83 protein-coding genes and 1 riboswitch are annotated in these 111,320 nt (G+C 50.6%); of the genes, 71 read left to right on the top strand and 12 right to left on the bottom strand.

The features are described 5' to 3' along the window. Positions 1-517: 517 nt before the first annotated feature. A complete protein-coding gene (locus tag K7P76_RS29335) occupies positions 518-1,189 on the bottom strand; it encodes a hypothetical protein (protein WP_232189648.1) in 672 nt (223 codons plus the stop codon). A 328-nt stretch (positions 1,190-1,517) separates the two neighbouring features. On the opposite strand from K7P76_RS29335, the gene K7P76_RS29330 reads away from it, so the two are divergent. The 5 genes from K7P76_RS29330 to K7P76_RS29310 are packed head-to-tail and all read left to right on the top strand — an operon-like array spanning position 1,518 to position 8,149. Further along, positions 1,518-2,615, top strand: a complete 1,098-nt coding sequence (locus tag K7P76_RS29330) for a LacI family DNA-binding transcriptional regulator (RefSeq protein WP_232189647.1) — start codon at positions 1,518-1,520, stop codon at positions 2,613-2,615. 19 nt (positions 2,616-2,634) lie between these two features. After that, positions 2,635-3,327: an ABC transporter ATP-binding protein gene (locus tag K7P76_RS29325; protein ID WP_232189646.1), complete on the top strand. Its 693-nt coding sequence runs from the start codon at positions 2,635-2,637 to the stop codon at positions 3,325-3,327. Next, complete coding sequence (locus tag K7P76_RS29320; protein WP_232189645.1) at positions 3,311-4,333, top strand: efflux RND transporter periplasmic adaptor subunit; 1,023 nt, start codon at positions 3,311-3,313, stop codon at positions 4,331-4,333. The genes K7P76_RS29325 and K7P76_RS29320 overlap by 17 nt, the downstream gene beginning before the upstream one ends. A gap of 45 nt (positions 4,334-4,378) precedes the next feature. Continuing rightward, the gene (locus tag K7P76_RS29315) at positions 4,379-7,258 is read left to right on the top strand and encodes an ABC transporter permease (RefSeq protein ID WP_232189644.1); all 2,880 of its coding nucleotides are present in this window, start codon (positions 4,379-4,381) and stop codon (positions 7,256-7,258) included. Between the two features lie 3 nt (positions 7,259-7,261). Further along, on the top strand, positions 7,262-8,149 hold the full coding sequence (locus K7P76_RS29310; RefSeq protein ID WP_232189643.1) for an ABC transporter ATP-binding protein: 888 nt from the start codon (positions 7,262-7,264) through the stop codon (positions 8,147-8,149). A gap of 332 nt (positions 8,150-8,481) precedes the next feature. On the opposite strand, the gene K7P76_RS29305 is transcribed toward K7P76_RS29310, so the two are convergent. Next, complete coding sequence (locus K7P76_RS29305; protein ID WP_232189642.1) at positions 8,482-8,667, bottom strand: hypothetical protein; 186 nt, start codon at positions 8,665-8,667, stop codon at positions 8,482-8,484. A 401-nt stretch (positions 8,668-9,068) separates the two neighbouring features. Here K7P76_RS29305 and K7P76_RS29300 point away from each other — a divergent pair, with 401 nt between their 5' ends. From K7P76_RS29300 to K7P76_RS29280, 5 genes are all read left to right on the top strand, one after another. Beyond that, positions 9,069-9,863 carry a hypothetical protein gene (locus K7P76_RS29300; protein WP_232189641.1) on the top strand — a complete coding sequence of 265 codons (795 nt, stop codon included), beginning with the start codon at positions 9,069-9,071 and terminating at the stop codon, positions 9,861-9,863. A gap of 53 nt (positions 9,864-9,916) precedes the next feature. Beyond that, on the top strand, positions 9,917-10,105 hold the full coding sequence (locus tag K7P76_RS29295) for a hypothetical protein (protein ID WP_232189640.1): 189 nt from the start codon (positions 9,917-9,919) through the stop codon (positions 10,103-10,105). A 123-nt stretch (positions 10,106-10,228) separates the two neighbouring features. Then, positions 10,229-10,588, top strand: coding sequence for a hypothetical protein (locus K7P76_RS29290; protein WP_232189639.1), 360 nt, complete (start codon positions 10,229-10,231; stop codon positions 10,586-10,588). A 57-nt stretch (positions 10,589-10,645) separates the two neighbouring features. Continuing rightward, positions 10,646-11,950: a PIN-like domain-containing protein gene (locus K7P76_RS29285; protein ID WP_232189638.1), complete on the top strand. Its 1,305-nt coding sequence runs from the start codon at positions 10,646-10,648 to the stop codon at positions 11,948-11,950. Positions 11,951-12,105: 155 nt separating this feature from the next. Further along, on the top strand, positions 12,106-12,777 hold the full coding sequence (locus K7P76_RS29280; RefSeq protein WP_232189637.1) for a hypothetical protein: 672 nt from the start codon (positions 12,106-12,108) through the stop codon (positions 12,775-12,777). 482 nt (positions 12,778-13,259) lie between these two features. On the opposite strand, the gene K7P76_RS29275 is transcribed toward K7P76_RS29280, so the two are convergent. Next, positions 13,260-13,721 carry a chemotaxis protein CheX gene (locus K7P76_RS29275; RefSeq protein WP_232189636.1) on the bottom strand — a complete coding sequence of 154 codons (462 nt, stop codon included), beginning with the start codon at positions 13,719-13,721 and terminating at the stop codon, positions 13,260-13,262. An 88-nt stretch (positions 13,722-13,809) separates the two neighbouring features. Beyond that, positions 13,810-13,900: riboswitch (cyclic di-GMP riboswitch) on the bottom strand. A 241-nt stretch (positions 13,901-14,141) separates the two neighbouring features. Between K7P76_RS29275 and K7P76_RS29270 the strand changes: the two genes are divergently transcribed. From K7P76_RS29270 to mglC, 6 genes are all read left to right on the top strand, one after another. Then, positions 14,142-15,791, top strand: coding sequence for a response regulator (locus tag K7P76_RS29270; RefSeq protein ID WP_232189635.1), 1,650 nt, complete (start codon positions 14,142-14,144; stop codon positions 15,789-15,791). A gap of 68 nt (positions 15,792-15,859) precedes the next feature. Further along, a complete protein-coding gene (locus tag K7P76_RS29265; RefSeq protein WP_232189650.1) occupies positions 15,860-17,551 on the top strand; it encodes a sensor histidine kinase in 1,692 nt (563 codons plus the stop codon). Continuing rightward, the gene (locus K7P76_RS29260; RefSeq protein WP_232189633.1) at positions 17,548-18,525 is read left to right on the top strand and encodes a substrate-binding domain-containing protein; all 978 of its coding nucleotides are present in this window, start codon (positions 17,548-17,550) and stop codon (positions 18,523-18,525) included. Before K7P76_RS29265 ends, K7P76_RS29260 begins: the two co-directional genes overlap by 4 nt. Before the next feature lie 119 nt (positions 18,526-18,644). Next, on the top strand, positions 18,645-19,682 hold the full coding sequence (locus K7P76_RS29255) for a galactose ABC transporter substrate-binding protein (protein WP_232189631.1): 1,038 nt from the start codon (positions 18,645-18,647) through the stop codon (positions 19,680-19,682). A gap of 84 nt (positions 19,683-19,766) precedes the next feature. After that, positions 19,767-21,284: a sugar ABC transporter ATP-binding protein gene (locus K7P76_RS29250; RefSeq protein WP_232189629.1), complete on the top strand. Its 1,518-nt coding sequence runs from the start codon at positions 19,767-19,769 to the stop codon at positions 21,282-21,284. Between the two features lie 15 nt (positions 21,285-21,299). Further along, the gene (gene mglC / locus K7P76_RS29245) at positions 21,300-22,313 is read left to right on the top strand and encodes a galactose/methyl galactoside ABC transporter permease MglC (protein WP_232189628.1); all 1,014 of its coding nucleotides are present in this window, start codon (positions 21,300-21,302) and stop codon (positions 22,311-22,313) included. A 70-nt stretch (positions 22,314-22,383) separates the two neighbouring features. Here the strand turns inward: mglC and K7P76_RS29240 are convergent, their stop codons facing one another. The 3 genes from K7P76_RS29240 to K7P76_RS29230 are packed head-to-tail and all read right to left on the bottom strand — an operon-like array spanning position 22,384 to position 24,633. Further along, on the bottom strand, positions 22,384-22,848 hold the full coding sequence (locus tag K7P76_RS29240; protein WP_232189626.1) for a RidA family protein: 465 nt from the start codon (positions 22,846-22,848) through the stop codon (positions 22,384-22,386). Between the two features lie 35 nt (positions 22,849-22,883). After that, the gene (locus tag K7P76_RS29235) at positions 22,884-24,014 is read right to left on the bottom strand and encodes an alanine racemase (RefSeq protein WP_232189625.1); all 1,131 of its coding nucleotides are present in this window, start codon (positions 24,012-24,014) and stop codon (positions 22,884-22,886) included. After that, positions 23,971-24,633 (bottom strand): helix-turn-helix transcriptional regulator, encoded by a 663-nt coding sequence (locus K7P76_RS29230; protein WP_232189624.1) that lies wholly within the window; start codon positions 24,631-24,633, stop codon positions 23,971-23,973. Before K7P76_RS29230 ends, K7P76_RS29235 begins: the two co-directional genes overlap by 44 nt. Positions 24,634-24,822: 189 nt before the next feature. Between K7P76_RS29230 and K7P76_RS29225 the strand changes: the two genes are divergently transcribed. The 3 genes from K7P76_RS29225 to K7P76_RS29215 all read left to right on the top strand — a co-directional run bounded on the left by K7P76_RS29225 (position 24,823) and on the right by K7P76_RS29215 (position 32,565). Then, entirely contained in the window at positions 24,823-28,158 is a 3,336-nt protein-coding gene (locus K7P76_RS29225) for a DEAD/DEAH box helicase (RefSeq protein ID WP_232189623.1), read from the top strand. An 8-nt stretch (positions 28,159-28,166) separates the two neighbouring features. Beyond that, entirely contained in the window at positions 28,167-30,671 is a 2,505-nt protein-coding gene (gene hrpB, locus K7P76_RS29220) for an ATP-dependent helicase HrpB (RefSeq protein ID WP_232189622.1), read from the top strand. 451 nt (positions 30,672-31,122) lie between these two features. Beyond that, positions 31,123-32,565, top strand: a complete 1,443-nt coding sequence (locus tag K7P76_RS29215; RefSeq protein ID WP_232189621.1) for a family 43 glycosylhydrolase — start codon at positions 31,123-31,125, stop codon at positions 32,563-32,565. Positions 32,566-32,983: 418 nt separating this feature from the next. On the opposite strand, the gene K7P76_RS29210 is transcribed toward K7P76_RS29215, so the two are convergent. Then, the gene (locus tag K7P76_RS29210) at positions 32,984-34,519 is read right to left on the bottom strand and encodes a sulfatase family protein (RefSeq protein WP_232189619.1); all 1,536 of its coding nucleotides are present in this window, start codon (positions 34,517-34,519) and stop codon (positions 32,984-32,986) included. Between the two features lie 128 nt (positions 34,520-34,647). Between K7P76_RS29210 and K7P76_RS29205 the strand changes: the two genes are divergently transcribed. The 7 genes from K7P76_RS29205 (at position 34,648) to K7P76_RS29175 (ending at position 43,609) form a co-directional block, all read left to right on the top strand. Continuing rightward, entirely contained in the window at positions 34,648-35,520 is an 873-nt protein-coding gene (locus K7P76_RS29205) for an AraC family transcriptional regulator (protein WP_232189618.1), read from the top strand. Continuing rightward, positions 35,498-37,300 (top strand): cache domain-containing sensor histidine kinase, encoded by a 1,803-nt coding sequence (locus tag K7P76_RS29200; RefSeq protein ID WP_232189616.1) that lies wholly within the window; start codon positions 35,498-35,500, stop codon positions 37,298-37,300. The genes K7P76_RS29205 and K7P76_RS29200 overlap by 23 nt, the downstream gene beginning before the upstream one ends. Then, complete coding sequence (locus K7P76_RS29195; protein ID WP_232189615.1) at positions 37,297-38,919, top strand: response regulator; 1,623 nt, start codon at positions 37,297-37,299, stop codon at positions 38,917-38,919. Before K7P76_RS29200 ends, K7P76_RS29195 begins: the two co-directional genes overlap by 4 nt. 111 nt (positions 38,920-39,030) lie before the next feature. After that, positions 39,031-40,401 (top strand): extracellular solute-binding protein, encoded by a 1,371-nt coding sequence (locus tag K7P76_RS29190; protein WP_232189614.1) that lies wholly within the window; start codon positions 39,031-39,033, stop codon positions 40,399-40,401. 85 nt (positions 40,402-40,486) lie between these two features. Next, positions 40,487-41,380: a carbohydrate ABC transporter permease gene (locus tag K7P76_RS29185; protein WP_232189612.1), complete on the top strand. Its 894-nt coding sequence runs from the start codon at positions 40,487-40,489 to the stop codon at positions 41,378-41,380. Positions 41,381-41,392: 12 nt separating this feature from the next. Further along, positions 41,393-42,238: a carbohydrate ABC transporter permease gene (locus K7P76_RS29180; RefSeq protein WP_232189609.1), complete on the top strand. Its 846-nt coding sequence runs from the start codon at positions 41,393-41,395 to the stop codon at positions 42,236-42,238. 27 nt (positions 42,239-42,265) lie between these two features. Then, a complete protein-coding gene (locus K7P76_RS29175) occupies positions 42,266-43,609 on the top strand; it encodes a sulfatase family protein (protein WP_232189608.1) in 1,344 nt (447 codons plus the stop codon). 30 nt (positions 43,610-43,639) lie between these two features. Here the strand turns inward: K7P76_RS29175 and K7P76_RS29170 are convergent, their stop codons facing one another. Both K7P76_RS29170 and K7P76_RS29165 read right to left on the bottom strand, forming a co-directional pair. After that, complete coding sequence (locus tag K7P76_RS29170) at positions 43,640-45,349, bottom strand: cache domain-containing sensor histidine kinase (protein ID WP_232189607.1); 1,710 nt, start codon at positions 45,347-45,349, stop codon at positions 43,640-43,642. After that, a complete protein-coding gene (locus K7P76_RS29165) occupies positions 45,346-46,173 on the bottom strand; it encodes a response regulator transcription factor (protein WP_232189606.1) in 828 nt (275 codons plus the stop codon). The genes K7P76_RS29170 and K7P76_RS29165 overlap by 4 nt, the downstream gene beginning before the upstream one ends. Positions 46,174-46,359: 186 nt before the next feature. On the opposite strand from K7P76_RS29165, the gene K7P76_RS29160 reads away from it, so the two are divergent. The 30 genes from K7P76_RS29160 (at position 46,360) to K7P76_RS29020 (ending at position 84,676) form a co-directional block, all read left to right on the top strand. Further along, positions 46,360-47,670, top strand: coding sequence for an ABC transporter substrate-binding protein (locus K7P76_RS29160; RefSeq protein ID WP_232189605.1), 1,311 nt, complete (start codon positions 46,360-46,362; stop codon positions 47,668-47,670). A gap of 75 nt (positions 47,671-47,745) precedes the next feature. After that, positions 47,746-48,636: a carbohydrate ABC transporter permease gene (locus tag K7P76_RS29155; protein WP_232189604.1), complete on the top strand. Its 891-nt coding sequence runs from the start codon at positions 47,746-47,748 to the stop codon at positions 48,634-48,636. 29 nt (positions 48,637-48,665) lie between these two features. Continuing rightward, positions 48,666-49,496, top strand: coding sequence for a carbohydrate ABC transporter permease (locus K7P76_RS29150; RefSeq protein ID WP_232189603.1), 831 nt, complete (start codon positions 48,666-48,668; stop codon positions 49,494-49,496). A gap of 26 nt (positions 49,497-49,522) precedes the next feature. After that, the gene (locus K7P76_RS29145) at positions 49,523-51,862 is read left to right on the top strand and encodes a discoidin domain-containing protein (protein ID WP_232189602.1); all 2,340 of its coding nucleotides are present in this window, start codon (positions 49,523-49,525) and stop codon (positions 51,860-51,862) included. Between the two features lie 161 nt (positions 51,863-52,023). Continuing rightward, positions 52,024-53,313 (top strand): Gfo/Idh/MocA family protein, encoded by a 1,290-nt coding sequence (locus tag K7P76_RS29140; protein ID WP_232189600.1) that lies wholly within the window; start codon positions 52,024-52,026, stop codon positions 53,311-53,313. 28 nt (positions 53,314-53,341) lie between these two features. Continuing rightward, entirely contained in the window at positions 53,342-54,811 is a 1,470-nt protein-coding gene (locus K7P76_RS29135) for an arylsulfatase (RefSeq protein ID WP_232189599.1), read from the top strand. A gap of 5 nt (positions 54,812-54,816) precedes the next feature. Further along, positions 54,817-56,577: a glycoside hydrolase family 35 protein gene (locus tag K7P76_RS29130; RefSeq protein ID WP_232189598.1), complete on the top strand. Its 1,761-nt coding sequence runs from the start codon at positions 54,817-54,819 to the stop codon at positions 56,575-56,577. A gap of 86 nt (positions 56,578-56,663) precedes the next feature. Then, on the top strand, positions 56,664-57,095 hold the full coding sequence (locus K7P76_RS29125; RefSeq protein ID WP_309244807.1) for a DUF6036 family nucleotidyltransferase: 432 nt from the start codon (positions 56,664-56,666) through the stop codon (positions 57,093-57,095). Then, positions 57,070-57,531, top strand: coding sequence for a hypothetical protein (locus tag K7P76_RS29120; protein WP_232189597.1), 462 nt, complete (start codon positions 57,070-57,072; stop codon positions 57,529-57,531). Before K7P76_RS29125 ends, K7P76_RS29120 begins: the two co-directional genes overlap by 26 nt. A gap of 631 nt (positions 57,532-58,162) precedes the next feature. Next, on the top strand, positions 58,163-58,642 hold the full coding sequence (locus K7P76_RS29115; RefSeq protein WP_232189596.1) for an ATP-binding protein: 480 nt from the start codon (positions 58,163-58,165) through the stop codon (positions 58,640-58,642). 21 nt (positions 58,643-58,663) lie between these two features. Next, the gene (locus K7P76_RS29110; RefSeq protein ID WP_232189595.1) at positions 58,664-59,002 is read left to right on the top strand and encodes an STAS domain-containing protein; all 339 of its coding nucleotides are present in this window, start codon (positions 58,664-58,666) and stop codon (positions 59,000-59,002) included. 45 nt (positions 59,003-59,047) lie between these two features. After that, positions 59,048-60,412 (top strand): PP2C family protein-serine/threonine phosphatase, encoded by a 1,365-nt coding sequence (locus K7P76_RS29105; RefSeq protein ID WP_232189593.1) that lies wholly within the window; start codon positions 59,048-59,050, stop codon positions 60,410-60,412. A gap of 25 nt (positions 60,413-60,437) precedes the next feature. After that, positions 60,438-62,657 carry an ATP-binding protein gene (locus K7P76_RS29100; RefSeq protein ID WP_232189592.1) on the top strand — a complete coding sequence of 740 codons (2,220 nt, stop codon included), beginning with the start codon at positions 60,438-60,440 and terminating at the stop codon, positions 62,655-62,657. Positions 62,658-62,789: 132 nt separating this feature from the next. Further along, entirely contained in the window at positions 62,790-63,326 is a 537-nt protein-coding gene (locus K7P76_RS29095; RefSeq protein ID WP_232189591.1) for a Pvc16 family protein, read from the top strand. A 5-nt stretch (positions 63,327-63,331) separates the two neighbouring features. Then, complete coding sequence (locus tag K7P76_RS29090) at positions 63,332-64,126, top strand: hypothetical protein (protein ID WP_232189590.1); 795 nt, start codon at positions 63,332-63,334, stop codon at positions 64,124-64,126. Positions 64,127-64,299: 173 nt separating this feature from the next. Then, positions 64,300-66,012 (top strand): phage tail sheath subtilisin-like domain-containing protein, encoded by a 1,713-nt coding sequence (locus K7P76_RS29085; RefSeq protein WP_232189589.1) that lies wholly within the window; start codon positions 64,300-64,302, stop codon positions 66,010-66,012. 32 nt (positions 66,013-66,044) lie between these two features. Beyond that, a complete protein-coding gene (locus K7P76_RS29080) occupies positions 66,045-66,479 on the top strand; it encodes a phage tail protein (RefSeq protein ID WP_232189588.1) in 435 nt (144 codons plus the stop codon). Between the two features lie 337 nt (positions 66,480-66,816). Then, positions 66,817-67,197: a phage tail assembly protein gene (locus K7P76_RS29075; protein WP_232189586.1), complete on the top strand. Its 381-nt coding sequence runs from the start codon at positions 66,817-66,819 to the stop codon at positions 67,195-67,197. Continuing rightward, a complete protein-coding gene (locus K7P76_RS33550) occupies positions 67,173-67,388 on the top strand; it encodes a DUF6760 family protein (RefSeq protein WP_309244806.1) in 216 nt (71 codons plus the stop codon). The genes K7P76_RS29075 and K7P76_RS33550 overlap by 25 nt, the downstream gene beginning before the upstream one ends. Positions 67,389-67,397: 9 nt before the next feature. Continuing rightward, on the top strand, positions 67,398-67,844 hold the full coding sequence (locus K7P76_RS29070) for a phage tail protein (RefSeq protein ID WP_232189585.1): 447 nt from the start codon (positions 67,398-67,400) through the stop codon (positions 67,842-67,844). Positions 67,845-67,880: 36 nt separating this feature from the next. Further along, positions 67,881-71,657, top strand: coding sequence for an IMCp domain-containing protein (locus K7P76_RS29065; RefSeq protein WP_232189584.1), 3,777 nt, complete (start codon positions 67,881-67,883; stop codon positions 71,655-71,657). Positions 71,658-71,707: 50 nt separating this feature from the next. Continuing rightward, the gene (locus K7P76_RS29060) at positions 71,708-72,334 is read left to right on the top strand and encodes a CIS tube protein (protein WP_232189583.1); all 627 of its coding nucleotides are present in this window, start codon (positions 71,708-71,710) and stop codon (positions 72,332-72,334) included. 7 nt (positions 72,335-72,341) lie between these two features. Beyond that, a complete protein-coding gene (locus tag K7P76_RS29055) occupies positions 72,342-73,442 on the top strand; it encodes a phage late control D family protein (protein ID WP_232189582.1) in 1,101 nt (366 codons plus the stop codon). Beyond that, positions 73,442-74,176: a phage baseplate assembly protein V gene (locus K7P76_RS29050; protein WP_232189581.1), complete on the top strand. Its 735-nt coding sequence runs from the start codon at positions 73,442-73,444 to the stop codon at positions 74,174-74,176. Before K7P76_RS29055 ends, K7P76_RS29050 begins: the two co-directional genes overlap by 1 nt. 24 nt (positions 74,177-74,200) lie before the next feature. Continuing rightward, entirely contained in the window at positions 74,201-74,602 is a 402-nt protein-coding gene (locus K7P76_RS29045; protein WP_232189580.1) for a GPW/gp25 family protein, read from the top strand. A 17-nt stretch (positions 74,603-74,619) separates the two neighbouring features. Continuing rightward, positions 74,620-77,715, top strand: coding sequence for a baseplate J/gp47 family protein (locus tag K7P76_RS29040; protein ID WP_232189579.1), 3,096 nt, complete (start codon positions 74,620-74,622; stop codon positions 77,713-77,715). Between the two features lie 37 nt (positions 77,716-77,752). Continuing rightward, entirely contained in the window at positions 77,753-79,996 is a 2,244-nt protein-coding gene (locus K7P76_RS29035) for a baseplate J/gp47 family protein (protein WP_232189578.1), read from the top strand. A gap of 30 nt (positions 79,997-80,026) precedes the next feature. Continuing rightward, the gene (locus tag K7P76_RS33545) at positions 80,027-82,132 is read left to right on the top strand and encodes a phage tail protein (RefSeq protein ID WP_232189577.1); all 2,106 of its coding nucleotides are present in this window, start codon (positions 80,027-80,029) and stop codon (positions 82,130-82,132) included. Positions 82,133-82,249: 117 nt separating this feature from the next. Next, positions 82,250-83,908 carry a hypothetical protein gene (locus tag K7P76_RS29025; protein WP_232189575.1) on the top strand — a complete coding sequence of 553 codons (1,659 nt, stop codon included), beginning with the start codon at positions 82,250-82,252 and terminating at the stop codon, positions 83,906-83,908. A 96-nt stretch (positions 83,909-84,004) separates the two neighbouring features. After that, on the top strand, positions 84,005-84,676 hold the full coding sequence (locus K7P76_RS29020) for a tetratricopeptide repeat protein (RefSeq protein WP_232189574.1): 672 nt from the start codon (positions 84,005-84,007) through the stop codon (positions 84,674-84,676). Between the two features lie 114 nt (positions 84,677-84,790). Here the strand turns inward: K7P76_RS29020 and K7P76_RS29015 are convergent, their stop codons facing one another. After that, positions 84,791-85,078: a hypothetical protein gene (locus K7P76_RS29015; protein ID WP_232189573.1), complete on the bottom strand. Its 288-nt coding sequence runs from the start codon at positions 85,076-85,078 to the stop codon at positions 84,791-84,793. A 206-nt stretch (positions 85,079-85,284) separates the two neighbouring features. Between K7P76_RS29015 and K7P76_RS33815 the strand changes: the two genes are divergently transcribed. From K7P76_RS33815 to K7P76_RS28980, 8 genes are all read left to right on the top strand, one after another. Further along, the gene (locus K7P76_RS33815) at positions 85,285-85,566 is read left to right on the top strand and encodes a GyrI-like domain-containing protein (protein WP_373692543.1); all 282 of its coding nucleotides are present in this window, start codon (positions 85,285-85,287) and stop codon (positions 85,564-85,566) included. Positions 85,567-85,824: 258 nt separating this feature from the next. Next, a complete protein-coding gene (locus K7P76_RS29010; RefSeq protein ID WP_232189572.1) occupies positions 85,825-86,067 on the top strand; it encodes a hypothetical protein in 243 nt (80 codons plus the stop codon). Beyond that, the gene (locus K7P76_RS29005; RefSeq protein WP_232189571.1) at positions 86,068-86,448 is read left to right on the top strand and encodes a retropepsin-like aspartic protease; all 381 of its coding nucleotides are present in this window, start codon (positions 86,068-86,070) and stop codon (positions 86,446-86,448) included. A 434-nt stretch (positions 86,449-86,882) separates the two neighbouring features. Next, positions 86,883-89,891, top strand: coding sequence for an ATP-binding protein (locus tag K7P76_RS29000; RefSeq protein ID WP_232189570.1), 3,009 nt, complete (start codon positions 86,883-86,885; stop codon positions 89,889-89,891). 99 nt (positions 89,892-89,990) lie between these two features. Continuing rightward, complete coding sequence (locus K7P76_RS28995; protein ID WP_232189568.1) at positions 89,991-90,827, top strand: alpha/beta hydrolase; 837 nt, start codon at positions 89,991-89,993, stop codon at positions 90,825-90,827. Between the two features lie 113 nt (positions 90,828-90,940). Beyond that, a complete protein-coding gene (locus tag K7P76_RS28990; protein WP_232189567.1) occupies positions 90,941-91,471 on the top strand; it encodes an AfsR/SARP family transcriptional regulator in 531 nt (176 codons plus the stop codon). A 65-nt stretch (positions 91,472-91,536) separates the two neighbouring features. Continuing rightward, positions 91,537-92,022, top strand: a complete 486-nt coding sequence (locus K7P76_RS28985) for an SRPBCC family protein (protein ID WP_232189566.1) — start codon at positions 91,537-91,539, stop codon at positions 92,020-92,022. A 174-nt stretch (positions 92,023-92,196) separates the two neighbouring features. Further along, positions 92,197-97,503, top strand: coding sequence for a fibronectin type III domain-containing protein (locus K7P76_RS28980; protein WP_232189565.1), 5,307 nt, complete (start codon positions 92,197-92,199; stop codon positions 97,501-97,503). Between the two features lie 148 nt (positions 97,504-97,651). Here K7P76_RS28980 and K7P76_RS28975 read toward each other — a convergent pair whose 3' ends face one another. Both K7P76_RS28975 and K7P76_RS28970 read right to left on the bottom strand, forming a co-directional pair. Then, positions 97,652-99,829 (bottom strand): MORN repeat-containing protein, encoded by a 2,178-nt coding sequence (locus tag K7P76_RS28975; RefSeq protein WP_232189564.1) that lies wholly within the window; start codon positions 99,827-99,829, stop codon positions 97,652-97,654. A gap of 1 nt (position 99,830) precedes the next feature. Beyond that, positions 99,831-100,217: a DUF4280 domain-containing protein gene (locus tag K7P76_RS28970; protein ID WP_232189563.1), complete on the bottom strand. Its 387-nt coding sequence runs from the start codon at positions 100,215-100,217 to the stop codon at positions 99,831-99,833. Between the two features lie 147 nt (positions 100,218-100,364). On the opposite strand from K7P76_RS28970, the gene K7P76_RS28965 reads away from it, so the two are divergent. The 7 genes from K7P76_RS28965 (at position 100,365) to K7P76_RS28935 (ending at position 111,175) form a co-directional block, all read left to right on the top strand. Next, positions 100,365-103,187, top strand: coding sequence for an adenylate/guanylate cyclase domain-containing protein (locus K7P76_RS28965; protein ID WP_232189562.1), 2,823 nt, complete (start codon positions 100,365-100,367; stop codon positions 103,185-103,187). Between the two features lie 25 nt (positions 103,188-103,212). Then, positions 103,213-103,710 (top strand): GNAT family N-acetyltransferase, encoded by a 498-nt coding sequence (locus tag K7P76_RS28960; protein WP_232189561.1) that lies wholly within the window; start codon positions 103,213-103,215, stop codon positions 103,708-103,710. A gap of 35 nt (positions 103,711-103,745) precedes the next feature. Then, entirely contained in the window at positions 103,746-106,793 is a 3,048-nt protein-coding gene (locus tag K7P76_RS28955) for a HEAT repeat domain-containing protein (RefSeq protein ID WP_232189560.1), read from the top strand. 113 nt (positions 106,794-106,906) lie between these two features. Further along, positions 106,907-108,058, top strand: a complete 1,152-nt coding sequence (locus K7P76_RS28950; protein ID WP_232189559.1) for an RluA family pseudouridine synthase — start codon at positions 106,907-106,909, stop codon at positions 108,056-108,058. Positions 108,059-108,380: 322 nt separating this feature from the next. After that, positions 108,381-109,154, top strand: a complete 774-nt coding sequence (locus K7P76_RS28945; protein ID WP_232189558.1) for a DeoR/GlpR family DNA-binding transcription regulator — start codon at positions 108,381-108,383, stop codon at positions 109,152-109,154. 120 nt (positions 109,155-109,274) lie between these two features. After that, complete coding sequence (locus K7P76_RS28940; RefSeq protein WP_232189557.1) at positions 109,275-110,081, top strand: HAD-IIA family hydrolase; 807 nt, start codon at positions 109,275-109,277, stop codon at positions 110,079-110,081. Beyond that, a complete protein-coding gene (locus K7P76_RS28935; RefSeq protein WP_232189556.1) occupies positions 110,075-111,175 on the top strand; it encodes a sn-glycerol-1-phosphate dehydrogenase in 1,101 nt (366 codons plus the stop codon). Before K7P76_RS28940 ends, K7P76_RS28935 begins: the two co-directional genes overlap by 7 nt. Positions 111,176-111,320: the final 145 nt, after the last annotated feature.

Genomic DNA, 111,320 nt, shown 5'->3' with positions numbered 1-111,320 from the left:
CGCTGAACGCGCGCCAAAGTCGCGCTGAACGCGCGCCAAAGTCGCGCTGAACGCGCGCCAAAGTCGCGCTGAACGCGCGCCAAAGTCGCGCTGAACGCGCGCCAAAGTCGCGCTGAACGCGCGCCAATCTCGCGCCGAAGACGCACCGAAGTCGCGCTGAACCCGCGCCAATCTCGCGCCAATCTCGCGCCGAAGACGCACCGAACTCGCACCGAACTTACGCCGGACTTTCGAAGAACTCACGTCAATCCGCGCCCGTCCTTAAACTAATCAATCTAGCCGAACTCCTACCAGCAACAAAATGTAAAAAGCGCAGGTGTTTTGAATCAATCTTGAGTTTAGTAGCGTCAACCTGCAAAATGTACATGTGTTTAGAACAAAAAGTGCAAATTTAGCTGAATTTTGGCGGAGTACATGTACATAATGCAGGTTGATTGACGAATATCCGAGTTTTAGTTGGAAACAGCTGTACGGAATACAGGTTGTTCCCCCCCCAAACCCAAAACCTCGTAATCGATCAGAAAAAGAAGTTTATTTTGTCGCGAACCACTTCGTATTCGAGTATTTTACTTTGCGGATGACGGTAAACAGGGCGTAACCATCCTTTCGTAACTAAAGAGCGCAACCATTTAATGGCCGTACGGTGATTGACTTCGAAATGTTTCTCTACATCGATTGGCCTAATATATCGAGTCAGTCCTAAAGCTAGGCGGATTACCTCTTTCTCAATGAGAATTGCGCGCGATACGGGAGCTTGGGAAGGTTGATATTGGCTAAGATTCATGCGCAGCAGAGAGATACATAGATCAGGACGATTGGCGACATCATCAAAAGCAAATGAGAAGATCCGGTAGCCTATTCCTTGCATAAAGAGCTCGCGGTTTGTTTCGCCACAGAAGCCCATACGGTCCATATCCCGAATATGACTGTTGAATCCTTTGATTTCGATGATAAATTTCAAGAAGCCAAAAAAGTAAACGAAATCTGCAAAATAAGGTTTTCCCCGTAAATCAAGTATTTCATATTCTGGATGCAAATGATCAAAGTTGCCAAACATAGGCCACCACGTATTTTGCAGAAACAGTTTTTCTCCATGCGCATGTCCCCGTTCCAATCGTCCTCTGCGTTCCCCCGATCTACGTTTCAGATGATAAGCAATAAACTCTGCGTGTTGTTTTTCAAAACTCATTATCCTATTCCTCCTCTGTTTAGAGCGGTCGATAAAACAGAAAACGCCCCTAACCCACCATTCGGTAGGATAGGGGCGTTCTTCGCCGCTTCTTGGATATTAGTGTAACCTAAACTAGCAAAAAGGGATACCCGCACCCGATGTATCGAATCACTCCACAATCACACCTATGCGTATCGACTTATTTTTCAGCTAAATCTACGAAATCATCAATTAGAAATTGACAGATATTTACTCTCGGTTTATAGTAATGATAGATTTTTGCAAACGTTTGCAATGACGGAAAGGAGAACCTTCCTATGTTACTTTGCCACTCGAGTGACCGGTTTTGATCGGCACCGGAAGTACATTCAAGTCCGCTCAACCTGCAGACGCAACCACAGTTCAAGATGTTGGTATCAAGCCCGGCGTCCAAGATGTAGGAATTAAAGCTGTTGCGAAGGCGTTGAATTTGTCGGTCAGCACGGTTTCCAGAGCTTTAAACGGCGTTTATGGCGTGAATGCTGCGACAAGGAAGCTTGTCGAAGAAACGGCCAAATCTATGGGCTACGTTCCCCATCTCGGCGCCAAGCAACTCGTTGGTAAAAGCAGCAACCTGATCGGAGTATTCATCCCGCAGTTCGAATTCGAAGCGAGTGATGGGTTTGTGGGTATGTTCTCTCCCCTGCAGAACGCATTGCAAAGCTATGGCAAGGACGCTCTCTTTTTTTCAATCCCCTTCTCCAATTATCAAAATCAGCGCTTAACGGAATGTATTACATCCCGAAGCTTGGAAGGCTGCATTATTTTTCCTCCTTTCTCTGAAGCGCATCCGATCATACAGGAGGTTTTGCGGCTTCAGGTGCCGTGCGTTAATTTCGAGGATGTCATCGGGCCTCGTTGCTCCTCGGTCATCTCGGATGATCGGGAAGGAGGCCGTCTTGCTGGAAGAAGGCTGCTGGAAGGCGGACACCGCATTATCGGGTATATGAACGGTCCGCCGGGAATTCGCATTTGCAAGGAGCGTTACGCCGGTTTTTGCGAGGCATTAAGTGAATTCGGCATCGAGCACGATAGCTCCTTGGTTGTGATCGGGGATTTTTCCGGCGCAAGCGGCGCGAAGTCGGCAATCGAGCTGCGGCACAGGCATCCGGAGATGACCGCCCTATTCTGCGCTAATGATTTAATGGCGATGGGGGCTATCATGGAGTTTGCGCGTGCTGGCATATTGGTGCCGGAAGAGGTCTCGATTGTCGGATACGACGGAGATACCTTTTCCGCCTATACGTCGCCTCCGCTTACGACAATCAGTCACGCCAGAGACGAGATCAGTTCACGCGCTGTACAAATGCTCATGGAGATCATTAAGGGAAATTCGGGTACTAAGCATTCGGTTCCGCCGCAGCTTAAGGAACGTCAATCGGTTGCCCGCTGGCGAACAGAGTAGAGAGGAGGCCATCAACGAGATGACGGTTATAACCAAGGACATCATTCATGCAAAAGGAATTAAACGCGTTTTTGGCAAAGGTTCGGGCGCCGTTACCGTATTAAAAGGCGTGGACATCCACCTCCCCGCAGGCAAATTGGTTGCGTTCAAAGGGAGATCCGGCTCGGGCAAGACGACGTTGATCAACTTGCTTAGCGCTCTGGATCGACCTACGGAAGGTACGATTTCCTTTGACGGGCGAGACCTGACGACGATGTCCGATTCTCAGAGGGACATTGTCCGCCGGACGGAGATGGGACTTATTTTCCAATCCTTTGCCCTTATTCCTCTTATGTCCGCCTACGAGAACGTAGAGTTTGTACTTAGAATTGCCGGAGTTCCCGCGAATGAACGGAAAGCCGCGGCAGTCCAAGCTCTGGACCATGTCGGCTTGAAACCCCGGATGCATCACCGGCCTTTCGAGATGTCGGGAGGAGAGCAGCAAAGGACGGCTATCGCCCGCGCCATAGCCCATAAGCCAAAGCTGATCCTGGCCGATGAACCGACAGCCGAGCTCGACAGTCGTACGGGACTGCATATTATTAAAGTATTCCGAGACTTGGTAGAGCAAAGCGGAATTACGATCGTTCTGACTACGCATGATCCAGCCATTATGGAAATCGTCGATCAAGTTTACGAACTGGAGGATGGACAAATTGTCTCGCACAATTAAACAAGCCACGGCTCTCGGATTGGCAATCGTTCTAGGTACCGCCTTGGCAGGCTGCTCGCTCTTGCCTAAAGAAGAAGATGCTTTGAAACCGCCGCTCGTCAAACCCGCGCAAGAAAATTACAGTACCGTGAAGGCGGAAAAAGGGACGATCGTGAAATCGATCAACGGAAGCGGCACCTTCGAATCGATACTTACGGATGTAGCCCAGTTTACCGGTCAAGGCGGACGGATCGATAAAATTCCAGTGAAAGCCGGCGATAAGGTAAAAAAGGGGGACGTGCTTGTCCAGCTCATATTGGACGGCTTGGATATTCAAGTAAAGGAACAGCAATTGGCGCTGGAAAAAGCGAAATATGCTTATCGGCAAGCCCGCAACGGCGATGAACAGGTGCTCAGGATCGCAGGACTGCAAATGGAAATCGAACAAACCAAATACGATCGGTTATCGAAACAATTGAACAGCAAGCAGCTGGTATCGAATATCGACGGCGAAGTGGTGTTCGCGGAATCCCTGAAGGAAGGGGATTACGTTGAAGCTTACCAGACGTTAGTTACCGTAGCCGATCCCTCTAAGCTCAGAGTTGCTATTCGCGTCGACAATGCCAACGATATTCGCGAAGTCGAGGTGGGCGTAGCCGCGGACATTACCTTGAATCAAGACAAGGTCGTAGGGAGAGTCGTTCAGACGCCGTCCTCTTCTCCGACCACTTTAAATAAAGATTTAGCCGAAAAATATGCCAAGACATTGTTCATAGAGGTACCGAAGCTGCCTAAAGATACCAAGATCGGTTCGATGGCCGACGTGAAAATCATTACGCAGCAGCGCGATCAAGTCATCAAAATTCCGCGCAGCGGTTTGCGTTCGTACCTGGGACGCAACTTCGTACGTGTATTGGAAGACGGTAAGCGCTTACGCGAGATTGATGTCGAGCCGGGGCTCGTCGGCGCCACGGAAGTAGAAATCATTAAAGGATTGGATGAAGGCCAGACCATCGTTCTACAGTAAATACAGTAAATTATTTCGCGTTCCTAGCGTTAGGGAGGCTTCGAAGTGGCCTTATTCGTCATGATTATCCGCAAAATGGTTCAAAATAAGTGGCTCGTGTCCAGCATGTTTTTCGGTATTCTGATGACCGTAGCGCTTGTCGGAACGATGCCGATCTATTCGGAAGCCATTCTATCCCGCATGCTCGTTAAAGATTTGGAGACTTTCCAGAACGAGAAAGGAATCTATCCGGGAACGCACTGGTCGATGATCGGATTCTATAATGAAACGAGCGAGAAACGCGCCAGCCTGATCGCTCAGATGGATCGCTTCATGGCTGCCGAGGCTGCCCCGGGCTTCGGAATCCCGGTGAAGGAGCTCGTGCAGGAACGACGCACCAAATCCGTTTCGCTTATCCCTCCGGGAACGGAACAGGATACGAAGAAATCGAGGCAAAGCGCTACTTTGCGGTCCTATAGCGAGTTCGAGGATCATATCAAGCTCGAGGACGGAAGAATGCCTGCGAAGCAGCCCGTCGATGGCGTTTACGAGGTGCTCGTCACGGACCAGGCTTTGGCCAACTATAAGGCCGTTTTGGATACCGTGTTTCTATTAAAGGCCGACAAAATCCAGGGAAATCTCAAAATTAAACCGGTAGGCGTCTTCACCAAGAAACAGGATGACGATCCTTATTTTCGCAATGCGGGCTTAAGCGATATGAATTCGGCCTTCATTATTGACGAAGGGCTGTTCGCCCAAGAATTCATCAAGGGGAATAGAATCCCGGTCTCGGCGAGCGGTTGGTTCTTCGTACTTGACTATTCCAAGATGGAGCTTCGGAACGTATCGCAATTTATCGATACCGATAAGGCGATACGCGCCAAGGTGAAGGGCAAGATCGTTCAATTCCAAAGCGAATTCAACACGCCTGCTCTGGCTACGATCACGGAATACTTCGAACGGGCGAAACAACTGAACAAGCTGATGTGGTCGCTGAACGTGCCCGTATTGATCATGCTTGGTTTCTATATGTTCATGGTGTCTAACCTGATCGTGGACCGGCAGAAAAACGAGATCGCCATCCTGCGAAGCAGAGGCGCCGCAAGATGGCAAATCGTTCTCTCCTTTGCCATAGAAGGATTGCTGCTCTGCGCTATCGCATGGGCCGCCGGACCTTTTATCGGAATGGGATTAACGAAAGTACTCGGGGCTTCCAACGGATTTCTGGAGTTCGTTCAAAGGTCGCGCATGCCCGTTCATTTGAATGATCAAGCGTTCCTCTACGGGGGAATCGCCGCTGCGGTCTCGTTCCTGATGATGCTCATTCCGGTAGTACTTGCTACGCGGGTTTCCATCGTCGGGCACAAGCAGCAGCTTGCCCGCATGCAGCGGCTGCCGTTCTGGCACAAGGCGTTTCTCGATGTTGCGGCTTTGGCCGTATCTATCTATGGCCTTACTACGTTTAACAGCCGGTTAAAGGATTTAAAGAGTCTCGGTTTAAGCACGGACGATCTAAGAATCGATCCGTTGCAATTCGTCATGCCGGCTTTATTCGTCCTTGGGGCAGGGTTGCTGCTGCTCAGACTGTATCCGTTCGTGCTGAAGCTTGTTTATTGGATCGGTCGCAAATGGTGGCCGCCGTCTTTGTATGCGACATTGATCCAAGTCGGACGTTCCAACAGCCAATATCAATTTCTGATGGTGTTCCTTATTATGACGATCGCCATCGGCGTATTTAGCGCGGGTGCCGCGCGAACGCTCAACAACAATACGGAGGACCGGATCCGTTACGGCAATGGCGCGGATTTCGTCCTGCAGGCGCAATGGCAGAACGATAAGCCGCCACCGCCGCCGCCAGGTGCTCCGCCTACGGATACATCGCTGACCGCGCCCAAGGTGATTCATTATTTGGAGCCGTCATTCGATCCGTATATGAAATTGCCGGGCGTCGAGCAGGCGGCGAAAGTATTCGTGAAAGAGAAAGCCACTTTCGCGAGCGGAGAGAAGTCAGGCGTCGCGATGCTCGTCGGGGTGGATAGCGATGATTTCGGAAGAGCGTCTTGGTTTCCGAATAAGCTGCTTGATTATCCGTTCTACGAGTATTTGAACCTGATTGCGGCCGACCCGCGCGCGGTGCTTATATCCCGAACGTTAGCCGAACAACGGGGTTTGAAAAAAGGCGATACAATATATGTAGGCTGGGAAGAAATCAGCTCCCAACCGTTCGTCGTCTTCGGGATTATCGATTATTTTCCAACCTTCAATCCGAACCCGCCGATCGGTTCTATCGATGCTTCGGATGAGGAGACGAAACAGAATGCGCCTATGCTCATCGTTGGCAATCTGAGCCGCATTCAGTTCCAATTGGCGCTCGAGCCTTACCAGGTATGGCTGAAGATGAAGCCGGGATATTCCACTTCCGAATTTTATGACGGCATCGAGAAGTCGAAGCTTGGACTTACGAGTATCGTTAACACAAGGGAAGATCTAAATAAAGCGAAGAACGATCCTTTCCTGCTCGCGCTTAACGGAATACTGACGTTAGGTTTCATCATTTCGATTCTAATCAGCTTTGTCGGTTTCTTGCTCTATTGGATCTTGTCGCTCAAAGGCCGGACGCTGCAGAACGGAATTATGAGAGCGATCGGGCTATCGCTTCGTCAATTGATCGGAATGCTGGCGCTCGAGCAACTGCTAACGTCGGGAGTCGCTATCCTAATCGGCGTTGCGATCGGCAACTTGGCAAGTCTGCTGTTCGTTCCGAACTTTCAGATTGCCTTTAATCCGGGCAGCCTCGTTCCGCCGTTCAAGGTCATGTTCGCGGCTATCGATTTTATCCGTCTCTATTCGATCGTCATTTTCATGTTATTGCTAGGGTTGGGCATTTTGTCCTATATGCTCTCCCGCATCCGCGTCCATCAAGCGCTGAAACTGGGGGAGGACTAACCGATGATCAATTGCGAAGGTTTGGTCAAAATATACAAGGCAGCCGACCTCGAGGTGTTCGCGCTGCAAGGTCTCGATTTGCGGGTGGAAAGCGGCGAGTTAATGGCCATCATCGGCAACAGCGGTAGCGGAAAGTCGACGCTGCTTAACATGCTCGGCGGTCTCGACCGTCCGTCCGCTGGAGGACTCGAGATCGACGGCAAGAACATGCTGAAGATGTCCGAGCGTGACCTGGTCAAGTACAAACGGGAAAGCGTTGGCTTTGTCTGGCAAAATAACGCTCGAAATCTCATTCCTTATTTAACTGCTCTTGAGAACGTCGAGCTTCCGATCCTGCTTAAGGGTAAGCGCAAAAGAATGCGGGCCTTGGAACTGCTCGAGTCAGTGGGGCTGACCCATCGGAAGAACAACAAGCTCCATCAGCTGTCCGGCGGCGAGCAGCAACGTGTAGCTATCGCCATCGCGCTGGCCAACCATCCGAAGCTGCTCCTTGCGGATGAACCGACCGGCTCGGTCGATTCCCGGATGGCGGATCAAATTCTCGATTTGTTTCGCGAACTGAACCGGACGATCGGCATCACGATTGTTATCGTCACGCATGATCCGCTGCTCGCGAAGAAGGTGGACCGCGTTGTCGCCATCCGCGACGGAAAAATTTCCTCGGAAATGTTGCGCCGCAAGTCGTATGCCGAAGAGCTGGCGGAGCTGGAGCGGGGAATCGAACAAACCGAGGAAGACTCCCATGTCGAATATGCCATACTCGACAAAGCCGGCCGTCTTCAAGTACCGGCAACCTATCTGGAGTCGATTGGCGTCAAAGACTCGAACAAAGTTAAGCTGGAGCTCGTAGAGGGCAAGATCGTTCTGACTTCTCCGGAGGAAGCTTCTTAAATTACGGCACAACAGGGCGGCCTTTTTGGTCGCTCTTTACATTCTCTATAACACTGTTATAGAGGGATTATCAAACAAGAGTAAATAAGAGTGGAGTATGAAGATTTCTGGAATCATAGTTCTTATTCTTGGAAGTTATGTGCTCAAATGCTACTCGGATATAACGGTAAGCGCATTAGTGTTCCGCTATCGAAAGAGGATGCCATGAAGCATTTATTTGAGACGAAGGGGGCAATTAGAGGATTTAGTATTTTATACGACGAGAAAGACTGATTTATTAAACAGATACCGAAAAGAACAAATTAACGAACCCGAATTACCGGATTTGAACATCACTCAGCCTCCGGATATTCTTCTTTTAATTCTTCAATAGAACCGTACTTTTTTGTTTCATATAGAAATTTCGCCATTTCCTTATCTGTTCGATCCTTTATGACATGGCCGTAAACCTTACCTAGCTTTTCAAATACAAACATGGTCTTACCTGGTTCATCTCGTAATGGATATTTGTTAGACATATGACACCTCTTATGTTCATGGTTCGATCAGAAGAGGGAAAACCTTCCTTATGCCAGTTGAATGAAGATTTTGAAGCTCCGCGGGTGCTATTAATAGGATATATGCGCTACATCTCGATTTGTGAAATAACTAGTTACTTTAAATATAATTTAATATTTTCGACAAAATATTACAAATTTTGCTATATACGCTTCCAACATTTAGGTGGTAAACTGGCTGTGTCAACAGTTAATTCAAAATTTTCAATTGTTATCCAATCGATTTCTGGACGTGCTGGTTTGGGGTATCTGCCCCTTTCTTAAATATGCCTAAAAAGATGTCTTCTAACATTATGTATTGAATTTGATGAGAAGCTGGCCAGCTTTATCATAAATACAAGAGAATAAGAGGAGTGTTTTCTTTGAAGAAGTTCTTGTCAATAATTTTGATAGTTGGTCTTATATTTACCTTAAGTACTTCTGCATTCGCAAAAGATAAAAATACTTCCGAAGGCCTAACAGAAAAAGAAAAGCTAGTTCTCATTAATCAAGTAGGTCTAACAGAAGAAGAAACAACTTTATATCCTATTGGATTGTTACGAGAGCTTATCGCCAACGATGGAAAGAAACTTTCTACAACTACTAGTAAAAGTTATGATCTAAAGAGTGAGGGACCTAGCAACGGTGAAATCGGAACTGCATCATTAACTAATAGTGATATCACTCTTAATGGTGCAGCGTTCAGTACTACAAGTGATGTTTCAGGATCTAAGAAAATTATTCTTGTTGGTAACTTTCAATGGAAAGTTGACCCATTTTGGACTTTGACAGATAAAATGTCTATCGGCTATCCCGTTACAAATAAATGGTATCTCAGAACTTCACAAGGGCAAGTCCTAGGGCACTCCAGCGAAACGTGTAATTATGTAGCAACTGCGTGGGACTGTGTTACAAAATCATCACCTTCTAACTACGATCTAGGCGTCGGTGTTGCTGCGTCATTTGATCTTAAAGGCGATGCAAACGTAATGAAAGGTTGGGTTCAGCAATATGTTTACGTTGTAAACACTGAATCAGGAACTTCAAATGTTTTGTTCCGCTATGGTCATAAAACTATAAGTGGTAATGTTGGGGTTGGTATTTACCCGGTTGGTTTAGCAGTCGAACCAGCTGTTAACACAGAGACTCTGGATTATATCATAACTTTCAGTTGGTGATATAATAAAGTAGGGGGGGTAACCCCCCCTACTTTATTTACGGAGGTGAAAATTTGAAAGAAACTATTTTTGGAATATTGCTCTCATTGTTGGTCACCGTTGTTCTTTTTATAATTGTATCAAACATCATTGCCGCTTCAAATGATTTAGGTAATATTCTTGCAATGACTTTTGTTATTTCAATTCAAATTTCTTTTCTCGTTGGGTTAATTATTTATAAAACGAAAAAAAACAATAAATAAAGTTCCTTGACCCATTTACTATACGTAATCCTTGTATTAAATATTGAGAGAAATTATTCGTTATCCTCAAAAGAAGAATATTTATATTTCATTAGGTTGATTTCGAATCACGGGTGGGAGGTTGTGCCGGTTAATAATGGTGCATCTTCCTTGGATGAGTATTGTGCAAACTTAGTTACAGAGATGTGGTCATCCATTAGAACGGATTTAGAGGCGAACTTGACAAACTTCATCAATGGAATACCTGGTGTTATTGAACTTCCAGTTGACGACACTTTAATATCTCAATTGGCTACAAGTAAATGGCGAATGACCTCGAAAGATAAAATGATACTGGAAAGCAAAGACGACATGAAAAAGCGTAGACTTAAGTCACCAAACCGAGCCGACGCTTATGTTTTGACTTTTGGCGAATATCTCATGGAACCTGATGAGCATATCATGACACCAGCTATTGGTAGTGTAACAATAAAGCAAATTTGAAGGGAAATGGAAATTCTTGTCGAATAACCTCAGTTAACAATATTGAGGAGTGAAGGTATGAAAAGTTTGTTCTCCATGTATTACACTCCAACTGACGATGATTTTAATAGACTTTGGGAAGAGAGTGTAATCGTCTTCGATGCTAATGTTTTATTAAATCTTTACAGGTATACGATTAAGACAAAAGATATCTTTATGGATATCATCAGGGAATTATCTTCCCGAATATGGATACCACATCAAGCAGCTTTAGAATTTCACGCGAATCGATTGAAGGTTATTTATGAACAAGTTGATGCGTATCAACAAGTGAGGAAGATATTAAATGATGCAGCCGGGCCACTGACTCTTCAACTAAATGATGGATTGAAAGACTATGCAAGAAAGCATCCGATAATTGATGTGAATAACATAAAAGAAAGAATTAATGGCTTTTTTGAATTACTAAATAAAGAAGTTAATGAGCAAGAAAACCTTCACCCAAATTACCTCCAGAACGATGATGTCAGAGAGTTCTTAGAAAGGCATATTACTAGCATCGGACCCCCTTTTACTAAAGATCAATTGGAAGTTGTATTTAGAGAGGGCGAGATCAGATATAAATTAAAAAGACCTCCTGGATTCAGAGACGCTTCCGACAAAAAGGATGATAGAAAGTATTATCAAGGACTAACAATTGAAAGTCAGTACGGTGATTTACTTATCTGGAAACAAATAATCGAGGAAGCAAAAATTCGAAAAAAATCGGTTATTCTCGTCACCGACGATGTAAAGGATGATTGGTGGCTCAGGGTGCACGGTAAAACAATCGGCCCGAGATTCGAACTTATAGATGAGTTTACTTACGAAACAGACCAAAACTTCTACATGTATGAATCTCATCGCTTTTTAGAGTTTGCGCAAAAGTATCTTGATCATACAGTGGACGAAGAGGCTGTACAAGAAGTGCAAGATTTGAAAGAATTCAAAGAGATGATGTTGAACGAAGATGAAAGAATCAAAACAAGAGCTAGAGAGTTAAATTCCAAACAAAAGAGATTATTCTCTCTATCGAACTTGCCGTTAGTAAAAAATGAGAAAAGAGAAGAGAATAGAATATTCATAATATCTTTCGCGCCAAAAAGAGATTTTGACATATTTGACTACAGAGATAGGATCAGTTCGGAAATAATGAAAACTGGAAGATTTGTTGAGCTAATTAAGGTAAAGCAATGGGAGATCCCTGGCGATCTGGGGCCGCAAGAAATTCATGTTTCAATATCCATTTATGATCCAGAAGGCGATGCTTCAATTGAATTTATGATCAGTATATTTTCAAAAATATTCAAATCACATAATTTCACAATTGACGAATTAACTTAAAATCTATAGAAACTCTCATAAAATAGGAAAGGCTTTGGTTGTCCTACCTGGACCTAGCCTTCGTTATATTTTGGAACTTGCTGATGTTTAGGCTGAGTTGGGATTTGCGTTTGGTTGATATATCACAAGGTTTCCAAGGAGGTTGCTAAGAGGTAATGAAGTATTCCTTGTTCGATAATGGAATTGATTCTTTCAAAGCTGCATTTAGTTCAATTCAAAAAATCAAAGACCTTGTTGATGGTGGGTATCATCATTATAAAGATGCCATTCTATCAATCAATCATGCGAATGAAGTATTGTTCAAGCACATGTTGAAACAGAGGTTAGAACTCCTTATTTTTGAAGATATGAAAACATACATTAGTGCCAAGTCAGACCTTAAACGTTCCGGAAAAAGCAACGTGCTTGAGGTAAATCCGAACCTTAAAACTGTCAATCTATTTGATGCGATGAAGCGATTACGAGACTTATGCGATGTGGAAATTCCAGAAATGTTTTTTAGCTCAATCCTATACTTAAATAATCTTAGAAATAAAATCATGCATTATGAGATAGAGTTACATGAAGAAGAGATCGAAAATGTAAGAAAGATGTTGGAGTCGTGCTACACACTCAGTATAGAATTCTTTGAATCGCAATTAGGCGGTATCGGACAAGCACTCGAAAATGCGCGATATGAACTGACTTCAGAAGATATTGCCGACATTCTAGCAGAGCAAGAGATGTACGAGAAAATAAGAGAAGATTATCTCGATCGGTTAGATGGTGAATATTTAGCGATCGACGAAGCATTAGAAGATGAATTCGAGGGAAAAGCAACCTATTAAACAAAAATCCGTAGTAACTACGCATATTTATGATGTTATTCTATAGATGGATAAGAATGAGCGCTGACAAATGAGTCGGCGCTCTTTTTATTTCTTTTTGGATTGTAATTGATGATAACATCCAGAATTCGTATAAGTGTTTTATCACTTATTTTTTGAAATAGAGCTATAAGCCCACACTTTTTGACCTTTAATAAGATTCGCCGAAAATAGTAGGCAATATCTTAGCCAATCAATCACAAAACCTGAATTCGTCCTTCTCTAATCCAACTCGTCAATCTATGCATCGATATGCCGGTACCGACGGATAATTCTTTTAATGACGCCGTAGGGTGAGTTCTCAGATAGTCCTTGCAAAGATGAAATTCCGTTTCATGCTCGGTAAAACAATCATCGCATGCCATTTCCGACATTCTATGTTGAGCAAACAACTTGCCGCAGCGGACGCAGTTACTCAATGACATAGGGGTTATCTCCTTATATTAAACTTCGAATACGATATTCATCTCTAGTTGATTGTTCATATTAAGGATTATGGGGATAGATAATACGCTCATTTTGACTGCGGAAACTTCGATCTGCTTGCCCATGATTAGCGTTGGCGGAGTAATATCCAATGTGATTCCGTCTTGAGAAAAGTAGCTCATCGCATTGCCGCAAATCATGTTAGCTAATTCGGAAAAAGCGCTTTGCTCCAATGAACCCAAGGCTTCGACCGGAACGCCTCCCATCATCGTCGAAACGACTTCTAGAATGCTTGGCATGGACCCTCCGAAATACATTTGACCGCGAATGTCTCCCGTTATGCCGACAATCGTTAATACTTCCAGTCCGGAGAACGGCGAACTTTTAAGAGACGGACTTCCAACCTTGCAGGGCAGCTGGAATTGCTCGAACACATGTGAGGCCGCTTTCAGAAAAGGATTAATGTAAATGGCTTTCAATGGCTATCACCCGCTTTCGTTTATTGAGAAACCTTGTATTGAAACATAAAAAAACCTCCCGAATAGGAGGTTTTTATTTCCATCTTATTCCGGCAACTGGCTGGCATGACGCATGGCGATGCGCGGTAGCCCCTGTAGCTTTGCGACCCCATCTTTCAAAGGGTGTGCCTTTTCAATTTTCAATAGTACAAAATAACCAATACTTCGACAATAGTAGGAAATTAAGACCATGTCAATATGTTTAATCCAAAAATGATGAAAAACATCGCTGTTTCTGGCGAAAAGGACAGTCGGGCGCAGATTAAAGAAGTCTCTTTTTTATAACATGAAAAAATTTTCCGATTATGTAGGTTGTCCCCATATGGTATGCTATTGCCAAAATGTAACCGCATTCTTAATTGTTGGAGAGGGATATCCGATATGTACAAATTAATTTTGGTGGATGATGAAGCAGACGTCCGCGAAGGCGTGCTCAGCGAGATCGAATGGGAAGCCCACGGCTTCCAAGTGTCCGACGTGGCGGAGAACGGTCGCGAAGCGTTGGAGATGATAGAGAAATCGGTCCCTGACGTCATTGTGACCGATATCCGCATGCCTTTTATGGACGGCTTGCAGCTTTCCGAGCAAATACGCCGTGAATATCCATCGACCAAGATCATCATCCTGACCGGCTTTGACGAATTCGAATACGCGCGCAAGGCTATCCATTTAAACATAGAAGAATTCGTGCTCAAGCCTTTTTCCGCGGGGGATTTGCTGCAAGCTCTCCAGAAAGTAAAGGGCAGGCTTGATGCCGAAATGGCGGAACGGGAAAACGTCGACACCCTGCAGGAGCATTACCGTCGCAGCATCCCCGTATTAAGGGAGCTATTTCTCGTCTCCTTAATGACGCGCAGGCTTACGGCGGCGGAAATCCGCGAGAAAACCGAGCATTACGGCATGCCGCTTGAAGGCAGCTATTACACGGTATCGATTATGCAACTTGATAATTCGGCACGAGAACGGGATACAGGCGACTCGAATAGGAACCGCTTCGATTTCGAATTGCAGAACTTCGCCGTACGCAACATCGCCGAGGAAATCGTTTCGCGGCAGGGCGCGGCAGGATACATTTTCCAGCACAATGAAACCGTCGTCTGGCTCGGTATTAGCGCGGAAACCGATGATCTCGATCAAGTGCAGAAGTACACAGCGCACATTCTCGAAGAGATTCGCCATAACGTTGATAAGTATATCAACCGCAGCATAACGATAGGGACGGGCACCATTACTTCGAAATTGTCCGATGTGAAGTACTCCTATGCAGATGCAATGGCTGCGCTCGATTACCGAATATTGCTTGGCAACAATCGCGTGATCGCCATCGAGGATGTGGAGAGACGATCTACGGCGCCGATTCGGTTCGACGAGCTGCAGGAGCAGGCGTTGCTTCGCTGTCTGAAGGTGGGTACGACAGATGAAATGGTGACGATCGTCGAAAGCCTATTCGCTCCGCTTATGATCGCGGAATCCACGGTTTCTTTCAGAGATGCGCAAATTTTCTTGCTGCAGATCGTGACCACCATGCTGAAAGCGTTGCAGGAACCGAATCGAGACAACGGTGAGCGGCAGCTGAGCGATTCCAATTGGCTGAAGGAGATGACTCAGTTCAATAGCCTTCAAGAGGCGAAAGCATGGATTATTTCCACCTGCACGGGAGTGATGACTCGCATCGCCGCCGATCGCCAAACCGCCTACCATTCGTTAGTCGAGCAGGCCAAATCCTACACTAAAGCCAATTACGCGGACAGCGAAATTTCCATCGCCAAGGTTTGCTCGCATTTGCATATAAGCGCCGGGTATTTCAGCAGTATTTTCAAACGGGAAACGAAGATGACCTATGTCAATTACTTGCTGCAAATCCGTTTCGAAACAGCGAAGGAATTGCTGCTCACGACTGATCTGAAGACATTCGAAATCGCGGAGAAGGTCGGGTATGCCGATCCCAACTATTTTAGCTTCAGCTTCAAGAAACAAGTGGGCATGTCGCCCAAAGATTTCCGTAATCGGACAAGGGGAGAGACGCCGTGAGAGGCCTCCAATTTCGGTTATACCGATTTAAGAGCATCCAATTTCTGATCGCGGCTTCCTTCACAATCATGACGGTGCTCGTCGTGTTCTTCGTCAGCCTCGTCCTTTACAACAAATTCAACCGTACCGCCGAGAACAATACTTCTTTGGGAAACCAGCAGGTTATCTACCAAGTGGCGGCCAACCTAGAGTACTACATCCGAAGTATGACCACCGTCTTTACGTCCGTTGAAGCACAAATCAAATCTAGCGGCGCACTGCCGAACGAGATGCTGAACGAGCGCCTCGACACGATTTTCCACACGCGGGAGGACCTCGTCACCATCGGGTTGTTCACCGAAACGGGGCAGCGAATGACGTCGCTTCCTTCCGCGGACATGAGATCCAATACGCATTTGACTTCCCAGAATTGGTTTCGTTCCGCCATCGAGAATCCGAACCATCTGAGCTTCTCCGTACCTCATGTCCAGAATCTATTCAAGGGCAAATACAAGTGGGTCGTGTCCATGAGCAAGGGGATTAAGCTGAAGACGGCGAACGGGCAAGAGATTAACGCAGTGCTGCTCGTCGATGCCAATTTCAAGCTGATCGACGACTTGTCACGGAGCGTTAAGCTCGGGCAGAAGGGTTACGCCTATATTATCGATGACTCCGCCGGCAACATTATCTATCATCCGCAGCAGCAACTCATTTACGCCGGCTTGAAATATGAGAACGTGGAACAAGCGCTCAAATATACGTACGGAAGCTATCTTGACGGTTCCACGGGGGAAAATAGGCTGATCACGATTCAGACCGTCAACAACGTAGGCTGGAAAATCGTCGGCGTGTCTTATATGGACGAAATCGTAACGACCCGCAAGGAGATCAGCACCTTCCTGCTATGGCTCCTGCTCTTCGTCATGGCATTCGTGCTGCTCATTACGCTATATATGTCCGCGAAAATTTCCCAGCCGATCAAACGTCTGGAGAAATCGATGCAACTCGTCGAACGGGGAAATTTCGATATTCATATCCCCATTCGGCGTGACGATGAAGTCGGACGTTTGTCCCGCAGGTTTAATCTTATGGTGAACCGAATCCGGGAGCTCATGAACCAGAACATTCACGAGCAGGAAGCTAAGCGCAAGAGCGAGCTCGAGGTGCTGCAATCGCAAATCCACCCCCATTTTCTATATAACACGTTGAATTCGGTCGTTCGTTTGGCGGGTACCGGGAAAAATGAAGACGTCATTACGATGATTACTTCGTTGTCGAGGTTTTTCCGGATCAGCTTGTCCAAGGGGGAGCATTTCATCTCCGTAGCGGACGAGCTTGAGCACATTCGCAACTACTTGATCATTCAGAAAATGCGCTACAAAAACAAGTTCGAATATGCGATAGAAGCCGATGAAGAAGCGCTTCGGTGCCGCACGCTAAAGCTTGTGCTGCAGCCGCTCGTGGAGAACGCGATCTACCACGGCATCGAGCCGAGCGCCGATGAAGGGTTTATTACGATTTCCGCGCGGGTATTGGAAGGCAAGTTATGTTTGCAAGTGAAGGACGACGGCTTGGGCATTTCCCCGGATAAGCTTAAGGATCTGCTTACAGATCCTCCTGCTCAGCATGAGGGTGGAACCGGTATCGGCCTTCGTAATGTCCATGAACGCATTCGGCTTAATTACGGAGAGGAATACGGATTGCAAATTGAGAGCGAACGCGAGGAAGGCACGACCGTAAGCGTATGGCTGCCCTGTCTGCAAGAAGGAGGGGAAATATGAGACGTTATTCGATAGCAGGTTTGTTGGGCTTGTTCGGGATTTTCTCGTTGCTCGTTTCCTGCGGGCGGGGAGGAGAAATCCACTCCATGCCGGAAACGCAGAAGGAAATCGTTCTGATCGTCAAGAGCAAGGAAGGAGAGTTCTGGAACACCGTCAAGATGGGCGCGGAAGCGGCGGCGACCGAATTTAATGTGAAGCTCATATTCGATGGGACAACGGACGAGGCGGATGTGAAAAGCCAGATCGATCTGGTGAACAAGTATTTGGCCTATGGAACGAATGGACTCATATTGGCGGCTAACGATTATACGAAGCTTGCACCATCGGTTGCCAAAGCCGATCGGCTAGGCGTTCCCGTCGTAACGATCGAGTCTGAAGTCAATTCTCCCGAGGTGCGGAGCTTCATCGGGATAGATAATTATGAAGCAGGCAGGCAAGCGGCATTGAAGATGAAAGAGTTAACGGATTCTAAAGGAAGGTTTATCATCCTTAACTTCGTAAAAGGCTCGCGAAACGCGGAGCAGCGGGAAAAAGGGATTCGGGACGAATGGGCGGCGACGCCGGGCATGCAAGTCGTAGAGTCCGCCTATTGCAACTCGGACTCCACCCGTTGCGGGGAGTTGACGAAGGAATTGCTCGATAAACATAGCGACATTGACGGAATATTAGCCTTGAACGCAGCTGCTTCGATTGGAGCCGCCGAGCAATTGCGGAGCATGCAGCGGGATGGTGAAATCAAACTTGTTGCCTTTGACAACACGCCTGAGGAATTGGAATGGCTGCAAGAGGGCATTATTCAGGCTACGTTAATCCAGAACCCGTTTAGCATGGGGTATTTGGGCGTGAAGACGGCAGTGGAAGCGATGAATAGGCAAAGCGTTCCGAAGAAGATCGATACGGGTACGAAAGTGATCGATGCCGAGAATATGTTCTGGTCCGACAACCAGAAAATGCTGTTCCCCTTCGTCCAATAAACGAGGTCAGCAGGATTTTGCTAGAAAAGAGGAGGATATTGAATTCGTTTTCATACCGGAATGAGACATAATCGATCTCGTAACGGTCCTAACAAACAGATTCGAGGAGGTCAAGTAATATGAAAAAGAAGATTATTCCGGTGCTTGTAGCGGGAGCAATGCTGGTTGCGGTGGCGGCTGGTTGCAGTAATTCGAAAAACAACGACAAAGCGGCATCGGGCGGCGACAGCAATACGATCGGGGTGGCCATCTACAAATTCGATGATACGTTCATGACCGGCGTCCGCAACGCCATCAAAGACGCCGCGACCGGCAAAGCGACGGTTGACATCGTAGACAGCCAGAATTCCCAACCGACCCAGAACGATAAAGTCGACCTGTTCGTCTCCAAGAAATACGACGCAATGGCTATCAATCCCGTAGATCGTACGGCTGCAGGCGTTATTATCGATAAAGCCCAGAAAGCGAAAATCCCGGTCGTATTCTTCAATCGCGAACCGCTGGCGGACGATATGAAGAAATGGGATAAGGTTTATTATGTAGGCGCGAAAGCGGAGCAATCCGGTTCCATGGAAGGCGAACTTCTCGTTGATTACTGGAAAGCGCATCCGGAAATGGACAAAAACAAAGACGGCGTTCTGCAATATATTATGCTGAAGGGCGAGCCGGGACATCAAGATGCCGAGCTTCGCACGAAGTTTTCCATCCAAGCGATCGAAGACGCTGGCATTAAAGTCGAGAAGCTTGCGGAAGACACGGCGATGTGGGATCGCGTTAAAGCGCAGGATAAAATGGCTACGTTCCTGTCCGCTCACGGGGACAAAATCGAAGCCGTGCTTGCGAACAACGACGATATGGCGCTTGGCGCAATCGAAGCTCTGAAAGCCGCCGGTTACTTCAAGGACAACAAGTTCATGCCGGTCGTAGGCGTAGATGCAACGGCACCTGCCTTGCAGGCTCTGTCCGACGGAACGCTGCTCGGAACCGTCCTCAACGATGCCAAAAACCAAGGCGCCGCGACTTTGAATTTGGCAGCCGTGCTCGCCAAAGGCGACACGCCTTCCAAAGACAACTCCGGCTATGACATCACCGACGGCAAGTACGTCTGGGTACCTTATAAGAAAATCACGAAAGATAATATGAACGACGCCAAGTAAGAGGATTAGGGCGGGGGGCGATCGAGGCTTGCGTCGCTTACCCCGCCTTTCTTATACCGTTAACCGCATCAGGGGGAGTGAACAATGACAACAACGCAATATTTGCTGGAGATGGAAGGGATCTCGAAGTCTTTCCCCGGCGTGCAAGCGCTGGACAACGTTACATTAAACGTTCGTCCCGGTACCGTTCATGCGCTAATGGGCGAGAACGGGGCAGGCAAATCGACTTTGATGAAATGTCTCTTCGGCATCTATTCCCCGGAAGCCGGCGAAATCCGGATGAACGGGCAGAAGCTCCATCTCCCCGATTCAAGAGCGGCTCTAGGCAGCGGAATTTCCATGATCCATCAGGAGCTGCATCCAGTTCCGCACCGCAGCGTTATGGAAAATATATGGCTTGGCCGGTTGCCGCTGCGCGGTTTTCGACCGTTCCGATTCGTAGACGGCAAGAAGATGTTCCGCGATACCGAGAAGCTCTTCAAGGAGCTGGACATGGATATTAAACCGGATACGATCATCGGCAAGCTGTCCGTTTCCAAAATCCAATCGATCGAAATAGCCAAGGCTGTTTCATACAATGCCAAAGTCATCGTCATGGACGAACCTACTTCCTCTCTGACAGGCAATGAAGTCGAGCATTTGTTCCGCATTATCGCAGGCTTGAAGCGGCGTGGAGTCGCGATTATTTATATTTCGCACAAAATGGAAGAAATCTTGCGCATCTCCGATGAAGTTACGATCATGCGGGATGGGCGACAAATCGGTACTTGGGACGCGAAGGATTTGACGACCGACCTCATCATTTCCCGGATGGTCGGACGCGATTTAACCCAGCGGTACCCGGAACGAGCGAATGTTCCCGGCGATGTTCTGCTGAAGGTGGAAGATTTCACCTCTCCGATACCGAAATCATTCCGCAACGTATCCTTTGAGCTGCGGAAAGGTGAAATTCTCGGGGTAGGCGGATTGGTAGGCGCCCAAAGAACGGAGCTGATCGAAGCGTTGTTCGGCATCCGCTCGCTATCGTCCGGTCGTTTGACGCTGCGCGGCAAGCCGATTAAGATTCGCAGGCCCGTTGACGCCATCCGGCACAAAATGGCTTTATTAACCGAAGAACGCCGCGTCACCGGCATTTTCCCCGTGTTGTCGGTGCTTGAAAATACGGTAGTCGCTAATCAGAAGCGCTATGAAAAGCCTTATTTTATACTGGAGGACAACAAACGGCGCGAAGACACGGATCGCAGTATAAACCGCTTAAGCGTAAAAACGCCGTCTATGAAAACGCAAATCAGATATTTGTCCGGCGGAAATCAACAGAAGGTGCTCCTGGCGAGATGGCTGCTGACGGAACCCGATATTTTATTGCTTGACGAACCGACTCGGGGAATCGATGTCGGGGCGAAATTCGAAATTTATACCATCATCGCGGATTTGGCCGCGCAAGGCAAAAGCATTATTATGATTTCTTCCGAAATGCCGGAGCTGCTTGGCATGTCCGACCGCATAGCGGTCATGAGCGAAGGAAGTTTGACCGGAATCGTGGACGGCGCTACCGCCACGGAAGAAGAAATTATGCGGCTAGCCGCCCAACATACGGCCTGATCGGGGGGGATCGACATGAACGTTACCGTTAAAAATACGAAAGCATTCCTGACTGACTACGCGATCTATGTCGTACTTGCCGTTCTCATCATCGGCATTACGTTGACCGATCCGTCTTTCTTATCCTTGAGCACCTTGACGAACATCCTGCACCAGAACTCGACGAAAGCGATTATCGCGTTGGGCGCAGCATTCGTGCTTATTACGGGGGGAGTCGACCTGTCCGCCGGCCGCGTCGTCGGGTTGTCCGCGGTGATCTCGGCTTCAATGGTGCAGTTGTCCGATTATCCACAGAAGTTTTTTCCTCATTTAAATGAGCTGCCTATTATCGTTCCCGTGCTGCTTGCCGTTCTTGCCGGACTAGTCGTCGGCCTTATCAACGGTCTTATCGTCTCCAAGCTTCATGTGCCGCCATTTATTACGACGCTGGGGACGATGGTTATCGTGCTGGGGATCAATTCCTTGTACTTCGATATGCCGCCGAACAATTCCCAGCCTATCGGCGGGCTTCGTTCAAGCTTTACGAAATGGGGCTCGGGTACGTTCGAGATTGGCTCCTTTAGTTTGCCTTACCTGGTCATTATCGCGATTATCGTCGCCGTCATCTGCTGGGTCATTTTCAACAAAACGAGGCTCGGCAAAAATATGTACGCGATCGGCGGCAACGTTCAAGCGGCTCATGTCTCGGGTATCAATGTCGGACGCAATCTGTTGTGGATTTATAGTATAGCCGGCGCGCTGTACGGGCTTGCGGGCGTTCTCGAAGCCGCCAAATCCGGAGGGGCCTCCAATGGATACGGCAACATGTACGAGCTTGATGCTATCGCGGCTTGCGTGGTCGGCGGCGTATCTACGACGGGAGGCATTGGAACCGTGCCTGGCGTAATGGCCGGCGTCATGATCTTCGGCGTCATCAACTACGGCCTGACGTTTATCGGGGTTAATCCGAACTGGCAGCTTATCATAAAAGGTTTGATTATCGTGTCAGCCGTGGGATTCGATGTACGGAAGTATTTAGCTAAGAAATAATGTTAAGGTCAGCAGCTCCGTGAAATAACTTCACGGAGCTGCCTGTGTATAGCGAGTTTGTGGTGTTATCTTAATCCCGGATTTCCGCGATAATTTCGATTTCGACCGGCGTGCGGAACGGAAGCTCGTTGGTACCGATGGCCGAACGGGCATGCTTGCCACTTTCGCCGAACACTTCGACGAGGAAATCCGACGCCCCGTTGATGACGTAAGGCTGGTCGGCAAATCCGGGAGCGCTGTTGACGAGCCCGAGCATCTTGACGATTTTCACGACGCGGTCCAAATCGCCTAAGTAATCTTTCAAGACAGCCAAGCAATTGATGATCGTTTGCTTAGCGGCCGCTTGTCCTTGCTCGATGGTCAAATCCTGGCCCAGCTTGCCTTCATACATCAGAACGCCATCGATCCGACAGTCCTGCCCGGATAAATAGAGCAAATTTCCCGTTCGGTTACACGGAACATAGGTGAACATCGGCTTTGGGGCGGCCGGCAATTGTATTCCTAGTTGTTCTAAACGTTTTTCGATCTGCGACATGTGTAAATCCTCCGTTTTTCTCTTCGATTATCGATTTATTCAAGCATTCCTCGGCCTAGCACTTTTACTTTCTCTATGCGCTCACCGTCAACCCAATATACGTTATTATGCAAATTTACCGTACTGCAGATATGGTTAGGGACGATTTGGATTTGTTCTCCTATTTTCCATGGCTGGTTGCCGTTTAACCGGATGACGCCATGTTCCTCCGACAGTCTCTCCAGCACGGCGTCCGGGGCACCTAGAATATGGCCAAAGCCCCGCAATTGAAGCGGTTCGGTATTCGGCTGCACGTCGGTGGCAAACGTTTTGCTTCCTCCGTCAATGACGGCGTAATTGGGGGAAGGCCTGCTTACGACAGTTGCCAGAACCGTGCCCGCGCACTGATCCAAGGTGCAAACGCCCAGCCTCGCCTGCATTTGATCCTGGAACACGTAGGTTCCCGGACGAATTTCCGTGACGCCATTTACTTCCGCAGCATATTCGGCCGTCGGGGTCGAACCCACGCTAACGTCCGATATCGGTATGCCTTGCGCTTTCATTTTCTCGGCAAGTTCGGCCATCAGGTTTCCTTCTTCGATGCCGGCGCTGCGCAAATCCAGGGTAGGCGCGCCGTTCATGAAAGCGCCGCGAAAGGTGAATATACCCGAAAGATTCAGATGGTCGAGGGCATGAATTCGGGAAGCCAAATGAAGAGAATCCTCATAGAGTACACCTGTTCTTCGCATGCCGGTATCGATTTCCAGCCGAACCTCTATAACCGCATTCGCTTTAGTCGCCGTTTGGGATAATTGCATCGCACCTTCAAGGCTGTCGATACCGACGATAAGACGGTTTACTTTGCCAGCGAGAGCGAGCACTCTTTCGATTTTGGAAGCCGTCACGATCGGATAAGCAATGAAGATATCGTCGATTCCGTTTGCCGCCATCACCTCGGCTTCGGAAACTTTCGCGACGGTAATTCCAGCGGCACCCGCTTGCAATTGCTTGCGGGCAACGGCGGGCATTTTATGTGTTTTCGCATGAGGGCGCAATTTCTTATGGTGGCGGTCGGCGATCATAGCCATATGGCGAATATTGGCTTCCATCTTGTCGACGTCGATCAATAAGGCTGGCGTTCGATCACAATACGTGTTCTCCTCCTTGATCCGAGCTTTTCGATACATCCATGTAGCTGTACAGCGAGAACTTGGAGATGTTCAAATAGGCGCAAACCTTCTCGCCCGATTTTTTGATCAGGAAAGCCCCTTTTTCGTCCAGCAGGGAAATAAATTTCATTTTGTCTTCCTTGGACATTAGCGCCACGGGCTTGCCGACGATTTCCTGCGTTTGCTGGATCAAGGTGTCTAGCAAATCGTTGACGTTGCTGACGAACGTTTCCTTTACTTCATCATTGGTTCCGAAGTTGATCAACGATTTCAGGGATTGCTCAGCCATTTTCAGATCGGTAATATCGAAGTTCATGCACAGAGAGCCGATGGGCTTGCCGCTCGCATCATGGATGTATAGCGAAGTGGAACGGAGAATCCTTCCATCCTTCGTCTGTGTCATGTAGTTAAAGCGGTTGCCGTCCTTGACGGTTCCCTTGAGCAGCTCCAGGCCGAGATTCGTTCCCGGATCGCCGGTTTTTCTGCCCGTAATGTGTCCGTTCTCGATAGCTACGATCGTACTTTCGTAAGGACGCGTTAAATCGTGAAGCACAACCTCGCAGTTTTCTCCGAACTGAGCGGCTATGCCTTTCACCAGAGATTGAAAAAAAGCCATCTCATGCTGGATGGACTCCATAGGATCTTCCTCCCGCCATACAAACTTGAATCATTCGTATCGTATCATAGCGGAAAACGAAATTAAAACAAAAAGTTTTTTCGACTAACAAAAAGTATGGTATTAAGCGTTTCTACTTAATTCTGTTATCATAAGAGATACGGCAATAGCTGAACATCTATCTTTTATTCCGAAGGCAGGAGCACGAAAATGAGCATTCAATTGACCAAACGGGTCATTAAATTACTGTGCGGCCCGTTCTCCTACGAGAGAGGAGAAACCTACTACCGCGCCAAAAAAGTGACGATTGAAAACTACGATCCCGAAAATTTAATATATGAAGCAACTGTCAAAGGAAACATCAATTATCAAGTTAACGTCGATATCGACGACAACGGGGATGTGAGCGCGACTTGCACATGTCCTGCGTTATATACCAGCAGCAAGCATTGCAAGCATATCGCCGCAGTTCTGCTGAATATCCATGATCTGCAGAACGCGGGCAGATCGCCGGTTCGTTCGTATGGTTCGAAGCTGTTGCCGGATGAAGGTTCCTCTGACGGGTCAGGGCATATGATGCCGCATTTTGCCGTTTCGACTGCGAGTTTCTCGGGAATTTCGGCCGGTGATATCGGATTGACGAATGGAATGCTGGAGTTGTTCGGAAATAAACCGGCGCGTCCAAGCCGTACAGGTTCCTTGTTCGAAACGAGGACGGCTTTGGACGTCGAGGTCACCTGCAGTCCGTTCCCTTATGGCTATCGGAAGTACATGTTCGCCATTGAGCTTAAGGTCGGTCCCAAGCGTCTCTATATCGTGCAGAAATTACGGGAGTTTCTCGACCGCGTCGATCGAAGGACACCTTTCATTTTTTCCAAAAACTTCACTTACGACCCTGCATTGCATAGCTTTGACAAAGAAAACGATGCGGTAATCCGGCAGTTGATCCAAATTTATCATAACGAAAAGATGTACCGCGAAACTTCGAGCATCTATTCCGCTCATGCGCATCATCTAAGCGGCGATCGGATGATTCTCGTTCCTCCTTCCGCGTGGGAAACGCTGCTTCCTTTGCTAACGGAGGCGCCGACGGTACAGCTTGAGCATGATAAGACCAAATATGAGGGTATTCGCATATCCGATGAACCGATCCCCCTCCGTTTCGAATTTGACCGGGCCCGGGATGAAAGCTACCAATTGGATGTCCAAGGCTTGGACCAAATCATTGTCATGGAGCCGTACGGGGTTGTCCTTTTCGAAGGAAAGCTGCTTAAGGTGCAAGCCGATCAGTGCAAGCGCCTTTCGGAGATGAAGAACATGCTCGAAAATTCTCGCAAGCAGCAAGTTCAGATCCCGCCGGAGCAAATGGAGTCATTCATGGAGAAGGTGATACCTGGTCTGATGAAGCTGGGCAGCGTTCAAATCGCCCAAACCGTATCCGAGCGTATCGTGCGGACGCCGCTAAAGGCCAAGCTCTATTTAGACCGGGTCAGGGATCGGCTGCTTGCCGGACTGGAATTCCAGTATGGAGATATTATCATTAATCCGTTGGAGGGAATCGCGGATCATAAACGCGGAGACAGTCGTATTCTCATGCGGGATGGCGAGCAGGAAGGGCGAATTCTGGAATTGATGGATCTAGCCTCCTTCGCCAAGACGGAGAGCGGGTATGTTCTGGGCGACGAAGAAGATGAGTATGACTTTCTGTACCACGTCGTACCGCAGCTGGAGAAGCTGCTCCAGGTATACGCCACCTCCGCCGTGAAAGCAAGAATCCATAGAGGACATTCCTCGCCGAAAGTAACGGTGGAAATGGATGAGCGAACCGATTGGCTGGAAATCAAATTCAATATAGAAGGAATTCCGGACGCGGACATTCGCGGCTTGTTGAAATCCTTGGAAGAAAAGCGCAAATATTATAAACTGCCTAGCGGGGCATTATTGCCATTGGAAGGCACCGATTTCGAAGAAATCAACCGCTTGATGAATGGAATAGGCATACGCAAAGGCGACAGAAATGGAACGGAGTTCCGTCTTCCGGTCGTTCGCGGGCTCCATCTGATGGATTCGGATAGGCATGGCAATGCCGTAAGGCTCGGCAAATCGTTCCGCCAGCTCTTGGACAACATGCGGAACCCGGACAATCTGGATTTTCCCGTTCCGGACAGTCTGGCTCCCGTCCTGCGGGATTACCAGAAGTATGGTTTCCAATGGCTGAAGACGCTTGCCCACTACCGTTTCGGCGGCATTCTTGCGGACGATATGGGGCTTGGCAAGACGCTCCAAAGCATCGCCTTTATTGTCTCCGTGCTGCCCGAGATCAGAAGCCAGCAGCTGCCGGCGATAATCGTCTGTCCCGCTTCCCTCATGTACAATTGGTACAATGAGCTGAAGAAATTCGCGCCGGAAATTCGGGCTGTCATCGCCGACGGCGGCAAAACGGAACGCAGCGCCGTTCTGAAGGATGTATCCGGAGCGGACGTTATCATCACCTCCTACCCGCTGTTGCGCAGAGATATCGAACTGTACGCTGAGCCGTCGTTCCATACTCTTATCTTGGACGAGGCGCAAGCATTCAAGAACCATGCGACCCAGACGGCGCAGGCGGTAAAGGAAATACAAGCCCGCTACCGCTTTGCCCTCACAGGAACGCCGGTGGAGAACGCGATCGAGGAGCTGTGGTCCATTTTCGATGCCGTGTTCCCCGAATTGTTCCAGGGCAGAAGGGCGTTCAATGATTTGACGCGGGAAGTCGTGGCCAAGAGAGTCCGCCCGTTTCTATTGCGCAGGTTGAAAACCGACGTGCTCAAGGAGCTGCCGGAGAAGATCGAGTCGCTTCAAGCTTCCGAGCTGCTGCCGGATCAGAAGAAGCTGTACGTGGCCTATTTGGCCAAGCTGCAGAAGGAAACGTTGAAGCATTTGAACGAGGACGGCTTTAATAAGAACCGGATTAAAATTTTGGCAGGTTTGACTAGACTTCGCCAGCTATGCTGCCACCCGGCTTTGTTCGTCGAAGACTACAAAGGAAGCTCGGCTAAATTCGAGCAATTGATGGAAATCGTGGAGGAATGCCGAAGCGCCGGAAAGAGGATGCTCGTTTTCTCGCAGTTTACCGAAATGCTGGGCTTGATCGGAAAAGAGTTAAGTTATCAGGGAGTATCGTTTTTCTATTTGGACGGCAAAACTCCCGCTTCTGAGCGTGTGGAGTTGTGCAATAGGTTTAACGAAGGGGAGAAAGACTTGTTCCTCATTTCGTTAAAGGCTGGAGGTACCGGACTAAACTTAACCGGAGCAGACACCGTTATTCTCTATGATCTCTGGTGGAACCCAGCCGTGGAGCAGCAGGCTGCCGACCGTGCGCATCGCATGGGGCAGAAAAACGTCGTGCAGGTCATCCGCCTCGTTACTCAGGGTACCGTGGAAGATAAGATGTATGAGCTCCAACAGAGGAAAAAGAACTTGATCGACGAAGTGATCCAGCCGGGTCAAGAGGCACTGTCTACTTTGACGGAGAATGAGATCCGAGAGATTCTGATGATAGGATGAGCATATAGATGAGCGATAGGATGGCTAAGCTGCCCATTGATTCGGTGTTGCCCGATTTACTGCAAGCGATGTCCGCGAATCGTAACGCGGTCCTTATTGCGGCGCCCGGAGCCGGGAAGACGACGCGCGTTCCGCTCGCTCTGTTGGAAGCCCCGTGGCTTGAAGGAAACAAAATTATTATGCTTGAGCCCCGGCGGCTTGCCGCCCGCAGCTCTGCTAAATATATGGCGGGTGCTTTCAGCGAGACGGTAGGCGAAACAGTTGGATACCGGGTGAGAATGGATACGAAAGCGGGTCCTCGAACCCGTATCGAAGTCGTTACGGAAGGTGTATTGACGAGAATGCTGCAAGCCGATCCCGCATTGGAAGGGATCGGCCTTGTTATCTTCGACGAGTTCCATGAGCGGAGCCTGCAGGCGGATCTTGGGCTCGCGCTTTGCCTGCAAACGCAAGCATTGCTCAGGGAAGATCTGAAGCTGCTCGTCATGAGCGCGACATTTGAGGCTCAGCCCGTTGCGAGCTTGCTTGGCGGAGCGCATGTCGTCATGAGCGAAGGACGCAGTTATCCGGTCGAGACGGTATATCGGCCGAGAGCGGCGAGCGTTCGGTTGGAAGATGCGGCTGCGCTTACGATTGAAGAAGCCCTTCGTTCGAATGAGGGAGATTTGCTTGTTTTTTTGCCGGGAATGGGTGAAATCCGTGCGGTAGAATCTAAGCTGAGAGGAAAGCTGCAGGATTCCTCTGTTCATATCTTCCCGCTTCATGGGAGTCTGACCTCGGAATCGCAGGATCAGGCTTTAATGCCTTTGCCGGCAGGACAGCGCAAGATCGTGCTGGCCACATCCATTGCGGAAACTAGTTTGACCGTAGAAGGCGTAACCGTCGTGATCGATTGCGGGTTAATGAGAGTGTCCCGATTTTCGCCCCGTACGGGGATGTCTCGGCTAGAGACGGTAACCGTGTCCAAGGCATCTGCGGACCAGCGTCGAGGGCGAGCAGGTCGATTGATGCCCGGCACATGTTATCGGCTGTGGAGCAAGGAAGAAGAACAAGGCATGACGGCGCGAAGCACTCCGGAAATCCTGGAAGCGGATTTAACCTCGCTTTTATTAGAGTTGGCTGCGTGGGGAGTGAATGATGTTGCCGAGCTGGATTGGCTGGACGCCCCTCCAGCTCCGGCGCTTCAGCAGGCCAAGGATTTACTCATTCAACTCGGGGCGTTAGACAAGAGCGGAAAGACGATTACGGCCCATGGCAAGCGGATGGCCGAGTTCGGAAAGCATCCAAGAATTGCCCATATGCTGCTAAGGGCAATGCCTCTCGGTCTGGGTAGTCTAGGTTGCGAATTAGCCGTTCTGCTAGGCGAAAGAGATTTTATTCGTTTCGAGGGCAGTGCTTCGAATTCCGATATTCGCATCCGTGTGGAGGCCCTTAGGAGCAGGGGAACTTACGCAACGGATGAGGGCGTACGCCGGAGGCTGTCGGAAGAAGTCAAGCGGTTGCAGCGTGAGCTTGGCGTTCAAGATGCGCAAGGGCAACAGAATATGCAGGAATGCGGGCTGCTGCTTGCTTTTGCTTATCTGGACCGGATCGCCCGCAGGAGAGACAATGGCAAATATTTGCTAAGCGGCGGAAGAGGCGCGGCCTTTGTCGGCGGAGAACCTCTCTCCCATGAGCAATGGCTCGTCATTGCCGATGTGGACGATGCCGGAACCGATAGCCGGATCAGACTGGCGGCATCGGTATCATTTGATCAGCTTGCGGAGCATCTGCAAGACGAAATGAACGTGGAAACAAACATTTACTGGGATTCCGATTCGAAATCGGTTCGCGGCAGAACTCGCAAGAAGCTAGGCGCCTTGCTGCTGGATGAAACGCCGCTAAGCAAACCGCCTTCCGAACGCGTGCTTCAAGTTCTGCTTGAGGGTATCCGAACGGAAGGCTTAGAACTGCTGCCTTGGACCAAAGCCGCCCGTCAACTGCAGGAGCGGGCCGTGTTCGTTCGCCATTATGATGCCTCATGGCCGGATTTGTCGGATGACGCCCTAATCGAATCATTGGAAGAGTGGCTCTCAGGTTACATAGAAGGAATGAAGAGCAAATCCGATCTGCAACGGCTGAACTTAAAAGATATGCTGGAGTCGATATTATCCTGGGAGCAACGACGCGAGCTGGAGGACAGCGCTCCGACTCATTGGACAGTCCCGAGCGGCTCAAGAATACCTATCGATTATAGCGATCTCGCCGCTCCGGCTCTTGCGGTCCGGCTGCAAGAGCTGTTCGGGCTGCCGGAATCCCCGCGGATCGCCTGCGGCCGAGTGCCGCTAACGCTGTATTTGCTGTCTCCGGCACAACGTCCCGTGCAAGTAACGCGAGACTTGGCCAATTTCTGGAGCCACACTTATTTCGAGGTGCGCAAAGATCTGAAAGGCAGATACCCTAAGCACTATTGGCCGGATAATCCGCTTGAAGCTCAGGCTACGCGAAGAGCCAAGCCGCCTGCGCAGAAGTAACTTAAGTAACTTTGCCCGCTAAAGGTTGTCCTTATATTGCTTAATTTCTCGGCCGTTCTGCTTGCTATCCCATTCCCGCTTGGCTGGCGGTACCGTTCGATTCCGAGCGCCTTGATTGGCGAATATTCCGGTTTCAGAAAAAATGAATGCAGTAAATACAGGTTGTACTTCAACTCGTCAAGTGAAAGAACATGTTTCGTTTATTAACAGGTAACATTTTCTCCTAGCCGGGGTGCCACCCCGGCTCTTTCCCTGTCTATCAACGTCTATGTAAGAATATATGACTAATTGTTCCGAAGAAAAGACAAAAGTGTTTTATTGGTAGCGGTTACAATTACATTGCAACAACGTGAAACTTGTCGTCTAAAGCCGATCGGGAGGAGAGAATTGGTTTCAAAACATTGCAGCAGCAATTCATTAAAGGCAAGCTATCATGAAGGAGGTTTTGGAGATGTGTATACGAAAACGAAATGCCGGATTGAAGACTGTCGCTTTATTCGTGCTGGTATTCTCTCTCCTCATTGGAGGATTAGCCACCGGCAATCCCGCTGAGGCTGCCGAGCAGGAGGTTGTAAATGCGAACCAATGGACCGATACGTCAGGCAATCCGATTCAGGCTCATGCAGGAGGCGTTATCAAGGAAGGCAATTATTATTATTGGATTGGAGTGGAGAGAAACAATGATGCGGGGTGGACATTCAAAAAAATCAACATGTACCGTTCCGCCGATCTAAAAAATTGGGATTTTCTAAGCACCATTTTGACGCAGAGCTCTCATCCGGATCTGAACTGGTGCAAAATTGAAAGACCCAAAATTATCTATAATGCTTCTACAGGAAAATATGTCATGTGGATGCACTATGAAGAAGGAGACAATTATAACTTAGCGCATGCCGCTATTGCGGAGAGCTCGACGATTGACGGCAACTATACCTTTATTCAACATTTTAGACCGCTCAATACACACATGTCCCGCGATTCCACATTGTTCAAAGACGATGACGGTACGGCTTACTTCATTTCTGCAGCGAATGGCAATGCAGATTTGAATGTATATCGTCTTTCATCCGACTATTTATCCATTGACTCTTTAGTTGCGACATTATGGCCCGGCAGCTACCGCGAAGCTCCTGCCATGGTGAAGAGGAATGGATATTATTATCTTCTGACCTCTGGCGCCACCGGATGGAATTATAATCAGGCCAAGTATGCGTACTCTTCGAATATCGCAAGCGGTTGGTCGAGTCTGATTAATATCGGAAGTCCGTCAACCTACGAGAGTCAGGGGAATTATATTCTTCCTGTTGCCGGAACAAATGGAACCAGCTATCTGTATATGGCTGATAGGCATGCGGGAGCTTTCGGTGAGCACTTTAATTTTGGCAAGTATGTTTGGCACGAAATCCAGTTCAATAGCGACACCAATCTGATAATGACTTGGTATCCAAAGCTTTCCATTGACACTTCAACGGGGATCATTGACAAAGCAACCGGAAACCTTGATACAGGTGTGGGTATTAAGAAAGATTTTGGCTCTGACAACACCTATTTCAGTATTAGCTATTCCGGCGAGTACCTCTATATGAATACCGTGAAAAGTGTAGAATCAACATGGGAAAAAGTGAATGTCGACGGCACGTACTTTCACCTCAAACATAAGAGTACCGGAAAATATTTGCATAATGATCCTGCTATAAACAACAAGCTGAATCTGGTCGGCACGCAATGGACAGGTCCGAATGTACAATGGAAATTAGTAGATGCTGGCAATGGCTATTACCGAATCGAGCATAAAGCATCTGGAAAATGGTTGCACTCGTGGAATTATGGCGCGAACCTTACCTTGCAGCCTAAGACTAAAACCGGAGACGGAACGATGTGGCTGCTGGACTGACAAGTAACAAACTTAAATGGTGAGGGGCAGTCCTATCAGGCTAAGGATTGACCTGAGGGACTGCCCTTTCTTTTTGAAATAATGTTCTATCATGTCGCTATACGGACGTAAACTTGCTCCTCGTGAGCTACATTTAATAAACATGTTCTTTTACAAGGCTAGCTGAAGTATAACCTGTATTTACTACAGTCTTTATTGTCTGCAACCGGGATAATCGCCAATCAAACTGTATCTGCTACAGGCGTTCTTCCCAAATCGGCTAAAATCACTCAAGCTAATCAAAAACACCTGCACTTTTTGCAGGTCATCGGCTAAAAACGCAACGTCCGGCGGAAACACCTGTACTTTTTGCAGGTTGTCCCTGATTGTAGTGTAGGTAATATTCTCATTTTTTCGTACCTGCGCGACTTCTCCAAGCTTATGCGTGCCAGATTCTCGGCATCGGCATCGACTCCTTGCCAAGCTCGGCCCAAATATACTTCAGCATTAGAGAGGATTTCAATTCCGCATAGGCGGGATCGTCCCAAAGATTGTTAAGCTCATTCGGGTCTTCCTGCAAGTCGAATATTTCACCGTAGGTCTGATTGTAATAGATCGTGATTTTATAACGGTGATCGACGTAGGTTTTTTGATGAATCGTGGTGGCTTCATGCCGAAATTCGCAGATGGCATGGTCTCTGGCCGATGACGCAGTTCCTTTCCAAACCTCGCTTTGATCGAGGCCGGTCATGGCATGAGGGACAGGTATACCGCATAGCGACAAAAAGGTGGGAGCCAGATCGACCAACGATTGGATCGCTTCGGATGTTCTTCCGGCCGGTACGTGTCCAGGATAACGAACGATAAACGGCAGCTTGATCAAATCCTCATAATGGAAGCCGCCTTTGGCCTGCAAACCGTGCTGGCCGAAGAAATGGCCATGATCCGTTGTAAAGACGATGATCGTGTTGTCGGCAAGCCCCAACTCATCGAGCTTGTCAAGAATTTTGCCGATATAACGATCCATCATGCTGATCATGCCGTAATAGGTTGCGACCAGCTTCTTCTTGTCATATTCCGTAAGCTTCGGCTTCCCGCCATATTCGTAATTGCGATGGGAACGATACCCGTGAATCCCGTAACCGCTCTCGCGCAGATGGGAGAAGTCCGGATGATCCTCCTGGGTCATCCCGAAATGCGGGGGATTTTTGTCATGCTCTCCGGGAACAAGCGACGGTATAGTCAAATCGTCAGGATCATACATCGTGTCCCATGGTTCAGGCACCAAGTACTCGGGATGCGGATCAAAAAAGCTGGACCACAGGAAAAAGTGATCCCCGTCGGTCCGGTACTGCTCTAGAAGGTTATTCGTACGTTCCGCGATCCAAGTATTGTAATGAAACTGCTCGGGTATCGGCCATTTATAGGTTAGGGTCGGATCCATCGTACCGGTCGGCGGCAGGAAGTAATCCCGCCAGTTGGTGCAGCCTTTCTCCTCCAGCCACAAAGCGTAATGTTGGCCGACATGGGCTTCGTTCGTATGATTGCGTGCAAGCTCCACATGGTCGAACCCGTAAAACGGCTCATCGAATTGTTTCCACAACTCCAGATCCTGCAAGATGGGGTAAGCTTCCAGGGAAGGATACTCTTCGGTCGAACGCAAAGGTTGAAAATGCGCCTTCCCGATCAACGCAGTCTTGTAACCGGCTTTGCCGAAATCTTCTCCGACGCAATGGCGGTCTTCCAGCAATTTGGTTCCAAGCGTCCAAGCTCCGTGTTGGCTGGGATACATTCCGGTTATGATGGAAGCACGGCTTGGCGTACAGGTCGGATTCGGACAATAAGCCCTCGTGAAGGTTGTCCCTTCGCCAACCAGTCGGTCCAAATTCGGGGTATGGATCTCGCTGTTGAACGCGCCGATCGTATCCCAATGCTGCTGGTCGCTCGTGATCAGCAAAATGTTCGGTTTTTTCATAGATGGATATCGCCTCCTGCTTTGATTATAGAGAAACCGCTATTGAAGGAGAATGGCATAGTGTATGATAGATTTATCATTTTGTCTGGTTGATACGCCTATTCCCGACAAGTAAGGGAGGAACGAAGATGAAGGATTACGGCCAAGAAATCGCTGAGTTTCTTTACTATACGCCGGGCCAATTGGATAAAGAGGGGGCGTTCTGGCCCATTCGGGCAGGAACGACCAGAGCCAAGCCGGGGTATTGTGCGGGGCCCAAGAAAATTGAAAGCTACAGTATACATTTTGTCAGGGAAGGAAAGGTGCTTTTGGAATACGGAGACAAGCGGATAACATTGGTCTCGGGGGATATGTTCTGCTTGTTTCCGATGCGTACCTATACTTACCGTGCAATCGACGGTATGCAGGAACCTCAGATGAGCTGGCTGGTCATCGACGGTCCGGGCGCGGAACGAATGCTGAGGCTCGCGGGTTTCAGGCAGGAAACGCCTTTCGTGGTGGGAGGATGGACGCGGACGGTTCAAAGAACGTTGGACAGGATCATGAACCTCATGAGGAAAGACGCTCACCCCCCCATATCCTTGCCCCTTGAGATGCAAAGTCATCTTTACAAGCTCTTTGCGATGCTGGCCAATGAGATGACAGACGCTCAAGAGAAGGAGTCCACGGATTGGTTAAAACGAAGTATGGACTACATGGATCTCCATGCAGCGGAAGGCATATCGGTTCAACAGGCGTCGGAAGTCGCGGGCGTAAACCGAACTTATTTTTCTGCTGTTTTCACAGAGAAAACGGGGATGACGCCAATCATGTATATTACGAAGGTTCGGATGGACAAAGCAAAGCGATTGCTTGAGAATACGCGGACTTCCATAACGGAGATCGCTTACACGCTCGGTTACTCTTCATTGTATACCTTTACAAGGACGTTCAAAAATCGTTTTTCTCTTACCCCTACCGATTATCGGAGGTTGCGCAATGTGGAACCGGTTGTTCAATAAAAAAAGCAGCGTTCAACGGAAAATATTAGTTTCTTTTTTAGGTCTGATCATATTTCCTTTGGGTTTGTTCAGCTATGCTTCCATGTCCGTATCCAAAGAAACCATTCGTAAAAAGGAAATATCGTCGAGTTTAAAAACGCTCGAATTAATAGCCGATAAGCTGAATATTATGGCTTCGGATCTGACGGCCATCTCGAATTTATATTTTGCCAATAGCAGCCTGTATGACCTTCTGAAGCCCCCGCAAGGGTTGGGAATCTATGAAGAGAATGCGAAGAAAGACTTCTTGATCAAAACGATGATTAACTACAAATATGCCTACACGTGGATGGATTACAATACGACTCTTTTCGGAAAGAACGGGTTTGAATTGCACACCTATTACGAAGGAAGAAAAATCGGACTGGATTCGATCAAGAATGAGCCGTGGTATGCGGAAGTGGTTAAGGCAAACAGCGGAATCGTATGGGTATCCGACCCGTCGCCGAAGCTGATTCCCACCGTTGACGATGACCATTTCGTCTCGGCCGTCCGCATTCTGAAGGACTTCGAGAGCGGGACTATGCTGGGCATATTCTTGATCAGCGTCAGCGAAAGCTTTTTGTACAAGCAATACGGCAATGCGGTTCAGGATTATGAACAAGTCCTCCTCATCGACGATAAAGGCATCGTTATTTCCGCACCCGACAAAAAAATGATAGGCCAAGCGATCAGCAGCTTTGGCGAGAGGACGAACAAATTAGCGGATGAAAGCGGACACTTCACTACCAAGGTGAACAAGCGCAACATGCTGATTACCTATGATTCAGTGGGCAAAACCGGCTGGAAGATCATCGCCTACACGCCTCTCAAGGAATTGTATGCCGATATCGGCAAAATCGAGAGATTGACCATCCTGCTCTTTTTATCCGTGTTGGCTATCTCGATCCTAGTGTCCTATTTCATCGCCCGAAGGCTTTCCATTCCGATCCAACGGTTGTTTACGAGCATGAAGAAGGTTGAAATGGGAAACCTCAGCGAACGTTCGGACGTGACGGGGGAAGACGAAATCGGCGAATTGGCCCGTAAATTCAATCGTATGGTGTCCCGTATCGAGGATTTGCGCGATCGCGTCTCGGCGGAACAAGAGATGAAGCGAAAGACGGAGTTTCGTGCGCTTCAATCGCAAATCAATACCCATTTCCTTTATAATACGCTGGCCTCTATACGATCCATGCTCATGATTGACCCGCCGGAGAAGGTGGATGCGATCATCGTTGCGCTCGTGCGGCTTCTCAAGAAAACATTAACGGAGAAGGGCGAGTTCATTCCGATCGCGGAGGAGATGGACAATTTGCGCAATTATATACGGATTCAGGAAGCGCGGCAGCATGAACATCTTCGGGTCGTATTTGAGGTGGACGAGCAAATCATGCATCTGAAGACGTTAAAGCTTCTGCTGCAACCGATCGTGGAGAATGCCATCTTCCACGGCATCGAACCGAAACCGACTCCAGGAACAGTCCTGATTCAAGGGGAGTTATCAGATAACAAGGTTTGGTTTCGTATACGCGACGACGGGGTCGGATACTCCGGTTTTCCTCCTTCCGATACGGAGCTAGACATTACGGAACTTGTCCTTGAGCAGAGCGCAGGAATGGGGCTGCGCAACATCCGGGATCGGATTCGTTTGCATTACGGCGCGGGCGGCGAATTGTCCGTTATTTCACGGAGTGAAGGCGGGACGGATGTCGTACTGAGCATACCCGCGATTATGGATCCGGAGGAATTGAAGCTATGAATATTCTGATTGTCGACGATGAAGCGCAGATTCGCCGTTGGTTCGAGGCGCTGGTAGACAGAACGGATCTTGGAGTCAAAGTTTCGGGTACGTGCGGGAACGGAAAAGAGGCACTGGAATTTTGCCGGGCGAACCAGGTGGATCTGGTCATCACCGACATCAAGATGCCGATCATGAACGGTCTCGAACTGATCAGGCATCTTTCCGCGGAGCATCCGAGTATACGGACGTTGATCTTGAGCTCTTATGATGAATTCCAATATGCGTCGGAGGCGTTGAAGCTGGGTGCGGCCGATTATATTTTGAAGGCTGAAGTGACGGTTGACGGGCTGCGCGAAGTGATTCGGACAATCCAAACCCGGATGGAATCGGAGCGTCAGAGGAAAGAAGAAGTCTATACTCTGAAGAGCACGCTAAATGAAAATCAATATGCTCTTCGCGCCATCTATTTTAAGGATCTGATCAGAGGCCATCCCGCAGCCCTTCATGAATTCCGCAGCAAAATGACCGGGTTCCGAATCGTTCTGGCTGACAAACATTTGATGATGATGACGGTGAGCCTCGATGATTATCCGAATTGTTTAAGTCATGCCAAAATCCAGACCCCATTGCTGCTGGATCTGGCAGTAATCAATATTATGGACGAGACGATCCGGAATGAGACGGGCGGCGGTTGCAGCTTCCTGTACCAGGAAAATGTGTTTGTCGTCATGTGCAATGCGGGCAGCCTTATCGGAAAGTCGAGCCGGGAGGAATCCATTCGTCATGCCCATCGGATATCGAACAACCTTCAGGAGTTTCTTCAAGTTCCGGCATCGGTAGGCATTAGCGAGCCATACCCGGATTTGTCCCAATTAGAACGACAGTTCAGGGAATCCGCAGAAGCGCTTCGTCAGAAACGGTTTTACGGCAAACGAAATATCGTATGGTTTCCGGACTTGAAGCTTGTCCATTCCAACAATCAGCGCAAGGATTGGCATCCCGTTGTGATCGATATCTCCTATCATGTAGAGATGGAGTCCTACGAACGGGCGCTTCAGGTCTTGCTTTCCTATATGGCAAACAATTTGCAGACGAAAGAATCATCGGAAAGTAGCTTCAAAGCTTTCTGTTTGGAGCTTATTTACACGATCCTGCAAAAAATACGAAAAATCGAGCAGCAGATCGACCGGCTTGCCCGCTATAATTCGGCAACTTTGCATGAAGAATTAAGCGGACTTCATACGTTCGAAGAAGTAAAGAACTGGCTGCTCAGAATTGTCACCGAGCTATTGAAGGAAGCAAAGAAGCTTCGTCCGTCCTACAGCGAACCGATCCGCCAAGCCTTTCGTTATCTGAATTCCCAATTTGCTGAGGATATTTCTCTTCAACAGGTGGCCGACTACGTCCATTTAAACAAAACGTATCTTAGCGAACTGTTCAAGAAGGAAACCGGGATTACCTTCAACGATCATTTGACGCGAATCCGTATCGATAAGGCCAAGGAACTCATTATAGCCGGGGAAGAGAAGATGGGGGCGCTTGCGGAGCTCGTCGGTTATCCCAATGCCAGCTATTTCACTAAAGTATTCAAGAAGACGACCGGAATGACCCCGCTTGAATATAAGCAACGAAAATAGAAGCAAATCAGCCGAATATATGGACAAATCCGAAGATCGGGTGCTCGTATACTTATACCAAGGCAGTCAAAGCTGCCGACGACAATAGCCGATAAAAGGATGGGTCACTGCATGAAAATGTGGAAAAAAATCGCGCAAGGGATATCGGCGGTCAGTCTGCTCGCCATATTGGCCGCATGCGGATCGAATGGCAACTCTACCACCGGTCCCTCGAATTCCGCAAGCCAGCAAAGCACTTCTTCCGCTTCTCCATCAGCGAAGGAGACGCCAACCGGGGAAACGGTCGAAATTACGTTCGCGAACTGGATCTCGGTCGAAGAAGGTACGAAGGAAGCTTATAATCAACTGATTGCGGATTTCGAAGCCAAGAATCCGAATATCAAGGTCAAATCCCTAGGCATACCGTTCCAGCAATTTAAGGATCAGGTTCTGGTTAACTCGGCGGGCGGCAATGCTCCGGACGTATCGATGGCCAACCAGAACTTCACGGCCGCTTTCGTCGGAGCGAAAGTCGCGGCGCCGATCGAGGATTGGGTAGGGGCAGAAATTGTGAGTGACATTGTGGAAGGAAGTAAGTCAGGCGTTACGTATAACGGAAAAGTAATGGCTATGCCTTGGGCGCCGCATCCGAATGCTCTGTTCTGGAATAAAGCTTTGTTTCAGAAAGCGGGATTAAGCCCTGAGAAACCCCCGGCGACATGGGACGAAATGACGGAGATGGCCAAGAAAATCGCGGCGCTCGGCAAAGACGAAGCTGGTAATCCGATATATGGAATAGGAGAAAACGCGGCGACGGATTCGTATACGGGCAACATGCTGCTGAGGGCAACTCTGACGTACGGCGGCAAGTTCATCGATGAGAAAGGCACCATCGTATGGGATCAAGGAACTGCGCTTGGGGATACGCTCAACCATATCAAAGATCTGATAAGCAGTAAGGTATCTCCCAAAGGCTCGGATATGAAATCTCTACGCGGCATGTTCGCTAACGGTACGTTAGGAATGTTAATCGACGGGGATTTCGGGCGAACGAATTTCCGGAAGATGAGCGGCAAGGGAGAAGCCTTCGATAAAGAGTGGGGAGTTACAGTCGTACCCGCGGGTAAAACAGGCCGAAGCGAAACGGTATTCACGGAGCATCAATTGATCATTACCGAAGGCGGAAAAAACAAGGAAGCGGCAGCCAAATTCGTGACATACCTCGTATCCAAGGATGCCATGCTGATCTATCATCGGTTGAACGGCGTCATGTCTTCGCTTAAATCCGTATCCTCGCTGCCGGAAATGAACGAGGATGAGTACGCTAACGTGTTCAACGAGCAAATGAAGACGGCTTCTCCGTTGCCGGCTTCCAATCCCAAGTTCGATAACGCCATGAAACAAGCATCGGACATGATCGTGATTACGACTGACGCCAACAAAAGCGCGGAAGAAGCGATTACATTAGTGATGCCTAAGATCAAAGAACTGTACAATCAATAACAGTCGGATGGTTGCAAGGAGGGGGCAGTCCGTTGAGGCTGTCCTTTCCCTTATAAAGAAACAAACAATGGATGGGGTGAAGGATATGTCATTCCGATTAAGCAGACAACAAAAAAATATGATCTTTGCGGCCGTATTGCTCCTGCCGGTTTTCATCATTATGATGCTGACCATCATTAGCCCGCTTATAAGCGCCATATCCCTGAGCTTTTCCGATTATTCATTAATGTCGCCGGATCGTTCATGGAACAGCTTTGGGAACTATATCGAATTGCTGCGATCGTCCGAGTTTTACCATTCCCTCAAGATTACATTAACGTACGTCGGGACGACCGTAGTCATTGATCTGCTATTAGGTCTTCTTATGGCCGTTCTTCTGAATCGAAATATCCGGATGCGCCGGTTTCTGCGTAGCATATTCATGATCCCATGGGCTATTCCCACTATCGTTACCGCGCTCATATTCTTATGGATTTACCAGCCGGATTACGGGGTGTTGAACTATATGCTGACCAGCCTCGGCATTATGGATACGAATATCAGCTGGCTTCAAAGCATGGATTGGGCATTGGCTGCCATAATCGTCGTTGCCGTGTTCAGACAGACGCCTCTCGTATGCGTCATGCTGTTGGCCGGTCTTCAGAACATATCGGCCAGTTTGTATGAAGCAGCCAAAATCGATGGAGCAAGCGGTTGGAAACTGTTTCTCCATGTGACGCTGCCCTTGCTCAAGCCGGTCATTTCAAGCGTCACCTTGATTATGATCGTTAACAACTTCCAAATGTTCACCTTGTTCTTTACGTTGACAAACGGAGGTCCGGCCGGTTCGACGTCATCGCTTGCTATCCTGACTTACGAAACGGCTTTCTCGAAATACGAGCTTGGGAAAGGTTCGGCCATCGGAGTCATTTGGCTCGCCCTTCTGTTCGTTTTCTCTGTGTTATTTACGCGTTATATGAATAGAAATTCGGAGCATTAGGAGACGAGCGTAATGAATACAGCGAAAAGAATGCTTTTTCAAAAAGAAGGCCTGACTTATATCTTGTTGTTCTTGTTGCTGTCCGGTTTTCTGTTTCCCGTTTATTGGATGTTCGTTACCTCGCTCCAAAGCAATAGCGAGCTGATGAAGCTTCCTCCTAAATGGTTGCCCGTACAGCTCAATTTAGGGAGCTATATGGATATTTTAAGTTCTTCCGTATTTCTGACTTTTTATAAAAACACTTTCCTTGTCGCGTCGGGAGCAACGGTAATGTGCATCTTCGTATCGATCTTCGCCGGGTATGCTCTTTCTCGCTTCCGGTTTAAGGGAAGCAATATGATTACGCTGTTGCTTTTGTCGGCGCAGATGTTTCCTACGGTTACTTTGGTCATCGGTTTGTTCTCCCAATATCAGAAAATGAATTTGCTGAACACTCTGTTTGTTCTGATTCTTGCCGCAGCTTCGACGGCGCTTCCGTTTAGCGTGATGCTCATGCGCACCTTCTTCAACAGCATCTCGAGAGAATTGGAGGAAGCCGCGGAAATCGACGGTGCTTCCCGGTTCCGCACTTTGTTTACCGTCATTGTGCCTCTCTCGAAGCCCGGCATTATGGCAATCGCCATCTATACGTTTCTGATCGCGTGGGATGACTTTTTGTTCGGTTTGACGCTCGTTAGCGACCTCGACAAGAGAACGCTGAGCCCAGGCCTGTCGCTCACGTTCCTCGGAGAGTATTCCTATAATTGGTCCGGAGCGACCGCGGCAGCCGTAACGGCAACTCTTCCGCTGCTAGTCGCGTTTCTGTTCCTTCAACGCTATATGGTAGAGGGGCTAACTGCTGGAGGAGTCAAAGAGTAAAGCATACAATTGAAGGAGGATTGAGTTATGGCGAAACAACCTAATGTAATCGTGTTCTTTACGGACCAACAACGATGGGACACTTCGGGACTGCACGGCAATCCGATGGGGTTGATGCCGAATTTCGATCGCGAGGCGCTCAGGGGAACGCATCTTACCCATTCGTTTACGTGCCAGCCGGTATGCGGGCCGGCCAGATCTTGCCTTCAGACCGGTTTATACGCTACGACGACGGGATGTTTCGTCAATGGCGTCCATTTGCCCGAGAATGTTCCGACTCTCGCTCATTCCTTTAAAGAGGCTGGATATGAAACCGGTTATATCGGCAAATGGCATTTGGCGCCTGAGGAGCCTGTTACCGAGAAATACCGGGGCGGCTACGAGTATTGGCTCGCTTCCAACGTTTTGGAATTCTCATCGGATGCTTACAATGCCGTGATGTACAACAACGATAACGAACCGGTAAAGCTGCCGGGATATCGGGTCGATGCCATTACGGATGCGGCAATCCGCTATATCGACGGGCATCAAGATAATCCCTTCTACTTGTTCCTGTCCTATCTCGAGCCGCATCATCAGAACCACCTTGACGATTATCCGGCGCCGGACGGTTATAGGGAACGGTACACCGGAGGATGGCTGCCGCCGGATCTGGCCGCACTCGGAGGGTCCGCCTATCAACACGTCCCAGGCTATTATGGGATGGTCAAACGGCTGGACGAAGCGTTCGGCCGGTTGATGGATGCGCTCAAGTCACTTGGTTTGCAAGACGATACGATCGTTCTGTTTACGTCGGATCATGGCTGTCATTTCAAAACTCGCAATGCCGAGTACAAGCGTTCTCTTCATGACGCTTCCATACGCGTTCCTACGATGATTACCGGTCCGGGATTTTCCGGCGGACGTCAGGTTCGGGAGCTGGTCAGCTTGATCGATCTGCCTCCAACGCTTCTGGATGCGGCCGGCATTCCGGTGCCGGAACGGATGCAGGGCAGATCGATTATGCCGCTGCTCGCGGGAAGAAATAGTTCGTGGCCGGAAGAAGCTTTCATTCAGATAAGCGAAACCGAGGTCGGCCGGGCGGTGCGGACGCAACGTTGGAAATACGGCGTAACGGCTTTGGGTAAAAATCCGGTCGCCGACTCCGCCTCGGACTGTTATACGGAAACCTCGTTGTTTGACCTTCAATCGGATCCTTACGAAATGACGAATTTAATCGGAATGGAATCGCACGCAGCCGTAGCGGAAACGATGAGAATCCGACTGATCCGGAGAATGGCCGAAGCGGGGGAGGCGGTTCCGGTTATCTTGCCTGCGGCCGCAAAACCGGGGGGACAACGCAAAGTTGCTCCCGGAGAAGCCTTACAGTAAGGAAGTAATTCGCTTGAAGTTTGGAAATGGCTAATTATTGGATATCAATATTGCTTTGGGAATACGAAGGGTGACGGTTGTGCCTTTTTGATCGTGGTTGGTGATATTCACCCCATAAGGCTCGCCGAAAAACGAGCGGATGCGGTTATGCACATTTTGCAGTCCGAATCCGTTCGATTGCTCGCTAAGCACGTTCTCCAGCTTGTCATTCGGGATGCCCGGTCCGTTGTCTTCGACGGCGAAGACCAGGATGTCATTTTCTTCATAGAGGCTTAGCCGCAGGTGCCCATTTCCTTCCCGTTTCATATCGAGCCCATGTTCAATCGCATTTTCAACAATAGGCTGGATCGTCAAATTTATCGTGTGGTAGTGGACAAGTTCTTCGTTGATGTAGTAGTCTACCGTGAAGCTGCGCTGACGGCGCGATAACTGGATTTCGATATACGCCTTGGCATTCATCAGCTCATCCCGGATCACGATTGTATTCTTTCCGTTGTTCAACGATGTCCGGTAAAAATTGGATAAATGCTGTACGAGGTCGCTAATTTCCGGCAGGTCGCCCTGAATCGCTTTGGCGTTAATGACGGAGAGCGTATTGTACAAAAAATGGGGATGGATTTGCGCCTGCAGCGCTTTGAACTCGGCTTCTTTCTGGGCAATGCGCCTCTCGTAAACTTCGGCGATCAGGTTGTTGATTTGGCTGATCAGTTGCCCGAAGCGGTTCGTTAATTGGCCGACCTCATCCTTCGACCGGGATGAGATGACGTGGGTGAAATCCTGGGTCTTCTCGACCAGATTCATTTTGTTATAGAGCTTTTTGAGCCCGCTGACTAGCGTTCGGAAGAACAAAGCTGCAAACAACGTAATAACCGCAAAGCAAATCAGGATGACAAACAGCGTAACGCCCAGAATACTCCGCGTGCTTTTCTCAATATTTTCCGTCGACACTCCGTAATGAAGCGTCCACTGTGTGTTCCGAAGCGGCAATTGCGTAAGCATATGGCGCTTCCCGTTGATCAGCGCCAAACGCACTTCGTTCGGAGCGGCGCTTTCGGGCACTTCCGGATTGGATTCGCTTCCGACATAGAAGAGAGGATGCTTGCCGTCGCTGATCATCAGAAAGCCATTCCCCGCGAGATCCTGTTTCAATACCTCTTCAATGATTTTCTCTGAATTGAGCCTTACATAGAGTACGCCAATCGGCTTGCTTTTGAAAACATCATAAATTTCGTGAGTAGCGAATAAAATTTCGTTCTCATGTTCATACCAGAATTGCGTACCTGTCGTCGTGCGTGTTTGTAGATACCAATATTCTTTAGACACCCTGGCTGCAGGCAATATATAATCCCCGAAAGCTTCCTTGCTGTATTCCGAGTAGATAACCATTTTTTTAATATCATTGCCGTAATAAATATAATTTCGAATAAATGGCTCCAAAAAATCGTTCACTTGGTTCAGTTGCTCATAGGAAAACTCGGAGGTTTGGACGGCTTGAATGACGTTGGGATTATAGACAATCGACTTGATCGGATTGATTTGCCGGTCCAGCCGGTACTGAAACTCTGTCGCGATGCGCTCCGCCATATTCAGCATGTTGGAGGAAAGCTGGTTTCTTTGACTATGGACAGCGTTGTTGTAAGCATACGCGCCGAGCACGCACAAAGGGATAATAGCAATGATCAAGTAGGAAATGATCAGCTTCCTGCCAAAGCGCATGTTGCGGAAAAAGGAAACGATCATCGTTCAGCACCACCTCTTTCCCGGAATTGCGCAGGCGTAAGCCCGCTGCTTGATTTGAACAAGAGCGTCAAATAGGAGGGGTTGGCGTAACCAACAGCCGAGCTGATATCGACGATCTTCATATTCGTATTGAGAAGCAGCGATTTCGCGATATCCAGTCGCGTTTCCGTAATGAATTTGTTCAGGCTTTTTCCCGTCTTTTTTTTGAAAAGCGCACTAAGGTAGCTCGGGGAAAGGAATACCTTCTGAGCTAAAAACTCGACATTCAATTCTGCGCCGTAATTCGCTCGTACATGTTGAACGACCTCATCGATCACCTTTCGGTTCGTTTCGTCGCCTTCCTCGAATGTAGCGAAGGAATGAGCATGCTGCAGTTGAAGCTGGAACGGCTGTAACGTTTTCTTCTCCAAGGCTGCCCAATAAGCCTGTCTCTCCCGCTCCAGCCGGTCTTGCTCGCATTCGGCGATGACTTTGTGCATGAGCTTTAGGAATTGGTTTACATTAATTGGCTTCAGGGTATAATCGAATACCCGCAGTTGAATCGCCTGTTTGGCGTAGTCGAATTCGCCATATGCGCTGTAGATGATGACCTTCAGATCTTCATGAAGCTCCAAGGCCCGACGCGACAGAGCAAGTCCATCCATAAAAGGCATACGAATATCCGTAAATAATATATCTACCTGATTCTTCTCCAAGTAGCGCAGCGCGTCCTCGCCATTCTTGGCATCTGCCACACGAAGCGGGAGTCCGTTGCGCTCAATGAGCAGGCGGATCGTTTCAATTTCAATCGGTTGGTCGTCGACAAGTAGAATCGTAAACAACATAATAGAAGCCTCCGCTATTTGTCTTCTTTCTTCAATTATGTGGGGCAAACGGCAGAAAATCGATACCTGATCTTCAAATTCGCAAAATTTTATTAGGTTTCAAAGAAATGAGTTATACGTAATGTAAACGCTTTATTATAAGCTGTTACCTGTAGAACAAAAATATTAAGGGAGGATCAACAAAGAATGAGGAAGAAGTTAGCTCTATTTTGCAGTATCATGGCGCTGTTGCTAGTCGTTACAGCATGCGGCAGCGGTGGGGCGAACAGCTCTGCCAACTCGACCGGCTCGACCAGCCCGACGCAGGCAGCGGAAACGGAACAGCCAAGCACTCCCGCCAAGAAGACGAAATTGACCTGGATCTATTGGAACAATGAAGACACGGTGAAAGCGTTCCTCGATCTGGCCAAGGAGAAGCTGCCGGACATCGAAATCGAATTCCAATACGTAGAGAACAAAAACTACGACCAGGTTGTGAGAACCAAGTTGCTTGCAGGCGAGGGGCCGGATCTCATATCCTCTCTGATTAACGACAACACGGTGAAGCTCGGCTATTTCGAGGACTTAACCGAGAAGTACGGGAACTTATATCAGGATGCCGGCAAGAAACAGTATACCATTAACGGTAAATTGTACGGTCTGCCGCAAGTAAGCTTTTTCAACGGCTATTTCTACAATGTCGAGATTTTTGAAAAGTACAACCTGAAAGTACCGACAACGATGAATGAGTTTTACGAGATCGCGGAAACGCTCAAAAAGAATGGCGTCAAGCCGCTGACGAACGGTTACAAGAACCCGAGCCAGCTCGCCCAAAGCTTTATTTCTATGGCGATTACCGAGTATTACAGCACGCCGGAGGGCAAAAGCTTCGACGATAACTTCCGTCTGGGCACGGCGAAGATGGCGGATGCGCTCTCCCCGTCGCTCACACAATGGACAGAGATGGTTAAACGGGGCATCGTTACGATGGATATGCTCGGTCTGGAAGATCCGCAGGCGCTGGATGAATTTGCGAGCGGCAAAGCGGCCATGTACAAGAATGGTCCCTGGAATCTGGAGGCCATCAAAAAGAAAAATCCGAACATCAAGCTGGATATGTTCCCGCAGCCGAACAGCGCTGGCGGCGTTGGCTGGCTGACAGGCGGCGCAGGCTTCTCCTTCGGGATCAATGCCAATTCCAAGGTGAAAGACGAAGCTTACCGAGTGCTGGATCTCGTTTCCACGCCGGAAGGCCAAGAGGCGCTTGCTGCCGGAAATCTTGGCGGTCAATCGTATTTGAACGGCGTCGTATTGCCGGTGCCGGACGACTACAAAAGCTCCTTCGAAGCGTTCAAAGCCGGTCATGTCTACTTCCCGCCGGCTTCATGGGGATCGCTGAAGGACCCGATCTTTAAAGAGCTGGGCATACAGCTCCAAGGCTTGGTTGCCGGAGCGACGAAACCGGAAGATGTGCTGAAAAATGTCGATAATAAAGCCGACGAGCTGCGCTCCAAGTAGTTTCGCCGCTTGCACATAAGGGGCGAAGGCGTTCTTCGCTCCTTTCCAAACTATAAAAATAAGGTTGAGTTGACTATGAATAGACTGGCGGTTTCTTTTCGCAAAGAGGCTATCTATATCTTCTTTCTGGCGCCTGCGATTTTGCTTTATTTTACCTTTTTCATATTGCCTTCGCTCCAGACGTTCTATTACAGCTTTACGAACTGGTCGGATGTGAATCCTGTTGATGTGACCTTCGTCGGCTTCAAAAATTTTGCCGTTCTGCTGCGGGATGAGGTCTATCTGAAAGGCATTACTAACACGTTTACTTATGCGATTTTGTATATGGTGTTCGTCAACGTGTGCGCGATTCCGCTCGCGGTTGCTTTAAACCAAAAGCTGGTTACCCGATCGCTGCTGCGCTCGATCTTTTTTCTACCCGCGGTTTTTAGTGTGCTGGTTATTGGTTTTCTATGGAGTTTCCTATACTCGACTTCCGATTTTGGCTTAATCAATCAGATTGTAACCGGGCTTGGCTTTGAAAAAATCAATTTTTTGGGCAATCCCAAGATTGCGCTGTATGCCGTTGTATTCACCCAGGTATGGCAGTTCGTCGGTTACAACATGGTCATTTATTTGGCGAATCTGCAAACCATTCCTTCCGATTATTATGAAGCTGCTAAAATGGATGGGGCTACCGGACTACAGACTTTTCGTTCTATCACGCTTCCTTTATTGCTTCCGGCGATTTCCTTCTGCACGGTGATGACGATGATCAACGGCTTGAAAGTATTCGACATCGTGTTCGCCTTGACAGGCGGAGGTCCTGCGCACGCAACGGAAACGATTATTTCGCTGATGATTACGAAGGGCATCAATGAGGGCTTTTACGGTCAAGGCTCGGCATTCGGTATCGTCTTCATGCTGTTGGTTCTGCTTCTGACCACTGTTCATCTGAGAGTGATCAAATATTTGGAAAACAGATAATGGTTAACGGACATAAGGAGAGTTCATAGATGGAGAGTAAACGTACGATATCCTTAAAGTTGCTGGAAATCGGTCTGTTGGTATTGGCTGCCGTATTTATTATTCCGGTCTATTATCTGTTCGTTACGACGTTCAAAACGTCTGAGGAAGCGCTGCTGCATCCTCTAAGAGTGCCATTGAATTTTACGCTGGAAAACTATACAAGTGCGCTGGAGTCGATGAAATACTTCACCGCGCTGAAAAATAATGTCATCATTTCGGTTGCAGGCGTCACCATCGTCATCCTCTTTTCTTCCATGGCGGCGTATGTGATAGCCCGAAGAAAGCGGAAAGTGTACGGTTATATTTTCATGTTTTTTCTGACGGGAATTATGGTTCCGTATCAAATGGGCCTGCTGCCCCTGTACAAATTAATAAGCAGTCTGGACTTGATCAATACGCTTACGGGCGTCATCTTGATTGAGGCTTGTTACAGTCTCCCTCTGGCCATTTTTCTATTTCGCAATTTCATCGACTCTGTTCCTTTGGAACTTGAGGAGGCGGCGTTCATCGACGGATGCGGAGTATTCAGAACGTATTGGACGATTACGTTCCGGCTGCTCACGCCGGTGGTGGCGACGGTCGCGATTTTGACGGCTTTAGCGACATGGAACAATTTCTTGACGCCGCTGCTTTTCCTCCATTCACGGGAGAAAGGGGTATTGCTGCTCGAATTGTACCGTAATGTCGGCGAGTTCACCATCGATTATGCCAGGCTGTTCCCGATGCTGTTTTTGACCATTCTGCCGTTAATGCTCTTTTATTTGTCCATGCAGCGCTTCATTATTGAGGGGATGACTGCCGGGTCGGTGAAAGGATAAATAAAATTTGACAGGAGGAATTTCGTATGCAAAAGTCGGCACAAAGCCGAAAATTCTTTGCTTCCGTTATGGCGATGATCATTGCTGTGGGGTGTATCGCATTTTCGCAGAGTTTTGGTGTACCGGCTGTTAAAGCCCAGGAAATTTCAGGGCGGTACAAAGACCCTGCGCTTCAAGTTCCGAATGTTATCGTGGCAGAAACCCAAGCGGCCGGCGTTCGTTTTAATGCATTTGATCCAACTGTATGGGACTTTTCGGAGGCACTTAGCGATGAATTCAATGGAAGCACATTGTCGGACAAATGGCATCAGGCCTATATGGACTGGTGGCCCATACAACAAAATGAAGGCGTCGGCGGTTCCATACCTACATACACGGTAAACAATGGTGTTTTGACGCTGATTGCCGATCCTTCACGGCCTTTTTGGTGGGATCGGGGTTTAGCTAAACACGATGGCTATCGCGGCGTGGGCATTATGGGTGGCGCTAAAGATTACGTAAACAATGGCCCCCAAATAGATGGCGTGCCTATTCAAAAGCATGTGCCTTATATGGATGCGCTCGCCACCACCTATGGCTTTTTTGAAGTAAGAACCAAAATTGACAGGGGTGCAACGATTATCCCGGCCATATGGTTTGTTGGCTTTCACGATAAGGGCGGCAACAGTCAGAACGCTGAAATCGACATCCCTGAATTCTTTAATGCGGAAGATTATCCGCAGCACAATAACAAACTCGGGATTTGGCATATCAAAGACCCCAATGCATTCCCGGAAAGACCTTCTTCCCAAACAGATATCAGCATGTATTTGAATGCTGGAGAAGATTACAGGGATGACTGGCATACCATCGGAATGGAGTGGGCGCCAGGCTATGTCCGCTATTTCTTTGACGGACATTTGATTCGAGAACATGCGGTAAATATCAATTATCGGATGATACCCATTTTTTCAATCAATCATCGTGCTGAAGGTGTTCTAAACCCGCCAAAATTAAACTTTAATATAGACTATTATCGGGTCTGGAAAAACAGGAATGTGACGGATCCCTATAAAGCGCCAACATTGCCGGCAACAGGAAATATCGCTTCCTATGCCAAATTCAGCATGTTCGGCCAAACTTCGGGGCAATTCAACGCAACGCCGCCTGAACGGTTGAATGACGGCGATTTAATATCGTCTGTGTACAGTGGGTTGCAGTTGAATAGCCCGCTTCCGGGGAGACCTGCCGTTACCCTGGAGCATACGCCCCTGCCCGCATATATTTATGCAGATTTCCATGGCAGTGTCAATTACAATACAGTAAATCTATACGCGACCATGGCGCAGAGCCAAGCTCCTACGCTTGTCGATATTGAAACATCGGCGACCGGAGAAGAGGATTCCGTCTGGACGCCGGTCGCGCAAAATGTCCGATTGAACTGGTGGACCAACTCGAACCTGGCAGAGGGCATGGCCATACGTTTTCCCGATGTAACCAACAATAAGCACATGAGAATTGTAGTGAAAGAAAGCAACTTTAATGCGAATAAAAAATTTGCCGTATCCGAGATCGAAGTCGGCCAGAATATCCCGCTCCAAACGGAACAAAACATAGCGTTAAATAAGACCGCTACAGCGATTAGCCAAAATTCCCATACATCAGCCATGGCTGTCGATGGAAACGCGGCGACCTGGTGGTCTGCGGGCAACGGCAATGCGAACAACTGGTGGCAAGTAGACTTGGGGAGAAGCTACAACTTATCCGGAAGTGAGCTCGAATTCTTAGATAATACAAGAATTTGGAAGTATAAGGTTGAGGTGTCGTCTGACAACACAAACTGGACGATGGTCATGGATCAAACAGCAAACACAAGCAGCGAACAAACGCAGACCCATCACTACTCAGCTGCTGCAAGGTATGTGAGGGTGACTGTAACCGAAACTCCCGGAACGGCATGGACCGCTTTCAGTGAATTTAGAGTGTTTGGAACTCCAGTAAATATAGCCCTGAATAAAACAGCTTCTGCCATAAGCCAAAACACCAATACAGCTCAGAGGGCGAATGATGGCGATACCGGTACATGGTGGTCGGCAGGCAACGGGAATAACAACAACTGGTGGAAGGTCGATCTGGGGAGTAACCTCAACTTGGCCGGAAGCGAGATCGTTTGGCCGGATGGTAGCGGACCTTGGAAATACAAGGTTGAGGTGTCAACAAATAATTCCATCTGGACTACGGTGGCTGACAATACGGCAAACAACAGTACGGCACAAACTCAAACACACAGTTTCACGGCAAATGCCAGGTATGTAAGAGTGTATGTGACCGATACTCCCGGAACGGCGTGGACGGCCATTAAGGAATTCAGAGTGTTTGGACAGTAAAACGGTTTGGTTCTGTCCGGATGGAGAAGAAATAACTTGGAATAAGAATTTCTTTAGAGGGATAGTTACTGCTATCCCTCTTTCTAGCTGATCATGTGCTCCAATAACTGTTTGAATCCGATTTTAGTGTAGATTTTGCTGTAAGGAGAGATAAAGAATAAATGTTAAATCAGTCGAAACCAATCACCGTGATTATTGTTGGGGCGGGTAATAGAAGCTTCGTTTATGCATCATATGCCAATCTACATCCGGAACAATTGCAAATTGTCGGTGTCGTAGATCCTGATCCGGTTCGCAGACAAATGACGATTGATCAATTCGGTATGGATCCGGTGCGCCAATGGGACAATGTGGAGCAGCTTGTTTCACAGCCGCCGATTGCAGATGCGATTATCAATGGCACAATGGATCATTTGCATATCGAGACAACCATTCCCTTGCTGGAGTGCGGTTATGATGTCTTACTGGAGAAACCGGTAGGAACAACTGAGCAGGAGTTAATTTTGCTGCAGGAAAAAGCGCAAGAGTGCAGCCGTTTAGTCATGGTTTGCCATGTATTGCGATATGCGCCATTTTATACGGAGGTGCGGAAGCGAATTGCAGCAGGCGACATCGGTGAGATCATCAGCATTCAAACAGCCGAGCATGTGTGTTATGACCATATGGCTGTTTCCTTTGTAAGAGGGAAGTGGAACTCCAAGGAAAGCTGCGGTTCGTCCATGCTGATGGCGAAATGCTGTCATGATTTGGATATCATTACATGGTTGAATGAAGGAGAAATGCCTGCAAAAATATCCAGTTTCGGCAGCCGTTCTTATTTCCGTCCGGAGAAAGCGCCTGAAGGAGCCGGAACCCGTTGTGTTGTCGATTGCAGCATTGAGGAGAGCTGCCCGTACTCCGCTAAGAAAAATTATGTTGAGCGCGACCGCTGGGCCCATCTCATATGGCGGTATGAGCAGTGGGGCGAGATAACGTCGGAAACGCAAAAACTTGAAATTCTGAAAACAAGTCCGCACGGGCGATGCGTCTGGCATTGCGATAATGACGTAGTCGACAGGCAGTCGGTAATGGTGGAGTTCAGCAACGGCAGCACGGCGACGCACAATATGATTGGCGGCTCCTCCAGACCGTGCCGCACCTTATTTGTTGTCGGCACGAAGGGAGAAATTCAAGGAACGTTGGAAGACGGATGGTTTGTCATTCGGCGTCCGGATCCGAATACGTTCGACATTTACACGGAAGAGCGGGTAGAAGTCAGTGTGACAAATGATAGCCACGGGGGAGGAGATCTGCGACTGGTTGAAGACTTTGTTCACATTATGAGCGGTCAGCAGCCGTCAATTTCATTTACGTCTCTTGATAAATCAATCACCGGTCATAGGATTGGCTTCGCAGCTGAGAAAAGCCGGATGGAGAACCGAATGATTGATTATAAATCTGAAGCAAAATGATTATTTGCGAATACATCGGGGTGCCCATATGACGATCAGACCTAATATTTTGTTGATTTCTGTTGACCAAATGCGAGGGGATTGCCTCCACTATTTGGGCCATTCCGTCATACAGACTCCCAATTTGGACCAATTAGCCCGTACGGGTGTAACGTTTACGAATGCTTATACCGCTACACCTTCCTGTGTTCCTGCGAGGGCTTCGATTATCACGGGGATGGAGCCCAAACATCATGGCAGAGTAGGCTATGCTGACAAAATTCCATGGAATTACGAACATACTTTGCCTGGTGAACTGGCCAACGCCGGATATCATACGCAGTGTATCGGGAAAATGCACGTCTATCCGACCAGAAATTTATGCGGATTTCATAACATCGTTCTTCATGACGGCTACATGCATTACAACCGGGACCGTTCTCGATCGACTGCTTTGCAGTGGTGGGATCAAACCGATGATTATTTGCCATGGCTCAAGGAAAGGGCCGGTTACCAGCAAGACATTATGGATCATGGATTGGACTGTAATTCATCTACAGTGGCAAGACCATGGCATCTTGATGAGTCCCTTCATCCCACGAACTGGGCCGTTACGCAATCCATTGATTTCTTAAGGAGAAGAGATCCGAGCAAACCATTCTTTCTCTGGACCTCTTTTGTCCGTCCGCATTCCCCGCTTGATCCGCCGCAGGCATTCCTGGATATCTATGAGGGCATAGAGCTTCCGGAGCCGCCGATTGGCGATTGGACGATGCAGGAGGACCGGCATAAAGAAGGCATGGATCCAACAACGAAAAGGGGAATCGTCCAAGAGAGAATGCGTCGAAAATCTCTTGCTGCCTATTACGCGCTGATCACACATATTGACAATCAAATTGGCAGGCTGCGTAATGCCTTATTCGAATTCGGAGTGAGTCAAAACACGATCATCCTTTTTGTTTCCGATCATGGAGATTTAATGGGAGATCACAGGCTGTATCAGAAGAGACTTGCGTATGAAGGCAGCGCGAAGATTCCTTTTATTTTGAATGATCCTACGGGAAGGCTGCAGATAGAGAAAGGGAAGATGGTAGATAACGTGGTCGAGCTGCGCGATATCATGCCGACCTTATTGGATGCAGCGAATGTTTCCATTCCGTCTTCAGTCGATGGTTCAAACGTTCTTCCGCTTGGAAGGGAAGCTGGCGCAGCGAGTTGGAGATCCTACATTCACGGCGAGCATGAATACAATGAATTGTCCTATCATTTTGTAACGGACGGAAAAAGAAAATATATTTGGTATTCTCAAACGGGTGACGAGCAGTTTTTTAACCTCGAGTCTGATCCCAAAGAGCTGCGAAATTTAGTGGCGACTGAAGGATACGATTCAGAAATTGAAATATGGAGAAAACGGTTGATCAACGAGCTTACGGATAGGGAAGAAGGGTATACGGATGGTCATCGCCTGATCGTAGGTCAATCTCCCAAAGCCTGCTTGGATCATATTTTATTGGAGTGATGAACTTGAAGACTTTACAAGTGAAAGACGCACAATTTTATTTAAATGGGCAACCTTATCAAATCCTTTCAGGAGCTATTCATTATTTCCGTGTTGTCCCCGAATATTGGGAAGACCGCCTTATCAAGCTGAAAGCTTGCGGGTTCAATACAGTAGAGACCTATATACCATGGAATTTGCATGAATCACGGGAAGGATTCTTCTTTTTTGAAGGTCTCGCAGATGTGGAACGCTTCATCCGACTGGCGGGTGAGCTCGGTTTGCATGTCATCGTGAGACCAAGCCCATATATTTGCGCGGAGTGGGAATTTGGCGGGCTGCCGGCTTGGCTGCTGCAATACCCGGATATTCGGCTTCGCTGCATGGATCCGGTCTATCTAGAGAAAGTCGATAGCTACTACGATGTGCTGATCCCTCGTTTGATGCCGCTGCTGAGCACGAACGGCGGGCCGATTATCGCTATGCAGATTGAAAATGAATATGGCAGCTATGGCAACGATGCAGCCTATTTAACATACTTGAAAGACGTTCTAATCAAGCGTGGTGTGGATGTATTGCTTTTCACTTCCGATGGGCCCGAGAACGGTATGCTGCAAGGCGGGACGATTCCGGGGACGCTTGCGACGGTCAACTTCGGGTCCAGGCCGGAGGAAGCTTTCGCTCAGCTTCGCAAATACCGTTCCGATGATCCTCTTGTTTGCATGGAGTATTGGAACGGCTGGTTCGATCACTGGTTGAAGCAGCATCATACGCGCTCTGCGGATGAGGTTGCGGATGTGTTCGAGCGCATGCTGCAGGCAGGGGCTTCCGTCAATTTCTATATGTTCCACGGCGGGACGAACTTCGGTTTCTATAACGGAGCGAACTTTGGCGAGAAGTATGCAGCGACGATCACCAGCTACGACTACGATGCCCCATTGTCGGAGTGCGGCGATGAGACGGAGAAGTACAGAGCCGTCCGCAGCGCAATCGCCAAATTTCAAGGAAAAGACGTTCAGGATTTCCCGCAATGGCCTGCAGCCATTCCGAAAAAAAACTATGGCCTTGTATCCATGACGGAAAAGGCAGACTTGCTTGAGAATTTGCCGTTCCTCTCTGAGCCAGTCCGGCGAACCTGTCCGGAGCCAATGGAGAAGATCGGGCAACATTACGGCTTTATCGTCTATTCGACGCAAGTGACAGGGCCGCGATCGGGTGAAGAGCTCCACCTACAGGAGGTGCACGACCGCGCGCAAGTGTTTGTGGACGGCATTTACCAAGGCACCGTGGAGCGATGGGACCCGCGGCCGCTCTCCCTGGACATTCCTGATGGCGGCGCCAAACTGGACATCGTGGTGGAGAACATGGGCCGTGTCAATTACGGCCCAAAGCTCAAAGATTATAAAGGAATTACAGAAGGGGTACGACTGAATAATCAGTTTTTGTTTGACTGGACGATCTACCCTCTTCCCATGGAGAATACGGCATCTATCCCATTCCAGCGCGTCCCTGAGTTGAATGAGAGGGGTGACCGCCCTGCCTTTTACAAAGGAGAATTCAGTGTCGAGGAGAAAGGGGATACCTTCGTTCGCTTGGATGGCTGGTCAAAAGGGGTCGTATGGGTCAATGGATTTAACTTGGGACGCTATTGGGAGAAAGGACCGCAGCGAACGTTATATCTTCCGGCACCGTTGCTTCGCCAAGGCAGTAACGAGATCATCGTTTTCGAATTGCACTTTTCGCAGAATCCGGTCGTTGAGTTGACAGATGCGCCGGATTTAGGGTAGATGGTAGAGGAGCCGATCATGAAACCACAAGAAAGCATCCTTCAACTTTTTGAGGAAGTCGATAAGGATTTAAACGGTCAGCTCCGATAGAAGTTTTTGTTGTAGGGTATTCCGCCATTGTCCTGGCCAGAAAAAATAACCGGGGCTCAAATGACGTGGATATCATTCCTTCCAGATTCTCTAGAGTTTTTTCCGATCATGGACTCGAAGTGTTCGATGAACATTATTTCTATCTTCCGACGGACTATAAGGCGAGGGCGAAGGAAGTCGATAGGGAATATCGGAGTCTTAAAGTTAAATATGTGAACCCGCACGATATCTGGTTTACTAAATTGAGGGCTTTCCGAAGCAAGGATAAAGTCGACATGGTCCAGATGATAAAAGAAGGCGTAGTCGACACGGAAGCCTTGGATGCCATGTTCGTGCTGTGGAATTCCCATTGGTTTAACAACGACCCTGAATTGGCAAAGAACTACTCAGAGGTGAGGAATTATGATTCCGAAAACGGTAATACCTGAAAAGGAATACGAGAATGCATTCAGGCAGTATGTGCTAGGATTGGCTGGAAAGTGGCTGGGGCTGGACACCGATCTGTCCCAAACAAGCTTGGTTCTACAGAAAATAGAGGAAGTTTCAAAAGAGAACTACCGGGCGAATTATTTGAATTATCTTCTGCCATTGGTAGATTCCAAGTATTCGGAAGTCGTTTCATCAGGTACGATAGTGTCGATGCATAAGGTTTTGTACAGCCTGCGAATGAATGATCTAGCGTACAATGACTTTATGCTGAACCGCTTCTGCGATATTCTTCTCAAGGATGTCGATAGGAAAGGGCTGTTTGCGACGCCTCTTCCGGAAGATTACAAAGACTTGCAGAAGCTGTTGTGGAATTTTGTGCAAACGTTCAGAAAAAAGGCAGCAACTGAATATTTTCAACACGAAGAAGTCATTTGATAATTGAAAAGAATATGAGCCGAGAGAACAGCGTACGGAAGGGATCTTCCGTATGCTGTTCTCTTTTTCTTTATACGAAAGTATGAAATTCGGGTTATAGGGATGCCTTAGTACGAAGTTTGATTCAAATCCGGCTGCTTCCCCACTCTGCGATAGGGGCCATACTTTAAAAAGTGTAGCGCCAAAACTGCCAATAGGTTCAGAATCTGAACTTAAAGCGTCGCACGGAGCACCAAAACTACCAATAGGTTCAGAATCTGAACTTACAGCGTCCACGGAGCACCAAAACTGCCAATAGGTTCAGAATCTGAACTTACAGCGTCGCACGAAGTAACAAATTGTACGCTATGGTTAGTCTGGTGCTGAGAGAGAGAACGAGCAGTAGCAGTACTTTTTACCGCTGCGGTTGGTCTGGTGCCGAGAAATCGAGAAGTAGCAGTACTTTTTACCGCTATGGTTGGTCTGATACCGAGAAACCGAGAAGTAGCAGTACTTTTTACCGCTGCGGTTGGTCTGGTGCCGAGAGAACGAGCAATAGCAGTACTTTTTAGCGATTCTCCTTGGGGAAGTGGAAAAAGAAGAGCAAAATCACTCATTCCAACAACGGCCCCATATGTTATGATGAAAAAAGGTGAAAAATCTCGAACGCCGGCGAATGGGAAGCGGGGTGCGCGTGATGACGGAGCAGGGGAATGAGCGCATAGAGGTTGCCGAAATCCAGCTAGCCAATCGCTTGAGCGAGTTGGATCGTTTGCATGCTTTTTTCGATGGAATCGGACACCGTTCGAACTGGACGGATCGATTAAGATGGGATCTCACGCTCTCCTGCGAAGAGCTTCTGACCAATACGATTACTTATGGATACCCCCAGGGCGGAGATCATCTGATCACGTTAGCCGTGAACGCGGAGCCTGGAAGGATCGAAGTGAAGCTGGAAGACGATGCGATTCCCTTTAACCCTCTGGAACAGGACGAGCCCGATATTACGTTAAGCGTTGAAGATCGGGCTATCGGCGGTCTCGGTATTTTTTTCGTGAAACGAATGATGAACGAGATTATCTACGAACGAACCCTTACGGGAAATCGGTTAACACTTCGTAAAATATGGTAGCAATCAGGAGGAAACGACTCTATGAATATTGTGACTGCACAGCGCGATGGCGCTACGGTAATGAGTATAGAAGGGCGATTGGACGGTCATCATGCCCAAGAGGCGGAAGCTGCGTTCATGGCTTTGACCGGAGAAGGGCATACCCGATTCGTATTCGATTTCACCCAGATGCAATACATAAGCAGTGCGGGTTTACGCGTCGTACTCGTAGCCGCGAAGAAGGTACGGACGCTGCAAGGCCGTCTCGTATGCGCCAACATGAGCGATCAGGTGCGCGACGTGTTCGAGATGTCGGGGTTTCTTAGTATTTTGGAAACAGCCGCTTCTACGGACGAAGCTTTGAATCTATTGAAGGCTTAGGGCGATATTAAAGGCGGCAGGTTGGCCGAAAGCGGGTGATAACGAGTGAGCGGACAGTGGGAGGGCTTGGTCTTAGCCTTGTTGGGCGGCATCGCTCTGGGCATGGGATCGATGTATATCATTCTTGGGCAAAGGATTCGACGAACTAAGGTGTTATTCGATATCAGCATGCAGCTTAATTCTACATTGAAGCGCCGCGAGCAGATGGAGCTCATTATGAATACCGCGAAGCGGGTGCTTCCCGTCGAGGCGGCTTCCGTTCTTCTCGTCGATCCCGAAACAGACGAGCTGTTCTTTGAGCTGGCTCAGGGGGATAAAGGGGCAGAGGTTCGGGAAATCAGGCTTAAAGCAGGCGAAGGTATCGCAGGTCTTGTCGCGAAAAGCGGCCAAAGCATCATCGTTAACGATACCGTGAGCGATCCGAGATGGTCCAATCGCGTTGCCGAACATACGGGGTTTCATACCCGGAATCTTCTGACGGTGCCTATACTGAACCGGCAGCGCGTCGAAGGCGTGCTTCAAGTCATCAACAAAAAAGGGACAGGGGCATTTACGAAACGGGATCGTCTGTTGCTTGAGAATGTCGCGCAGCCGATGGCCGTCGCTTTGGAAAACGCCAGACTCTATGCGCAAGTAGAAGAATCTCTCGAAGCGCTTAAGAGGACGACCGCCATCAAGGAGCGTCTGGAGAGCGAGCTGCAAATCGCCGGCACGATCCAGATGAGCTTCCTGCCGCGGACGATGCCTTCGGCTTACGAGCCTTACGATGTGTGCGCGCTGCTTAAATCCGCTAAGGAAGTCGGCGGGGATTTTTATAATTTTTTCAAAATCGATGATGACCATCTGTTCTTTACGTTAGGAGACGTATCGGATAAAGGGATTCCCGCGGCTTTGTTCATGGCCGTAACGCTTACGCTGCTGAAAGGGAAAATGGGGCCGGGGCTTTCTCCCGGACAACTTCTGACGATGGTCAACGATGAGTTAGCGCGCGATAATCCTCCTGTGTTCGCCACGATCGTCTGCGGGGTGTTTACTTGTTCCACCGGGGAAGTGGTCATGAGCGAGGGCGGGCATTGCACGCCTTACGTCGTTCGCGCGGATGGCAGGATCGAGCCTATTAAACTGAAGAAAAGCTTGCCGCTTGCCGCAATGGAGGATGCTGTGTATCACGACGGTTATTTGACATTGGAGCATGGAGATCGGCTTCTTCTATATACGGACGGGATTACGGAAGCGGAAAATGCGGCTCAGGAGCAATATTCTCCCGATCGTCTGCACCAATTTTTAGAGATGACCCCGGGAATGTCAAGCGCGGAGATTATTGACGCATTGTTAATGCACGTATTTATGTTCGCGGATGGAGCGCCGCAGTCCGACGATATCGCGGTGCTTACTTTGCTGCGCCGCTAAGAGGCGGAAGAGGAGATGTGTTGCCTTGGTACATCCAGAGCCTTATCGCAATGGGCAAGAGCATCTTGAAGATGAGTTCGGCTGGCTTGAAGCCGGCTTTCGGGTGCTTCTCGAAATCGGCGGCGGAAATCCCCACGCTAATCCGCTCATTGGATCGAAAGGGCTTATCGTAACCGCCGATGAGCTGCGGGATTGGGAAAATGGGGGCGAAGAAAACCATCCGGCCGATGGATGGATTCAATATATCGAAGATCGCCGAAACCGGGAGCGAAGCATCGCCGCTTCTGCGGAAGCTTCGATGGGGGCGGGCATAACCTTGCCGTTGTCCCAACTCTGCTCGCGGCTTCGCTTAACGGTATGGGAGCGCCGCTTTCTAGTGCTCAGCCTTGCAGCGGAATGCAATCGCAAGTATGAGAAGTGGTTTGCTTATTTTAACGATGACGTAACGTGCAGAGCGCCGACGCCGGATTTGGCGTATCGGTTTCTTTGCGATCGGGTGGACGAGCAAGCACGGGCACGCCAGTATTTGAGCAAAGGCGGTGCCATTCGCAGTTTGTTGCTGGAGCCTGAGGACAAATATGCGAATGCTGGCGGTGGCCCGGTGCGGCCGAAGCTTAAAACAACGCTGAGACTGGATGAACGGACGACCAGTTTCTTGCTGCAAACGGAGACATTGGACGCACGGATATCGGATACGACTGCGACCTTCGAGCCGCAAGCGGCAGCCGATCTTCCGATGCTTCCTCCGGGAGATTCGATCAGCGCTTCGCTAAAAGGTTTGGAGAGTAACCCGAATTTGGCAAGCGTTCCTTTCCTCCATCTGTCCGGTCCGATCGGAGGCGGCAAGAGGCTTCGCCTTCATCATCTTGCCAGCGCGAGAGGACAGCGCCTTCTCGTCGTTTCCATGCGGAGCATCCCGACGGATTCCGAGCGCGCGGAAACCACGATGCTTCGAATCGTAAGGGAAGCTATCCTAACGGACGGAGCCATATGTTTGGCGGAAGAACATGCATTAGCAGGGAGCGCGATTCCCCATCTCGAGCAATGGAAAGCAGCCTTGGAAACCTATTGCCGGTTTGCGCGCAGGCCGCTCGTTTGCTGGACGTCCAATGTGAAACGCCAGCCTTCGGAACTGCCGCTGCCGGAAGAGGCAACGTGGTTCTATGGCGAGGTCGGAGTCCCGGATGCTGGCGCGCGCGAGGCTTTCTGGACGGTGGAAGCGCTCGATGCGGCTGGCGAATATCCGGAATCGTTGTGGCGGGAGCTTGCCGACAAATACCGCTTCACGCCCGGACAAATCGGGAAGGCTTGGCGCCAAGCAGAAGCGCTCGCATTAAGCCGCGGGGATCGCTATCCGAACCGCAATGATCTGGAAACCGCTTGTCGCGGGCAATTCAGGCATAGGCTTGCCCAACTGGCGGATCGGATCGTTCCGGCCCGATCATGGGAAGACCTGATTTTGTCCGAAGAGCCGCAATCTCTGCTTAAGGAAGCCTGCAGCAGATTTCTGCATCGCGAAACCGTCTACCAGCGATGGGGATTCGGCCGGAAGCTGCCTTACGGCAAAGGACTCAGCATGTTGTTCTCCGGACCGCCGGGGACCGGCAAGACGATGGCTGCCGAGATCATCGCCGGGGAGCTTGGATTAGAGCTTTACCGGATCGATCTCTCTCGCATCGTGAGCAAATATATCGGGGAAACGGAACAACGGCTTAGCGAGTTGTTCTCCGAAGCCGAGAATAGCGGTGCTATCCTTTTCTTCGACGAGGGCGACGCCTTGTTCGGCAAGCGCACGGAAGTGAAGGACGCGCATGACAAATACGCCAATCTCGAAGCCGCCTATTTGCTGCAGCGGATCGAGGCATACGACGGCGTTACGGTGCTGGCGACGAATTTGCTTCAGAATATGGATGAGGCGCTGCTTCGCCGGATGAGCTTTGTCGTCAAGTTTCCTTTTCCGGGCTCCGCGGAGCGGGAGCACATATTCCGTGCGCATCTTCCCCCGGTAGCTCCGCTTGCGGATAACCTGGATTTGGCCTTTTTGGCGTCACGCTTGGACGTTTCCGGAGGTCATATCAAGAACATCGTTCTGGCAGCCGCTTTCCTTGCCGCGGCCGAGAGCAAGCCGATCGGAATGGCCCATTTCGTGCGCGCCGCCCGGCAAGAATTAAGGAAAATGGGTAAAATTCTCGTTAAAGAAACTTTTGCTCCATATTTAGATGAAATCAACGAAACATTTGGATAGTCAGCCAGATTTTTTACAGTTATAATAGGATTATCTTGGCGAAATTTAAGTTTTCTCATCGGATTTTGCCGGATACGGGAAGGAGGAGCACTCATCGGAGGTTATACCGTTATCGCGGATGTCGGCTCCAGCTTGTTGAAGCTGCTTCGTGAGCAGCTGTCTCCGGATCCTGTGCCGCGTCCGGACTTAATCGGAATGGCATCACCCGTCGATAAAGGCGATTTCGTCCTCTCGCTCTACTTATGCAGCGTTCGCGAGAACGGAGAAGCGAGACGCAACGAAATGCTGCCTCAAGGCGGCGTGCTAAGGTATCCCCCGCTTGCGGTCGATCTTCATTATTTACTGACGGCGCATTCCACGGCCGATCTGCATACGCGAACTTTGGACGAGCATCGTGTTCTGGGCAAGGTTATGCAGGTGTTGTATGACAACTCCGTTCTCCGGAGCCCCTATTTGGAAGGAACTCTCTCGGAGAATAATGAAGAGCTGCGCATTACCGCAGAGAGCTTAAGCACGGAACAGCTTACGCAGATGTGGCAGTTCGGAGACAATCCTTACAAGCTTTCGCTTGCTTACCGCGTAGGACCGGTTCTGCTTGAGTCCAACCGCGTGAAGCCGGGACCGCGTGTTCTCGAGCGCAATATTACGTTGCGTGACAAGGGGGGCTGAGGCTCATGACCCGCGCGGAGAGAACTTTTATTACCCGTTGTACACTCGCGGTCAAGCCCATCGATATTTGGACGGGTATAACGCCAAGCGGTTCCTCTTTTCGGATGTCTTTGGCGGAAACCGACCGCAAGCCAATCCGGACTTCGGACGGCAGCTATGCGTTTCTGGATTACTCCGGGAAAACTTGCACTCTAGTTATCACATCACCTACATATTTGGAATATCGCAGAGAGATTGTTTTGGACAATGTTTCACAGCCCCCGGTTCTAACCGTAAGCTTATTGCCGAATATCGTCTACAAAGCCCCTTCAGCGGCTACGGGATTAATTGTCAAAGTGTGCAATGAATCCGGCAACCCGCTATCAGGAGCGCAAGTGTCGGCTTATGTCGATGACGAAGTGGCGGTAAGAGGACGATTAGCGGAGGAGAAAACGGGCGGCGAAGGAAATCGCATTCGGATTTCGCCCGGTAACGGCAAGCTTCTGCCGGGAGATGCGTTCGTCGTTCGCGAGAGAGAAGGCGAGGCAACGGATTGGGGCAAGGTAACCGATTTGCAGGGAGACCCATCTATCCTCCTGTTGGAGCAGCCTTTCACCCGGAAGTGGAATCGCGGAACGAGGTTATTGCCTGCCGTTCGAACGACGAGCGACAAGAACGGAATGGTCGTTATCCCCCTTCGGGGCCATTTGCCGGCCATATGTCCGGTTCATGTCGAGATCGTTGCGGGTGACCGCAAATTCAAAGCTGTTTGGACGGCGGAAGGCGGACGAGTCGTACATTTGCCTTCGATAAGCCTATAGCTTAGCCGATCCGGCTGATCATGTGTGTGGCGTTGATTGGGCCGAATGCCGCAGGGCAGTGCGTTTCCGGTTGACGATTTGATAAACCCATTTTAGAGAGGAGGAACTGGTTTTCCCCATACGAGCATCTAGAGTGGAACATCATAACCGTATCAAGGGAGAAACTGGGGAACATGGCAGAGTATTTGTCGCCTGGGGTATACGTGGAAGAATTCGAGAGCGGTTCCAAGCCGCTCGACGGCGTAAGCACAAGCACGGCCGGTTTTATCGGTCTTGCGCAACGGGGAGCGGTTGAAGGATTGCCGTTGCTCATCACCAGTCCCGCCGATTTTCAGCGTAATTTCGGTTCTTATTTGTCCGAAAGCGCGTTCGGCAGCTATCGTTACCTGGCCTATGCGGTCGACCAGTTTTTTACGAACGGCGGATCACGCTGTTACGTCATGCGGGTCGCACCATCGGATGCGCAGGTAGCTACCAATGAAGGTTCTTTCTCGGAATCGCTTAACATTACGACGAAAAACCCCGGAGCTTGGGGCAATTTGGTAAAGGTCGTTATTACCGATGCCAGCAAAGCCAAAACGCAAATTTACGAAGTAACCGACAAACGTTATCGCGTTAAAAATACCGGCGGTTTCTATGCAGGCGATGTCGTCGCTTATACTGCCGGAGGCGAAACGCAATACAACCGCATCGTCAGCGTACAAGGCAATGTGGTCGAGCTTGCCGACGCATTGTCCGGAGACGTTGTCGACGATGCATTGCTGCCTACTAAAATTCTCTCCACCTGCGAATTCTCGTTGCATGTTATTTACAGCGATGAAGTCGAAAGCTTCGAGAAAGTATCCTTGAATCCGGAAGCTCCTACTTTCGTGGAGAAAGTCGCTGGACGTTCGAACCTCGTTAATGTGCGTGCACTCATCACTTCGACGGATGCTACGCACCCATTCGATGCGATCTCCGGAATCGGCACGGACGGTAAAGTAGAATTCGTGCTTTCCGGCGGTACGGACGGTTCCGTATCCGGCATAGCCGCTTCCGATTTCATGGGCGAAGACCGCGGTCCTGGCCGTCGTACGGGCATTCAAGCGTTTATCGACAACGACGTAGTAAGCATCATGGCCATTCCCGGCGTAACGGATGCGAATGTCCAGTTGTCTCTAGTCGCTCATTGCGAGAACTTGGGAAGCCGATTCGCCATCTTGGACATTCCGCGCGAGAAAACGAAAGTAGCGGACGTCATGACGCACCGCAACCTGTTCGATTCCAGCTATTGCGCGCTGTATAACCCTTGGCTGTCGGTATTCGATCCGCTCGACAAGAGAAACATCTTCGTTCCGCCTTCCGGTACGATCGCTGGCATCTACTCCCGTTCGGATACTTCCCGCGGCGTACAGAAAGCTCCTGCGAACGAAGTTCTTCGCGGCGTGGTCGGCCTTGACGTTCAGTACAACAAAGGCGAGCAAGATATTTTGAACCCCGTTGGCGTGAACCTGATCCGTTCGTTTACGGGTCAAGGCATTCGCGTATGGGGAGCAAGAACGGCTTCTTCCAATACCCTTTGGAAATACGTCAACGTACGCCGCTTGTTCATCTTCCTGGAAGAATCCATCAAGGGCGGCACGAACTGGGTCGTATTCGAGCCGAATAACGAGCAATTATGGGCCCGCGTTCAACGTACGATCGATGCTTTCTTGACCCGGATATGGAGAGACGGCGCATTGATGGGCAGCAGCGCTTCCGAAGCGTTCTACATCGATATCGGCCGCAGCACGATGACTCAAGACGATATCGATAACGGTCGCCTCATCTGCGTCATTGGCGTTGCACCTGTTAAACCGGCCGAGTTCGTCGTCTTCCGCATTACTCAGAAAACCGGATCGGAATAACCCGAATATAAATTGATCGGAAGGGGATACCCATGCCAGGAGAACGTAATGATCCGTACCGCAATTTTAGATTCCGTGTGGAGATCGAAGGACTGGAGCAAGCCGGGTTCAGCGAAGTTGCCGGATTCGACGCTTCATTCGATGTTGTGCAATATCGGGAAGGAAATGAAGTCATTACCCCCCGTAAGCTTCCGGGCCTAGCTCGGTATGGCAACATCACTCTTAAATGGGGTTCTACGGAATCCATGGAACTCTACGATTGGGTACAAGAATGCATTAACGGAACGGTTGAACGCAAAACGGTCACGATCATCGCCATCGATGAAGAAGGCGGAGACGTTGCTACTTGGCAGGTTATCGAAGCTTGGCCAACCCGCTACACGGCTCCGGGCTTTAACGGATCGGGCGCGGAAGTGGCAATCGAACTTCTAGAGCTTGCTCATGAAGGCATGACTCGTACAGCTTAATGTTAAATAACCAATATTGGATTGGTTGAATCATCTTGGATAACGTTATGAAATAACTCTATTTGTATGATGAAAGCTCCTAAAGCCGCAATAGCGTTATGCTGTAACGCTATTGCGTGCCAAAGAGTCGTTCGATGCGGGTTATCGGGGCAATAACGTTAGGGGATAACGTTATTTAGACGGTATTTGGCAACAATGCCGATTTAGCGTTATGCCGTAACGCTATTGATAGAATAGCAGCCTGTTTCTATATCAAAATGAATAATGATTCACCAACAAGGGAGGCCCTCTCTCTTGTTTTCCTTTTTTATAAAACGAGTTAGGAGTGGATCTGAGAATGGCATTTCAAACCGAATACGAATTCGAGCTCCCGCGCGGATATGTGGATGACAGCGGAACTCTTCACAAACGCGGCGTTATGCGGCTAGCAACCGCGGCAGATGAAATACTGCCGATGCGCGATGCGCGCGTTCAGCAGAACCAAGGTTATCTTACCGTTATTTTACTAGCCCGCGTCATTACCCGGTTGGGAGAAGTAAAGCATGTGGACACGAAAACGATAGAAAAATTATTTACGGCGGATTTGGCCTACCTGCAAAATCTGTATCGTCAGATTAACGATTTGGAAGCGCCGAAGGCGCATACGGCATGCCCGAAATGCGATCATGAGTTCGAGGTGGAAGTCGATTTTTTATCCGTAACGGAGGGCCTCTCGTAGCCTATCCGCCTGAGCGGATCTACGAGGAAGTCGGCTTTATCGCCTATTATTTCCATTGGCCCCATGATGACGTCATGAACATGGATCATCGCGAACGTCGGCGGTGGTGCGACGAAATATCGAAAATCAACCGGAAGCTGAACGATGAACCGGATAAACAAAACGTATTCGACGTATTCGGGAAGAGGTGATGACGGAACGTGACCGTGGCAGCGATGAACCATAAAGTGAACGGAGCGTTTCGCTTCGCTGTGGAGCTGGATAGCATGCTGGTTGCCGGCTTTTCCGAAGTACAAGGCTTGGAATCGCAAATCGAATTCGAGGAAATTCGCGAAGGCGGGGTTAACGGCTACGTTCACCGTCTGCCTAAGGGAGTAAGGAATTCACCAATCGTGCTTAGGCGGGGCTTATCCTCCTCCCAAGAGCTTTGGAATTGGTATTCTCAGTCTTCCTTAGGAACGATTTCGCGCAAAAGCGGATCTATTATTCTGTACAAGCAAGACGGCATTGAATTGTGCCGGTGGAATTTTTTCGAAGCTTATCCGACCAAATGGAGCGGTCCCAGCCTGAATGCCGCGACGAGCGATGTGGCCATCGAGACGATAGAGCTCGTTCACAACGGCATTAAAGCGATTTTTCGGCCTTAGCCTTTAACTACGGAGATGAAGAAAGGAGGGGGAAGTATGGGACGTAAAAAGGAATGGCCTCGATCTGCAGCAGGCTTGAAGGTACCCCATGATTGGTTTGCCAGTGTCATAACCGGCAAATACGGACCTATCCGCCGCGGTTTCAAGAGCGGGCTTCCCTTGATTTTTAGGATATCTTCGGGCGAAGGCCGCAAAGCTGTCCGAAAACCGTCTCCGAGTTCCGTGCATTATCACATCCATCCTTCGGCACAGCCTGCCCCAATAGGAAAACCTGTCATACAGAATCGCTTTATGGACAGGGAGCGGATTGTTGAGCGGGAACGTCTGGTCGAGCGCGAGAAGATTGTAGAGCGTGAGAAGCTTGTAGAACGCGAGAAAATCATCGAACGCGAGAAGATCGTCGAAAAGCGAATTGTTGTCGTACGCGAAGTAGATCGAATCATCATGGATCAAAGAAGGTTAAGGGAACAAGCGATATCAAGCACGGTACACGATCGGTCGGATTTCGGCTTGTCGAATCACGATCGTGCGAGTATCGAAGCCATGTCGCGAGATCATTTTTCTAATCAATCGTTAAAGCAACCGTCGGCATTTCCGAAAGCCGTATTCAAGAATAAAACCAATAGACAGCCAGTGCCTAATCGTCCGGAAACGAAACAAACGATTCGGTCGGTCAGTCCAGACAGAGTTGATCACCAGTCCAGCGAGATGGATTTATCTAACCAGCCGCAACCGCAACAACATCTCTCCCATGCAGCAGATGAACTCTATGTACCAACAAGCGCGATTGAAGTGAACCCGATTCAGGAAGGTACGTTGAATGCCGTTAAGCTTCCTTTTGCCGAATCGATAGGGAAACGGACTGCTTGGCCATTAACGGCCAAAACTAATCTTTCTTTTCGCAAGCCTCGGAAAGGGTTCCGTACGGACTTAAACCGGAAGAGAATGCTAGCAGACCCAATGGTACAGAAAACGAAAACCAATAGGGCGCTGGCTCAAAATAGGCTCAAACGAACAATACCAGGTTACGCTGACGTTATTTTTATTAACCGAAAAGTGACGACTCGGCGTGGTATGAGTCCGGCTAATGTAAGCAACCCAACTCCAGCTAATCCAAATAAACCAGTAAATAAGGAAGTTTCAGCCGGCGGTGAACATTATCACGTCTATCGGCTTTCGCAGGCAAGCGGTCCTTCTCGAATTGTTCCTTCTGTCGATTTGATTTCAATGCAGGAAAGTCAGGATGCAAGGACTAAAAGCATGGGTGTAAATCCGGCTTCGGTTGAAGACGACAAGCAGCCATCGGGTAGATCTGCCATCGATTCTAATCCGCCCCGGATGACCCTTCGCCCAATTTCCGAACAAGAAACTTCGGCGACTACCAAATGGGGATCTCGCAAGGAGCAAGCTGAGGAAAACCTGCACCCAGTGCAAACGGAGGGGAACCTGCACCCAATGCAAACGGAGGGTGACCATCTCCCTATCCGTCGTGACAATCAGGAACATCGGTGGTCAACTGGAGAAAACGGGGCAGCGGATTGGGAGGAAACTTCGGAGGTTTATCCTGAGAATAAGGCTCGCGCGTTCAGAGCGGATTCGAATTCGATATTGGGTTTCCTAAAGCTAAGACTATCCCATCGATTGCCCGGAAATAGAACTTGGCAAGAACAAACGGTTCAACTGCCAAGCAAGGGATCGACGAAAGTTGCTGCAAGGGAAACTAGTAGACCAATGGCGCAGGAAGCCCATCCATCATCGGATAATGTGGTTATCGGTCGCATCGTTCGAGGTTCCGGGCAAGTTAAATCGCAAATGATCCCACTATTAGCTCAGCCTATCATTTCCAGTTATCAGATTGCAGCAAGATTGGCGGAGCGCGCAGGAAATCTTCAGAACGAATTTGTGTTGAAGAGGTCTCAAGGTTTACTGAATCGCAAGTTGCCCGAGACGAGCTTTAAAAACCGTCAGACTGAAATAAATCAAATGGATACGAAGGGTTCTGAACTTGGGCATCGATATCCATCCGGTTTAACTTCCCCAATGGCGGAAGCAGTTTCATCTTCTACGGGAACCCCTGTTGGAGGTACAACCGAATTAACTTCAAAGGTTAGAGGAGCGGCTGCAAACTCTACTCCGTTGCCCATCGTGCTTCGCCGAATGGCTGCTCGGACATTATCCGCACCTATTGTAATCCAGCAATCGGGTATCACAAGATTGTTACCTAAGAAGCTCGATACCCTAAAAAAGTCGGACGTAATATCAGCGCTCGTGCAGGCGAGAATTCGTCGAGTAGGTGCAGCTACAACACCAGCATCAGCCCCGGTAACGCATCATCGACCTGAAGTACCGTCAACACCCATACCAGTGTCGAAAAACCATGGGGATTCGCCTTCTCAGCCGGTTACCGCTACTTTACGTCGATCAGTATCTTCAACATTACCAGTACCTACAACACTGCGCCGAATGGTCGCCGCTTCTGAACCATTATCGAAAATGGCTCATCCCGCAGACAGTTCAACAACACCTTCTTTACGGCAACCGAATGGGTCATTAACCCAATTGCCGACAGGAAATAGAACCGCACAACCAACATCATCATTACCTATGACTGTACGCAGATTCATATCATCGCAAGCACAAGTGCTTACGATTAATCGAACAATCATAGAATCACCGACACGTACGCCAACAACTTTTCGATGGATCACGGCACCAGCGCAAATGCCTAAAACTAATCGTAGAATCATAGAGTCACCGACACATACGCCAACGACATTACGAAGGGTCACGGCACCAGCGCAAATGCCTAAAACTAATCGTAGAATCTCAGAGAAACCAATACCGATACCTACGACTTTTCGCAGAATTAAAGAGTCACCTCCATCTATGCCAAAGACATTGCGTAAAATCGCAGCATCACCAACACTAGCATCTACCACGCTGAGTCGGATGGCTGAAGCGTCTACACCGGTGGCCGGGCCGAATGGTCAAACGATTACTTCATCAGAAGATAATCCTGCTTCGAATGTACAACGATCTGAAATTTTACCGTCAACAATGTCGGCAGTTGCCCGGGTATTTTCGCCGTTACAACTAGTTTCTGCTACGATGCGACGCATTGGGACTCGACCAGATGAGCTTTCAAGACGGGCGGAATTCTCGCAAACTCGATTTGAGCGTTCCCAGCATAACTCGGGAAAATCGCCGTTAGTAGCTACATCGGGCTTACGGGCTGGAGCGTTATCTCCACTCGTACAAGCCCCGGCGACACGCACAGACAGAATGCCAAAGCAAAATGTTGCCGAGATGAGTCGATTTCTTTCACCGCTTACGCCGCGTAGGAGATCGCCAATAGGAAATCAATCGCAGCCACTGCTATCAACAATAGAGACAACTCAACGAATGCAGACGGGTTTACCTAACCAGACCGCCCATTCAGCACAAGCAACAACGATACTTCAGCCTATGACGGAATTAAGCCAACGAAGTCTATTATTATCACACACTAATTCGCATGCCGCAGAGCTTCGCCGACGCTCATCGAGTTCTGATAGTCTTTCGGAGAATGCAACCGAAGGACAAAGTCCAGCAGTATTGCTGGAGCTTCGCCGCAACACGAGAGAACCCGTGCCAACTGAACAGGAGCCGGCAGCACGAGCAACGACCACGGAGGCAGCTCCGTCCATTAACTTGGAGCAGTTGCAGAAGGTCATAAGCGAATTGCCACAGCTTCATCCGGATCAGATCGCGGATCAAGTTTACAAATCTCTGATGAAGCGAATGAAATTCGAGCAGCGGCTGCGTGGTTATTAAGCCGGTAAGAGCGTGTTAACGCACCAGCGAGGCAAAGGAGGGGACGCGGATTGGCATTAACCAAAGCGAAGATCATCATCATTAAGAGCAACTCGCAGGAAACTGTTAACGTATTGTTTAATCCGAACGAATATGTGCTGCAGTCGGGGAACCAATTTGCCTGGCAGACGATTCCCGGCCTGCAATCGCCGCTTGCTCAGTTCGTCAGCGGCGAGGCGACGACGCTGACAATGGACTTGTTCTTCGATACCTACGAGAAGGGTACCGACGTCAGGACGCATACGGCCAAAATTTCCGGCTTGCTCAATGTCGACAACGATCTTCATGCTCCGCCTTTATGCCGCTTCGTCTGGGGCTCGCTCGATTTCAAAGGCGTAGCCGAGAAAATACAGCAGCGATTCACGATGTTCCTAGACTCCGGCCTCCCTGTCCGTGCGACATTAAACGTGACTTTCCGGGCCGTCCAGTCGATGACCGAGCAATATCAGAACATCCCTCGCCAAAGCGCGGACCGCACGAAGCAGAAAATGCTCAAGCAAGACGAGCAGCTATGGATGCTGGCAGCGGAAGAATACGAAGACCCGGGACAATGGCGATCGATTGCCGAAGCGAACGGAATCGACAATCCGCGCAAGCTGCCCGTAGGGCGTAAGCTGATTATACCAAGGCTGGAGTGAGAGTATCGTGGCGACCATCAAATTCGACAGCACCACATACCAGTTCGCAACGCTAGAGCAAAAATACCGTAATTTTTTCGCGCCGGCTTTCGACATCAGCATCGATGGACAAAGCTTTACTTTGCAGAAAATTGCCGTATCGTTCCTTAAAGTGGAGACGACGATGGAGCCGAAATCGGATTCCTTCCAATTCAGGATCGAAAATGCCTATGATGCCGTGGCACGCCAGTTCAAGTGGGTCGGAGCTCTCATCGAAGTCGGGAAGACGATCACGATCAAGATGGGCTATACCGACAAGCTAGAGACGGTGTTCGACGGCATCATTACGGGGCTTTCGCTCGATTATCCCGCGGAAGGCCAACCGACCGTGACGGTCAAAGGCATGGATCGTTCCTTCCTCATGATGCGAAGCGTTAAATCCAACCTGTGGCTCAATAAGAAAGTCAGCGACGTCGTTAAGGAAATCGGCGGAAAATACAGCTTACAGCTGCAGGTCGACGATACGTTGACGCCCAAGCCGACCATCGAGCAAATGCGGACGAGCGATTTTCATTTTTTGAAGCATTTGGCCGAGGAAAATCACCATGATTTTTTCGTTATCGGACAGAAGCTTTATTTTCGCAAGCCGAATCCGTCCGCCAGTCCCGTCATTACGCTTATGTACGGCAAAAACCTGCGAAGCTATTCGACAGACGTAGACATTTCCAATCAGGTCAGCCAAGTTATCGTGCGCGGTACGGATCCGAAAACCCGGGTACCTTTCCAGGCGACTTCCCAGACGGTGAGCATCATCGGCAGCAACGGCAAGACGGGCAAAGACATTATGGCCACCCTATCGAGCCACTTAGTCGAAACCGTCTACAGCAACGTGTCGACCCAAGCCGAAGCACAAACGTTAGCGAACTCCATGCTTAACGAGCGTGCAATGGGATTGATCAGCGGCGAAGGCGAATGCGTCGGACTTCCGGAAATGCGGGCGGGTCGCCACATCAAGCTTGAAGGGCTTGGTCCTAAATTCAACCAGCCCCTTGTTCTAAGCGGCGTAACGCACATTATTAACAACCAGGGATACATAACCAATTTCAACGTGGAAGGGAATGCGATCTAATGCCGTCAATGAGCGACTTTTTTCCTTCCCAATCCGATGGCGGCGCAAGCAGCGGTTACGGAACCATTAACGGAGTCATGGTCGCCACTGTCACGAACAACAAAGACCCGGATGGCTTAAACCGCGTCAAGCTGAAGTTCCCCCTGCGGGAAAATTCGCACGAAACGGACTGGGCGCCCATCACGTCGCTTATGTCGGGGAGCAGCATGGGAACTTTGTTCGTCCCGGAAGTCGGAGATGAGGTGCTGGTCGCTTTCCATCTGGGCAACCTGAATCAGCCTTTCGTCATCGGTTCCTTATGGAATTCGACGAACAAGCCGCCGGCCAAGGATGACGCAAACAACCTTCGCAAAATTTACTCTAGAGCCGGACATGAGCTTATTTTCGACGATACGGCCAATGCGGGCAAGGTGACCTTGAAAACGAAAAAAGGCATCAAGCTTGAAATCGACGACCAGAACGAGAAGATTACGCTCGGTACGAAGAGCGATGCGCAATCCGTCGTTCTGGCGGGAAGCACCGCCGGTACGGTCACGATTAAATCGGGCACGAACAAAATCACGATCGACAACAAAGGCGACATTTCAATAGAATCTACCAAAGCCATTACGATTAAGAGCACGCAAATTAATCTGGAAGCAACCGCGACGATGAAAGTGAAGGCCGGGGCAAAGCTGGATTTAATATCGGACGGAATGGTCACGATCAAAGGCGCGATGGTCAAAATCAACTAAACCGGATGAGGGGGACAACAAACGATGAGCGCTTCCTTTTTGGGCAGAGGCTGGAAGTTTCCGATAGCCGTAGACGCTACGACCGGACGATTCCTTCTGTCGGAAGGCGAAGAGGATATCGCGGAAGCCATTCGCATCATCCTCATGACATCTAGGGGGGAGCGCGTCATGCGCCCCGAATTCGGCTGCGGTCTCCGCAACTTCGTGTTCGGCACGACCGACGAGACGACGATGCGGCTTCTGGAAAGCGACATTACGCAAGCGATCACGGTATGGGAGCCGCGCGTGACGGACGTTGAAGTCGAAGCGAGGCTTGACGAGTCGCAGTCCGGACGTATGCTGCTCATCGTCAACTATATCGTCCGTTCCACCAACAATTTGTTTAATCAGGTTTACCCCTTCTACTTGGAAGAAGGAACGAAATAACGGGAGCGACAAAACGTATGAAATCAGAGCAATGGCAAGACGGGTTAGCCCGTTCGCCTGCGATCGATGGGAGGGACCTTAACGCTCTCGTCGATCAGATGAAGGCGATGGTACCCCATTATACGCCGGAATGGCGATTCTCGCCGGATGACCCGGATGCGGGCACCGCGTTGTTCTACTTGGCGGCGGACATGCTGGGGGAAAACATTAAACGGCTGAATCGCGTTCCGCTCAATAATTTCATAGCTTTCCTTGATTTGCTTCAGGTAAAAATTCAGCCTGCCCGCCCTGCGCGTACGCATGTCGTATTTGCGCTGAATGACGGAGTGCGGGAACCTGTATATGTTCCCAGCGGGACGCAGTTGACTGCTGAGCCAAATGATGAAGGGGAAGAGCTTCCGTTCGAAACGGAGGGGGCGCTACTCATTACTCCGGCCAAGCTGACCGAGCTGTATAACGTACATCCGGATCGTGACCGGATTATACTGTCGAGCGAGCGCTACAATGATCATCTGTTAGCGGGAACGGTGCCGGAACTGTCGCTGTTCTCTGTAGAGGGTGATAACCTTCAGGATCATGTTTTCTACATTCGCAACGACGATTTATTCCATTTGAACCATCCTGCTCGATTGACGCTGAAATGGCATAATGCCGAGCGCAGGTACGTAGAAGGCGATCTAGCCTCGATTTTCTCGCGAATGGATTGGTTGGAATGGTCTTATTCCCGGGGAAGCGAGTGGATTCCGTTCGAGAAGGCGACTGTTCAAGGGCAGGAGATTACGCTTTCGAAAACAACATTCGGAGCCGTGGAGTCTACAGAGGTAAGCGAAGTTGCTGGGCGCTGGATTCGCTGCCGAGTGAAGCCTAGCACGGACGGAGCAAGCGGTCCTCCCGTACTGAAAGCCATTCCGGAGATGGATCGGGTTACGATGCGGGCTTCGCATGATACCGAACTTGATCCGGGAGGCATCGCCCCAAGTGAGCTTTATTTCAACGATACGGAGCTTGAGAAATCCGGTTTCTATCCTTTTGGCGAATATTCCGTGCCTTATTCCGTGTTTTATGCGGCTTGTCCGGAAGCCTTCAGCAAGCGGGGCAGCCGGCTGCGGATGACCTTCCAAGCGAAGAACGTCCCCAATGCGTTAAGAACCGGACCTGATCCTGAAATACGTTGGAAAATGGTTATGAGAACGGCGGATTTCGAGAAAAAACCATTGCCGCGGCTATATATAAGACGGGTCCATTGGGAGTATTGGAATGGCGACAACTGGATGAGGCTGCCGGAAAGCGGTGCTTTCGAAGAGTTGTTCGTGGGTCTGTCCGAGGAACAACGGGAGATCAAGCTTGAATTTCCATGTCCGGAGGACATGGCGCAGACGTTCGTGAACGGGCGGGAAGATTGCTGGATCCGTGCACGCGTTACGGCAACGGATACTCCAACCGCGCCAGTCGTCGAATACATGAGTCCAAGGCTGGAGAAGATGGCCTTCTCATATGCTTATCCCGCCTCCACCGATCTGAGACCGGATAACGCATTTACCCTAAACAACGCAATCATGACCGACGTAACCGCTACGGTGCAGCAAGGCGGCGATACGTTCAAGCCGTTTTTGCCTATTCCTTGTCCTGCTCCTTCCGTATACATGGCATTTGATGTTCCGCCGCTTAAAGGACCTATCCGCATGCAATTTACGTTGGGCAGAAAACCGGCTGCGGAACAACAAATCCCTTGGGTCGAGTGGGAAGCTTACGTACAGAGCGGCAATGAATGGTCATGGGCGGCTTTGAAAACGGTCGATGAAACCCAGGGATTCACCCAATCGGGAATGCTTCAATTCGTCGGCCCTGCCGGACTAGCTGTTGCAACGCTATTCGGCCGGGAAAGGGTATGGCTGCGCGCCGTGAACCGCGACGGACGTTACGGGGCGAGCGACATCGTCCTCCCTAGCGTGACGAGCATTCATCGCAATGCGGTGCTTGCCATTCAGCAACGGACGGTCATTAACGAATACCCGGAAATCGGCAAAGGCGGTCATATCTTGTCTCAAACTCCGGTCGTAAGTCAAGAGGTATGGGTCGACGAGACCGGATTTATCGGGGAGCATGAGCTGAATAGATTAGCGGAATCGGACCCGGACCGTTATGAGATTTACAGGGACAGCGAAGGAAACATTCAACGTCTATGGGTTCGCTGGAATGAGGTTCACTCGTTAAACGGATCGGCTTCGGACGAGAGGCACTATACGATTCAGCCAGCTACCGGACTGATCCGGTTTGGGAACGGCGTACGGGGAATGGCCCCTCCGCTCGAGGGGGGAGATAAAATCCGTGTCACCTACCAAGTGACGAACGGCTCCCGCGGCAACGTGGGAAGAGGTCAAATAGCCGGTATTATGCAGTCGCTTGCTTTCGTGAACGGGGTGTCCAATCCATTGCCCGCTATCGGGGGAGGGGACTCGGAGTCGATCGAAGGAGCTTTGCTCAGGGGGCCGCAGCAGTTGAAGCATCGAGGCCGCGCCATCTCCGCTGCCGATGTCGAGTGGCTGGTCAAGGAAACCGACCCTGGCATCCTGAAAGTCAAATGTTTGCCGAATCGCAACGTAAAGCTAGAGCATTCTCCCGGCTCTTTTGTCGTCGTGGCGCTTCCTTCCGGCGGCGAGGCGGGTAAAGAACATTTTCCGGAAACGAAACGAAATCTGGAATCGGTATTGCGCCGTACAGCTTCTAACTTGGTCGCATCCGGGGGACGGCTAATCGTAATTCCGCCGGCGTTCCTGGAAATATCGGTTATTGCGACGCTGGTCGTGGATTCCCCGGATCTTATCGTGCAGGTCGAGACAGCTTGCTTGGATTTGCTGAACCGGTTTTTGAACCCGATTAACGGCCAATTGGACGGGCAGGGATGGGAAATCGGCGAGCCTATCCATTCATCGGCTTTCTACGGGTTATTGCAATCGGTGAGAGGCGTTCAAAGGGTGGAGCAGCTGCATATAAGCGTACTTCGTACGGAAAATGGAGAGTCCGTCGAGATGATGCCGGACAATATCCGCCTCGTGCAACATGGTATCGTTGCGAACGGTCGCCATCATCGTCTTACCGTCGTACTTTCATAGATAAAATTTTATTTTTACGAAAGGAGGGTTGATCCTTATGCTACCGCGTCTGCCGCTCGACGATCGTACTTTCGAAAGCATATTGCAGGAAGCGCGCCGCAGCATACCTCAGCGGTTGCCGGAATGGACGGATGAGAACACGCATGATCCCGGCGTGACGTTCCTGGAGTTGTTTTCCTGGCTGAGCGAGATGCAGCAGTTTTACTTAAGCCGGGTTCCGGAACGTAATTTGCGCAAATTTCTTGATCTGCTTGGCGTATCTCCGAGGGAAGCTTCTTCCGCAGAAGCAGAGGTTTCGTTCGGCAACGTCCGGGAGTCGGTCGTGCTGCCGCGCGGAACGAAGCTGCTGGCGGAGGATCAACTCTTTGAAACATTGGATCGGGTTCGGCTTCTGCCGCTTGCCATCGACCGGATCGTTACTCGTACGGAACGGGAAGCCAGCGATCGGTCCGCTTCCAATACGGGAGGAAATGTTGCTTTCTATGCTTTTGGAAGAGAAGCGGCTGCCGACAGCCGATTATATATCGCGTTCGATCGCGAGCCGGTCGTTGGCGAAATCATCTCGTTACATATTCGTTTGGCGGAAGATTCGAACAGAACGGCGGACATTGCCGGCGGCAAACCGGAAGGTGTTATTCCTTCCGCTAGAGTCGCTTGGAAAGCATACGGCTGGGAGGAAAAGCATGGCGTTTCGTGGCTGCCGCTGCGGCTTCTTGAGGACGATACGCTGCATTTGACCTATAGCGGTAGGATTACATTCGAAATAACGGCACCGCTGCGGCCTGTCATCGTCCATCCCGCCGGAGACCGTCCGCGTTACTGGATAAGCTGCACGCTTGAGGAATCCGGCTATGAGCTGCCGCCGCGGATTGATCGGCTGCTGCTGAATACGGTGAGGGCAAGGCAGCAAGACACGAAGAGCGAGCAGGCATTGTTCGATAGCAACGGAATGCCCGGGTTCTCCATTGAAGACGATAGCTTCCTTGCGCGTTACGGGAAATTGCGAGTTCAAGTCCGGGAGTCGGATGGACGTTGGCGGGAATGGCGCGAGATCCCGAATTTCGATGCCGGGAATGCCGACGCTCAGAGCACTTGTTATACGGTTGAACGACATTCCGGCAGCAACGGCCCGGTAACCGTCCGATTCGGAGACGGAGTGCTAGGCACGATTCCTCCGCAAGGCAAGGGGAACATACGCCGAATTCATTATTCCGAGGAATTCACCTCCCTTTGTTATATTGGCCGCAGCAACGGGCTGCCTTATCAGAAATTCCAGCTTTATGATTTGCCATGCAAATGGAGCAACGGACTGCTGCTTCAAGTAGGAGTGCCTGAGGGAGACGGCGGCAGGTTATTATGGGAAGACTGGGAGCCAGTCCGGGATTTTGACCGTTCAGGACCGCTTGATCGTCATTATGTGTACAATCCGTCTACGGGTGAATTAAAGTTCGGCAACGATGAGAACGGAGCAATTCCGGCTTCCCATGAAGATTTGAATTTATGCGTCATGTCCTGCGTATTAGGCGGCGGAGAACGAGGCAATATTAAACCCCATTTGCTCAATTCTTGGATTCAGCCGGAACTGGATGAGCTTCAACTGACCGCGGACAACGCCGGTTATGGCGTTGGCGGGGCGGAAGGAGAATCGCTTGAGGATTGCTTGGAGCGGGCGCAGAAGGAATGGCAAACCCCTTATTGCGCGGTGACGAACGATGATTACGTGAGAATCGCCAAGAGTACTCCGGGTTTGAAAGTGGCAAGGGTGCATGTGATTCCCCATTATGCGCCGGGAAGAGGAAAATCCGCGCCGGGCGCGGTTACCGTTGTGGTCGTTCCGAAGGGGCTAAACGACACTCCAATGCCAAGCCCTGGTTTTCTGGCAACGGTTGCGAAGCATCTCGACGACAGAAGGCTGGTTACGACGGAAGTCCATGTCATCGCGCCGGAATACGTGCAAGTGACCGTACATGCGGTAGTGGTCGTGGAGCCGCATTTTATGGAAGAAGGGCATCGGATCGTTGCGGCGCTCAATCGCTTGATTTCCCCATTGGACAAACCGGATGGCATTCAAGGCTGGCCTTTCGGGCGCACGGTGCATAAAGGCGATATCTACAGCGCCATTAGCCGGATTAAAGGGATTGCCTACGTGCAGGATTTATGGTTAGACGCAGAGGGGAAATCAATAAGGAAAAGCGCCGGCGGGGATATTTTGCTTCCGGATAGCGGAATTATTTTCTCCGGGGATCATCGCATAGAACTGATTAGCCGAACGCAACTCTAGCGGATTAAGAAGCAGAGAGGAGGGATGAAAGTGGAAGGCGGAGCAACCTATTATTCGTTAAATCAACCGGAGCACTGGGCTCGTCGGGGAATAAGCCGTAACCTGGAAACGGAGGACGGCGTCACCATCCGGCGGGGAGAGAAATACGGAGTTCTAGAGACGATCAATTTGGAACATCTGGAAGGCGTCGGAGAGGTTACCGCCTTTGCCATCACCCCTCAAGGACATTTGGTGTTGTTGAACGAGGACGGGGATCTATGGACTTATGACAGAGGCAGCAGGCATCACGAGCGATTGTTCGTACCGGGACATAACCTGTTCACGGCGTCTGCCATGCTTGCCATTTCCGGAGACATTTTGTTTGTCGCGGACGCTGCCGGAGAGCCTTCCATATCCGCCTACGACATGGCGAACGGTCAATTGCGTTTCCGGCGGTCGGGCCATTTTTTGGACGAAACGCCCTTTTATCCGCTCGCCATCGCATCCGATGCAACCGGGTTGTATATTCTGACTACCCGTCAGACGCCGGACGAGGAAACGGCTGTCGATGGATTAGGTTTCAGACAGCTAGCGCTAATTCGGTTGACAATCGCCGGAACATTGGTAGATATATACACCGAGGAACGGCTAACGGCCAAGCTTCCGGAAGAGATGGAACGGTGGCGGGGAACTCAGTTTTTATCCGTATCGCCGCAAGGCGATTTGTACGTGCTGGAGACTCTGACATGCGCGCTGTACATTATTTCCGGCTCACCTCGCAAGCTCGATCGTTTTCTGATGCCGCCGCTTTATTTTGCCGGATTGGGAGTCGATTCCCGCAAGCAAATCTACATCGGGGACTCCCGAGTGATTGGGGAAGAGGGCGAAGATGACCGCTTCATCGTCCATTTCGGCGAGAACGGCGAGCTTCTGGATCGGGTTGCGGGCTTCAGAGGCAAAGTTAGCGACCTGCTTATCGACGGACGGGACCGAATGTACATTTGGAACGGGGAAGCCCGAACGGTCACGGTGTTGGAGCTGCAGCCGCAGACGATGGGATGGGAAGGAAGCGCGGCTCCCGAAGGCGTATGGTTATCTAAAGCGTTCGACAGCGCTGAGGCAGAGACGGTATGGCATAAGTTCACGCTCGATGCGGACATTCCCGACGGCACGCAAATTCGGATTTCCTATTTCAGCTCCGATTCGGAATGGCTTCCCCTTCAAGGGACGGTCTGGAAGGTGAACGATTGGGTAGCGGAGCAGGACCATTCGTTCAGGGAAAAGCTGGCCGGTTTGGCGCCTTATTGGTCACAGCCGATCGTAAATCCTCAGGATGCTTTGTTTTTCGGAGCACAGGGAAGATACTTATGGCTGAAGGTCGAGTGGATCGGAAGCGAGAGGCATACGCCGCAGCTTCGCCGCCTTAGGGTGTATTTTCCGAGAGAGACTTTGCTGTCCTACTTGCCCGCCGTCTACCAAGAGGAAGAAAGCAGCCGAGATTTCCTGGCGAGATTCCTGTCTCTCTTCGGTACGTTATTCGATAGCGTTGAAGAGCAGATCGACGGCATGGCGAAGCAGTTCGACTCGGAGCGAGCGGAGGGCAGGCAGCTTCGATGGCTTGGATCCTGGCTCGGACTCGATAGCGATGAGCATTGGCGCGACGAGTGGGTAAGGCGGCTCATACGAGCGGCTCCCGAGCTTTACCGGTACAGGGGGACAAGGCGCGGTATCGAGAAACTCGTAGAAACGTTTACCGGGTTACCTCCTATCATCGTTGAGTCGTTTCAATTCAAGGCTATGAGAGACCATGCGGAATTGCGGTGGCTGACCGATCGGCTTTATAGCGACAATCCGCATACGTTTACCGTCTTGCTAGATCAAAGTCAGGCGCCGACGGACAAGGAACGCGTGCTGCTTCGGGGACTCGTCGAGGAACACAAACCGGCTTTCACGGAAGTAAGGCTTGTGTGGCTTCAACCTTGGATGTACCTCGATTTACATACTTATCTTGGCATCAATACCGTGCTTGCCGAACCGTCCTTGTTCACGCTGCATACGGACAGGAACATGCCTAACGACACATTGATTGTGGATCTGGACATGGATGGAAGAATGGACGCGCATACGCGGTTGGAGATGGATTCCGAGTTGGAATGAGGGTGACGACAAACCGCAGACGCCAGGTCGCTGCTCGTTTGATCGCACTTAGGTGACGACAAACCGCAGACGCCAGACCGCTGCTCGTTTGATCGCACTAAATAAGGAGGGTTTCCGGTGAAAAAGGCGAGGATGTTTCCATTTGAGAGAAACAGGTATTTTTACGGCAAACTGCTGACGGTGCGGGACTTTGAATCGGAGCAAAAGTATTTCAACGACAAGCGCAGGCTGCTCAACCGGCTGCTCTTCGGAAGCGGCGTCGTCGCCGGCATGCAGGTAGTGGCCGTGGACGACAAAACGATAACGGTGGAAATGGGAGTCGCCATCGACTACCTTGGCCGGGAAATCGTCATATCCTCTCCGGTCACGCTTAAGCTATCTATGATAGACGGTTTTACGAACAATGAGTACAAGAAAAACGTCTACTTGTATGCGGCTTACGATGAGAAGGGTCGGGAACCTGTACATTCGGTCGGCAATTCTTCGGTCCGCGGAGAAGAGATGAGCGAGTACAACCGGTTTCTGGAAAGCTATCGGCTGTACGTTAAGGAAGAAGCGCCTTCTCCGCTGTCCTTCGAGCATGCCGGGTTGCTGGAGGATGTCATTACGATTTATCAGGATTCCGACGTTCGCGTAACTCAGAGAATGCCCAAATACGCGAATCCCGGCGATGTCATCGATGCGACGTTGGTCGTGGAGAAGACTTTGCAGACGCCTCGCGTTTCGCTTTCTTTTGCGTATGCTGCAGATGGCTTCGATTCATTGGACAAAGAGGGAAATAACGTTCGGTTTCTGGAGCCGGGAGACAAACAAGAGACGGAATACCGTCTGTCCTACAGCGTGAAAGTACAAGACCGCCCAGGTACGATCGGCAAGCTGACTTTGAACGCCGGCGCAGTGGAATTATTCATCGGGGATAACCGGATTCCCCTTGATCATTCGGTATCTCATTCCGTAGAAATCATAGCTCAGCCTGTAGCCGATCGGATTCTGAAGGATTGGTATGAACGCTCGCTAGATCAAGCGGCGGAAGGTTTCGCGGACCAGAACGTATGCCTGGCGAAAATAGGTCTCCTTCAGTTAGGACCGACTTATATGATCGAGCAGGTAGAGCGGGTACCTTTTGGCGAATATATTCCTAATGCCTCGCTTATGCACCGGATATCCCAAAGCGGACGGTCATCGTCTCTGAACCGGTTCTATGCGGAGTCGCAAGCTTATGACCTGGAATACGGAAGCAAACCGGAATTGGATGTCGTCTATCATCCTGAACGGAACGCGTTCGATTTCAAGCTGGGTATTCCCAAACCGCAAACGATCAACGATGAGATGGCGACGGGAACGGTCGACGTGCCTTTGGATACGCAGGAAAAATCGGGTATGCGCTTTTTCTCGAGAGGGAAACGGAATTTCGTTACCGATGAGATAACGCACGGCCTAGGCAATGGCCAAATAACGGTCGTCGTCGGACTTGAAGAAATTCCGGATCCGAACGCGCCTGTCGGCTCAGGAGGTTCCAAAGTGTATTACGGTGCTTCCGACGTGTTTAAAGATACGGAATATGAAGCGGAGCTGCCGAATATTACTTTCGGGACGTTGATTTATCCGGATAAAGGAAGTTTCCGTATCGGGATGAAGCTAGGTGGAGCTACGGAAGCGACCTCGCTCCGCGTTCGCTGGTGGGCATTCAAGAAGCTGCCCGATGGCGCCAATGTGCAGATTTCGGGTGCGCAAACGGCGATTGCTGAAGCTGCTGCGGGCAGCGAGAAAAACTAACGAGTGATGCCGGCAGCTGGCTTTTGAGTGCAATAAAGGGCATCATACCTATCGTGACCATCGGAAAAAAGAGGGAAATGGAGGGCTTGGTGTCGGATGAGTAAAATTTTGTTGTTCGTCGGATTAACATGGCTGCTAGGAAGCCCATTTGCGGCGATTTTGGTTCTTCTGGTTATTTTCTACGTCCTGGAACGCAGATTTATCGGATTGTCTCCTAGCATTGTCCGTCCATTCCGACGTCGCAATTTAATTGCCAAATGGAGAAGGCAACTCCACTTAAGTCCTCATGACGTATCCGCCAAATCCGAGCTTGCCCGTCTGCTGATCGAAAGCAAGAAATTCGGTCAAGCCCGTGAAATCCTGCTTGGCATTGAGACGCAAATGGATCACTCGGCAGAGTATTGGAGCGATATCGGGATTTGCGATCTGGGTCTTGGGAATTTGGAGGATGGGGAACGGGAAATGAAGCGGGCGCTGGCCATAAGTCCAAGAGTAAAGTATGGGCAACCGTATTTGCGTCTTGCGGAATCGTTCTCCAAGCGAGACCCGGTAAAAGCGATTGCGTACTTGCAGGAGTTCAAAGAGGTTAATTCCTCCTCTTGCGAAGCTTATTACCGGCTAGGGTCCGTGTATACGAGTTTAGGCAATCCGGAAGAAGCGGCTAAAGCGTACCGTGAATGCCGCCAGCTTTTCCGTTCATTGCCGCGTTATATGAAACGGCATGAGCGTAAATGGGCACTTCGCAGTTTTTTCCGCAGCCGCGGCTAGTAGAGTTGTGGTTAGAGTAGGCGGCCATAGAATGCAAAGGCAAGGGGCTCTCCCATTCGGTCTGTTCAGACCTTGCGGGAAAGCCCCTTTGATAAATCGGTTAAGGATTAATAATTAGTCAACGACCGACTCCGACTCCGAGTCGGAGGATTCGGTTTCGTGCGCAGCAACTTCGGCTTCCGCAGGCTCATCTGCTTCAGCTTCAGCCGTAACTTCCGCTTCTTCCGCTTCGGCGACTTCTACTTCTTCTGCCTCGGCAGAAGCTTCTTCGAAAGCTTCCTCAGCGGCTTCTTCCTCATCCGAGCTTGCCTCGATTACTTCCACTTCTTCGGCTACGACTTCAGCTTCTGCATCCGCTTCCAAACTTTCAACCGCTACTACTTCTTCAGCTTCCAAGTCCATCTCGATAAAACCTCCCGGGGTAATGATAAGGGGGACAAACCCCTAACATCAACGTTATATCTAAAGTAAAAATGTGGCAACGGTGTTATTTTGTTGGATATTGACTAGTTTAATCGAAAGCGGGAGCACTCGAGTTAATCCGTGAAATAACGTCAGAAGTTCCTATGAAGGTCGAATGGGAAATGTGGCGGAAATTCAGGTAGAGGATGCCGTCGTTTGGTCTGCTTCAGAAATATCCACCCGGTTTTTTGGTACATAAAAGGAAATTAAATCGTCTCGTAGAAAGGACTATTTCTTCCCGAGAATATGCAACGATAACGCATAAGGGCGAAATATTCAAAATTGGTGATTCGTACATGGAACTAGTAGCGTGGATCGGTAGGGAAGGGCACAAGCAAGTTTCGGATTGGGTTATAGAATTATACGATGATCGTTTTATTCTTACTTCAAGTGAGAGTGAAATGGAAATCTATATACCAATTCAATGAGGGCCCCGACATCAGATAACAATATGTTCACGCATCGGGCCGGCATGCGCCGTCCCTCGGTCCGCCCGAGGCATTTCGGGGACGTAGGGTCAGGCGGACACATCCCACCGGCTAAGTGCCTGACGCGCACGCGGCCACTTTGTGGCCTTAAGCCGCTGGGACGTCGCGAACACGGAAACGTTAGGTGAAATTCTATCAAGGGATTTTCAAACCAAGAAGTGATACAATTAAGTAAAAATACGTTTGGAGGAATCAAACGTGAAATGGCAAGAAGTTCAAAGTATTTATCCAAATCAATTTGTGAAATTTGAGATCCTACATTCCGAAGAGACGGACACTCAGGAAATAATTGATGAGGTAGCAGTTATCGGTCCGATTAAAGACGAAGATGCCACACGAGAATTGTTGAACAGCAAAGACAAAACATTAGTCTATCGTACTTCTAAGGACCAAATTGTTGTAACGATTCGTAAAAGCATAGGATTAAGGAGAAAACTCTAAATGCAAATTGAATTCAGAGATGGACTCCTCTTTACAGAAATAACCATTAGATATAATGGACGAACGAAAGTGATTAACAATATTGTCATAGACACTGGAGCAAGCCATTCATTAATTTCTCAAGATGAAGTTGATGATATTGGAATCAAAGTGACTTTAGAAGACGATATAATAACGAGTTATGGAATTGGTGGCAAGGAACACGCCTTCATAAAAATGGTGGAATCAATAGAAGTAGGAGAATATGTGTTAAGAAATATTGAATTGGATCTCACCTCATTTAAGTATCACAACATCAATGGATTACTTGGGCTTGATATCTTAATGAATGGAAAATTCAACATAGATCTAAACAGACTTAAACTACTGCATCTGCAATGAAGATTGCAGATTTTTTTGTTAGTTTTTCGAGGAAGCTGAATCAGGCGGATACATCCATTCCCCTAAGATAAGAGCTATCTAAGGGGAATGAACGTCACCGATACAAGCACATTAGTACGCCAAGAAACTTGTTAACTCTAGCAGGGTGAAAGTCCGTACTAGGGCGCGGGAGAAGCTGAGAAAATCAGTGGCGGCATTCACGGATTGGTGCAAAGAGAACAGGAACAAAAGGCTAGTCCCGGAAGCGATGAAGCAATCTATAACCGCGAGGGGCATCGGGTAAGGGTGAAGCTTGAGAGTATTTTGGGAGCGGAGATTGCTAATCTATCGGAAAAGGAAAGGGGGGGTGACGGCGGTTCACCTCTCTGGCGGCGGGGCTGACGCTGATTCCGCTGATTTCGTTTCTCCTCCTGGTGGGGATTTACGATTACACGGTGCCGAACCGGGAAGCCCCGACGGCCCGGCAAGGCGTTCTTGATCTGAGCCGATGGGATTTCGGCGGGAGCGGGTTCGTCAATCTCGACGGGGAGTGGACGTTCTACCCGAACAAATTGCTGTCGCCGGATGATTTTCGAAGCGGCAGAGCCGATGGCGTCCGGACCATCATCGCCCGCATACCGAACGCGTGGTACGGAGGAAGCCCGCTAGGCGAGGCGAGCCAGGCCCCCCACGGCACATATCGGCTGACCGTCAAGCTGAAGGAGAGCGGCGGCAGCTACGGCATTCGGGTGAACAACATCAACCGGGCGCACCGGCTGTACGCAAACGGCCTATGGATCGGGAGCGGGGGGAACCCGGCCGACAATCTGCAAGATTACAAGCCGGAAAACAAGCCGTATACGACGTTCATCCAAGCGGAAGGCCGGGATATGGACTTCGTACTTCAAGTGGCGAACGACAACTACGCCCGTTCCGGGGGGTTCGAAGAATTGCAGCTCGGCTTGCAGGAGGACATGCTTCGGAAGGAACGGACCCTGTTCGCCGTGGAGTTCTCCGGTCTGATCATCCTGCTGCTGTTCAGCGGGTATCACTTAAGCCTCTATGTCATAAGGCCTAAGGATAAGGCCTATCTTTACAGCGCCCTTTATTTCCTGACCTTCCTGTCGGTAGCCGTAATGAGCGGGGATAAGCTGCTGCTTCAACTCGTTCCGGGATTTTCCTATGAACTGGCGAAGCAAATCTACTATATTGGCGGGTTGACGAATATCGCGGTGCTGGGCATCTTCCTCCATTACTTGGATGGCAGGCTGATGTCGCTCAGGCTGCTCAAGATGCTTTTTGCTCCGATTGCCGTCTATCTCGTTGCGGTGGTGATGCTCCCTTACCCGTCCTATTCAGGCGTTAGCGATCTGATGTGGGATTATGCCGGGCTGCTGGTTGCTTTCTATCTCTATCGGGCCATTCGGTTGTATGTCAAGCAAGACGGACAATTGGACCGCAAGGAAACCGCTCTGCTTGTCGGAATGCTTGTGTCGATTACGATGATTTCATTGAACGGAATCCTCTATGCTCTCGGCTGGGTCGAGACGGACCTTGGCCGACGGATCGCGTTTCTGGCAGTTACCGCGTTCGTGAACACGCTGCTCGCCTTCCGGCTCGCCCGTGCTACGGACCGCACGGAGCAGCTGACGGAGCAATTGCTGTTGCGGGACAAGCTGAAGGATGAATTTCTCGCAAATACGTCGCACGAACTGAAAACGCCGCTGCACGGCATCCAGAACTTGGCTTCCTATTTGCTGGACGGGAAGGCGGGGGCGCTTACGGACAAGCAGCGCAGCGAGCTGTCGCTCATCCAGGACACGTCGACGAAGCTGTCGGCGCTCGTGAACGACCTTGTAGACGTTGTCCAGATGAAGCATGGGGATCTGCGTCTTGCGGAAACGGTGCTGGATTTGCGCGTGGCGGCGCAGACGGCGTTCCAGGTGTTGGAATTCGAGCTGGCGGGCAAGGACGTGCGCTGGGAAAACCGCATCGGGGCGGGAACGTTCGTCCGGGCGGATGAGAACCGGGTGCGCCAGGTGCTGTACAACCTAATCCATAACGCGATCAAGCATACGAAAAAAGGCAGGGTAGCAATCGGCGCGAGGACGGAGGATGGCCAAGTCATCGTATCCGTGGAGGATACGGGTATCGGGATCCCGAAGGAAAGCCATGAGGCGATATTCGGGTATTTCGAGCAAGCCGAGCGCCCTATGCCGCATGACGGTTATACGGGGATGGGGCTGGGCTTGTATATTAGCCGGCAATTGGTCGAGCGGATGGGCGGCAATATCTATGTCGAGCGATCCGAACCCGGTCTGGGAACGCAGATGACGTTCACGCTTCCGGCGGCTGAGGTGGAAGGCTGGGAAACGGGACATGTCTATGCGGCGGTCGCCTCCGAGAATGGTGCCGCAGCCTTCCCGGCGGAGCTGGACATCTTCGACGACAAGCGAGACCAGACGATCCTGGTCGTCGACGACGAGGCGGCGAACGTACGGATTCTGCTGAATCTGCTGGGCGACGACTATAACGTGCTGACGGCTTTCTCGGCCAGTGAAGCGCTCCGCAAGCTGCGGGACCGTCGGAGGATCGATCTCATCATCCTCGATGTTATGATGCCGGAGATGTCCGGCATCGATCTGTGCCGGACCGTGAGGGAGACGCGTTCGGTGCTCGACCTGCCTGTCCTGTTCGCGACGGTGAAGGATTCGTTGCACGACATCGAGCTCTGTTTCCGGGCGGGCGGGAACGACTTCATCGCCAAGCCGTTCGATCCGAAGACGCTGGCCGCGCGGGTACGTACGCTGCTGTCGATGAAATCGGCGATGGAGCAAGCCGTCAAGCACGAGGCCGCGTTTCTTCAGGCGCAGATCAAGCCGCATTTTCTGTATAACGCGATCAGCAGCATCGTTTCCTTCTGCTACACCGACGGGGAGAGGGCCGCTCATCTGCTCTCCATGCTGAGCCGCTATTTGCGGTTCGTGTTCGAGCGGGATCAGCGGATGCTGCTCGTTCCGCTGCACGAGGAGCTGGAGCTCATCAAAGCTTATGTGGAAATTGAGAAGGCCAGGTTCGGCGATCGATTGGTCTTCAAGCTTCATGCGGATCCGGTCCTCGAAACGGTCCTCGTTCCTTCGCTCACGATCCAGCCGTTCGTCGAGAACGCGATTCGGCACGGGTTGTTCGAGAAAGAAGGGATCGGTACGGTAACGCTGACGGTCTCGGATGGGAACGGCTATCTGCGGTTCGACATCGTCGACGACGGCGTCGGCATGGCGGACGACGTGCTTTACCGGATTCGGGCGGCGGAACGGCCGGACGGGGCCGGCATCGGCATGACGAACGTCCACAAACGTTTCGCGTCCATTCCGGGCGCGAGCTTGACGGTCGATTCCGCCTTGGAGCTGGGAACGAGCGTCACGGTCTATTTGCCGAAACAGGGCGAAACGGCGACGGGATAGAAGCGCAACGGGAGTCGTTTACTTGGGAGAATCTTGGGATCGCGGTTTGCTATTTTCCGACAAGGGGTTATCACAGGCGTCCTCAAGGGGGAAGTATTTTTGAAAGAAATCGAAGGGACTTTTTACGGAGTAAACGGGGCACAGCTGTTCTACCGCAAAGTGTTTCAACGGGAATCCGCCAAAGGAACGGTCATTGCCGTTCACGGACATGGAGATCACAGCAGGGGTTTGCAAAACCTTTATGCCAAATTGGCGGAGAGCGGTTATATCGTGTATGCCCCTGATTTACGGGGACATGGGAGAAGTCCGGGCATACGAGGGTTTATACGTGCTTGGGAGGAGTATCGGGGAGATCTGCATGTTTTCCGGGAACTGGCCGCTACCGAAACCCCGGAACTGCCCGTCTATGTAGTGGGACACAGCCTTGGCGGGGTGATTAGCGCGGATTATACGTTATTTCATGGCGAGGGGATTTCGGGGCTCGTATTGATCTCTCCTGCCATTTCTTATGAAGCGACCTTCTTGGATAAATGTCTCATGGCTCTAATGGGGAAGCTGAAACCCGATCTGGCCGTTCGCAAAGCCGGGAAACCGGATCTATTGACGCAAGATCCCGAAATCCTGTCTCGTCTGATCTCCGATCCCCTGCGACACGATACGGTAACCCCGGGTTTGGGCCTCGGATTGATGCAAGCCTTATCGCGTTTAACGAATCAGGCGTCGTCCATTCAAATCCCGCTGCTGCTGCAATACGGACTTGAAGATAAGATTACTCCCCCCGCCAAGCTGCGGGAGTTTTTCCATTCCGTCGGTTCCGGGGACAAACAATCATTCGAATACGATGAGATGCGGCACCGTCCGTTTGACGATTTGGGGCGGGAACGTTTTTTCGCGGATATGTTAGCTTGGTTGGAGCGGCATGCGATTTCACGTTGAGGTTGCAAGGGGGAGGGGAAGATATCGCATTCTTCGCATCTGATCGTGGAAGACGAAAAACCTAGGTCGTGTTCACGACCGCATATCCGGGGTATGCCGTGGAGGCTTTCCGCGTGAATGCGGTCGATTACCTGCTCAAGCCGATCACGCCGGACTCGTTGGAGAGGGTCGTGGCCAGACTGTTGAAAAACCACGAGAAACGCGCCGCGTTGCGGCCGCCTGCAGCTGCCGAGGACCCACCCGTCCGCTGCTTGGGGACGTTCGAGACGAGGGGGAAAGACGGTAAGCTCGTCAACTGGCCGACCTGGAAGACGGAGGAGTTGTTCGCGCATTTGCTCTCGTATCCGAACCGGCTGCCCGGCAAGTGGCATCTGGTCGACTTGCTATGGTCGGAACTGGACGAAGACCGAGCTCTCAACAATCTTCACAACACGGTTTACCGGCTGAAGAAGGCTCTGAAGGAAGCGGGAATCGAGGTCGATTTGACGCATATGAACGAAGGGCATCATTTTTCGGGTGCCATTGCATTGTCGGATTTGGAGCTTTTGCGCGATTTCTTGAACCGGACGTCAGCGAACGACGAGCGGAATGCGGCGGAAGAGATCCGGGCGCTGGCGGAGCGAACGCTTGGGAGAATTTTGTGAGACTCGTTTGTTATCCTTGATCAACATGCGGGCACAACTGTAGGAGCCGGGAGGATACGGATATTATGGGAGCAAACGAATATTATATGCCGACGGATTGGCGAATCAAGGGAGACATTCGGGAAGTTTACGAAGTTTGTTCGAATTTCAAGGACTACCATCGCTGGTGGCCGGAGGTGTATTTGGATATTCAAGTGGCTGGTACGGACAAGGAGACGGGAAATGAGGCGTATGCCATCCTCTCGAAGGGCAAGCTGCCTTACAAGCTGCGCTGGAAGTCGTGCAAAACGGCCGAATACGCCCCGTTTTCCCTGTCGCTGAAGGCTTCCGGGGATTTGGCCGGCCATGGCACGTGGAAGTTCGAGCAGGACGGGGAATACGTGAACGTGAGATTCGATTGGTACGTAAACGCGGAAAAACCGCTGCTCAAATTTTTGTCCCCGGTGATGAAGCCGATATTTCGGTCGAATCATTACTGGGCGATGGGAAAAGGGTTCGAGAGCCTGAAACGGGAATTGGAGCGGAGGCGCAGAGCGGGGATCTCTACGTAAAGGAAACAATGTGAATCGACTGAATATGCGTTTGGCGGAAGAGGGACGATGGTCTCTCTTTTTTCATGTTTTGAATCGGGTTGGGTTTGGGAGAATTTTGAGAGTGCGAGTTGCTATTCTTCGACAGTGAGGGTGAAATCCGCCCGGAAATTCGTCGAAGGAGAGATGGGAGCAATGCTCGGAATCAAATGGAAACGAGCCATGGCAGCCGCGTTGACGTCGCTGTTGGTATGGCAAACGCTGGGTTTTATATCGGATATCGGTGTCGGAAAAGCGGCCGCGGCAGCGGAGGTGAGGTCATGGCAGCTGCTGGGCTCAGGGGCGGCAGACGATGCCGCTTCCGCACAATCGGTTACGATCGCAACCTATGGCAATATGCCATACATCGCTTATAACGATACAAATTCAAACCAACAAATCAGTGTGAAACATTGGGCATCAGGGGCTTGGCAGACGGCGGGAAACAACGGGAGCGCCCTAGATCCCGGGACTGTTACGACAATGGCATTCGCGCCGAACGGCAGACCTTATTTGGCCTTCCTTAAGGCCTCGGGCAGTCACCCGGCCGTGCTCTCAATGAACGAACAGCAAAACTGGGAAGGATTGCCGGAGCTGTCGGCGAGTATGGCCCTAACACCTGATATCTCGGTCTCTGCGGATGGTCAAGTTTACGTGGCATATCAAGACGGCGGCAACTCCTACAAAGCGACGATGCGGAATCTTGAGAGCGACGGGTGGTCCGATCCCGAGACCGCGTCCGTTTCAAGAGGGTTATCCCCCTCGTTGACCCTGGATGCAGGCGGTAAGCTGACAATGGTTTATGCGGATAGTTCCCTCGACTACTTGCCTCTCGTCAAGAGCAGAATCGGAGTGGGAAATTGGACGGCCGTGGGAAGCGATAATTTCACGAACAATGAAAGAGGCTACTACACGATGATCCGGGCGGCGAGCGACGGATCCTTTTACTTGGCTTACTTGAATGGAGATACCGCGAATACGGGCGTAACGAGGGTATGGCGGTTCAACGGGGAGAGTTGGACGTCAATCGGATCCTTTGACTCTCATGGCGGTGAGAAGCCGCTCATTGCCGTCGATCCCATCGATCAGAAGCCTGTCGTGGCTTACATTGGCAGACCGTCCGAGGCGGGTAAAGTTCACGTGCTTAAATGGAACGGAGGAACTTGGGACGAAATCGGCCAAACGTCAGACTTGCCGGCCAATGCCGTGTCCTTATCGCTGGCGGTCGGAGCGGATGGCACGCCCTATGTGGCCTATTTGGACACCGGCAATCATTACGCCCCGACGGTGATCGGTTACCTTCCGGATGTGGCTCCCCCATCCGTTACGGCCCGGAATCCGGCGCCGGCCGCGTCCGATGTGCCTTTAAACGCAAATTTAACGGCAACGTTCAACGAATCGATTAAGGGCGTTGCGGGACATGATATCGAAATTTGCACGACTGCGTCGGCTGAATGCCAGCACGTGGATGCCGGCAGCGCTAACGTATCGGTATCGGGGGATGTTGCGACCATCGACCTGCCGGTCGATTTGCGAGGGGGAATGAGCTATCGGGCCGTTGCGGAAGCGGGGGCTTTCGCCGATTTGAACGGCAATCCGGCTCCGGCAATCGAGTGGACGTTCACGACCGCCGTAACGGTGCCGGCCGCGCCGGAAATTACGGATGTTTTCCCGGGTGACGGCGAAGTTACGGTCATATTCTCGGCGCCTGCGAGTGACGGCGGCAGCCCGATTACAGGCTACACGGTTACCGTCTATCCTATGTCCGGCGGAGAAAATCTGGTGGAGAATACTGCAGGCATGGTTTATACACGGTCGGGATTGACCAACGGCGTATCGTACGGCATTACGGTCACCGCGACGAATAGTGTCGGGACGTCCGCTCCGTCGGCTATGAAGACTTTCGTACCGTCGACGGTGCCGAGCGCGCCGACGATTACGGATATTGTGGTCGGCAACCGCGTGGCGACAGTGAGCTTCGAGCCTTCGGCTAGCGATGGATTCAGTCCGATCACGTATTACATGGTTCTAGCGAAACAAGACGGTGAACTTAAGAGAGGCGCAACTGGAAGTACGTCGCCGATCACCGTCACTGGCTTAACGAACGGACAAACGTATTCGTTCACGGTAGAGGCGGTCAACGCCAACGGGAACTCCGCGCCGTCGGACGCATTATTGGGAACTCCGGGCACGGTGCCGGCCGCGCCGACGGACGTGACGGCAGTAGGCGGAGATGGGCAAGCAACGGTAAGCTTTACGCCTTCCGCAAGCAATGGAGGAAGCCCGATCACGGGCTATCGGGTGACGACGTTTCCCGGCGATTCCTCGGAGGCTCCCATTTCCGTGACCGTGGATCCGAACACAACCTCCACAGTGGTGACAGGGCTACGAAATGGCAGAGATTATCAATTCAAAGTCGCCGCGCTTAACGCGCTGGGCGCTTCCGCCGAGGCGCAGACGTTCGTATGGACTGCAGTGGGTGCAGTGCCTTCAAAGCCGTTTAACTTATTCGCATCCGCAGGTGATGGAAAGGCGAAGGTATCCTTCAACGAACCGGACAACGGCGGGCGAGCCATTACAAACTACAGAGTCACGGCATGGGCGGGAGCGGATGCCGTCGCGCAGGTCGAGGGATCGTTCAGTCCGATCGAGGTGACGGGGCTACAGAACGGCATGGCGTACACGTTCATCGTAGAAGCCTACAATGAAAAAGGCTGGTCTTCTGTATCGGATCCGTCCAATACGGTGACGCCTAGCGCAGTATCGGGCGCACCGACGAACGTGACAGCGACGGCAGCCAACGGAACGGCGACGGTAAGCTTCGCCGCACCTGCGAGCGATGGCGGCAGCCTGATTACCGGTTATACGGTAACGGCAAGCCCGGGCGGCGCGCAAGTGGAGTTGGAAGCGGACGAGCTTGAGGCAACGTTTACAGGGTTAACGAACGGAACGTCGTATACGTTTACGGTCGTAGCGACCAATGTTAGAGGAAATTCGGCGGCTTCCGATCCGTCTTCGGCGGTGACGCCGAGCACGGTGCCTGGCGCACCCGCGAACGTGACAGCGACGGCAGGCAACGGAACGGCGACGGTAAGCTTCGCCGCACCTGCGAGCGACGGCGGCAGCCTGATTACCGGTTATACGGTAATGGCAAGCCCGGGCGGCGCGCAAGTGGAGTTGGAAGTGGACGAGCTTGAGGCCACGTTTACGGGGTTAACGAACGGAACATCGTATACGTTTATTGTCGTAGCGACCAACGCGAATGGAGCTTCCATCGCGTCGAGTCCGTCGGCCTCGGTGACGCCGAGCACGGTACCGGGAGCGCCTGCGAACGTGACAGCGACGGCGGACAACGGAACGGCGACGGTAAGCTTCGCCGCACCTGCGAGCGATGGCGGCAGCTTGATTACCGGTTATACGGTAACGGCAAGCCCGGGCGGCGCGCAAGTGGAGTTGGAAGCAGACGAGCTTGAGGCAACGTTTACAGGGTTAACGAACGGAACGTCGTATACGTTTACGGTCGTAGCGACCAATGTTAGAGGAAATTCGGCGGCTTCCGATCCGTCTTCGGCGGTGACGCCGAGCACGGTGCCTGGCGCACCCGCGAACGTGACAGCGACGGCAGGCAACGGAACGGCGACGGTAAGCTTCGCCGCACCTGCGAGCGACGGCGGCAGCCTGATTACCGGTTATACGGTAATGGCAAGCCCGGGCGGCGCGCAAGTGGAGTTGGAAGTGAACGAGCTTGAGGCCACGTTTACGGGGTTAACGAACGGAACGTCGTATACGTTTACGGTCGTGGCGATCAACGCGAATGGAACGTCCGCTGCGTCGAGTCCGTCTGCGGCGGTGACGCCGAGCACAGTGCCGGGAGTGCCAACGGCAGTAACCGTTGCGGCCGGCAATGGTCAGGCGACGGTCAGCTTTACGCCGCCGTCGGACAACGGCGGCAGCACAGTCACGGAATATCAGGTTACGGCGTGGAAAGCCGGACAGCAGGTGAAAGTGGCGACTGGTTCGGGCAGCCCAATCACGGTGACCGGTCTGACGAACGGAACCGCCTATACATTTACGGTTGTCGCCCTCAACGCCAACGGCGCTTCTCCCGCGTCCGCCGCTACGGCACCGGCAACACCATCCGCGCCCGTGCCGCCTATTGGTGGAGGAGGGGGCGGGGGCGCAGGGGGCTCCGCGGATCCGTCTGCAACTTCCTACGCCGTAGACATTACCGTCGGTGGAATCTCGCTTGGGAAGCTGCAAGTACGACGCGAAAAGCTGCAAGACGGGAGCGTAAGGGATACGCTGGATATATCCGCATCCTACGCCGAAGAAGCGGCGGCCAAGCTGAAGACGGCAGGCCAATCGCGCTTGGGTATCGTGTTGTCGTCCGAATCTACTCAGGCAACGGAGCTTGTCTTCGGGTTGCCGAAGGAAGCGGCGGACGTGTTGGCGAAGGCCGGGATTTCGTTTGGCATTCGCCTGAATGAAGTCGATATCGTCATCCCTGCGATGTCGCTTCAGAACGTATTGCAGCCCATCCGGCTGACGGCAACCCCGATTCGAGACAGCGTCCGTAGAGCGGAGCTTGAAAGGCGCGCGGAATCGTCGGAGGTCGTGAGGTCCGGTGCGGGGAGCGGCAAGGTGACGCTGATCGGCGATCCCGTCGATATCGCGACTGATTTGCAGAAAAGGAACGTCGTGCTGACGCTGCCCGCCGAAGCGAACTCGGCAGACATCGGCGTCTACATTGAGCATAGCGACGGGACCCGGGAACTGGTCCGCGGACGGTACGTGCAGGACGGACCCGGGGGCAAGCCGGGCATCGCCTTGGAAGTGGACAAGTTCAGCATGTTCGCCGTCGTCCGTGTCGCCGGATGGGACAGCTTCGGTCAAGAGGTACAGAAACCGAAGCCGTACATCTCAGGCTTTACCGGCGGGCTGTTCAAGCCGAATGTCCGACTGACCCGCGCGGAAATGGCGGTCATCCTGGCCCGGGTGATCGCCGGAGATTTTCCAGTCAGCACGAAGAGCGCGTATGCGTTCCCGGACGTTCCCGCGAGCCATTGGGCCGACGAAGCGATCCGCTCCGTCACCGCGCGCGGCCTCATGAGCGGCTACCCGGACGGTACGTTCCGGCCGAACAAGCCGATCACGCGCGCGGAGATGGCGACACTGCTGAACGCTCTGAACCGGAGCGCAGAGAACGGCGTAGGCGCAGGCTTCGCCGACACGAACGGCCACTGGGCGGAGACCGCCATCCGCAAAGCTCAAGCCGCCGGTCTGCTGAGCGGTTATGCGGACGGCAAGTTCCGCCCGGATCAAGCGCTAAGCCGCGCGGAAGCGGTCGTGATCGTCAACAAACTGCTCGGAATCAGTACGAGCGTAGACAGTGATCCGCTCTTTACCGACGTTCCTACAACATACTGGGCGTACGGAGCGATCCAGGCAGCCTCCAAGCGATAGGCCGTAAGTTGGAAGAGTAGGGCTCAATAAATCCCCTTGATCGGAATTTATCGGTCAAGGGGATTTATTGTTGTGCGCCTGGCATGATCATAATGATAGAGGCTATGCCAAGTTACAACGCTTGACATAGCCTCTAAGTAGATCTACGTTATTGCACAGTCAGCATGCTAACCGACAAGCGGACGGGAACGTCTTTGTTGTAGGTGAAGATAAATAAGGCACCGTTCCAACTGTAGGCCATTTCGTACTTGTTGCCGCCTAACGTTTCTTTGACCCCTTTGAGCTTGCTTAGCATAATTTGCTCCGCCAACTCCAATAACACCTTGCGGTTCCAAGTATTAATCTCGGTCACCGAGTAGGCTTCCGGATTGTCTTCATCGGCTTTCAGCTTAAAGGAAATTTGATGCGCCGCATAAGTATATTCCAGCGGCTGGACGACAATTTCTCCTGGTAACGGCTCATTAGTGGTCGGCGGCAATGCCGCAAGTACTTTGATTATTTTGGTAACTGAGCTTTGTGCGCCATTTGTTGCAGGTGTACTCGTACTCGTCTCCGGTGTTTTACTAGCATCTGTACTGTCAGCAGGAGTACCCGAATCCGGCTTGACGTTCGTTCCTGAATCAGGGGGAGTTTCCGTAGCAGATCCCGCCCCAGTTCCAGTCCCAGTGCCTGCTCCAGTGCCTGTTCCAGTGCCTGCTCCAGTGCCTGCTCCAGTGCCTGTTCCAGTGCCTGTTCCAGTGCCTGTTCCAGTGCCTGTTCCAGTGCCTGTTCCAGTGCCTGTTCCAGTGCCTGTTCCAGTGCTTGTTCCAGTGCCTGTTCCAGTGCCTGTTCCAGTGCCTGTTCCAGTGCCTGTTCCAGTGCCTGTTCCAGTGCCTGTTCCAGTGCCTGTTCCAGTGCCTGTTCCAGTGCCTGTTCCAGTGCCTGTTCCAGTTCCAGTTCCAGTTCCAGTGCCTGTTCCAGTTCCAGTTCCAGTTCCAGTTCCAGTGCCTGTTCCAGTTCCAGTTCCCGCCCCAGTTCCAGTCCCGGTCCCAGCCCCAGTACCGCTTCCCGTCCCGGTCGCCGAGCCATCGGGCTCCGTCGTCGCAGGAACTTCGGCCGTTCCGCCATCAACGGGTACGTCGGCGGGAACCTCCTCCGCAGCCGGGGCATCCGGCGGGCCAAGCAGCTCCTGCAGCTTCGGTTGCGCGATTCCCAGAAATCCCTGGATGGAAATCTCGCCTGCGCTGAAGTAGCCTTTATAAACCGTGCCTCCATCTGCATCTAGCAGAGTGCCGATACCTTCATATTTGTCAGCTTTGAATTTGCCCGTGTATAGCGCGACGCCTTCCGCATTAAAGGATTGTCCGTCTCCATCGCGTTTGCCGCCTACGAATCCGCCCGTATAAAGGGTAACGCCTTTATCGTTCATAAAAGAGCCGACCCCGTGATAGCTTCCTAGCAGGAAAGCCCCCTTGTATTTGGCTACGCCCGAGGGGAAGTATTCGACGCCTTCGCCCGATAACACTCCTCCGAGGAATGCACCTTCGAATTGTAATGTGCCGTCTTCCCGATAAAGTTTCCCGGCACCTTCATACTTACCGCCATTAAAGCCGCCTTCATACGCAAGTTTTCCACTGCCGTCATAGAGTTTGCCTTCCCCCTGATAGACGCCGGCAACGAATGCTCCGGTGTATTGCGGTACTCCCTCAGAGAGATACAGAGTGCCTTCGCCTTCGTACTTACCGCCGACGAATGCACCTTCGTATAGGACTGTGCCGTCCGGCTTAAACAAAGTGCCCGCTCCGGCATATTGGTCAGCCGCGAATTCGCCGCGATAGAGCAATATCCCCTTTGCATCGTACTGCTCGCCCTTGCCCGCCTTTAGGCCTTGGCTGAAATCGCCAATATAGAGCAAGGTGCCATCCGCTGCGAACAGCTTGCCGGCGCCGGAATATTGACCATTCTCCAGCGGTCCTTGATATACGAGATTGCCTGCCTCGTCCACGATCTTGGCTTGTCCGGTGAAGCCATCTGCCATTGCGGCGGAAGCTTCGATCTTAGGCGTGCGCGCGAACCATTTGTCGATGAATTTGGGAGGTTTAATGAATCCGAAGAAGATGATGACGAGCGTGAGAAGAAGGATGATGACGAACAGCTTCTTCGCTATGTAAAAGGTTCCTATTTTCCAATAGTTGTCCAATGAACGCAGCTGCCCGCCGAGAACGCTTTTCATCCATTTTATGAACGCTTTGAGAAGTAATTTCGGGAGGACCGCTGCCTTTTTGATAGGCAAGATGATCATTTTTTTAATAGGTTTAATGAACGGCTTTAATATCGACTCTATCATCTTATGGCACCATTATAGTCATTTGTCCAGGATTCACGATCTGAATGACGCCGCCGAAGTTGCACATGCATTTCGATGAGTTATTCAGCGCGGGCATGTTGGATACGAGTACGGTAGGTGAACCCGGAGCCCACGGAGCGGCGGTAACCGGGACGCATGGCATCGGAGTCAGCGCGCCGAGAGCAGCTGCGGTGGCTGCGGCGACAGCCGGATTTCCCATAGAATTGCACATTCCGAAAGGAGTGATGTTCAGAATCGGTTTGTTGTCCATGATGTTGGCGATCGGCATAGCCGTCATTACGCGGTTAATGGGCAGTACGTTAAGCATACCGGGCGCGAGGCCGAATGAGCATTGGAGCGTTGCGCCTCCGCATACGAGTTGACCCATGAAACTTTCCTCCTGTGGGCGACGAGAGCCTTCGCCATTGTGACGTTAAATCCGCTCGAAAATCTTTTAATTCCATACTACAACATAAGCCGAAAAATGTCATTTTATATAGGAAATAGCGTGTAAATTGTCGAAGATTATAGTAGGATGGAAATAACAGGTTTAGTGACGGAAAAAGCCATATTTACGCACGCTAAAAAAGAAAGAGACGGTCGAAACGACATGAAGAAGCTTTCGCTGTTGGTGCTCCTAATCGCTATTGCGGTGACGGGGTTATCTCTCTATCGAATCCAGGACAACGGCGGTTTCGCGTCTGGTCCCTGGATTAAGAGCGTTCCGCTGCAAAATTTATCGCGGGCTGCCGAAGCGACAGCTCCTTCATTAGTAGTGATCGGACAATCCAAACAGGAAATTCAGCGCCTGTCTCCTAAAGGCGCGGTTGAAGCCGAGATCAAGCATAACGGCAAGAACGGGGACTCTCGCAGAGATTATACCGAAGCCGTCGTGGATGGGTCGAACGGAATCGTCGTGCTCGACACGGTGCTCGACTCTTACGGATTAATCGTACAGAGCGAACAAATTATTCGCTATGATGAAGCGGGTAAATCCGGCGAGCTTCTTTACGAATGGAAAGGAAACGGCACGAGCAAGCGGATCGGCCAATTGAAAGGACTGCAAATACGAGGGAACTCCCTTTACTTTTATATCACTACGCCAGATAAGGTATCGCTTATGCGTCTTCCGCTTTCCGGCGGACAACCGGAGGAAAGCTTTTCTTTTCTATTGCCGCACGATCGTTATTTGTCGGAGATCAAAGGCACGGAGCCGGGGGAAATCTACTATACGACCAAACGCGGCGGCATATTCCAAGTGACGGCGCAAGGAGATAGCCAGATCATTTATCCGCTCGCGAGCATGGATCGCACCCGCAAAAACTTCCCCGAGAGACTGTCGATAGATTCGGACGGCAAATTGATCTTCATCGATCGTCTGTTAAACGCGGTCACGAGAATGGAGCCAGGTCAGAAGTATTTGAACGTCATGTTGGACGAAGCATCGATACAAAAAGCGGTGCCAGACGCGGAAAGCTATGAATTGATGGACATTCTGCCGACAGGCGACGGTGGATTTACGGTTGTGCTAAGCGACCGAACGCTTACTTACGATAATCAAAAACGGCTTACGGGCGTCTTGTCTCAGGCTACGTATTTGAACAATATTTTGCTTAAGGAATGGTTGATTTGGGGGGCGGCCTTTGCGGGGTTGCTATTGCTGATCTTTGCTTTGAGGCTCGTATACATCCACTTGATGAATCGAAGGTTTTCCCTCTTCTTCAAGCAGCTTATCGTGACGGTTCCGATTATCGTAGTCTGCATGCTGCTCTTGTCCAACTTCATCTATAACAGCTTCTCCGCGAGAATGGAAGACGAAATGCAGAGGGAATTATCTCTATTAGCCCGCAATGGACAGCAGATCATAGACGGCGATCGATTGGAACGGCTGCATTCGCCGGAAGATTATAGCAACGACGATTATAAAGCGATCCGCGGCAAGATGAGCTTCCTTTTCGAGGGTGAGCAGGCCGTTAACCGCCAAGGGCTGTACAGCACTTTGTACAAGTACGATGACGGTAAGCTTTACATTCTTATGGACGACGATGACGGCGTTAATATGTTCAAGCCGTTCGAGATGAACGAAGAGAACGAATCCGTTCGCAAAGACGGTGTCATCCGCACCGGTCAATGGGAAGATGCCAACGGCAAATGGCTGTATGCGATTGGACCGGTATACAACAGTAAACATGAAGTCGTAGGCATATATGAGACAGGCCGAGACATGAGCGTTCTCTATCAGGCCAATCAGAAAATTTACAAGAACATCCTGCAAAATATCGTCATCATTACTTCCATATTACTGGTTGTGATTCTGGCGGCTACCTTTCTGATGCTGTCGACTATACGCAAGCTACGTCGCAGCGTCATGGATATGGCGGACGGAAATTGGGATGTTGAGGTCCGCGTGAAAAGCCGTGACGAAGTGGGCGACTTAGGTGAGCAGTTTAATCGTATGGCAAGGTATATTCGGCAATATATCGTGGACATCACGCAATTTTCCGAGGCGTCCTACCGGTTCGTTCCGCAGCAGTTTTTCAAATCTCTTGGGAAGAAAGGCATACTTGATATTCACCTAGGCGATCAGGTGCAGCAGAATATGTCGGTCATGATCGCGAATCTTCGAGATTTCCGTAAGCTTTCGCAGACATTGACGCCGATGGAAAACTTTAATTTCATGAATTCGTTTTTGCGTAGATTCGGACCTTTAGTGCGCAAGGAGGATGGATTGATCAGCAAATATTTGGGAGCGGGCTTCATGGCGTTGTTCCCCGGTTACGCGGAAGAAGCGTTGAGAACAGCGATCGCCATTCGGCAGGAGCTGACGGAATATAACGCAGGACGCCGCCGCGCGGGTTATGTACCCGTTGATATCGGTATAGCCGTTCATAGAGGACCGTTAATGATGGGGATTATCGGAGAAGAGCGGCGATGGGAAGGCAACGTGATCTCTGATGGCGTCCATCTGACCGCCACTTTGGAGAGGCTTTCCGAGGATTTAGGCGCATCCATACTCGTTACTCGGGACTTATTCGAGCAATTGAGAGAGCCGGAGCGCTTCCGTCACCGTTCGCTCGGGCGCATTACGCCGGAAGGGCAGGAAGAGGCTATCGAACTCATCGATGTGTACGATGGGGATTCCGAGCAGCTTCGTCAGGCGAAAGACCGAACTAAAGCTCTGTTCGAGCGGGGTCTAATGCTCTGCCAGGAAGGGCGCTTCTATGATGCAAGAGAAACTTTCGTAGAAGTCATTAAGCAGAATCGGCTGGATAAAGCGGCTAAGCTGTACTTCTACTTATGCGATGAGTATTTCCAAAAAGGTACCTCGACCGGCTGGAACGGAACATTGGCTGTATAAAGGAAAATGAGAGGAGGAACGTTCTATGATCACCGGAACCTATGTCATCCATCGATTGAATACGAAGGAGCAAGCGGACCGGATCGTGGAATTTTTCTTCTCGCCGTATTCCTTTGACGATACGAGATATACGCCGGGCGAAGAAGAGCAATTGCGCAGCCTGCCTTACCGGGCTTTAGACGGTCAAGTGATATTCTGGTACGTAACCAACGAAGAGAACGAGATCATTGGCGCAAGCTGCATCGCAGAAAATGAACAAAAATCGGGCGGCTACAGCTGGGACTATGTCGTTGTTCACCGCCTGTACCGTAAATGGGGCATCGCTGCCTCGCTTCTGGAACAGATGGTTCACTATTTAGAGCAGGTTTCAGCCCGCTATCTCATAACTTATACGTGCGGCTTGCCGGAATATCAATCTATTCGCAGATTGTTCGAACGGAATAGCTTTCAATTAATCGGTCGTTGTCCCGATTATTATTTCGAGGGAGAAGACCGCCTCATCTATTGGCGCCAAATCTCCTGATCATGCTTATTACAGGTTAAGGAAAGAGAGAATCCATGGACTTACAACGATGGTCGCGCCGGCTCGGAATCAAGGCGGAGGACCGGCGCAAGCTGTGGCTTATGGTGCCGGTATTTCTCTTGTGCGGCATTGCCGAGGCTCTTAACTACAACGGATTCATGACTCTGTTTAATCAGCGGTTCGGCAGCGCGTATTTGCCTTATGTGTACATGGCGGAAGCCGTTATATTGCCAATCGAAGCTTGGTTCATGACCTGGCTCGCTGGACGATTATCTAAACCAGGGCTCATGCGGGCGATGTATGCGATCATGACGGGCATTGTTTTGTTGAATGCGCTAGCGTTATTGGGGATGCGGGTAACCGGAGAAGATTTCCGGTGGTATTATCCCTTTCTCTTTCTATCGTCCAGTTTCGTCGTCAGGCAGCAAACGATTCTGTTATGGAGCTTGGCGGTAGATTTATGTCCAACGCAGCAAGCGAAGCGATTGATGCCGCTTTTCGTGGCCGCGGCTACGCTGGGCGGAATTATCGCCGGTTTACTGACGCAAATCATAAGCCCCCTGTTCGGACCGGATATCGTATATGTGCTCGGCCCTGTGTTGTTGCTAGCCGCTTCTATTAATTACCGGAAAGCTATCGCGGTTTATTTGGTCCCATTGGCGTTGAAATGGTCGGGCGATCTCTCGCAGGAAACCGAGCCGTTATCCTCCATGGACTATTTCCGAAGGACTTTAAAATCGCCATTTCTGCTCGGCGTATTAGGTATGATGACGATCATGCCCGCTTTGTATTTTCTAATGGAATTCGTGTTTCTGAATACGGCGCACGTCTCCTACCCGAGTGAAGCTGATTTCGGCAGGATGTTCGGTATCGTGACAACCTTGCTGTTTACTTTGGCTTTTCTGCTGCAGCTCGTATCCGGCCGACTTATGGCATGGCTCGGAGCAAGCAGCATGCTGACGGCCATTTCCGCAATTTACGTGTTATCGTTTGCGGTGTCATGGCTGCTTATCGGTTCCCCGGTTGTCATGGCAGCGGTGTCGGGCGGGTACATGCTTACTTATTTATTAATTTATTATTCTGCCGAGCCTTCCTATCAATTGTTCTATAAAATGCTGCCGCTGCAGCAACGGGATGGCTTTCGTTATGTCGCGCAGGGTGTCGCAGCGTTCATGGGAATATTGTTGGGCGCCGGGCTTCAGTTTCTTCATACGGGCCTTGGTTTTGGATTTCCTATTCTGACTGCCATCGGAACGGCAGGCGCAATCGGATTGCTTGCTCTGTCCTGGTTGGTTCGCCTGCTGTATATGCGAGAATTGGTGCAAAGCGTCCAAACGTTGGGATTAGCCGCGGACAAGGAATTGGCCGAGTCGTACAAGGAGTTTTACCGTAACTCCCGTTCGATGGGCGCCGTGCAGGCGATGCTTCGTCACGAGAGCGAGGAAGCTCGGGAAATCGCATTGAACATCATTGGACGAAGCAACGATACGCGATATTTGCCGGAACTGCTCGTGATGCTGGATGACGATAGCGTTAGGGTTAAAATTGCCGCGCTTAAGGCGATGAATTTAACGGGGGCGGATCTTGCGGCTATGGTGAAGGTTGCTTCCCTGCTGGAGGATCCGGAACCGGATGTGCGTGCAGAAGTTGTCCATAAGCTTGCTCAGATGAAGCATATGTCCTCGCAAGCGTTTTTCTTCTTGCGAATGAAGCTGCTTGACCGCTCGCCAATGGTTGTAGCCGAAGCCGTTAAAGCGATGTATTTACTGGAAAGCGCGCAGAGCTATGAAGCTTGTTACGAAGTCATCGAACAAATATTGAAAGAGGGCGGGGAGCCGGCGATTCATGTGTGCCGGGTTATCGCGGAGCTGCAGCTGGATCGATTCTCCCAGGAAGTGGAGAAGCTGCTCATGGATCCCCACCCGGCGGTGCGCGTTGCCGCTACGGCTTGCCTTGGGGTATTGAAGCGGCGGAGCGTCGTGCCTCTACTCATTGAACGATTGCCTAAAGCGGATCAGGAGCTATATAAGGTGACGACGCAAGCCTTGATCGATATGGGCGACCGCGTCGTGGATACGCTAAAGCATGGTCTGCCAGATGCTTCGCCACAAGTATGGAGAGCATCCGTTACTGCATTGGCGACGCTGCTTCCTTACGAGGAAGTTCGGGGCTGGCTAGCGGAGCAAGGAACGGCCAAGCTTGCGGACAATGCGGCGACATCTATTTTACCGGAAGCGTTCCGTATGCTAAGTCGGCCGGATCTTGCGGAGTTGGCAGAGCTTAGACAGCGTGATTTGCAGCAGACGATCTATGAAGGCATATGGGCTATACTTGAGCGATTGACGGATGAGCAAGTCGTAACCGCAATAAGAAGAACGCTTGCGGATGATGACGAGGAGACTCGCAGCGGCGGGCTGGAAGTGCTTGCGGAAGGCGTCGGAGAACGGCGGCTCTCTCAACGTCTGGCTGCGACTTGGCAGGCGGATACAGAGAGAAACGCGGAATTGACGGAAGAAACAGCCCGCGAAGCTGTCGTCAAAGCGGCAGAAACGAAGGATGACTGGTGGCGGGAGATGGCTGCGGAATTACGACGCGGGGAGGGGAGAACGGCGATGCAGGAAGAGCAAGGAATGCTGGGAAGGCTGAACAAAGTCGTATTCCTCAAGAAGGTGCCGTTCTTCGCCGATTTGTCGCTGGAAGAGCTCGGTTTAATTGCGGGAGCGGCGACGGAACAGAAATTTGCCGACGGAAGCTTTCTGCTGAAGCGGGGAGAAAGAAACGCGGCCATGTACGTCGTCATCGAAGGAAACGTGGAATTAACGAGCATATCGGCCGCCGGATGGGAAGGCACTCTGGGTGTGCTCGGAGCGGGAGAAGTATGCGGCGCAACGTCTGCATTGGATGAATCTCCATCGTCCGTAACGGCTCAAGCCTTCTTTGGCGATGTGCATGCGCTCGCGCTGCAGCGCGAGGACGTTACCCGACTCGTGCGACTATATCCGGAAATCGGAGTCGGCCTGCTGCGTGCATCGTTGGCGCGTATTCGGCTACTCGAAGAGATGATGATGAAAATCGACTCGTAATGCCATTACCGATGGGTTGACTTTGATCGGTCGTTCCCGTATATTGATCGGCAAAGCGTTGCTTAGCCTTGCTAAGGCGGCGGGCGCGGAATGGAATCGGAGGAACATTGGAAATGAGCGGAGCAGGACGGAATCGACAACAGGGCGGTAACAAACAATCTAGCAGTAATGAACGGAACGGGCGAAGAGACCGGGGAGGACCTCCGAAAAGATCTAACGAGCGAGGACCTCAGAGTGAGCGGAAAGCGGGCAAGGAGCAGCGAGTCGAATCGTTCAAGAAACCGACCGGGCGCAGCCCCGGACCCGGTTCCGCTCCTAGTCGGAACGGAAATGGAAAACCTATGAATCGCGGGGGACACAGCAACGAAGGAGGCAAACACCACTCGCTGCTTGGCATGGGTCGAATTAAAGGCGAATGGATGGAAATTCGTCTGCCTGACAACCTGGTCGGCGCGCCGATGTCGGTCATCGGTAAGTATTTGCCGCTGGCTCCCAAAATGATATCCAAATTGATGCACAATCGCGGAGTTTCGCTGCAGGGTCCGAATTTGCGTCTCCATTTATTCCCGCGGGAAGCACGGGATTTTCCATCCGATTGGATGGAGCTTAATATATTGTACGAGGATGAGTTTACGTTAATCGTAAATAAACCCGCAGGCATCGAAGTGCATCCGAGCGAGAAGGGACAGCGCAAGACGCTCGCCCATGCGGTAGCCGCTTATTATGAGATGTCCGGACAGGATGTGCGAATTCGCCACATCCACCGGATAGACAAAGATACGACAGGGCCGGTATTGTATGCCAAGAACGAGTTTGCCCATTATCAGTACGACAAAGCGATGCGGGAGAAAACAATCGAGCGGATCTACATCGCGTTGGCCGAAGGTTACTTGGAGGGCAACAAAGGCAAGATCGACAAGCCGATCGGCCAAGACCGCCATCACTCCACCCGTCGCCGAATAAGCGATACAGGGGATCCGGCCGTAACCCACTTCGAGGTTGCCGAACGGTTGGCGGATCACACCCTTGTACGTCTTCGTCTGGAGACGGGACGTACGCACCAGATTAGAGTTCATCTCTCCTCGATCAATCATCCGCTGGCCGGAGATGGACTGTATGGGGGCAAACGGGGAGTCATTTCAAGGCAAGCGCTTCATGGCGAACGTCTGATTTGGAGTCATCCTTGGACCGGGGAGATGCAGCAGGTCAGGGCGCCGCTGCCTGACGATTTCAACCAAGCGTTAATGAAATTGCGTCGTGAATAGTGAAATAAGCTGTCCAGTCTACAAGCCTTCAATTTCACATAAGTGGAATTGAAGGCTTTTTCAAATGCCGTTACAGAGACTGAAAGGCATCTAGAGGTCGAGGTGCTGGACTATCAACGGCAAAAATTGCCGTTATCGAGGACTTCACTCGCTGTGGAGACGTGAACCAGCTTAACCAGTCCAAAGGGAGGCGGCGCCTCACCGATTGTAATAGTATACCCGCGGTAAATCCGCAAGCGATTGCCCTCGGTACATTCTGCCGAATATTGTCGTTTGTTTTCGTTTTACCTATAATTAAAGAAAACGAAAGAAGAAGTGATCCATGTTCGCCTCAAACCGGAGAGATCAAATATTAGAGATGCTGCAACGAGACAAGCAAGTATTGGTCAAGGAATTGGCCCTTCACTTCAAAGTGTCGGAAGGAACGCTTCGGACCGACCTTAGAATTCTAGAGGATGAAGGTTTGCTGGAAAGAACGCATGGCGGAGCTGTACCTGTGAGGACGAAGGCCGATTTTCGGGAGTATCGCAATCCTACCCGCAGCGATTTGAATTACGAGGAGAAACGCGCGATCGGACGCAAAGCGGTAAATCTCGTGACTACAGGGCAATGCATTATTTTAGACGCAAGTTCCACTGCGCTGGAATTGGCGAAGGCTTTGACCGATCATAACTACTTGACGGTAGTCACTAATGGACTAGAAGCCGCAATGACCTTAAATCAAAACCCGAGAATTAATGTCATTCTGATTGGCGGCGTGCTTAGGGCGGGATCTAAGACGATCGAAGGCGTTCTCGGCAAAAACATTTTGGAAGGCATCCATGCGGATCTGTTCTTCACATCCGCGGAAGGAGTAAGCTTTGAGGAAGGGATGACGGATTTTAGCCTGTACGAGGCGGAGCTTAAGAAGTTGATGGCTGCCAATGCCCGCAAAACGATCGCGCTGGCGGATCACACGAAGCTTGGGCGAAGGTCGATCGCTACGTCCGTTCCATTCGCCGATATCCATACGCTAATAACGGATACGAAATCGGATAGCGACTTTCTAAGGCAAGTCAAAGGAGCGGAAATCCTGATCGCCGATGACATACGGTAACAAACGACTGTTCATTTGCAAATGAATGTGAACGTCAATAATCACATTCATTCGTTGACAAACGAAGGCGGGCGAAAGGACAATTGAAGGAGGGAAAGATGGGCTGGGAGGATTGCAGCGATGTTATTGGATAAGGTAGACGGCTTCATCATTGATCTGGACGGAACCGTATATCGGGGGAAGCAACCAATTGAAGGGGCTCGCGAAACGATACAATATTTAAGGGCTTCAGGTAAAAAAATCGTATTTCTTACGAACAGAGGCAACTACTCGCGAAGGATGTGCAGGGATAAGTTAAATGACATGGGGATCGCGGTGTCGGACGATGAGATTGTGCTCTCTTCTACCGTAACGGCGGCTTATCTTCGGCGGATCGATCCGGAGTGCAAAGCTTGGCCTTTCGGAGACGAAGGGCTTAAAGAAGAGTTGAGCTTAGCCGGAGTTCACATCGCGGATCGGCCGGAGGAAGCCGACTGGCTTGTCATTACGCTATTCGAGAACTTGACTTATGCGGATTTGAATCGGGCTTTCCGTGCCGTCCGTCATGGTGCAAGGATTATTGCTACGAACGATGACAGAACGTTTCCCGGGGACGACGGCGATTCGATTGATGTAGCGGGAATGATCGGCGCTATCGTGAACGCAACTGGACAAAGTGTGTCAATCGTCATCGGGAAACCTTCTCCTTTCATGTCTGACGCGGCTTTGCAGTCCTTGCGTCTTCCTCCTGAGCGCTGTCTTGTGATCGGGGACAGCATGGCTTCCGATATCCAACTGGGCAAAAGCTCCGGGATGCGAACCGCGCTTGTCCTATCCGGCTCGACGACACGGGAACAAGTCGAGGCGGCAGCGGATAAGCCGGATTGGATATGGGAGTCGCTGTCGGAGTTAATAAGCTTGCTTGAAGGGGTGAAAACAAAATGTTAGACATACAAACGGTTCTGATCGAGCCTGCCGCAACTAAAAGCATCGCGCCGTATTTGAAAGAGAACAACTACCGCAGGGTGTCGATTGTGGCAGATGCCAATACATATGAGGTTATCGGAAGAGCGTTGGAGGATTCCGCTCAGGCTTCGGGAATTAATGTCCAGGTAACTTTAATTAAGCCGGACAAACAAGGCGATGTTATCGCAGACGAAGCCTCGGTTGTTCAACTGCTGCTCGATCTTAAGCTGCATTCCGCTGAAATCGTAATTGCGGCAGGATCAGGCACATTGCACGATATCGCACGCTTCTCTGCTTTCACGGTGGGCATACCGTTCGTGTCGGTTCCTACGGCTCCGTCGGTAGACGGTTTTAATTCTGTGGGCGCACCTTTGATTATAAGAGGGGACAAGCAAACCATTCTAGCGATCGGACCTTCTGCAATTTTCGCGGATCTGGATATCCTTACGAAAGCGCCGGATAGCATGATCGCGGCCGGTTTCGGCGACATGCTGGGCAAATATACATCGTTGTTCGATTGGAAGTTCGGCACGCTCGCGGGCGGCGAGCCCTACTCCGAAGCAGTGGCTGAACGAACACGCCGCGCTTTGCTCCAATGCGTGGACAATAGCAATGAAATCGCGAAAAGAACCCCGCTTGGCATTGAAATATTGATGCGCGCGCTGATCGAATCGGGATTCGCCATGCTGCAATTCGGACAGTCGCATCCGGCATCGGGAGCCGAGCATCATCTGTCGCATTATTGGGAAATGGAATTTATAAGGACCGGGCGAAGACAAATCCTGCATGGGGCCAAAGTTGGCGTCGCCTGCGCACAGATATCGAGCCTGTACCACCGTTTGTCTATAGATTCACCGGATCTGTTTCCCCCGATGCATCGCCAAGCTATTATAGACGAGATTGAACGGATTCCTGACGAGTATACAATTAAAGAACTGCTTAGGAAAGTCGGAGGACCCGCAACGACGGAAGAACTCGGCATAGGCGAGGAGTTGCTTGAGAGAAGCTTACGGGAAGCCGATCGCATTCGTCCGAATCGGCAAACCCTGCTGAAGAGATATAACGAGATGAATTGATCGATATTACACAGAGATGGGGCTGTCTCAAAAGCAAGAAAGTTTATGAATGAGACAGCTCATACTTAGCAAAAATCGATGGTTAAAACGAAAAATGGTGGTGCAGGAGGCTTATCCCTGAACCACCATTTTTCGATTTTGGTCA

The organism is Cohnella silvisoli, from assembly GCF_021190915.1.
In the GTDB taxonomy this organism is placed as follows: domain Bacteria; phylum Bacillota; class Bacilli; order Paenibacillales; family Paenibacillaceae; genus Cohnella; species Cohnella silvisoli.
This window is presented reverse-complemented; position numbering and strand designations above follow the sequence as displayed.

What these genes read in the sequence shown, in the direction of transcription:
- K7P76_RS29335 (WP_232189648.1), bottom strand. Translation starts at nt 1,189, where the DNA reads ATGAGTTTTGAAAAACAACACGCAGAGTTTATTGCTTATCATCTGAAA.
- K7P76_RS29325 (WP_232189646.1), top strand. Translation starts at nt 2,635, where the DNA reads ATGACGGTTATAACCAAGGACATCATTCATGCAAAAGGAATTAAACGC.
- K7P76_RS29310 (WP_232189643.1), top strand. Translation starts at nt 7,262, where the DNA reads ATGATCAATTGCGAAGGTTTGGTCAAAATATACAAGGCAGCCGACCTC.
- K7P76_RS29305 (WP_232189642.1), bottom strand. Translation starts at nt 8,667, where the DNA reads ATGTCTAACAAATATCCATTACGAGATGAACCAGGTAAGACCATGTTT.
- K7P76_RS29285 (WP_232189638.1), top strand. Translation starts at nt 10,646, where the DNA reads ATGAAAAGTTTGTTCTCCATGTATTACACTCCAACTGACGATGATTTT.
- K7P76_RS29280 (WP_232189637.1), top strand. Translation starts at nt 12,106, where the DNA reads ATGAAGTATTCCTTGTTCGATAATGGAATTGATTCTTTCAAAGCTGCA.
- K7P76_RS29270 (WP_232189635.1), top strand. Translation starts at nt 14,142, where the DNA reads ATGTACAAATTAATTTTGGTGGATGATGAAGCAGACGTCCGCGAAGGC.
- K7P76_RS29265 (WP_232189650.1), top strand. Translation starts at nt 15,860, where the DNA reads ATGACGGTGCTCGTCGTGTTCTTCGTCAGCCTCGTCCTTTACAACAAA.
- K7P76_RS29260 (WP_232189633.1), top strand. Translation starts at nt 17,548, where the DNA reads ATGAGACGTTATTCGATAGCAGGTTTGTTGGGCTTGTTCGGGATTTTC.
- K7P76_RS29255 (WP_232189631.1), top strand. Translation starts at nt 18,645, where the DNA reads ATGAAAAAGAAGATTATTCCGGTGCTTGTAGCGGGAGCAATGCTGGTT.
- K7P76_RS29250 (WP_232189629.1), top strand. Translation starts at nt 19,767, where the DNA reads ATGACAACAACGCAATATTTGCTGGAGATGGAAGGGATCTCGAAGTCT.
- mglC (WP_232189628.1), top strand. Translation starts at nt 21,300, where the DNA reads ATGAACGTTACCGTTAAAAATACGAAAGCATTCCTGACTGACTACGCG.
- K7P76_RS29240 (WP_232189626.1), bottom strand. Translation starts at nt 22,848, where the DNA reads ATGTCGCAGATCGAAAAACGTTTAGAACAACTAGGAATACAATTGCCG.
- K7P76_RS29235 (WP_232189625.1), bottom strand. Translation starts at nt 24,014, where the DNA reads ATGTATCGAAAAGCTCGGATCAAGGAGGAGAACACGTATTGTGATCGA.
- K7P76_RS29230 (WP_232189624.1), bottom strand. Translation starts at nt 24,633, where the DNA reads ATGGAGTCCATCCAGCATGAGATGGCTTTTTTTCAATCTCTGGTGAAA.
- K7P76_RS29225 (WP_232189623.1), top strand. Translation starts at nt 24,823, where the DNA reads ATGAGCATTCAATTGACCAAACGGGTCATTAAATTACTGTGCGGCCCG.
- hrpB (WP_232189622.1), top strand. Translation starts at nt 28,167, where the DNA reads ATGAGCGATAGGATGGCTAAGCTGCCCATTGATTCGGTGTTGCCCGAT.
- K7P76_RS29215 (WP_232189621.1), top strand. Translation starts at nt 31,123, where the DNA reads ATGTGTATACGAAAACGAAATGCCGGATTGAAGACTGTCGCTTTATTC.
- K7P76_RS29210 (WP_232189619.1), bottom strand. Translation starts at nt 34,519, where the DNA reads ATGAAAAAACCGAACATTTTGCTGATCACGAGCGACCAGCAGCATTGG.
- K7P76_RS29205 (WP_232189618.1), top strand. Translation starts at nt 34,648, where the DNA reads ATGAAGGATTACGGCCAAGAAATCGCTGAGTTTCTTTACTATACGCCG.
- K7P76_RS29200 (WP_232189616.1), top strand. Translation starts at nt 35,498, where the DNA reads ATGTGGAACCGGTTGTTCAATAAAAAAAGCAGCGTTCAACGGAAAATA.
- K7P76_RS29195 (WP_232189615.1), top strand. Translation starts at nt 37,297, where the DNA reads ATGAATATTCTGATTGTCGACGATGAAGCGCAGATTCGCCGTTGGTTC.
- K7P76_RS29190 (WP_232189614.1), top strand. Translation starts at nt 39,031, where the DNA reads ATGAAAATGTGGAAAAAAATCGCGCAAGGGATATCGGCGGTCAGTCTG.
- K7P76_RS29185 (WP_232189612.1), top strand. Translation starts at nt 40,487, where the DNA reads ATGTCATTCCGATTAAGCAGACAACAAAAAAATATGATCTTTGCGGCC.
- K7P76_RS29180 (WP_232189609.1), top strand. Translation starts at nt 41,393, where the DNA reads ATGAATACAGCGAAAAGAATGCTTTTTCAAAAAGAAGGCCTGACTTAT.
- K7P76_RS29175 (WP_232189608.1), top strand. Translation starts at nt 42,266, where the DNA reads ATGGCGAAACAACCTAATGTAATCGTGTTCTTTACGGACCAACAACGA.
- K7P76_RS29170 (WP_232189607.1), bottom strand. Translation starts at nt 45,349, where the DNA reads ATGATCGTTTCCTTTTTCCGCAACATGCGCTTTGGCAGGAAGCTGATC.
- K7P76_RS29165 (WP_232189606.1), bottom strand. Translation starts at nt 46,173, where the DNA reads ATGTTGTTTACGATTCTACTTGTCGACGACCAACCGATTGAAATTGAA.
- K7P76_RS29160 (WP_232189605.1), top strand. Translation starts at nt 46,360, where the DNA reads ATGAGGAAGAAGTTAGCTCTATTTTGCAGTATCATGGCGCTGTTGCTA.
- K7P76_RS29155 (WP_232189604.1), top strand. Translation starts at nt 47,746, where the DNA reads ATGAATAGACTGGCGGTTTCTTTTCGCAAAGAGGCTATCTATATCTTC.
- K7P76_RS29150 (WP_232189603.1), top strand. Translation starts at nt 48,666, where the DNA reads ATGGAGAGTAAACGTACGATATCCTTAAAGTTGCTGGAAATCGGTCTG.
- K7P76_RS29145 (WP_232189602.1), top strand. Translation starts at nt 49,523, where the DNA reads ATGCAAAAGTCGGCACAAAGCCGAAAATTCTTTGCTTCCGTTATGGCG.
- K7P76_RS29140 (WP_232189600.1), top strand. Translation starts at nt 52,024, where the DNA reads ATGTTAAATCAGTCGAAACCAATCACCGTGATTATTGTTGGGGCGGGT.
- K7P76_RS29135 (WP_232189599.1), top strand. Translation starts at nt 53,342, where the DNA reads ATGACGATCAGACCTAATATTTTGTTGATTTCTGTTGACCAAATGCGA.
- K7P76_RS29120 (WP_232189597.1), top strand. Translation starts at nt 57,070, where the DNA reads ATGATTCCGAAAACGGTAATACCTGAAAAGGAATACGAGAATGCATTC.
- K7P76_RS29110 (WP_232189595.1), top strand. Translation starts at nt 58,664, where the DNA reads ATGAATATTGTGACTGCACAGCGCGATGGCGCTACGGTAATGAGTATA.
- K7P76_RS29090 (WP_232189590.1), top strand. Translation starts at nt 63,332, where the DNA reads ATGACCCGCGCGGAGAGAACTTTTATTACCCGTTGTACACTCGCGGTC.
- K7P76_RS29085 (WP_232189589.1), top strand. Translation starts at nt 64,300, where the DNA reads ATGGCAGAGTATTTGTCGCCTGGGGTATACGTGGAAGAATTCGAGAGC.
- K7P76_RS29080 (WP_232189588.1), top strand. Translation starts at nt 66,045, where the DNA reads ATGCCAGGAGAACGTAATGATCCGTACCGCAATTTTAGATTCCGTGTG.
- K7P76_RS29075 (WP_232189586.1), top strand. Translation starts at nt 66,817, where the DNA reads ATGGCATTTCAAACCGAATACGAATTCGAGCTCCCGCGCGGATATGTG.
- K7P76_RS29065 (WP_232189584.1), top strand. Translation starts at nt 67,881, where the DNA reads ATGGGACGTAAAAAGGAATGGCCTCGATCTGCAGCAGGCTTGAAGGTA.
- K7P76_RS29050 (WP_232189581.1), top strand. Translation starts at nt 73,442, where the DNA reads ATGCCGTCAATGAGCGACTTTTTTCCTTCCCAATCCGATGGCGGCGCA.
- K7P76_RS29045 (WP_232189580.1), top strand. Translation starts at nt 74,201, where the DNA reads ATGAGCGCTTCCTTTTTGGGCAGAGGCTGGAAGTTTCCGATAGCCGTA.
- K7P76_RS29040 (WP_232189579.1), top strand. Translation starts at nt 74,620, where the DNA reads ATGAAATCAGAGCAATGGCAAGACGGGTTAGCCCGTTCGCCTGCGATC.
- K7P76_RS29035 (WP_232189578.1), top strand. Translation starts at nt 77,753, where the DNA reads ATGCTACCGCGTCTGCCGCTCGACGATCGTACTTTCGAAAGCATATTG.
- K7P76_RS29020 (WP_232189574.1), top strand. Translation starts at nt 84,005, where the DNA reads ATGAGTAAAATTTTGTTGTTCGTCGGATTAACATGGCTGCTAGGAAGC.
- K7P76_RS29015 (WP_232189573.1), bottom strand. Translation starts at nt 85,078, where the DNA reads ATGGACTTGGAAGCTGAAGAAGTAGTAGCGGTTGAAAGTTTGGAAGCG.
- K7P76_RS33815 (WP_373692543.1), top strand. Translation starts at nt 85,285, where the DNA reads ATGCCGTCGTTTGGTCTGCTTCAGAAATATCCACCCGGTTTTTTGGTA.
- K7P76_RS29005 (WP_232189571.1), top strand. Translation starts at nt 86,068, where the DNA reads ATGCAAATTGAATTCAGAGATGGACTCCTCTTTACAGAAATAACCATT.
- K7P76_RS28985 (WP_232189566.1), top strand. Translation starts at nt 91,537, where the DNA reads ATGGGAGCAAACGAATATTATATGCCGACGGATTGGCGAATCAAGGGA.
- K7P76_RS28980 (WP_232189565.1), top strand. Translation starts at nt 92,197, where the DNA reads ATGCTCGGAATCAAATGGAAACGAGCCATGGCAGCCGCGTTGACGTCG.
- K7P76_RS28975 (WP_232189564.1), bottom strand. Translation starts at nt 99,829, where the DNA reads ATGATAGAGTCGATATTAAAGCCGTTCATTAAACCTATTAAAAAAATG.
- K7P76_RS28970 (WP_232189563.1), bottom strand. Translation starts at nt 100,217, where the DNA reads ATGGGTCAACTCGTATGCGGAGGCGCAACGCTCCAATGCTCATTCGGC.
- K7P76_RS28965 (WP_232189562.1), top strand. Translation starts at nt 100,365, where the DNA reads ATGGAAATAACAGGTTTAGTGACGGAAAAAGCCATATTTACGCACGCT.
- K7P76_RS28960 (WP_232189561.1), top strand. Translation starts at nt 103,213, where the DNA reads ATGATCACCGGAACCTATGTCATCCATCGATTGAATACGAAGGAGCAA.
- K7P76_RS28955 (WP_232189560.1), top strand. Translation starts at nt 103,746, where the DNA reads ATGGACTTACAACGATGGTCGCGCCGGCTCGGAATCAAGGCGGAGGAC.
- K7P76_RS28950 (WP_232189559.1), top strand. Translation starts at nt 106,907, where the DNA reads ATGAGCGGAGCAGGACGGAATCGACAACAGGGCGGTAACAAACAATCT.
- K7P76_RS28945 (WP_232189558.1), top strand. Translation starts at nt 108,381, where the DNA reads ATGTTCGCCTCAAACCGGAGAGATCAAATATTAGAGATGCTGCAACGA.
- K7P76_RS28940 (WP_232189557.1), top strand. Translation starts at nt 109,275, where the DNA reads ATGTTATTGGATAAGGTAGACGGCTTCATCATTGATCTGGACGGAACC.
- K7P76_RS28935 (WP_232189556.1), top strand. Translation starts at nt 110,075, where the DNA reads ATGTTAGACATACAAACGGTTCTGATCGAGCCTGCCGCAACTAAAAGC.